Source organism: Pseudomonas reidholzensis, assembly GCF_900536025.1.
In the GTDB taxonomy this organism is placed as follows: Bacteria; Pseudomonadota; Gammaproteobacteria; order Pseudomonadales; family Pseudomonadaceae; genus Aquipseudomonas; species Aquipseudomonas reidholzensis.
The window spans coordinates 1-115343 of record NZ_UNOZ01000028.1 but is presented as its reverse complement, the minus strand read 5'-3'; the positions used below and the strand labels follow the sequence as shown (position 1 = coordinate 115343).

The following is a 115343-nucleotide window of genomic DNA, read 5'->3' as shown; positions in this document are numbered from 1 at the left end:
TGGTGAAGTCGGCGGCCCGTTTGTCGGGATGCCGGCAGATGCCAGCGGCTACCTGTACCGACTGGTATCTGCACAGAATCTGAGTGCGCTGTCGCTTGACTGCATGCTGGTGCGCCGTGAAGTGTTCGAGAGCGTCGGCGGCTTCGATGTCGAGTCCCTGCAAGGTGGCTTGCACGAGGCCGACCTGTGTCTGCGCGTCAGTGAGGCGGGGTACCTGCTGGTATGGACCCCGGCTGCTTTGCTGGCAAGGTTGTCCGGGCCTGCGCCGCTGCCCGTGGCCAGCGCGTGCAAGGCCAGCGACAGTGCTGTCTTCTATCAGCGCTGGCTGAGCAAGATCGCCCGCGACCCGGCCTACAATCGCAATCTCAGCCTGAAGATGGCCAGCTTCACGCTCGAGCCAGGTCGGCGTCAGGGCTGGGACCCGTTCATCAAACGGGTGCTGCCATCGGTGCTGGCATTGCCGGTGAACTCCTCTGCGGTCGGCCACTACCGCATGTCGCATCCTTTCCAGGAGCTGGAGAATGCTGGCTGGATCCAGGGGCGCCTGGACTACAGCCTGCCGAGCCTGATCGAGCTGGAGCGGGAAAAGCCCGACGTGGTGATCGTTCAGTACCGCAGCAAGGCGAGTTCGGTTGCCCACCTGCAGCAACTGCTGCCGTCCTCCAATGCACGGTATGTCTACGAGATCGACGACTACATCATCGATGTCCCCAAGCGCAACGACCACTCGCGCAACATTCCTGGGGATATCCGCGAACTGATCCAACGGAGCATCGGCCTCTGCGATCGCCTGGTGGTGTCCACCGAGCCGTTGGCGGATGCCCTGTCGAGCATGCACAACGACATCCGGGTGGTGCCCAACATGCTGGCCGCACGCATCTGGTCGGGGTTGTCCAGCGCTCGCCAGACCACAGCCCGCCCGCGCGTGGGCTGGGCGGGCGGTACCAGCCACCGCGGCGATCTGGAGTTGTTGCTGGAGGTGGTCAAAACCCTGGCTGATGAGGTCGACTGGGTGTTCTTCGGCATGTGCCCGGAGTCCCTGCGGCCCTACGTCAAGGAATTCCATCAAGGCATCCCGATGGCGCTGTATCCGCAGAAACTGGCCAGCCTCAACCTGGACCTTGCGCTGGCGCCGCTGGAGCAGAACCTGTTCAACGACTGCAAGAGCAATCTGCGCCTGCTCGAATACGGCGCCTGCGGCTTCCCGGTGATCTGCTCGGATACCAAGGCTTATGCCGGGTATCTGCCCTGCACACGCGTCGCCGGCAACAGCCCGCAGGCCTGGCTTGAGGCGATTCGCATGCATCTGGCCGATCCGGATGCCAGCTATCGCCAGGGCGATGCCTTGCGTGAAGCGGTGCTGCGCGATTACGTGCTTACCGAGCGCCATCTGCAGCATTGGGCCAACGCCTGGCTGGCTGACTGAAGCGCCACCACGGCGCTTCGTGACAACACTGAATTTTGAGCATCGGGTACCCCATGACTGAACAATCCACTGTGAACACCTCGCCGGCCCTCGATATCAGTGTGCTGCTGCTGGGCAGCGCCGATCACGATTATCGCGCGCGCGCCACTGCCTACCTGGTGGGTCACGGCTGCCAGCCACGGGTGGTCGACGGCAACAGTGTCGAGCATCTGCGGGCGGCCCTTGCGCAGGCGCTCGAGCAGCTCACGACGCCCTTCGTCGTGCTGGCCAGAGACAGCGAATTCCTTTTGCTCGATGCCTTGCGCGAGGCGCAGCAATGGCTGTCGGCGCATCCACAGGTGCAGGGCGCGCAGGGCTATGCACTGGGCATGCGCCCAGGTAACAGCACGGTCAGCTATCACCGTCTGGGCGAAACTGCCCATCAGCAGGTGCCGGGCGATGTCCGCGAACGCTTGTTGCAACACGCCCTGAGCGGGTTGCAGCCCTGGCGCGCGGTACTGCGGGTGGATGCCTTGCGTGCTGCGCTGGCCGAGGCGCCGAACAATCTTGAGGGCGACGACTGGTTGCTGGGTCTGTCCTTTGCCCTGCTTGGCCAGGGCGAGATCCACGTGCTCGAACAGACCATGGTGGTCAGTGAGTGCTTCGAGCAGCCGCTCGATGCCGATGCGCTGGCGCCTGCGGTGCGTGTGCTGCGTCAGTGGGATGAGCAGCAGGGCGGTGTTTTCGCTGATGAGGACGGCTTTGCCATCTTGCGCCAGTTTGTCCTGACCACCGGCTCGATCGGCGCTGCGCCCTTGCTGTTCGTCTCACCCTGGACCAGCGTTGTCCACGAGCCGGTACGCAGTTTTGAAGCACGGCAATACGTTGAACTGCCTTACTACAATGCCAAGTTGTTCAAGCAACTGTCGGCACTGGAGTTCCTGCTTCACGCCTGGCCGGTCGGCAAAGCCCATGTGCGGGCAGTAGAGGGCGCCTGGGTACGTCAGCGCGACCTGCTGCAACAGCACCCCAGTGACAACCTTGGCACGCTGCGTGGGCGATACTGGCAGGCACTCTCGGTCAACATGTTCGCGCCTCGGGTCTGTCAGTTGCTGCTCGATGCATTGACCGAGGACGACGACCAGGAGCGCCGCGAGCTCGAGTGCTGGCTGGCCCTGCTGGAGCAGGTCGGCGCCCCGCAGTTGTCGCAGCGTCTGGCGCGCACGCCATCCGGCGGCGTTCTGCAGGCACTTGCCGAGGCCACCCTCGATGCGTCAGGCCGCAAGCGCGTACAGGCCCATCTGGCTGCCACCAAGGCGGTGCCGCTGGCATTGTTGGTGGTTGATCTTGAGGACGATAACGAGGCCTTGCAGCGCACCTTCGACAGCATCGCTGGCAGCGGTCTGCGCGATTTTCGCATCGTCGTGCTGAAGGCCGGCAACCTGCCGGCGATCACCACTGCGCGCGACACCTTGCACTTCGTCAAGGTCACTGCCGAGAGTGTCGTTTCCCACCTCAACCAGGTCACCCGGCAACTGCCAAGCGACTGGCTGATGCTGTTGCAGGCCGGCGACGAGTTGGCCGGTAGTGGCTTGCTGCGGCTACAGGTCGAATTGGCGCAAGCGCCTGACTGCAAGGCGGTCTGTGGCAATGAAGTGCAACGCGACAGTGAGGGTCGGTTGATCGCGATCCAGCGCCCGGGGGCTGATTTCGACCTGCTGCGCAGCCGTCCCGACCTGATGGCGCCGCACTGGCTGATCCGCCGTGACGTATTGCTGGAGATCGGCGGCTACCGCGATGCCAGCCGTCAGGCGCTTGATTTCGATGTGTTGTTGCGCCTGGTTGAAACCCACGGCATGGGCGGTTTGGCGCATGTCGAGGAGTACCTGGTAGTCGGCCGCAACAACGGTGAGGCGATGCTCCCCGATGCACTGCTCACGCTTGACCGGCACCTGCTCCAACTGGGTTATCGCGGCCAGGTCGCGCAAGGGCCGCAGGGTCGACTGCAGATCGATTTCCGCCATCCAGGCACGCCACTGGTGAGTATTCTGCTCGCCGCCGGCGATGACATGCAGCAATTGGCGAGTAGCCTGGCCAGCATTCAGCAGCGGACCCGTTATCCGCGTTATGAAGTGCTGGTCGTGACTCAAGGTGAGCAGCGCCTTGAAGCCAATCTAGGCGGCCGCGCGCGAATGCTCGCCTGTCCTTCCGAGTCACTTGCAAGCCGGCTCAACATGGCGGCCAAAGAAGCCCGCGGCGAGTACCTGGTGCTGCTCAGCGACCGCAGCCAGGTTGCCACTCCGGGTTGGATCGAGGCACTGCTCAATCAGGCGCAGCGCCCTGAGGTCGGGGTGGTGGGCTGTCAGATGCATGACGGCGCGGGCCATGTCAGCCACGCCGGTTACGAACTGCTCGCAAGCCAACAGGTCCATGCCAGCTGGCTGGGTTGTGACGACAGCGCCGAGGCGCTGGGGCTGGACGTGGTGCGCGGCTGTCAGGCGGTTTGCGCTGATGGCTTGATGGTGCGCAGGCAGGTGCTCGATGCGTTGGGCGGACTGAGCCTGGAGCAACCGCTGGATATCGCCCTGTGCCTGCAGGTCGCGCAGGCAGGTCTGCTGGTACTGATGGCGCCCCAGGCGCAGTTGTTCAACCCGGCACTGCCGGTAGTGGCCGAGGCCTCGCTGCAGGCACTGACGGCGCAGATGCCCTGGGCGTTCACCCGTGCCGTCGCTACCGATGGCAGCGCGGGTATCGCTCAGCCGGCAACTTCATCCGGGCCACGCTGGTTGCACGAGCTGGCCTGATTGACGGCAATCAACCAAGCCGGGCGCTGCCCGGCTTTTTTGTGCGCGTTGGCAGACATCTTGCTTCGTGCCCGTGAATACAAGCAAGTGTTGGATTTCTGACTAGGCCAAGCCATGGCCGAGCCCGCATCGGTGTACGCGCCAGCGCTTTCAGCAAATCCGTCATGACGTCAATTAGCAGGAGACATCTTGAACGATTCTCGACGTATCAAGGGCAAGCATGTAGCCATCGATTACGACGCTACCCGCGCCTTCTTCGAATCACGGGGCAAGCGCGAGTACGCCAACGTGCTGAGCGCGACCATGTACCAGGATCACAATGCTGAGCTGGTGGAAAAGCGCGATCAGGCCGAAAAAGCCGCGATGGCCGACATCCTCGGCCTGGGCCAGGTACGGCGGATTCTGGACATCGGTTGCGGCACCGGGCGCTGGGGCTGGTATCTGGCCAGCAACTGTCAGGGGCTTGAGTATCTGGGCCTGGACTTCAGCGCCAGCCTGATCGAAAAAGCTCAGCAAGAGAGCGTCAAGCGGCAGTTGGCGGGCCTGCATTTTCAGGTCATGTCGGCGACTGATATCCAGCCTCAGGCGCTGCTGCTGCAAGCGCCTTTTGACCTGGCGTTGATCTCCGGGCTGTTGATCTATCTGAACGATGCCGACTGCATCAAGGTGCTGCGTGATGCTGCGCAACTGATCGTTGCCGGCGGCGGCATCTACCTGCGTGAGCCGGTGGGTGTCAGCGAGCGCTTCACCCTTGACCGGTTCTACTCCGAAGAACTCGCCGACGAATACTCTGCGATCTATCGCACCGCCGACGAGCTTCGCAAGCTGATGGCGCAGGCCTTCGAGGGCCTGGGCATATTCGTCGAGCACGAAGGCTTTCTGTTCCCTGAAGGCCTGGAAAAACGCGCAGAGACTCGGCAGTACTTTTTCGTCCTGCGCCGTCAAGGAACCGAGCTATGACCACCGCGTACTGCTTCGATCTCGATGGCACCCTGACCCGTCAGGAGCTGTTGCCGCTGATTGCCACCTCGGTGGGTCTGGAAGACGAGATCAGCGCCCTGACCCAGGCCACCATCGCCGGCCTGCTGCCGTTCGACAAGTCGTTCAAGCTGCGCGTCAGGCTGCTGCGCGATGCGCGCCTGGACTGGATTCACGCTGCGCTCGATCAACACGTCGAGTTCGATCCGGCCATTCTCGACTTCATCCGTCGCCACCCTGAGCAGGCGTTCGTGGTGACCGGCAACCTCGACCTGTGGGTAAAGCCTGTGCTCGACAAGCTCGGCATCCACAGCTTCAGCTCGACTGCGCGCCTCGACGGGCACGGCCAGCTGGATGGGGTCGAGCACATTCTGCACAAGGGCGATGCGGTCAGCAGCCTGCGTTCGCGTTTTGACCGCATCGTCGCGGTGGGCGAGGGCATGAACGATGTGCCGATGTTCGAAGCCGCTGACTGGCGCATCGCCTTTGGCGGTGTTCATCAGCCGAACAAAGAGCTGGTCAAACTGAGTGATTTCGTTACCTACGATGGGAAGGCTCTATGTCGCCTGTTAAGCACGCTGTAATCTGCGCCGCCGGGATTGGCTCGCGGTTGGGGCTTAACAAGCCCAAATGCCTGGTCGAAGTGGCCGGGCGCTCGTTGCTTGACTGGCATCTTGAGCGTCTGCAATGGGCCGAAAGCGTCTGGCTGGTGGTCGGCTTTCAGGAAGAAGAGGTGATCGCCCACGCCATCGCCTTGCGCCCCGACCTGATCGTCGTGCGCAACCCCGACTACGCCCGCACCAACACGCTGCAGAGCATCTACCGCGTATCCCGCCATCTCGATGAGCGCCTGCTGGTGCTCGACGCCGATACCGTCATGGATTCGCGCAGTTTCGAGGCGTTCCTGCAGGCGGCCAACGACAACGAACAGCTGATCGGTGTTTCGCCCTACCTGACCAGCGATGGCGTGCGCGTGCAGCTGGACGACAGCGGCACGCAGGTGCTCGGCTTCACCCGCGAGCCGCATTATGCGGTGGAGTGGACCGGCATTGCCGTGATCAAGCCGCAGATCGTGGTTGATCAGCCGATCTTCGTTTATCAAGCGCTGGAAGCCTGCCTGCCGTTGCCCGCCTTCCAGTTGAAGGCGTTCGACATCGACACCACAGCAGATCTGGATATGGCACGTAAAGTCTTTGCGAATCAGTGGGGCGACAATGAGTAATAACCAACAGGGTCAGGTAGCGCGGCAGTTCTGGAGCCAGACCGAGCGCGGCCAGATCGGCCCGGCGCAGCTCTATGAACGCCAGCGCGATTGCCTGCTGACGCACGTTTTGCCGTCGCTGCCGGCAGATGCCCAGGTGCTCGACATTGGCTGCGCGGATGGTGAGTTCAGCTTGCTCTTTGCCCAGATCGCGGCACGGGTGGTGGCGTTCGATGTGGGTGAAAAGCTGATCGACCAGGCGCGGCAGAAAGCCCGCGAGCAACAGATCGACAACGTCGAATTCCACGTTGCCGACGTTTTCCAGTTCTCTTGCGAAGAGCGTTTCGATGCGGTCAGCCTGATGGGTGTATTGACCACCATCAGTGACGATACTGCAGCCGCCCGGGTGGTGTTGCGTGCGCTGGCGCTGCTCAAACCGGGCGGGCAACTGATCCTCAAGGACTCGGTGCTGCTGCAAGGCAGTGAAGCGCGGACCTTGCTCAACGATCAGTACGAAGCCAAGTATCGCCCAGAGTCGCGCTACCTGGCGCTGATCCGTTCACTCGGCCTGCGCGAGGTGGCGCGGCATCCGCTGCTGACCATGCACAACTGTGGCCAGACCAGTGTGCTGTATGTGTTCCAGCCAGTGCTCAGTGAGTCCGCCGCGCTGCCCATCGCCGGGCTGCGCGTGGCCTGCTACGGCAGCATGCCGTTCCACTTCCGCTCGCTGCGGCCGCTGGCTGCCTGTTTTGAAACGAGCCTGCTGAGCCTGTCGATCGAAGAGGTGATGCAGTGGCAGCCGCAGGTGATCGTGGTTGCCGATGGCTGGTCGGTGGAATTCTGGCGCGATTACTGCGATGCCCATCAGGTGTTGCTGATCGGTATGCGCCATGGTTCGGTGACCCGTTACGGCTTTGCCGAGCAGCAGTACAACCATGCCGATTATCTGTGTGGCAGTGTCTGGGATATCGAAGACACGCTGCTCTCCAACGTGCACCCGCGCCACGGTTTTCTGTTGACCGGCAACGCCTGGGTCGATCAGGTGTTCAGGCTGCCAGCACGGCCACTCAGCGATGCTCAGCCGACCATTCTGTTTGCGCCGACCTACAACCCGGAAATCAGCGCAGCGGTGTACTTCGGCGAGCGCATCGTGCCGCTGATCCGTTCGGTCTATCCCCGTGCGCGAATCATCATCAAGCCGCACCCGGCCATCGTCCAGCATGAACACAGCTTTGTGGTCGACAAGGCGCTGTTCCGTGACTTGATGGGCAAGTGGCGCCTGCAGGTCGCTGCCGACCCGTTGCTGGAGTTGGTCGACGACCCTGAAGCGAGCATTGCCGACAGCTTCGCCGAGGCCGACATTCTGGTGGCCGACCGCTCGTCCTTGCTGTTTGAATTCATGGCGCTGGATCGCCCGATCCTGCTCTATTCCAGCGAAGCGCGGGTCGGCCATTGGGAGTACAACCCTGACGCGCCGGGCAATGCCTGGCGTGATATCGGCATGGAGTTTGGCGACGATCAGGCGTTCCTCGAACTGCTGGGCGACGCGTTCAACCTGCACCAGACCCATTGCCGGGCAGCCCAGCGCGAGCGCGTGCAGCAGTTGTATGGCGACTTTGCCGACGGCCGCAGTGCTGAGCGGGTGGCGTCTGCCATCGCTCAGGCGCCACGCCTGCATGTGGTCATCGATGGTCGCCACGGCGCTGACGCAGCGCAGTTGTACCAGGCATTTGAGCAGACCCTGGCGTTCAAGCACATCAGCCTGCTCGGCAGCCAGGCCGAGGCCCAGCAGTGGTTGACGGCACGCGCCGCCAACCCCGGCGCAGACCATAGCTACCTGCTGGTCGATGGCGACTTTGCCGGTATCCCTGGCAGCGCCCATCAGATCAGCGACGGCCTGGCCGCGCTGGCCAGCGGTGCGCTGGATGGGTTGGTGCTGAATCACTCGGGTGTCTTGCCGGTCGAGGCGCCTGCAACCGACAGCCAGGCCTGGGTGCGTGAGCGCCTGCGTGCGGCTTTGCAGCAATGGCAAGGGCAACAGGCTTGGCAATTGCTGCCTGCGCATACCTTGCACCGCAGTTTCGAGCAGTTGCCGTCGGCAGTCGACGACGAGGTCTTCAGCACCCTGTGGCAAACCCTGAATGCTGGCGGGCAACAAGCCCAGTGGCAAAGCGACAAGCTCAATGTCGTTTTGCGTGGGTGGATCCTGCGCATCGTCGGCGGTACGGCAGGCCGCTACTTTGTAGGGCCGAACGCAGCGTTGCAGTTGACCCCAGCGGTCATCGGCCAGGCGCCGTCGACGGCAGCCGTGGAAGTGCTGCTCGGTGCCTTGCCGGGCCAGCAATATGACGTGTTCCCGTTCACCACCCAGGTCTGGGTCAACGGCCGTTACCTGACCGAGGTCACCCTTGGCAACGACGGCGCGCAGCGCCTGCTGCTGCCGTACCAGCCCAACGAGTACGGCGTGACCGATATCGAACTGCGCAGCAGTGGCGCCTTCCCGGGGATGTCCGGGCTGGCCGGGCCGCTGTCGTTGCAGCTAGCGTTCGTTGGTCCGGCAGCGGTGGCGGCACCTGCGCGGGCGCATATTCACCAGATCTTCTATTCGGACGAAACCCGCGCGTTGCTTGAGCCAGGTTACACGCCGCTGGACAACGTCGGTCAGCGTCCGGACTGGGCTGAATACTGGCCAATGCGCAATCTGCTGATGGACAAGCCGCTGGACGAGAATGCCTTCTATGGTGTGCTGTCGCCGCGCTTCAAGCAGAAGACCGGGCTCGACGCCGAGCACGTGTTGCGCTTCGTCGAGTCGGCGCCAGATGACGCTGACGTGTTGCTGTTCCCGGTGTTCTTCCCGGACGGCGCGCGTTACGAAAACATCTTTATCCAGGCGCTGGTGCATCACCCCAATATTTGGCCGGTCTGCGTCGAGATGGCCCGTCAGGTGGCCCCAGGTGTCGATCTCGAGACCCTGGTGATGGACTCGAAGCAAGCGCAGTTCTGCAATTACTTCATTGCCAAACCGCGCTTCTGGCGGCATTGGTTCAGCAAGGCAGAGAGCATCTTCCAGGCGGCTGAGCTGGCCCGTGACGGGCAGTGGTCTACGCCTTACGGCCAGGCGCTGAACATGCCAACCCTGCATCGCGGCACGCAGGGCTACGAGTGCAAGGTGTTTGTCATGGAGCGCCTGCTGTCGTTGCTGCTGGCGACCGATTCGCAATGGCGCGTACACGTCAATGCCGCCATGCTGCCGAGCGCATCCGATGGCGGGTTCACCCCGCAGCTGATCGAACTCGACCAGTTGAAGAGCCGCCTGCGCGAAGCAGACACCGCCGAAGGGCGTCAGGCTTACCTGCAGCTGCGCGAGCAAGTGTTCTGTGAGATCTACGCGCAACCGATCGCCGAGATCATCGCCAATGGCGGCCAGGTCGCAACCGCGACCGAGCAGCTCCAGGCGGCCATGCGTCAGTTCCCGCTGCTGCCGGCAGCGCTGGACGTGCCGGCCTGGCTTGCCGAGCGCACGCCGACCGCGGCGCAGCAGGTGCTGATCGATGAGCGTCTGGCTAATGGCATGCCCAGGATCGGCGTGCTGGTGCTGGATCGCGAAGGCGATGCCGATCGCCTCGACCTGACCTTGCGCAGCTTGAGCCCCGAGCACAACCGCTATCCGGGCCTGAGCATCGTGGTCTTGTCGGCCCTGGAGCTTGGCGCAGCAACCAGCGCTCAGGACAAGCTGCATATCCTGCGCATTGGCAGCGAGCCGCTCCATCCGCTGATCGATCAGGCGGTTCGCGAGGCAGGTTTTGACTGGTTCATGCTGGTCGAGGCGGGCAGCGAGTTCACCGCCAGCGGCCTGCTGGTGGCCGCTCTGGATATGCTCGGTGCGCCCGGTCTGCGTGCTGTTTATGGCGACGAGGTGCTGCGTGTGCCGGGTCTCGGCGAGCAGTTGGCGATGCGCCCGGGGTTGAACCTGGACATGCTGCTCAGCCTGCCCGGTGTGATGGCTCGGCACTGGCTGTTCAGCCGGGATGCCTGGCTGCAGTTGGGTGGCTTCAATGCCGAGGCGGGGGCGGCGGTCGAACTTGACCTGATCTTGCGCCTGATCGAGGACCAGGGCCTGGAGGGCCTGGGCCACGTCAGCGAGCCGCTGCTGATCAGTGACAGTCGAGCACTGCTCGATTGCCCGGACCAGCGCGCGACTATCGAGCGTCATCTGCTTGCCCGAGGCTTCGAGGGGGCGGCAGTGGCAGGGCGAGTGCCGGGTCACTACGAGCTCAACTACGGCGTCGGCGAAAGTGCGCTGGTGAGTATTCTGGTTTCGACCGAGTATGGTCTGGAGCGCGTCCGCCGTTGCCTGGATACCCTCCTCGACAAAACCACCTACCGCACCTTCGAGGTAGTGCTGTTGGATCAGGGCGCTGACGACCCGGACCTGCAAGCCTGGCTTGACGGTGTCGAGCAATTGGGTGGGCAGCTGATCAAGGTGGTGCGCCTGCCCGCTGACTTGTCGTCGGTGCAGGTGCGCAATGTCGCCGCCCAGCAGGCGCAGGGTGAGTTGCTGCTGTGGCTGCACGCGGGTATCGCGGTGCTGGAGACCGATTGGCTGCAGCAACTGGTCAACCATGCATGTCGTCAGGAAGTCGGGGTGGTCGGTGCCAAGTTGCTGGCCAGTGACTGTACCGTGCGCCATGGTGGCCTGGTACTGGGCCTGGATGGCCCGGTGGGGCGCGTGTTCCGAGACCTGCCGATGGCGGGGGCGGGCTATCTGCAGCGGCTGCTGGTCGATCAGAACCACGCCGCGGTCAGCGGTCACTGCATGATGATGGGCAAGGCGTTGTTCATGGAGTCCGGTGGTTTCGACGAAAGCCCCGAGCTGGCCGCCTGGGCTGACGTCGACTTGTGCCTGCGGCTGCATGCTGCGGGTTATCTGAATGTGTGGACGCCGCGCGCTGCGCTGTTGATCAGCGAGACCCCCGAACCTGCCATCACCCGCGAGCAGGAGCAGGCGCTGTACACCCGCTGGTTGCCGCTGCTGGCACGCGATCCGGCGTACAGCACGCACTTCGCGCTAAACGCAGGCAAGGCGTTTCAGGTTGCCCCGAGCCGCCTGAGCTGGGACCCGTTGTCGTCGTGGCGGCCGCTGCCGAAGGTCCTTGCCTGCGCCGTTGAAGGCGAAACTGTGCAGCGCACTGACGAGCCACTGCAAGCGTTGCGACGGGCTGGCCTGGCCGACGGTGCAACGATCCAGACCCAGCTCTCGGTAGCCGAGCTGGAGCGCTATGCGCCGGACAGCGTTGTGCTGCAAAGCCCGCTTGGCCACCCGCAGATCGAGCGTCTGCAGCGTTTGTCGGCGTTCTCGCGGGCATTCAAGGTGCTCGAGCCAGTGCTGGCGCTTGGTGGCGAGAGCGGCCTGGCGCACGATCAGCTGCGCGGCCTGCAGCTTGCCTTTGCCGACCGGCTGGTGGTGGCCAATGAGGCCCTGGCAGATGCCCTGGCCGCTAGCCACTCGTCCATTGTGGTCGTGCCCGATATGCTCGATCCGCAGCATTGGAGCAACCTCGGCGGACGTCGCCGGATCGGCGCCAAGCCGCGCGTCGGTTTGATTGGCGACGCAGCTGATGGCAGTGACCTGGCGGTTGTCGAGGCGTTGGTCATGAGCCTGGCCGGCGAAGTCGAGTGGGTGTTGCTTGGCAACTGCTCGGACGTATTGCGGCCGTATCTGACGGAGCGCCATACGGGCCTGCGGCAGGCTGACTATGCGCAGCAGTTGGCTCGGCTTGATCTCGACCTGGCGCTGGCGCCGCTGCGACCAGGGCTGTTGCGCAACAGCCAGAGCAGCTTGCGTCTGCTCGAGCTGGGCGCGTGTGGCGTGCCGGTGATCAGCAGCGCCCATGCCTGCGACCGCGGCGAGTTGCCCGTGACCCTGGTGGACGAGCGTCTGGGTGATTGGCTGGACGCTGTGCGCATGCATCTGCACGACCTTGACGCCACTGGGCGGCTGGGGGATGCACTGCGCGCTCAGGTACTGCAACATTGCATGCTTGAGGGTGACAACCTGCAGCGCTGGCGCAAGGCCTGGCTGGCTGATTGACGTGCGGCGCGCAACGCCGGCCTGCAACTGACTGCAGGCCGGCGTTGCGCGTGACGTATTTGTCACAACCGTGACTTGGCAGTCGGAACGCGCATCTCTACTCTATAGAGTCAGCGGGTAGCCATGCTGGCGCGGCATGCACGACTAGCGGCCACGGCCCCACGCCCGCCTATTTTTGCCATTTCCATCGGGAAGCCACAATGATTGGCATCAAAAGCATCGCCAGCTACGTACCTGTCGAGGGCGTTGACAATTACGCTCAGGGTGCGAAGTTCGGTAAGGATCAGGATTTCATCTTCGGCAAGATTGGTTCGACGTTCTTGCCGCGCAAGGCTCGGGAACAGGAAACCTCCGACCTCTGTGTCGAGGCCGCCAAGGCCCTGTTCGCGGGCAACCCGGCGCTGGACCCGGCGTCGATAGATGCAGTGATTGTCGTCACCCAGAACGGTGACGCCGAAGGACTGCCGCACACCGCTGCCATCGTTCAGCACAAGCTCGGCCTGGCAACCCACGTCGCTGCTTTCGACATTTCTTTAGGCTGCTCGGGCTACGTCTACGGTCTGTACGCCATGAAGGGCTTCATGGAAGCCGCAGGCCTGAAGAATGGCCTGCTGATCACGGCCGATCCGTATTCGAAAATCGTTGATCCGGAAGATCGCAACACCACCATGCTGTTTGGCGATGCCGCGACCGCTACCTGGATGGGCGAGGATGCCCGCTGGCAGTTGGGCAAGGCACTGTTTGGCAGTGACGGCGCCGGGGCCGAGCATTTGCGCACCACCGACGGCAAGTTCTTCATGAACGGGCGTCAGGTGTATAACTTCGCCTTGGTGAAGATCCCCGCGCATCTGCAGCAACTGCTCGATGCCAGCGCGTTGCAGGCCACTGACATCGATCTGTATTGCCTGCATCAGGGCAGTGCAGCGATCGTCGATGCGGTGTCGTTGCGTTTCAAGGAGGGCGAGCACAAGCAGCGCTTCGTCAAGGATATGGTCGAGACCGGCAATACGGTCTCGTCGAGCATTCCGCTGTTGCTGGAGAAGCACGTGCTGGGCTCGCAGCATCGACGCGTCGCCTTGAGCGGCTTTGGTGTTGGCCTGTCATGGGGTTCGGCGATCATCGAGCGCCGCGACTGACGGGACCCGCCGAGCGGGTGAACAAACGCCGCCTTTTCAGGCGGCGTTTTTATTGGCTGTGCCGACGTCTGAAACTTGGCGTCAACTCCTTGATTTCATTGGGCTGGCCGGATGCCACCAAAAATTGTTGAAAATCCGCTAAAGCAATGAGCTGTGACGACGATAACTATTACGAAGGTTCTCTGTGCCGCACCGGGCGAATTGCCAAGGCCGGAAGCCGTAGTACCCAATTAACGAGGAATTCGTCATGGCTTTGACCGTTAACACCAACACTACTTCCCTGAACGTTCAGAAGAACCTGAACCGTGCTACCGACGCGCTCAGCACTTCGATGACTCGTCTGTCTTCCGGCCTGAAAATCAACAGCGCTAAAGATGACGCTGCTGGCCTGCAGATCGCTAACAAAATGACCTCGCAGATCCGCGGTCAGACCATGGCAATCAAAAACGCCAACGACGGTATCTCCATCGCCCAGACCGCTGAAGGCGCGATGCAAGAGCAGACCAACATTCTGCAGCGTATGCGTGAACTGGCTATCCAGTCGCGAAACGACACCAACAGCGCTGAAGACCGTGAAGCTCTGGACAAAGAGTTCCAGTCGATGGCTTCCGAGCTGACCCGTATCGCTGACAGCACCCAGCTGAACGGCAAGAACCTGCTGGACGGTTCGGCTTCGACCATGACCTTCCAGGTCGGCTCGAACACCGGCGGCGTCAACCAGATCACCATCAACCTGAGCCAGAAGTTCGACGCCACCTCGCTGGGTGTTACCTCGGGCATCAACATTCAGGGTTCCAGCTCCACCCTGGCTGAAACCAACTTCAGCGCCGCTGTAGGTGCAATCGACGACGCTCTGGCAATCATCAACAGCAACCGTGCTGACCTGGGTGCTTCGCAGAACCGTCTGACCAGCACCATCAACAACCTGCAAAACATCAACGAAAACGCCGAAGCCGCTCGTGGCCGTGTACAGGACACCGACTTCGCTTCTGAGACCGCTCAGCTGACCAAGCAGCAGACTCTGCAGCAAGCGTCGACTTCGGTTCTGGCTCAGGCCAACCAGCTGCCATCCGCTGTACTGAAACTGCTTCAGTAATCGCTGATGGTCATCGGCGGGGGAGTGCACATTGAGGCGCTCCCCCGCCTTTTCGTTACGAGGTGGTAGGCATGGACATGAGCGTCAAGCTGAACCTGTCTTACCCGGCCGTGCGTTCGGCCGAGCAGGTCGCCGACAAGCCCGTTACCGATACAGCGGTGACCCGTGCGGCGGATACCCATCGAGTCGCTGATGCGAAAGAACCTTCGTCGGTGATTGATGCCGAACAGGTACGCAACGCGGTATCGGAAATCGAAAAATTCTTGAGCACCTCTCGACGCAATCTGGAATTCTCCACTGATGAAGATTCCGGCAAGATAGTGGTCAAGGTCATCGCCAGCGAGACTGGTGAGCTGATTCGTCAGTTGCCCTCGGAAGAGGCGCTGCGCATCGCCAGCAGTCTGAGCGATGTCAATAGTCTGCTGTTCGACGCCAAGGCATAATTGGCGCCGAGTGTTGCAGCAGTGAATAGAGGCGGCCCTGCACCAGCGGGGCGGCCGCACAAGTAGAGAGGGACACTACCATGGCAAGCTCGATCGTTTCCGACTTGGGTATTGGCTCCGGGCTGAACATCACCAACATCGTCAAGGTGCTGGTGGAGTCCGACACGGCTGCCAAGACTGCGCAGTTGGCCCGGCAGTCCAGCTACAACACCGCCTACATCTCTGGCGTTGGAGCCTTGCGCAGTGCCCTTACTGCTTTTACCACCGCCATGGGCAAGCTCAACGACAAGGCGGCGCCGTCTTTCAATGCGTTTGCCGCGACGTCGGCCAGCGACAGTGTGGTCAAGGCTACCGCCGGCAACACTGCAGTGGCCGGTAGCTACGCTATCGAAGTGAAAAACCTTGCCACCAGCTCCAAGGTGGCCAGCCAGGCCTTCAGTGGCGGCGCCAGTGAGTCGATTCCTCCAGGCGACCTGATCATCGAGCAGGGCGGCAAGACCTACAAGGTCACCGTCGGCGACGACGCTACCCTGCAGACCGTTCGCGATCAGATCAACAAAGAGCTGGGCACTTCGGGTTTCTCCGCCAACATCATCACCGGTGAAGATGGTGCACGTCTGGTGCTTGGCTCAGCCACCACTGGTGCTGGAAGTGACATTTCGGTCAGCGGTATCACCAAGCTGGAAATCGACGGCACCAAGTCGATGAAAACCGAAGGCGCCGGCTACATTACCGAGGCGGCCAAGGATGCGGTGGTGCTGATTGATGGTCTGGAGGTGAAAAGCGCCTCCAACACCATCCAGGATGCAGTCAGTGGTATCAGCCTCGAGCTGAACGGCGCCAGCGTTGCCGGCGTGGCTACCAAGGTCACTGTGGCGGCCAACAACGATGGTCTGAAGACCTCGGTGCAGGCCTTTGTCGACGCTTACAACACCCTGCAGAAAGCTGTCACCGCCCTGACCAAGACCAGCACCGATGAAGATGGCAACCTGGTGCTGGGTTCGCTGACCAACGACCCGACCACGCGTTCGTTGCTCTCCGATGTGCGCGGTGTGATGTCCGAGATGGGGGGAGGTGATCGCCTGACCACCCTCAGCCAGCTGGGTATCAACACCCAGAAAGACGGTACCCTGGAGTTCAACAGTACCAAGTTCACTTCGGCCATGAACGACAAGAAGCTGGGTAATGAGGTGCAGGCACTGTTCACCGGCACCAATGGCATCTTCGAGCGCATGAACAAGGCCATCGAACCGTACAACGCCACCGACGGTAGCCTGGCCACGCGCAAAGCCAACCTGGACAAGGTTGCCAAGAGCCTGGCCGATCAGCAGGCTGCGCTGGATCGTCGCACCGAGTCGCTGACCGAGGCGCTGACCAAGAAGTACGTTGCTCTGGATACCGCTTTGGGCAAGATGAAAGCCCAGGCTGATCAGATCACCTCGATCTTCGAAGCGCTCAACGCGCAGGCCAAGAAATCCTGACCTGTCATTGCTGAACAACAAGCCCGGTAGCGTCCGTTAGACGCACCGGGCTTTTTGTTTTGCCGCTAAAGTTTTTTGACGCGGCGGCGATATACAGGGTATACGCAACCTTTTTCGCTGCAACGAGGTAGATCCATGAACCCGATGTTGGCCCTTCGGCAGTACCAGAAAGTAAACGGCGCGGCGCAGACCTCTGAGGCCAGCCCGCATCGCCTGGTGCAAATGCTCATGCAAGGTGGTCTTGATCGCCTGGCTCAGGCCAAGGGCGCGATTGCGCGCAATGATATTGCCCAGAAGGGCATCCTGTTGGGCAAGGCCATCGATATCATCGGCGGCCTGCGTGAAGGTCTTGACCTGGAAAACCACGCCGAGAGCCTGGCTGAACTGGACAACCTCTACACCTACATGAGCCGCCGCCTGGTCGAAGCCAACCTGAAGACCGACCCGGCGATCATCGACGAAGTCGCGCGCCTGCTGATCACGGTCAAGGAAGGCTGGGATGCGATCGCCGACCAACAGCCTGAAGGCTGATTCAAGGAGCGTGTCATGAGCGAGGTGATCGAGCGTATCGAGCAGACCCGGCAAGCGCTGCTGACGGCATTGGCCGGCCGCGACTGGGATGCAGTGGGCGAACTCGACCTCGAGTGTCGGCTGTGCGTCGAGGACGTGCTGGCCGAAGCGTCGCACAACGAAGGGGCGGTGCGGGAGAGCCTTGAGCAGTTGCTCGAGGTCTACCGGCACCTGATCGAAGTTGCAAGCGGCGAACGTCAGACAATAGTCGACGAGATGATGCAAATCCGTCAGGCGAAAAACGCGGCTAAGGTATACCATCTGTTCAGCTGACACTGATGAGATACAAAGAGCTGCGCGCCATAAATTTGACTGTGTGGTTTTTTTTGACTTTACTAGTGGCTGTATTCGAATTTCAGACGTCCGAACACTGACCATTCAGTCGGAATGATGTCGAGCACGCCCTATCGGGCGCCGATATGACTAGGGAAGTTGCTATTGCATGTGGCGTGAAACCAAGATTCTCCTGATCGATGACGACAGCGCCCGCCGCCGCGATCTCGCGGTGGTGCTGAACTTTCTCGGCGAAGAAAACCTGCCCTGCTCGAGCCAGGACTGGCAGCAGTCGGTAGAGTCTTTGTCTTCGAGTCGTGAAGTGCTCTGTGTCCTTATCGGCGCCGTCAGTGCACCGGCCACGGTGCTAGGGGTGCTTAAGACAGTGGCTGCCTGGGATGAGTTCCTTCCGGTGCTGCTGTTGGGTGACAATTCTTCTGCGGAGTTCCCGGAAGAGCTGCGCCGGCGGGTCCTGTCCAATCTCGAGATGCCGCCGAGCTACAGCCAGTTGCTCGACTCGCTGCACCGTGCCCAGGTTTATCGCGAGATGTACGACCAGGCGCGCGAGCGCGGCCGCCAGCGCGAAACCAACCTGTTCCGCAGCCTGGTCGGCACCAGTCGGGCGATCCAGCATGTGCGGCAGATGATGCAGCAGGTCGCGGACACCGATGCCAGCGTGCTGATCCTGGGTGAGTCGGGTACCGGCAAGGAAGTCGTGGCGCGCAACCTGCACTACCACTCCAAGCGTCGCGAGGCACCGTTCGTGCCGGTCAACTGCGGTGCGATCCCGGCGGAGCTGCTCGAGAGCGAGCTGTTCGGTCATGAGAAGGGCGCCTTTACCGGGGCGATCACCAGCCGTGCCGGGCGCTTCGAGCTGGCCAACGGCGGTACCCTGTTCCTCGACGAGATCGGCGACATGCCGCTGCCGATGCAGGTCAAGCTGCTGCGCGTGCTGCAAGAGCGTACCTTCGAGCGGGTCGGCAGCAACAAGACCCAGAGCATCGATGTGCGGATCATCGCCGCAACGCACAAGAACCTCGAGAACATGATCGAAGAGGGGACCTTCCGCGAAGACCTCTACTATCGGCTGAATGTGTTCCCCATCGAGATGGCCCCGCTGCGCGAGCGCGTCGAGGACATCCCGTTGCTGATGAACGAGCTGATCTCGCGCATGGAGCACGAGAAGCGTGGCTCGATCCGCTTCAATTCGGCGTCGATCATGTCGCTCTGCCGGCACGGCTGGCCGGGCAACGTGCGCGAGCTGGCGAACCTGGTCGAGCGCATGGCGATCATGCATCCCTATGGCGTGATCGGTGTCTCGGAGCTGCCGAAGAAATTCCGCTATGTCGACGACGAAGACGAGCAATTGGTCGACAGCCTGCGCAGCGATCTCGAAGAGCGCGTGGCGATCAACGGCCATGCGCCGAGCTTCCCTGGGCATGCCATGCTGCCGCCTGAAGGGCTGGACCTCAAGGACTACCTGGGTAACCTGGAGCAAGGCCTGATCCAGCAGGCGCTGGATGATGCCAATGGCATCGTGGCGCGTGCGGCGGAGCGTCTGCGGATTCGCCGGACCACCTTGGTCGAGAAGATGCGCAAGTACGGCATGAGCCGGCAGGGCGGCGAGGACCAGGCGGAGGATTGACGCCTGTCTCGACCCATTAAGTTATCCATCGCCTGCATTGGGGCCGCTCCGCGGCCCATCGCGACACAAGGCCGCTCCCACGCCGACCGTGCTATGCCCACATTTACAGGGCATGCGCGGACACTGTGGGTGCGGCCTTGCGTCGCGATGGGCCGCAAAGCGGCCCCGGCATTCTTGAGTGAAACGCATCAGGGTCAGGCGGCAGCTGATTACCCTTAGCTCCGGCACGGCTATTGCTACACCGCTGGCAACACACCGTTTTTATGACGGTCAGCCACGCGAGAGAGCACGATGCCCCAGGCCGCCCCGATGTCCCGAGCCCCTGATCCGCAGCGCCCGGTCGAGCAGGAAAGCCGACAAGGCCTCGAGCAGGCGTTCGCCCTGTTCAGTCAGGTCTCCAGCCAGTTGAACGCGTCGTACGGCATGCTCGAGGCGCGGGTGCGTGAGCTCAAGGGCGAACTCGCCGTGGTCAGCGCCCAGCGCATGGCCGAGCTGGATGAAAAGGAACGTCTGGCCAACCGCCTGCAGAACCTCCTCGACCTGCTGCCTGGCGGGGTCATCGTGATCGACGCGCAAGGCTTGGTCAGCGAGGCCAACCCGGCCGCCTGCGAGCTGCTCGGCGAGCCGCTGATCGGCCAGCTGTGGCGCCAGGTCATTGCCCGCAGCTTCGCTCCGCGCAAGGACGACGGCCACGAGGTGTCGCTGCGCGACGGTCGGCGCCTGTCGATCGCCACCCGTTCGCTGGATGCCGAGCCCGGCCAACTGGTGCTGCTCACTGACCTGACCGAAACCCGTCGCCTGCAGGACCAGCTCGCCCGGCATGAGCGGCTGTCGTCGCTGGGGCGCATGGTGGCGTCGCTGGCCCACCAGATCCGCACACCGCTGTCGGCGGCGATGCTCTATGCCGGTCACCTGGCCGACCCGCAACAGGACCTGCCCAAGGACACCCGTCAGCGTTTCGCCGACAACCTCAAGGAGCGCCTGCACGAGCTCGAGCATCAGGTCCGCGACATGCTGGTGTTTGCCCGCGGCGAGCTGCCGCTGGCTGACCGAATCACCCCCAAGGGCTTGTTCCAGGCATTGCAGCAGGCCGCCCAGGCCCATGTGCAGGGGCATGCGGTGCGCTGGCAGTGCGATATCCACCTGGGTGAATTGCTGTGCAACCGCGACACCCTGGTCGGCGCCTTGCTCAACCTCTTGGAAAACGCCTTGCAGGCCAGTACCGGCCCGGCGCGGGTGAAGGTTCACCTGTTCCGTCGCGATCAGGCCCTGCACCTGTGTGTCAGTGATGCCGGCTGCGGCATCGACGCGCCGCTGCTGGCGCGCCTTGGCGAGCCGTTCCTGACCACCAAGGCCACCGGCACCGGCCTTGGCCTGGCGGTAGTGCAGGCGGTGGTGCGTGCGCACCAGGGCACCTTGCAACTGCGCTCGAAGGTCGGTCGCGGAACCGTGGTGCGTGTCGTCCTGCCGCTGATCGGCGAGCTGCCGGCGGAGGCTTTCTGATGGGTGTGAAGGTGCTGCTGGTCGAAGATGACCGGGTCCTGCGGCAGGCCCTGGGCGATACCCTGGAAATCGGCGGCTTCGCTTACCTGGCGGTGGGCAGCGCAGAAGAGGCGCTCGAGGCCGTTGCTCGCGAGTCGTTCAGCCTGGTCCTCAGCGACGTGAACATGCCGGGGATGGATGGCCATCAGTTGCTCGCGCAGTTGCGCAGCGAGCATCCGCAATTGCCGGTGCTGCTGATGACGGCCCACGCCGCGGTCGAGCGTGCGGTGCACGCCATGCGCCAGGGCGCGGTCGATTACCTGGTCAAGCCCTTCGAGCCCAAGGCCCTGCTCAGCCTGATCGAGCGCCATGCCGGCGGTCGCGTCGGTGGCGCTGATGAAGAGGGGCCGGTCGCCTGCGAGCCTGCCAGTCGACAATTGCTGGACCTGGCGGCGCGGGTCGCGCGCAGCGATTCGACCGTGCTGATTTCTGGCGAGTCGGGCACCGGCAAGGAAGTGCTGGCGCGGTACATCCATCAGCATTCTTCGCGGGCGGCGCAGGCGTTTGTCGCGATCAACTGCGCGGCGATCCCTGACAACATGCTCGAGGCGACCCTGTTCGGGCATGAGAAAGGTGCCTTTACCGGAGCCATTGCCGCCCAGGCGGGCAAGTTCGAGCAGGCTGATGGCGGTACCTTGCTGCTCGATGAGATCTCCGAGATGCCGCTCGGTTTGCAGGCCAAGCTGTTGCGCGTATTGCAGGAGCGGGAGGTCGAACGGGTGGGAGGGCGCAAGCCGATCGCCCTGGATATTCGCGTGCTGGCGACCACCAACCGCGACCTCGCCGGTGAAGTGGCGGCGGGGCGCTTCCGTGAAGACCTGTTCTATCGCCTGTCGGTATTCCCCTTGGCCTGGAGCCCGCTGCGCGAGCGCAGCGGCGATATCCTGCCGCTGGCCGAGCGCCTGCTGGCGCGCCACGTGGCCAAGATGAAGCACGCCCCCGTGCGTCTCTCTGCCGCGGCGCGCAGTTGCCTGCAGGGGCATGCCTGGCCGGGCAATGTGCGTGAGCTGGACAACGCCTTGCAGCGGGCCTTGATCCTCCAGCAGGGTGGGCTGATCGAGGCGGCGGATTTTTGTCTGGGTGGCGCGGTCGCGCTGCCGACGCCGCCAGCGGCCATTGCCCTGCCGCTCGCGGTGGCGGCGGCCGAAGAGTGCGGCGGCCTCGGCGACGACCTGCGCCGGCATGAGTTCCAGATGATCATCGACACCCTGCGGGCCGAGCGCGGTCGACGCAAGGAGGCCGCTGATCGCCTGGGTATCAGCCCGCGCACGCTGCGCTACAAGCTGGCCCAGATGCGCGACGCCGGGCTCGATGTCGAAGCCAGCCTGTTCGGCTGAAACAAGCTTTTACGTGATTCTGAGGTGGGCTGGCATTGCTCTTGCTAGCTCCAGCCTATCCGCTGCATGAGTGTCAAAAAAATGCGGCCGCCGGAGAGAGAAGGTCATGAGCCAAGGTGTTGAATTCAATCGTCTGATGTTGGACATGCGGTCCATGCAGGCCGATGCCATGTCGCTGCCCAAGGTCGCTGCCGCGCCTGAGCTGGCGCCCGGGCAGAGCAGCTTTGCCGACATGCTTGGCCAGGCCATTGGCAAGGTGCATGACACCCAGCAGGCGTCGTCCAACCTGGCCAACGCCTTCGAGATTGGCAAGAGCGGCGTCGACCTGACCGACGTGATGGTCGCCTCGCAGAAGGCCTCCGTGTCGTTCCAGGCGTTGACCCAGGTACGCAACAAGCTGGTCCAGGCGTACCAGGACATCATGCAGATGCCGGTTTGAGGACAGATTGAGTCATGGCCGAAGCAGTCGTCGATAACGTCCCCACCAAGAGTGGTCCGCCAGTGGCCAAGCCGCCGCTGTTCGGCATGTCGTTCCTGGAAAACATCTCGCAGATGCCCGTGTTGCGTCAGGTCGGCCTGCTGGTCGGTCTGGCCGCCAGCGTGGCCATCGGCTTTGCCGTGGTGCTCTGGTCGCAGCAGCCAGACTACCGGCCGCTCTACGGCAGCCTGGCCGGCATGGACACCAAGCAGGTCATGGACGTGCTGGGTGCGGCCGACATCCCCTATAACGTGGAGCCCAATTCCGGCGCTCTGCTGGTCAAGGCCGACGACCTCTCCCGTGCGCGCCTGAAGCTGGCGGCCGCAGGCGTTGCGCCGAGCGATGGCAACGTCGGCTTCGAGCTGCTCGACAAGGAGCAGGGCCTGGGCACCAGCCAGTTCATGGAAACCACTCGCTACCGGCGCAGCCTGGAAGGCGAGCTGGCGCGTACCGTGTCGAGCCTGAACAACGTCAAGGCCGCCCGCGTGCACCTGGCGATCCCGAAGAGCTCGGTATTCGTGCGCGACGAGCGCAAGCCCAGCGCTTCGGTGCTGGTCGAGCTGTACCCGGGTCGTGCCCTCGAGGCGGGCCAGGTCATGGCGATCGTCAATCTGGTGGCGACCAGTGTGCCTGAGCTCGACAAGACCCAGGTCACCGTGGTCGACCAGAAAGGCAACCTGCTCTCGGATCAGCTGCAGGACACCGAGCTGACCATGGCCGGCAAGCAGTTCGACTACAGCCGCCGCATGGAAGGCATGCTCACCCAGCGTGTGCACAACATTCTCCAGCCGGTGCTGGGCAATGACCGCTACAAGGCTGAAGTGTCCGCCGATGTCGACTTCAGTGCCGTCGAGTCGACGTCCGAGCAGTTCAACCCTGACCAGCCAGCCCTGCGCAGTGAACAGTCGGTCGATGAGCAGCGCACCAGCAGCCAAGGTCCGGGAGGGGTCCCGGGCGCCCTGAGCAATCAGCCTCCGGCCGCCGCTGCAGCGCCGCAGAACGCCACCGCCGCGGCCACGCCCGCAGGTGCGATTCAGCCTGGCCAGCCGCTGCTGGACGCCAATGGCGCGCAGATCATGGACCCGGCCACCGGCCAGCCGATGCTCGCGCCGTACCCGGCCGACAAGCGCAAGCAGTCGACCAAGAACTTCGAGCTGGACCGCTCGATCAGCCACACCCGCCAGCAGCAAGGCCGCCTGAGCCGCCTGTCGGTGGCCGTGGTGGTCGACGACCAGGCCAAGATCGATGCCGCCACCGGCGAGACCACTCGCGCGCCCTGGGGCGCCGAGGACCTGGCGCGGTTCACCCGCCTGGTGCAGGACGCGGTCGGCTTCGACGCCAGCCGTGGCGACAGCGTGACGGTGATCAACGTGCCGTTCGCGCCTGATCGCAGCGTGGAAATCGCCGAGGCGGCGTTCTACACGCAGCCGTGGTTCTGGGACATCATGAAGCAGGTGCTGGGGGTGATCTTCATCCTGGTGCTGGTGTTCGGCGTACTGCGCCCGGTGCTCAACAACATTACCGGCGGGGGCAAGCGCGCCTCTGCAGACGGCGACATGGAACTGGGCGGGATGATCGGTCTGGATGGCGGCGAGCTGGCCAACGACCGTGTCAGCCTGGGTGGCCCGCAAAGCATTCTGTTGCCGAGCCCGAGTGAGGGTTACGAGGCACAGCTGAACGCAATCAAGGGCCTGGTGGCCGAAGACCCGGGCCGTGTGGCCCAGGTCGTAAAAGAGTGGATCAACGCCGATGAGTGATAACCGAGCCGTTACCGCCAAGCTGAGCCGCACCGACAAGGCGGCGATCCTCCTGCTGTCCCTGGGCGAGACTGACGCCGCGCAGGTCTTGCGGCACATGGGCCCCAAGGAAGTGCAGCGGGTCGGTGTGGCGATGGCGCAGGTGGGTAATATCCACCGCGACCAGGTTCAGCAGGTGATGAGCGAGTTCGTCGAGATCGTCGGCGAGCAGACCAGCCTGGGCGTGGGTTCCGACGGCTACATCCGCAAGATGCTCAACCAGGCGCTTGGCGAAGACAAGGCCAACGGCCTGATCGACCGCATCCTGCTCGGTGGCAACACCAGCGGCCTGGACAGCCTGAAGTGGATGGAGCCGCGTGCGGTGGCCGACGTCATCCGTTTCGAGCACCCACAGATCCAGGCCATCGTGGTCGCTTACCTCGACCCTGACCAGGCCGGTGAAGTGCTGGGCAACTTCGACCACAAGGTGCGCCTCGACATCATCCTCCGGGTGTCGTCGTTGAACACCGTGCAGCCGGCGGCGCTGAAGGAGCTGAACCAGATCCTCGAGAAGCAGTTCTCGGGCAACTCCAATGCCGCGCGCACCACCCTGGGTGGTATCAAGCGTGCCGCCGACATCATGAACTTCCTCGACAGTTCGGTCGAAGGCCAGCTGATGGACTCGATCCGCGAGATCGACAACGACCTGTCGGAGCAGATCGAAGACCTGATGTTCGTCTTCAACAACCTCGCCGATGTCGACGACCGGGGTATCCAGGCGCTGCTGCGCGAAGTGGCTTCGGACGTGCTGGTGGTGTCCCTCAAGGGCGCCGACGAGCGGGTCAAGGACAAGATCTTCAAGAACATGTCCAAGCGTGCCTCCGAGCTGCTGCGCGACGACCTCGAGGCCAAAGGGCCGGTACGGGTCAGCGACGTCGAGACGGCGCAGAAGGAAATCCTCACCATCGCCCGGCGCATGGCCGATGCTGGCGAGATCGTGCTCGGCGGCAAAGGCGGCGAGGAAATGATTTAACAAGCGGCAAGCTGCAAGCTGCGAGCTACAAGAGAAAGCGGGCGCGCGTCAGGCTGCTTTTTCTTGCAGCTGAGGCTTGCCACTTGAAGCTGCCCCTTGCCCCTGATTTCTCCGAGACACTGAAATGTCCAAAAGCGAACACCCCAGCGACCTGATCCGCGCCCGTGACCTCGAGGGCGTAGACGTGTGGGCGTTGCCCAGCTTCGATCCTGAGCCAGAACCTGAGCCAGAGCCCGAGCCCGAAGTCCCCGCTGAAGTCGAGGAAGTGCCGCTCGAAGAAGTCCAGCCGCTGACCCTCGAAGAGCTCGAGGCGATTCGCCAGGAGGCCTACAACGAAGGCTTCGCCACGGGCGAGCGCGAGGGCTTTCACAGCACTCAGCTGAAGGTTCGGCAGGAGGCGGAAGTGGCCCTGGCGGCCAGGCTGGCCGACGTCGAGCAATTGATGGGGCATCTGCTCGATCCGATCGCCGAGCAGGACACGCAGATCGAGCGTTCGCTGGTGCACCTGGTCGCCCATATGGCGCGCCAGGTGATCGGCCGCGAGCTGCGGACCGATTCCAGCCAGATCACCCACGTCCTGCGCGAGGCCCTCAAGCTGCTGCCGATGGGCGCCGAGAATATCCGCATTCACCTCAACCCTCAGGACTTTGAGCTGGCCAAGGCCCTGCGCGAACGTCACGAGGAAAACTGGAAGCTGCTCGAAGACGAAGCACTGCTGCCGGGCGGCTGCCGCATCGAGACCGCCCACAGCCGGATCGACGCGACCATGGAAACCCGCATGGAAAAAGCCGTGGCGCAACTGTTCGATCAGTTGCACGACCAGGCCCTGCACCCGGCCGCGGCCGACCTTTCGCTCGAGCTGGGCACCGTCGATGCGCCTTGATCGCACCAGCTTCGGCAAGCGCCTGGGCGGCTACGCCGAGGCCATCAATTTGCCCGCGCAGCCGGTGGTCGAGGGCCGCCTGTTGCGCATGGTCGGCCTGACCCTGGAGGCCGAGGGCCTGCGCGGTGCGGTCGGCAGCCGCTGCCTGGTGATCAACGACGACAGCTACCACCCGGTCCAGGTGGAAGCCGAGGTGATGGGCTTTTCTGGCACCAAGGTGTTCCTCATGCCGGTCGGCAGCATCGCCGGTATCGCCCCGGGCGCGCGCGTGGTGCCGCTGGACGACAGTGGTCGGCTGCCGATGGGCATGAGCATGCTCGGGCGGGTGCTTGACGGCGCCGGACGTGCGCTGGATGGCAAGGGCGGCATGCGCGCCGAGGATTGGGTGCCGATCGACGGCCCGATCATCAACCCGCTCAACCGTGACCCGATCAGCCAGCCGCTGGACGTCGGCATTCGCAGTATCAACGGCCTGCTGACGGTAGGGCGTGGCCAGCGTCTGGGCCTGTTCGCCGGTACCGGTGTGGGTAAGTCGGTGCTCCTGGGGATGATGACGCGGTTTACCGAAGCCGAAATCATCGTCGTCGGGCTGATCGGCGAGCGGGGTCGCGAGGTCAAGGAGTTCATCGAGCACATCCTCGGTGAAGAGGGCCTGAAGCGCTCGGTGGTGGTCGCCTCGCCGGCGGACGATGCGCCGTTGATGCGCCTGCGCGCAGCGATGTACTGCACGCGCATCGCCGAATACTTCCGTGACAAGGGCAAGAACGTCCTGTTGCTGATGGACTCGCTGACCCGTTTTGCCCAGGCCCAGCGTGAGATTGCATTGGCCATCGGTGAGCCACCGGCGACCCGTGGTTATCCGCCTTCGGTGTTCGCCAAGCTGCCCAAGCTGGTCGAGCGTGCCGGTAACGGAGAGGCCGGTGGTGGCTCGATCACGGCGTTCTACACGGTGTTGTCGGAGGGTGACGACCAGCAGGACCCGATCGCCGATGCGGCGCGGGGCGTGCTCGACGGCCACTTCGTGTTGTCGCGGCGCCTGGCCGAGGAGGGTCACTACCCGGCCATCGATATCGAGGCCTCGATCAGCCGGGTGATGCCGCAGGTGGTCGACGTCGATCACCTGCGCCAGGCGCAGAAATTCAAGCAGTTGTGGTCGCGCCTGTCGCAGAGCCGCGACTTGATCAGCGTCGGCGCCTACGTGGCGGGTGGCGATCCGGAAACCGACCTTGCCATCGCCTTGCAGGCCAAGCTGGTGGGCTTTCTGCGTCAAGGGCTGGACGAGAACGTCGGCATGGCGCAGAGCCGCGAGCAGCTGGGCGCGGTATTCGCCGCGCCGGCGGGCGGGTAACCAGGCATGGCCGTGCCGAGTCGCGCCGCGCGTCTGGCGCCGGTGGTGGACATCGCCGAGGAGGCCGAGCGCAAGGCTGTCCAGCGGCTGGGTCACTTCCAGCAGCAGGTGGTGCAGGCGCAGGCCAAGCTGGCCGAGCTCGAGCGCTTTCGCGAGGATTACCAGCTGCAGTGGATCAACCGCGGCGGGCAGGGGGTCAACGGCAGTTGGCTGCTGAACTATCAGCGCTTCCTGGCTCAGCTGGAAACGGCCATGACCCAGCAGCGGCAGAGCCTGACGTGGCACCAGACCAACCTGAACAATGCACGCACTGCCTGGCAGCAGGCTTATGCGCGAGTCGAGGGGCTGCGCAAGCTGGTCCAGCGGTACCTGGATGAAGCGCGGCGGATCGAGGACAAGCGCGAGCAGAAGTTGCTGGATGAACTGTCCCAGCGGTTGCCGCGCCAGAGCTTCATGTAGCCTTCTGGATCTGGGTTCTTCACGGATTATTGGGATGGTTGCTGGTGGGGGCGGGTTTCGATTGGTGGGCTTATCCGGTTGATGGGGGGCTGCTGCTGGCCCCTTCCGCCCTTACGGCGGGTCACTTTTTTTCTTGGAAAAAAGTAACCAAAAACCGCTTGCTCCTACATCAGTCCCGCTCGAAGCGGGATTCCCTCACTCCGGCCTTGCTCCCGCGAGGACCGGGCTGTACGGGCCTTCCTGGCCCGCAGCCCTTGCCGGCCTTCCTGGCCGTCACCTCACTCCGCAAGACCTCCGTTCGGCCTCCTGAAGTCGCGGTAGATCAAGATCACAAGCCAGATCAAGGGCCAGATCAAGATCAAGGGCCAGGGCAACGGCTGGCGAATCGCTGCGCTCTCGCGGGTTTATAATGGCGGTACAGCGCGTCAGCGCCAGAATGTGCATTGGCAGTCCCGGCCTCTTCGCGGGGCAAGCCCGCTCCCACAGGTTCTCTGCTGACCGTAAGGCCGCTGCGGTCCCTGTGGGAGCGGGTTTACCCGCGAAGAGGCCACAAGCTATCCACCACCATTGCCACTATCGAAGATAACGCCAGCCCAGGCGCCACCCCTAACTTGGCGACCTCAGGAGGCCGAACGGAGGTCTTGCGGAGCGGGGTGACGGCCAGGAAGGCCGGCAAGGGCTGGGGGCCAGGAAGGCCCCTACAGCCCGGTCCACGCGGGAGCAAGACCGGAGTGAGGGGACCCGCAGCGCAGCGGAGGGCCGTATGTGGGAGCCGGCGGTTTTTGGTTACTTTTTTCCAAGAAACAAAGTGATCCGCCGTAAGGGCGGAAGGGGCCATGAGCGCCACCACATCGAACGGATAAGCCCCCAATCGGCAAGCCCAAGCCCATGCTGAAGAACCTGAATTTAGCCTAGGCTTGAGGTTACTGGGGCCGCCAGCGCCACCCAGGCTTGCACCTCCACGCCTTGCCTGCTAAACCTTCTGAAATCGCATTCGCCATCATCGAAGGAATCGCTAGCATGGCAGTCGAACCCACGCTCTCCGCAGACGGCACCCAGCTCACGATCGCAGTCAAAGGTCGTTTCGATTTCGGCAAACACCAGGAATTCAGGGAAGCCTACGAGCGGCATCACCACAAGCCCGACCTGGTGGTGGTCGACCTCAAGGATGCCACCTACCTCGACAGCTCGGCGCTCGGCATGCTGCTGCTGTTGCGTGACCATGTCGGCGGCGATGACTCGGACGTGCGGGTGGTCCACGCCAGCCCGGATGTGCGCAAGATCCTGGCGATTTCCAACTTCGACAAACTGTTCGACATCAGTTGAGTGCCCCCATGCCGGCCGAGCAGGCGCTGCGCGTACTGATCGCCGAAGACGGCGCGGCGGATCGGCTGTTGCTGGCGCAGATCGTCCGGCGCCACGGGCATGAGGTGTTCACCGCCGAAAACGGCCAGCAGGCGGTCGCGCTGTTTGCCGAACAACGCCCCCAGCTGGTCCTGCTCGACGCCCTGATGCCGGTGATGGACGGCTTCGAGGCCGCGCGGCAGATCAAGGCCATGGCCGGCGAAGCGCTGGTGCCGATCATCTTTCTGACCTCATTGAGCGAAGAGGACGCGCTGGTGCGCTGCCTCGAGGCCGGTGGCGACGACTTTGTCGCCAAGCCCTACAGCGCGGTGATCCTCGGCGCCAAGATCCGCGCCATGGACCGCCTGCGTCGCTTGCAGGCGACCGTGCTCGCGCAGCGCGACGAGATCGCCCGGCACCACCATCACCTGCTCAACGAGCAGCGCGTGGCCAAGGCCGTGTTCGACAAGGTGGCCCACACCGGCTGCCTGCGGGCGCCCAATATTCGTTACCTGCAATCGCCTTATGCGCTGTTCAACGGCGACCTGTTGCTGGCGGCGTTCACCCCCTCGGGCGACATGCACGTGTTGCTGGGTGACTTCACCGGCCACGGCTTGCCCGCCGCCGTCGGTGCCATGCCCCTGGCCGAAGTGTTCTACGGCATGACCGCCAAGGGCTACGGGTTGGCGCAGACCCTGCGCGAGATGAACGCCAAGCTCAAGCGCATCCTGCCGGTGGACATGTTCTGTTGCGCACTGCTGCTCAACCTGAGCTTTCAGCGCGGCACGGTAGAGGTGTGGAATGGCGGCATGCCGGACGGCTACCGCCTGGCGGCGAGCGGCGAGGTGCTGGCGACCCTTGCCTCCAGGCATCTGCCGCTGGGGGTGCTGGCACCGGAGGCCTTCGATGACCGTACCGAGGTGCTGGCGCTGGGCGTGGGCGAGCGGCTGTTGTTGCTTTCCGATGGCGTGATCGACACCAGCGACGACCAGGAGCGGCTGTTTGGCGTCGAGCGGCTGCAGGCGGTGGTGGCGGATAACCGCGAGCCTGAGCAACTGTTCGATGAGGTGCTGGCGGCCGTGGAGCGTTTTGGCGGTCGCGCGCGGGATGACATCAGCCTGTGCGACATCCGCATGGTCGAGCCCGGTGCTGAGCTGCCGACGGCGATGGTCTATTCCGACAGCGGCCGCTCCAGCCCGCTGGACTGGTCGCTCGGCTTCGAATTGCGCGGTGCCAGCCTGAAGCGCTTCAATCCGGTACCCTACCTGCTGCAACTGCTGCAGGAAATCCACGGCCTGCGGCCCAGCAGTGGGCTGCTGCACAGCGTGCTCAGCGAGCTGTATTCGAATGCCCTGGAGCATGGCGTACTGGGCCTGGATTCGCGCCTCAAGCGTGATGCGCCGGGGTTTGCCGAGTATTATCGTGAGCGTGGCGAGCGCCTCGCGCAGCAGATCGACGGACATATCCGGATAGACTTGAAGGTGGAACCGCAGGCGGACGGCGGGCGTCTGATCATCGAGATCCGCGACAGTGGCGCCGGCTTCGATGTCCAGCAGGTGCTGGCGCAGCCGTTGCAGGAACAAGGGTTCAGTGGTCGCGGGGTGAATCTGGTACGCCGCCTGAGCCAGCATGCACAATGGACGGAAGGCGGTCGCTGCGCACGGGTCGAGGTGCTCTGGTGAGCCCTTCGCAGCGCACGGGCGCACCTACAGGGAGTGAACACAGGATGGACATGCACATTGATCACAAGGTGCTCAGTGACTTGCAGGAGGTCATGGAGGGTGGCTATCGGCAGCTGCTGGAAACCTTTCTGGATGACTCCGAGCGACGCTTGAGCCAGTTGCACGGGGCGCGCAACGCCGCCGAGCTGGGCATGGCCGCGCACAGCTTCAAGGGCAGCAGCAGCAACATGGGCGCTGTCAGCCTCGCCGCGCTGTGTCAGCAGCTTGAAGAGCGGGTGCGTCAGTCATCGTTGTACGGGATCGAAGACCTGGTCACCCGGATCGATCAGGAATACCGCGAGGTGCAGTGTTTCTACCGTAGCGAATGCGAGCGTGTTTCCGCGACCTGAGAAACCTGGCGCGAGTTTTGCCTGTCTCTGCTCAAGTGATTTTTACGCCCTTGGCGCGGAGACTGATTCAATGCCTGTCGCAACCAACCCTTTGTTGCAAGCCAACGTCAGCGGCGCGTCGTCGCGTGTTGCCGCCAACACGCCGGACAAGACCCAGCAGACGGCGGGCGGCCGAGGCCAGGGCTTTGACCAGATGCTCGCCAAGCAGGCGCGCGACAAGGCTGCGGTGAGTGACGACAAGGTTGCCCCGGCCAAGTCCAAGGACAAGCAGGACGTAGCGCCTGGCGGCAACAAGGACGCCGCCGACAAGCCGGCGGTTGCCGCTGACGGCAACAAATTGCCAGTCGCCGATGAGGCGCAACAGGTTGCCGACGCCAGCGCCGCCGAGGCCGACAGTGCCGCTTCGCTAGACGCCAGCCTGGTCGCCGGCCAGGTCACCGACGCTCAACCGGGCGCCCAGCTCATCCAGGCCCAGGCCGAAGCCGTTGCGCCGGTGCTGCAGGCGGTGACCCCGCAGCCAGCGGCGCTGCAGAGCGATGCCGATGAGGCCGCCAATCAGGACTTCGATCCCGCGGCTGACGCGCTGGCCGACCTGCCCACCCTGCGCCTGGCGCTCGAGCACAGCGCCCAGGCCAAGGGCACAACCTCTGCGCATGCCAGCAACCTGACCGACAGCGCTCAGCAGGCGAGCGACGATAACCAGGCGGCCGTCAATACCTTGGCGAACCTGGTGGGCAAGGCCCAGACCCAGGATGGCCAGTCCGAGCCCGGTGACAAGGCCTTCGGCAGCCTGATCGAAGACGGCTTGAAAGACCTCAAGAGCGCCGGCAGTGATACCCGTGTCGACGATTTTGCCGATCGCCTGGCCAGCCTGACCCAAGCGGCCACGGCCAAGACCGCCAATGCCGTGCCGGTCAGCCCGAGCCCGCTGAACCAGCCGCTGTCGATGAACCAGGGCGCCTGGACCGAGGGCCTGGTCAACCGCGTCATGTACCTCTCGAGCCAGAACCTCAAGTCTGCCGACATCCAGCTCGAGCCGGCCGAACTCGGTCGCTTGGATATCCGCGTCAATGTAGCGACGGATCAGGCGACCCAGATCACCTTCGTCAGTGGTCATGCGGGCGTGCGCGACTCCCTCGACAGCCAGTTGCACCGGTTGCGCGAGCTGTTCGCCCAGCAGGGCCTGGCGCAGCCTGATGTGAGCGTTGCCGACCAGTCGCGTGGCCAGCAACAGCAGGCCCAGCAACAGCAGGAGGCATCGCAGCTGTCCGGCGTAGCGGCGCGCCGTGCAGAAGCGGCAGCGGGCGAGCAGGGCGAGCCGGCCGAGGCTGCCCGTTCGGTGGCCCAGCAGGTGGTGATCGGCGACAGCGCGGTCGACTATTACGCCTGATTCAGTGTGGGTGCAGCCTACGCCTTCGCGGGGCAAGCCCGCTCCCACAGGATCTTTGTAAAGCCAGGGTTCTGGGGCTTTCCCAGAACCCTGTGGGAGCGGGCTTGCCCCGCGAAGGCGTCAGCTCAGGCGATAAATTTCTTAACTGACCGGCATTGATGTGGGTCCGCGATTTTTGTCCTTCAGCCTTTCTGGCATAACACTTGCTCAAGCCACGTCATCCTCCTTTGAAACTCAGCTGGACGACGGATTATTGGCATGGCGAAGAGCGACGCAGTGAAAGACCCCGCCGCAAAAGGCAAACTCAAGCTGATCCTGCTGCTGGTCGTGGCCTTGCTGCTGGCCATCGGCCTGTCGGTGGGCGCGACCTGGTTCATCATGCACAAGGGTGAGGCGGCTCCGGCAGTGGATCCAGCCCTGGCCAACGTCAAGCCGGCAGCGCTCTACGAGCCGCTGACGCCGGCCTTCGTGGTCAACTTCAACCAGAATGGCCGCCAGCGCTACATGCAGGTGAGCATTACCCTGCAGGGCCGCAGCCAGGCCGACCTCGATGCGCTCAAGGTGCACATGCCGGTGATCCGCAACAACCTGGTGATGATGTTCTCCGGGCAAGGTTTCGACACCTTGGCGAGCAGCTCGGTCGGGCAGGAAATGCTGCGCCAGAAGGCCACCGTGGTGGTCCAGGAAGTGGCGCAGAAGGAAGTCGGCAAGCCGGTCATCGATCAGTTGCTGTTCACCAATTTCGTATTGCAGTAGGAGTCCGCAATGGCCGTACAGGACCTGCTGTCCCAGGATGAGATCGACGCCCTGTTGCATGGCGTCGACGATGGGCTGGTACAGACCGAGAACGCTGCCGAGCCTGGCAGCATCAAGAGCTATGACCTGACCAGTCAGGACCGCATCGTCCGTGGACGCATGCCGACCCTGGAGATGATCAACGAGCGCTTTGCGCGCTACACCCGGATCAGCATGTTCAACCTGCTGCGCCGCTCCGCCGATGTCGCGGTCGGTGGCGTGCAGGTGATGAAGTTCGGCGAGTACGTGCATTCGCTGTACGTGCCGACCAGCCTCAACCTGGTCAAGATCAAGCCGCTGCGCGGTACCTCGCTGTTCATCCTCGACGCCAAGCTGGTGTTCAAGCTGGTGGACAACTTCTTTGGTGGCGATGGCCGTCACGCCAAGATCGAAGGGCGTGAGTTCACCCCCACCGAGCTGCGTGTGGTGCGCATGGTGCTGGACCAGTGCTTCGTCGACCTCAAGGAAGCCTGGCAGGCGATCATGCCGGTCAACTTCGAGTACATAAACTCCGAGGTCAACCCGGCCATGGCCAACATTGTCGGGCCGAGCGAGGCCGTGGTGGTGTCGACCTTCCACATCGAGCTGGACGGCGGTGGCGGCGACCTGCACGTGACCATGCCGTACTCGATGATCGAGCCGGTGCGCGAGATGCTCGATGCCGGTTTCCAGTCCGACCTGGACGACCAGGACGAGCGTTGGGTCAAGGCCCTGCGCGAAGACGTGCTGGACGTCAGCGTGCCGCTCACGGCCACCGTGGCCCGTCGCCAGCTGAAGCTGCGTGACGTCCTCCACATGCAGCCAGGCGACGTGATCCCCGTGGAGTTGCCAGAGCACCTGGTGGTGCGCGCCAACGGCGTACCGTCGTTCAAGGCGCGGCTGGGCTCGCACAAGGGCAACCTGTCGCTGCAGATCATCGATCCGATCGAGCGCCGCTGACGGCGCGCCGGTCGCAACCCCCGAATTGAATGCCTGTCGAGGACTTTATGGCTAACGAAAACGAGATTACCTCTGCAGAGGATCAGGCCCTGGCCGACGAGTGGGCCGCGGCCCTGGAAGAAACCGGCGACGCCGGGCAGTCCGATATCGACGCGCTGCTGGCCGGCGATGGCGGTTCGAACGGCCGCCTGCCGCTGGAAGAGTTCGCCAGCTCGCCCAAGCCCAACGAGCATGTCAGCCTCGAAGGGCCGAACCTGGACGTCATCCTCGACATCCCGGTGAGCATCTCGATGGAAGTCGGCAGCACCGAAATCAACATCCGCAACCTGCTGCAGCTCAACCAGGGCTCGGTGATCGAGCTCGACCGCCTGGCCGGCGAGCCGCTCGACGTGCTGGTCAACGGCACCCTGATCGCGCATGGCGAGGTGGTGGTGGTCAACGAGAAGTTCGGCATTCGCCTGACCGACGTGATCAGCCCGAGCGAACGCATCAAGAAGCTGCGCTGAGTGAAGCCGCTGACACGTGCCGTGACGGCCGCCGTCGCGCTGCTGGCCAGTGCGGCGGTGAGTGCTGCCCAGGTCGGCGCTGCGCCGGTTGCTGGCGTCAGCACGCCGCCGGGCAGCCTGGGTGGGCAACTGACGCAGATGGTCCTGGGCTTGCTGCTGGTGGTCGGGCTGATCTTTTTCCTCGCCTGGCTGCTGCGTCGCGCGCAGGGCGCTGCGCCGCGCGGCGGGCAAGTGATCGAGATCGTCGGCAGCCGCGCGATCGGCCCACGTGACCGCTTGTTGCTGGTGCAGGTGGGCAAGGAGCAGATCCTGATCGGGCACAGCCCGGGCAGCATCGAGGCCCTGCATGTGCTGGCGGAGCCGGTCGAGGTGCCGAGCGGCGCCCGCCCGGCCGCGCCGGAATTCGCCCAGCGGCTGATGGAGCTGATGGGCAAGGATCAGAAGGACAAGACGTGATGACCGGCGCCCTGCGCTTACTGTTGACCCTGGCGCTGCTGCTGGCTGCGCCATTGGCCCTGGCCGCCGACCCACTGTCGATTCCGGCGATTACCCTGTCCAGTGGTGCGGACGGGCAGCAGGAGTATTCGGTCAGCCTGCAGATCCTGATGATCATGACCGCGCTGAGCTTCATTCCAGCGTTCGTCATCCTCATGACCAGCTTTACCCGCATCATCATCGTCTTCTCGATCCTGCGTCAGGCACTGGGCCTGCAACAGACGCCGTCCAACCAGGTGCTGACCGGCATGGCGCTGTTCCTGACCCTGTTCATCATGGCGCCGGTGTTCGACAAGGTGAACCAGGACGCCCTGCAGCCGTACCTGAGCGAGCAGATGACCGCCCAGCAGGCCATCGACAAGGCCCAGGGGCCGCTCAAGGACTTCATGCTGGCGCAGACCCGGCAAAGCGACCTGGACATGTTCATGCGTCTGTCCAAGCGCACCGACATCGCCAGCCCCGACCAGGCGCCGCTGACCATCATCGTGCCGGCGTTCGTGACCTCGGAGCTGAAGACCGCGTTCCAGATCGGCTTCATGATCTTCATCCCGTTCCTGATCATCGACATGGTGGTCGCCAGCGTGCTGATGGCGATGGGTATGATGATGCTGTCGCCGCTGATCATTTCCTTGCCGTTCAAGATCATGCTGTTCGTCCTGGTCGACGGCTGGGCGCTGATCATGGGCACCCTGGCCGGCAGTTTCGGCGGCCTCTGACGCCGCCAATGGAGAGCCTTGCATGACCCCTGAAGTGGCCGTTGACCTGTTCCGTGACGCGCTCTGGCTGACCGCCCTGATGGTCGCCGTGCTGGTGGTGCCGAGCCTGCTGGTTGGCCTGGTGGTGGCGATGTTCCAGGCGGCCACGCAGATCAACGAACAGACCTTGAGCTTCCTGCCGCGCCTGCTGGTGATGCTGGTGACCCTGATCGTCGTCGGGCCGTGGCTGGTGACCAAGTTCATGGAATACTTCCTCAATCTGTACAACAGCATCCCGCAGTTGATCGGGTGAGCCAGCCATGCTCGAGCTGACCGACGCGCAGATTGGCACCTGGGTGGCCACCTTCATGCTGCCGATGTTCCGCGTCACGGCGCTGCTGATGACCATGCCGATCTTCGGCACCAAGATGCTGCCGGCTCGGGTGCGCCTGTACGCCGCGCTGGCGATCACCGTGGTGATCGTGCCGGCGCTGCCGCCGCTGCCGGAGTTCGACCCGCTGAGCCTGCGCGGCCTGATGCTGTGCGGCGAGCAGATCATCATCGGTGCGCTGTTCGGGTTTTCCTTGCAGTTGCTGTTCCAGGTGTTCGTGATTGCCGGGCAGATCGTCGCGGTGCAGATGGGCATGGCCTTCGCGTCGATGGTCGACCCGGCCAATGGCGTCAACGTCGCCGTTGTCAGCCAGTTCATGACCATGCTGGTGAGTATTCTGTTCCTGCTCATGAACGGCCATCTGGTGGCGTTCGAGATCCTCACTGAAAGCTTCACCACCTTGCCGGTGGGCAGCGCGCTGCTGGTCAGCCACTACTGGGAAATGGTCGCGCGCATGAGTTGGGTGTTCGGTGCCGGGCTGTTGCTGATCCTGCCGGTGGTGGCCGCGTTGCTGGTGGTGAATATCGCCTTTGGCGTGATGACCCGTGCCGCGCCGAGCCTGAACATCTTCTCGATCGGCTTCCCGTTGACCCTGGTGCTGGGCATCTGGATGTTCTGGGTCGGCCTCGCCGACGTTCATTCCCACTATCAGGCATTGGTCACCGAAGCCTTGCAGTGGCTACGTGACCTGGCACAGGCGCGCTGAGCATGGCAGAGAGCGAAAGCGGTCAGGACAAGACAGAGGAACCCACCGACAAGCGCGTGAAGGACTCGCGCGAAAAAGGTGAAATCGCCCGCTCCAAAGAGCTCAACACCGTGGCGGTGACGCTGGGTGGGGCCGGTGCGCTGTTGGCGTTTGGCGGGCACCTGGCGCAGTCGCTGATGGACATCATGCGGATGAACTTCAGCCTGTCGCGCGAGGTGCTGGTCAACGAGGGCTCGATGAGCGCGTTCCTGCTGGCCTCGGGCAAGATGGCGCTGTGGGCGACCCAGCCGGTGCTGATCCTGTTGTTCGTGGTGTCGTTCGTGGCGCCGATCGCGCTGGGGGGGTTCATCTTCTCCGGCAGCCTGTTGCAGCCAAAATTCAGTCGGATGAACCCGTTATCCGGGATCAAGCGGATGTTTTCGCTCAATGCCCTGACCGAGCTGCTCAAGGCGCTGGCGAAATTCATCATGATCTTGGTGGTGGGCCTGATCGTGCTGTCCAAGGACCGTGAGGCGTTGCTGGCGATCGCCAATGAGCCTCTGGAGCAGGCGATCATCCACAGCGCCGTGGTGGTCGGCTGGAGCGCCCTGTGGATGTCGGCGGGCCTGCTGCTGATCGCCGCGCTGGATGTGCCGTTCCAGCTGTGGCAGACGCACAAGAAGCTGAAGATGACCAAGCAGGAAGTGCGCGACGAGCACAAGGATTCCGATGGCAAGCCTGAGGTCAAGCAACGTATCCGTCAGTTGCAGCGGGAGATTTCCCAGCGCCGCATGATGGCGGCGATCCCCGAGGCGGACGTGATCATCACCAACCCGACGCATTACGCGGTGGCCTTGAAGTACGACCCTGAAAAAGGCGCCGGCGCGGCGCCGCTGCTGCTGGCCAAGGGTACCGATTTCATCGCGCTGAAGATTCGCGAGATCGGCGCCGAGCACAAGGTGCAGATCCTCCAGTCGCCGGAGCTGGCGCGGGCGATCTATTACTCCACCGAGCTCGAGCAGGAGATCCCTGCGGGGCTGTACCTGGCGGTGGCTCAGGTGCTGGCCTACGTGTTCCAGATCCGCCAGCACCGGGCGGGCAAGGGCAAGCGACCAGATCCGCTCAAAGACGATTTGCCGATCCCGCCAGACCTGCGCCGCGACAGCTGAGGAATTCTCGGCTGTCTATGCCGGCCTCTTCGCGGGGCAAGCCCGCTCCCGCAGGTTCACCGTCGACCTTCGAACCTGCAGATATCCTGTGGGAGCGGGCTTGCCCCGCGAAGAGGTCGGCACAGACAGCACAAAAGCAAAGTTGGACAGCTTCTTGCAAAGACAGCGCCAGGCGCCCTGAAGGCGTCAAAGTTTTTGCTTGAAGAGGACTCTCGGTGGATCGCACTCAGTTAATCAGCAACGCCCGCAACAACCTGGCCGGCCTTAGCCGGGGCAACCTGGGTGTGCCGCTGTTGCTGCTGGTGATGTTGGCAATGATGATGTTGCCGATCCCGCCGTTCCTGCTCGACGTGTTCTTCACCTTCAACATCGCCCTGTCGATCGTGGTCCTGCTGGTCTGCGTGTACGCCCTGCGCCCGCTCGACTTCGCCGCATTCCCGACCATCCTGCTGGTGGCGACGCTGCTGCGCCTGGCGCTGAACGTCGCGTCGACGCGGGTGGTGCTGCTGCACGGCCACGAAGGCCACGAGTCGGCGGGCAAGGTGATCCAGGCCTTTGGCGAGGTGGTGATCGGTGGCAACTACGTGGTCGGTGCCGTGGTGTTCGCCATCCTCATGATCATCAACTTCGTGGTGGTCACCAAGGGCGCCGGGCGGATCTCCGAGGTCAGCGCGCGCTTCACCCTCGACGCCATGCCCGGCAAGCAGATGGCCATCGACGCCGACCTCAATGCCGGCCTGATCGATCAGGCGCAGGCCAAGTCGCGGCGCGCCGAGGTGGCTCAGGAAGCCGAGTTCTACGGTTCGATGGACGGTGCCAGCAAATTCGTCCGCGGTGACGCCATCGCCGGCCTGTTGATCCTCTTCATCAACCTGATCGGCGGCATCCTGATCGGCATCCTGTCGCACGGCATGCCCTTCAGCGAGGCCGGCAAGGTCTACGCCCTGCTGACCATCGGTGACGGTTTGGTGGCGCAGCTGCCATCGCTGCTGCTGTCGACCGCGGCCGCCATCATGGTCACCCGTGCCTCGGGCTCCGAGGACATGGGCAAGCTGATCAACCGGCAGATGTTCGATTCGCCGAAAGCTCTGGCGGTGTCGGCCGGTATCATGATCGTCATGGGCATTGTCCCCGGCATGCCGCACGTGGCCTTCATCAGCTTGGGCGTGGTGGCCGCCGGCGCCGCCTACCTGGTCTGGCGCAAGCAGCAGGCGGCCCAGGTCAAGGCGGTCGAGGAGGTCCAGCGTCAGCAGGACCTGCTGCCGTCGCCACAACGCGCCATGGAAACCAAAGAGCTGGGCTGGGATGACGTCACGCCGATCGACATGATCGGCCTGGAGGTCGGTTACCGGCTGATTCCGCTGGTCGACCGCAACCAGGGCGGCCAGTTGCTGGCGCGGATCAAGGGGGTGCGCAAGAAGCTCTCCCAGGACCTGGGTTTCCTCATGCCCACCGTGCACATTCGCGATAACCTCGACCTGCAGCCCAGTGCCTATCGGCTGACGCTGATGGGGGTGATCCTGGCCGAGGCGGAGATCTACCCGGACCGCGAGCTCGCGATCAACCCCGGTCAGGTGTTCGGTACCCTCAATGGTATCGCCGCGCGCGACCCGGCATTTGGCCTGGAAGCAGTGTGGATCGACGTCGGCCAGCGCGCCCAGGCGCAGTCGCTGGGCTATACCGTGGTCGATGCCAGTACCGTGGTGGCGACGCACCTCAACCAGATCCTGCAGAAGCACTGCCACGAGCTGATCGGCCACGAAGAAGTCCAGCAATTGCTCCAGGTGCTGGCCAAGACCTCGCCCAAGCTCGCCGAAGAGCTGGTGCCGGGTGTCATTTCCTTGTCGGGCCTGCTCAAGGTCTTGCAGGCACTGCTCTCGGAGCAGGTGCCGGTGCGTGACATTCGCAGCATCGCCGAAGCGATCGCAAACAATGCCGGCAAGAGTCAAGATACCGCCGCGCTGGTGGCGGCAGTGCGCGTCGGATTGTGTCGCGCTATCGTCCAAAGCATTGTCGGCGTTGAGTCCGAGCTGCCTGTGATCACCTTGGAACCAAGGTTGGAACAGATTTTGCTCAATAGTCTGCAAAGGGCCGGGCAAGGTCAGGAAGATGGTGTTCTCCTGGAGCCGAGCATGGCCGAGAAGCTACAGCGTTCGCTTATCGAAGCGGCCCAGCGTCAGGAGATGCAAGGTCAGCCAGCTATCCTTCTGGTAGCGGGCCCGATCCGGGCAATGCTGTCGCGATTCGGCCGCCTGGCTGTACCGAATTTGCATGTTTTGGCGTATCAGGAAATACCTGACAACAAGCAAGTCACCATCGTTGCCACCGTGGGCCCGAACGGCTGAGGTAGTGGGTTATGCAAGTTAAGCGATTTTTCGCCGCCGATATGCGTCAGGCCATGAAGCTGGTCCGCGATGAGCTGGGCGCCGATGCCGCGATCATCGGCAACCGGCGCATTGCTGGCGGTGTCGAGCTGACCGCCGCGCTGGACTACAAACTGTCCGCACTGGCCCCGCGCGTGCCGAATGCCGAGCTTGAAGACGAGCTGCGCAAGACCCACTCGCGCATCGCCACCGCCCAGGCCGAACTGAGCAGCCGCAACGATACCGACGAAGGCAACCGCCAATTGTTTGCCGGGCTGTCGCTGACCGCCTCCGAGCCGCTGATCGAACCGCACCTCGAGGTGCCGCCGGTGCCTGCCGCGCCGGCTGCGGCGCCGGTCGACCCGCGCCTGTTCGATGCCATGCGCTCGGAGCTGTCGGGGCTGCGCGAGCTGCTCGAAGTGCAGCTCGGTTCGCTGGCCTGGAACCAGCTGCAGGGCAGCAAGCCGCTGCAAGCCAACCTCTGGCGCCGCCTGCAACGCGTCGGCCTGTCCGGTCCGTTGGCGCGCGAGCTGCTCGACCTGGTCGGGGAAATCGACGAGCCACGCCACGCCTGGCGGATGATCCTTGCGCACCTGGCGCGGATGATCGACGTACCGGAAATCGAGCCGATCGAGGAGGGCGGTGTGATCGCCATGGTCGGCCCGGCCGGCATGGGCAAGACCACCACCCTGGCCAAGCTGGCAGCGCGCTACGTGCTCAAGTATGGCGCCAGCAACCTGGCCCTGGTGAGCATGGACAGCTTTCGCATCGGCGCCCAGGAGCAACTCAAGACCCTGGGCCGGATCCTCAATGTCTCGGTCACCTACGTCGACCCGGGCGAGTCGTTGGCCCAGGCCCTCGAGCCGTTGCTGCGCAAGCGCGTGGTACTGATCGACACCGCTGGCCTGCAGGCCAGCGACCCGGCCCTGCGCATGCAACTCGAGACCCTCGCCGGTCGCGGGATTGCCTCGAAGAATTATCTGGTACTGGCCACCACCAGCCAGAAACAGGTGCTGACCGCCGCCTACCACAGCTACAAGCGCTGCGGCCTGGCCGGTTGCATCCTGACTAAACTTGATGAAACGGCTTGTCTCGGCGAAGTGCTGAGCCTGGCCATCAGTCATGAACTGCCCGTGGCTTATCTCACCGATGGCCCGCGCATTCCTGACGACCTGCACCTGCCGCGCAAGCACCAGTTGGTCAGCCGCGCGGTCAGTGTGCAAATGCAGGAAGACCCCAGCGAGGAGGCCATGGCCGACATGTTCGCTGATCTCTACCACAACTCTGGCAAGCGCGCGGGTTGAGGATGAACGTAATGCACAGTACCTACATCAAGGGCTTTGAGCACAGCCCCACATGTGGCCTCGGTCCAAGCGAGACAAGGTAAAGAACGAATATGGGTAGCATGCATCCCGTACAGGTGATCGCCGTGACCGGTGGCAAAGGTGGCGTCGGCAAAACTAACGTTTCGGTAAACCTGTCTCTGGCGTTGGCCGAGCTGGGCCGCCGGGTCATGTTGCTGGACGCCGACCTGGGCCTGGCCAATGTCGACGTGCTGCTGGGCCTGACGCCCAAGCGCACCCTGGCTGACGTCATCGAAGGCCGCTGCGAGCTGCGCGACGTGCTGTTGCAGGGGCCGGGCGGTGTGCGCATCGTCCCGGCGGCCTCCGGCACGCAGACCATGGTCCACCTGCAGCCGGCGCAACACGCCGGCCTGATCCAGGCCTTCAGTGAAATTGGCGACAACCTCGACGTGCTGGTGATCGACACCGCCGCCGGCATCGGTGACTCGGTGGTGAGCTTTGTGCGCGCCGCCCAGGAAGTGCTGCTGGTGGTGTGCGACGAGCCGACCTCGATCACCGACGCCTACGCACTGATCAAACTGCTCAACCGCGACTACGGGATGAATCGATTCCGCGTGCTGGCGAACATGGCCCAGAGCCCGCAGGAAGGGCGCAACCTGTTTGCCAAGTTGACCAAGGTCACGGACCGCTTCCTCGACGTCGCCCTACAATACGTCGGCGCCGTACCGTACGACGAGTGCGTGCGCAAGGCGGTGCAGAAGCAGCGTGCGGTGTACGAGGCCTTCCCTCGGTCCAAGTGTGCGTTGGCGTTCAAGGCCATCGCCCAGAAGGTCGACAGCTGGCCGTTGCCGGCCAACCCGCGCGGGCACCTGGAGTTCTTCGTCGAGCGCCTGGTGCAGCCCACCAGTGCGGGACCCGTGCTATGAGTGCCAGCGGCTTCAAGATGTACAGCAAGGCCTCCAAGGACGCCCAGTACGAGCTGGTAGAACGCTACGCGCCGCTGGTCAAGCGCATCGCCTACCACTTGCTGGCGCGCCTGCCGGCCAACGTGCAGGTCGAGGACCTGATCCAGGCCGGGATGATCGGCCTGCTCGAAGTGGCCAATAAATACGACGCCAGCAAGGGCGCCAGTTTCGAGACCTACGCCGGTATTCGTATCCGCGGCGCCATGCTCGACGAGGTGCGCAAGGGCGATTGGGCACCGCGTTCGGTGCACCGCAATACCCGTATGGTCAGCGACGCGATGCGCGCCGTTGAAGCAAGAACCGGTCGCGACGCTAAAGATCACGAGGTTGCTGCCGAACTCCAATTGGGTCTCGATGATTATTACGGGATTCTGAACGATACCCTGGGCAGCCGCCTGTTCAGTTTCGACGACCTGTTGCAGGACGGCGAACACGAAGGGCTGCACGAGGACGGCGCCAGCGGCCAGGTCGAGCCGTCGCGCGACCTGGAAGACGAGCGCTTCCAGGCCGCCCTGACCGACGCCATCGCCAACCTGCCGGAACGCGAGCGCCTGGTGCTGGCGCTGTACTACGACGAAGAGCTGAACCTCAAGGAAATCGGTGAGGTACTGGGGGTCAGCGAATCGCGTGTCAGCCAGTTGCACAGCCAGTGCGCAGCGCGTCTGCGCAGCCGTCTGGGCGAATGGCGAGCGCGTTGAACCCAGGTTCGCTGCAGTCGTTTGACGTTGTACCGAATTGATTGAATGCGCGCTCGGGGCCGAGCGCGTTTAAGACTGCTTGGAGGTCTAATTGAACAAAGACATGAAAATCCTCATCGTTGACGACTTCTCGACGATGCGGCGGATCATCAAGAACCTGTTGCGCGATCTGGGCTTCACCAATACCTCGGAAGCCGATGACGGCACCACGGCATTGCCGATGCTCGAAAGCGGCCACTTCGACTTCCTGGTGACGGACTGGAACATGCCGGGCATGTCCGGTATCGACCTGCTGCGCAAGGTCCGTGCCGACGAGCGCCTCAAGCACCTGCCGGTGCTGATGGTGACCGCCGAGGCCAAGCGCGAGCAGATCATCGAAGCGGCCCAGGCCGGGGTCAACGGCTACGTGGTCAAGCCTTTCACTGCCCAGGTGCTCAAAGAGAAGATCGAAAAGATCTTCGAACGCGTGAACGCTTGAGTCACGCCGGGGGGCACCATGGAGTCTAACAACACATCGCAGGGTGAGTTCGAGTCGACCCTGAAGAAGCATGCCCAGGAACTGGTCGAGAGCCTCGAGCGCGGCCAGTTTGGCGACGCGGTGCAGCTGATTCATCAGCTCAACCAGACGCGCGACCGCGGCCTGTACCAGGAAGTCGGCAAGCTGACCCGCGAGCTGCACAGTGCCATTGTCAGCTTCCAGATCGACCCGGCGATGCCGCAGGCCGAGGAAGTCTCGCAGATCACCGATGCCACCGAACGGCTGTCCTATGTGGTCAAGCTGACCGAGGGCGCGGCCAACCGCACCATGGACCTGGTCGAGGCCGGTACGCCCGTGCTCAACGACCTGGCCGCGGAGGCGCAGGCCCTGAGCACCGACTGGCAGCGCTTCATGCGCCGCGAAGTGGCAGCGCCGGAATTCCGCGACCTGGTCAAGCGGGTCGACAGTTTCCTGACGCACAGCGCTGAAGGCAACCGCAAGGTCTCCGGTCATCTCAATGACATTCTGCTGGCTCAGGACTACCAAGACCTGACCGGCCAGGTGATCAAACGGGTCACCGCGTTGGTCACCGAAGTAGAAAGCAATCTGCTCAAGCTCGTGCTGATGGCCAGTCAGGTCGACCGTTTTGCCGGTATCGAACATGACCACCAGCAGCTGCGTGCTGAAAAAGATCAAGAAAAACATCCGACTCGGGGTGAAGGTCCGCAGATTCATGCCGATAAGCGTGAAGACGTCGTGTCCGGTCAGGACGATGTCGACGATCTGCTGTCCAGCCTGGGTTTTTAGGGAGCACGTTTAATGAGCTTCGGCGCCGATGAAGAAATCCTTCAGGATTTCCTGGTAGAAGCCGGCGAAATTCTTGAGCTATTGTCCGAACAACTGGTCGAGCTGGAAAGCCGACCTGATGATGCGGACCTGCTCAACGCCATTTTTCGCGGTTTTCACACTGTAAAAGGGGGCGCCGGCTTCCTCCAGCTCAATGAGCTGGTGGAGTGCTGCCATATCGCGGAGAACGTCTTCGACATCCTGCGTAAAGGTGAGCGCCGGGTCGACGCCGAACTGATGGACGTGGTCCTCGAAGCACTGGACACGGTCAACAGCATGTTCGGCCAGGTCCGTGAGCGCACTGAAGTGACCCCGGCGACGCCGGAGTTGCTCGCGGCCTTGTCGCGCCTGGCTGAGCCGGGCAGCGCCGCGCCGGTTGCGCCGGTGATCGAAGAGGCGCCGCTGGCGGCCGCCGAAGCGGACATCACCGACACCGAATTCGAACAGCTGCTCGACTCGCTCGACGCGGTCAAGGCCCAGGCCGAGGCTGCCGAGCAGCCAGCGGCCCAGGCGGTGGCAGGCGAGGGTGACGAGATCACCGACGCCGAGTTCGAGTCGCTGCTCGATCAGTTGCATGGCAAAGGCCAGTTTTCCCCCGACGCGGCGCCAGCCACCGCCGAGGCGCCGGTTGCGGCCGTGGCCAGCGACGAGATCACCGACGACGAATTCGAAGCGCTGCTCGATCAGCTGCATGGCAAGGGCACCTTTGCCGCCGATGCGCTGCCGGCCCCTGCCGCCGCCCCTGTGGCGAGTGCAGTAGCCGCTGCCAGCACGGATGAAATCAGCGAGCATGAATTCGAAGCGTTGCTCGACGAGTTGCACGGCAAGGGCAAGTTCTCTGCCGACGCGGCGACCGTCGAAGCGCCAGCCGTAGCGGCCGTTGCCGCCAAGGCTGAAGCCAGCCCGGTGGCCAAGCCTGCACCCGGCCCCAGCGCCGCCCCTGCGGTCGCTGCCCGGCCGGCTGCGCCTGCCCGTGCTCCAGCGCCCGCGCCGGAAAAACACGCCAGCGAAGCGGAAACCACCGTGCGCGTCGATACCGCGCGGCTGGACGAGATCATGAACATGGTCGGCGAGCTGGTGCTGGTGCGTAACCGCCTGGTGCGCCTGGGCCTGAACAGCGGTGACGAGGCCATGTCCAAGGCCGTGTCGAACCTCGACGTAGTCACCGCCGACCTGCAGACCGCGGTCATGAAGACCCGCATGCAGCCGATCAAGAAGGTCTTCGGGCGCTTCCCGCGGCTGGTTCGTGACCTGGCGCGCCAGCTCAAGAAGGAAATCAACCTGGAGCTGGTCGGTGAAGAAACCGACCTCGACAAGAACCTCGTCGAGGCCCTGGCCGACCCGTTGGTGCACTTGGTGCGCAACGCCGTCGACCATGGCGTCGAGATGCCCGAAGAGCGCGAGGCCTCCGGCAAGGCGCGCACCGGCAAGGTGGTGTTGTCGGCCGAGCAGGAAGGCGACCACATCCTCTTGTCGATCTCTGACGACGGCAAGGGCATGGACCCCAACGTCCTGCGCGCCAAGGCCGTGGAAAAGGGCCTGATGGACAAGGACGCGGCCGAGCGCCTGAGCGAATCGGACTGCTACAACCTGATCTTCGCCCCCGGCTTCTCGACCAAGACCGAGATCTCCGACGTGTCTGGCCGCGGTGTCGGCATGGACGTGGTGAAAACCAAGATCTCCCAGCTCAACGGCTCGATCAACATCTACTCGGCCAAGGGCCAGGGTTCGAAGATCGTCATCAAGGTGCCGTTGACCCTGGCGATCATGCCGACCCTGATGGTCATGCTCGCCAACCAGGCGTTCGCCTTCCCGCTGGTCAACGTCAACGAGATCTTCCACCTCGACCTGTCGCGCACCAACGTGGTCGACGGCCAGGAAGTGGTGATCGTCCGCGACAAGGCCTTGCCGCTGTTCTACCTCAAGCGCTGGCTGGTCCAGGACCAGGTGCACGAGGAGCAGCGTGAGGGCCATGTGGTGATCCTTTCGGTCGGCACCCAGCGCATCGGCTTCGTCGTCGATCAGCTGGTCGGCCAGGAAGAGGTGGTGATCAAGCCGCTGGGCAAGATGCTCCAGGGCACGCCGGGCATGTCTGGCGCCACCATCACCGGCGACGGCCGTATCGCGCTGATCCTCGACGTGCCGAGCATGCTCAAGCGCTACGCGGCCAAGCGTTATTGATTTTCGGCGGCGCAGCCTGACGGGTGCGCCGCCTAATGGAGTGTTTATGGCAGTCAAGGTCCTGGTGGTGGACGATTCCGGTTTCTTCCGCCGGCGCGTTTCGGAAATTCTCTCGGCGGACCCGACGATCCAGGTCGTGGGCACCGCGACCAATGGCAAGGAAGCAATCGACCAGGCGCTGTCGCTCAAGCCCGATGTCATCACCATGGACTATGAAATGCCCATGATGGATGGCATCACCGCAGTGCGGCACATCATGCAGCGCTGCCCGACGCCGGTGTTGATGTTCTCTTCGCTGACCCATGAAGGCGCGCGGGTGACCCTCGATGCGCTGGACGCCGGGGCGGTGGATTACCTGCCGAAAAACTTCGAAGACATCTCGCGCAACCCTGACAAGGTCAAGCAGATGCTCTGCGAAAAGGTCCACAGCATTTCGCGCAGCAACCGTCGCCTGGGCAGCTACGCCGCGCCAGCCCCGGCTGCGGTCGCGGCCCCGAGCCCGGCGGCCAGCAGCCCTGCGCCGACCAGCAGCTTCGCCAGCCCGGCGCCGCTGCGCACTGCCGCGCCTGTGCGCAGCCCTGCACCGGCCGCCGCCAGCAGCCACTCACCGGCGCCCAAGCGCAAGCCGTACAAGCTGGTGGCGATTGGCACCTCGACCGGTGGTCCGGTCGCGCTGCAGCGGGTGCTGACCCAGTTGCCGGCCAATTTCCCGGCGCCGATCGTGCTCATCCAGCACATGCCGGCGGCGTTCACCAAGGCGTTTGCCGAGCGCCTCGACAAGCTGTGCAAGATCAGCGTCAAGGAAGCCGAGGACGGCGACGTGCTGCGCCCGGGCCTGGCCCTGCTGGCCCCCGGTGGCAAGCAGATGATGGTCGATGGCCGCGGCACGGTGAAGATCCTGCCAGGCGACGAGCGCCTCAACTACAAGCCGTGCGTGGACATCACCTTTGGCTCGGCGGCCAAGTCGTATGGCGACAAGGTGCTGTCGGTGGTGCTCACCGGCATGGGCGCCGATGGCCGCGAAGGTGCGCGCCTGCTCAAGCAGGGTGGCAGCACCGTGTGGGCCCAGGATGAAGCCAGCTGCGTGATCTATGGCATGCCCATGGCCATCGTCAAGGCCAACCTGGCCGACGCGGTATACAGCCTGGACGACATTGGCCGGCACCTGGTCGAGGCGTGCGTCTGATGGATGTCCTGAGCCTGATCGGCCTGATCCTCGCCTTCGTCGCCATTGTCGGTGGCAACTTCCTCGAGGGCGGCCACGTCGGTGCGCTGCTCAATGCGCCAGCGGCCTTGATCGTGCTGGGCGGCACCCTCGGCGCGGCCTTGCTGCAGGCGCCGCTGCCATCGTTCAAGCGCGCCTTGCAGATCGTCCGCTGGATCATCTTCCCGCCGCGGGTCGACCTCGCGGGTGGCATCGATCGGGTGGTCAACTGGAGCCTGACGGCGCGCAAGGAAGGCCTGCTCGGCCTGGAAGGGGTGGCTGACGCCGAGCCCGATCCTTACGCCCGCAAAGGCCTGCAGTTGTTGGTCGACGGCGCTGAGCCGGAGGCGGTACGGAGCATCCTCGAAGTGGACTTCCTGACCCAGGAAAGCCGCGATATCCAGGCCGCGAAAGTGTTCGAAAGCATGGGCGGCTATGCGCCGACCATCGGCATCATCGGTGCGGTGATGGGCCTGATCCACGTCATGGGCAACCTGGCCGACCCGTCGCAACTGGGTAACGGCATCGCCGTGGCCTTCGTCGCCACCATCTATGGCGTGGCCAGTGCCAACCTGATCCTGCTGCCGATCGCCAACAAGCTGAAAGCCATCGTCATGCGTCAGTCGCGCTACCGCGAGATGCTCCTCGAAGGCCTCTTGTCGATCGCCGAAGGCGAAAACCCACGCTCGATCGAGCTGAAGCTGCAAGGCTTCATGGAGTAAGCCATGCGTCGCCGTCGTCATACCGAGGAACACGAGAATCACGAGCGCTGGTTGGTGTCGTACGCCGACTTCATCACGCTGCTGTTCGCCTTTTTCGTGGTCATGTATTCGATCTCGTCGATCAACGAGGGCAAGTACAAGGTCATTTCCCAGGCCCTGCTGGGGGTGTTCAACGACCCCGAGCGGAGCATGAAGCCGATCCCCATCGGCGATGAACAACCGCTCAGCGTCAAGCCCGCCGAGCCGCTGATCAAGGACAGCGAGCAGACCGATGCCGGCCTGGCGTCGGCCAGCGTCGATCCGTTGAAGAGCATCAGCGACGATGTGCGCAATGCTTTCGGCGACCTGATCGACTCCAAGCAGATGACCGTGCGCGGCAATGAGCTGTGGGTCGAGATCGAGCTCAACTCGGCGCTGCTGTTCGGCAGCGGTGACGCGATGCCCAGCGACACCGCCTTCAGCATCGTCGAGAAGGTGGCGAACATCCTCAAGCCGTTCGCCAACCCGGTGCACGTCGAAGGCTTTACCGACAATTTGCCGATCCGCACCGCCCAGTACCCGACCAACTGGGAGCTGTCGGCCTCGCGGGCGGCGAGCATCGTCCGCTTGCTGGCGATGAACGGCGTCAACCCGGGCCGCATGGCCTCGGTCGGCTACGGCGAGTACCAGCCGGTGGCCAGCAACGACAACGCCGAGGGCCGCGCGCGCAACCGCCGGGTGGTGCTGGTGATCTCGCGCAACCTCGAAGTGCGCCGCAGCCTGACCGGTACCGGCACGGCCAATGCCACCCCGGACGCGGCGTTGCGGCGGGCTGGCACACAAAGTGCACCTGCATCGACAGCACCGGCGGGAGGGGGCTAACCCCGTCAAATCCCCGTCACTGAATTTCATACCGTTCCCGGCAGGGCAGGCGGCCATACCGGGAGGAAGCAGCGCACCATGAGAGTCTGGGCAGTAGCCAATCAAAAAGGTGGCGTCGGCAAGACCACCACCACCATCGCCCTGGCCGGCTTGCTGGCCGATGCGGGCAAGCGCGTGGTCGTCGTCGATCTCGACCCGCACGGCTCCATGACCAGCTATTTCGGGCACAACCCGGACGCGCTGGAGCACAGTTGCTATGACCTGTTCCTGCACAAGGGCACGGTGCCCGAAGGGCTGCCGGGGCAACTGCTGCTGCCGACCAGCGACCAGCGTATCTCCTTGCTGCCGTCGAGCACCGCGCTGGCGGTCCTCGAGCGTCAGTCGCCGGGGCAGAGTGGCCTGGGCCTGGTGATCGCCAAGAGTCTGGCGCAGCTGTGGCAGGATTTCGACTTTGCCCTCATCGACAGCCCGCCACTGCTCGGCGTGCTGATGGTCAACGCCCTGGCTGCCAGCCAGCAGCTGGTGATCCCGGTGCAGACCGAGTTTCTCGCGGTCAAGGGCCTGGAGCGCATGGTTGGCACCCTGGCCATGATCAACCGCTCGCGCAAGCAGGCGCTGCCGTACCAGATCGTGCCGACCCTGTTCGACCGCCGTACCCAGGCCTCGCTGGGCACCCTCAAGGTGCTGCGCGATACCTACGCCGAGAGTGTCTGGCAGGGTTATATCCCGGTCGACACGCGCTTGCGCGATGCCAGCCGGGCGGGTGTCACGCCTTCGCAGTTCGACGGCAAGAGCCGCGGGGTGATTGCCTACCGCGCGCTGCTCAAGCACATGCTCACCTACAAATCCGCCCTGCAGGTGGCCTGATGAATCAAGCGCGGCAGATCGCCAGCAAGCCTCAACTGGCCTTGCAGTCCTACCTCGATGGCCTGCTGCAGGAGGCCACGGAAACCGTAGAGCTGCCGGTCGAAGCGCCGCTGCTCGTGACCTCGCCCAGCGAAGACTTCGAGGCGGCGGTCCGTGAGGAGCAGGCGCGTGACGCCCAGCGTCAGGCTGAGCCTGCGCCCGTGGCGCCGCCGACGCCGAGCTTACGTCCGTTCGCCGAGCCGCAACCCAAGGTCCTGGCTACGGTGCTGGCGCCTGCCACGCCGGCGGCTGAACCGGTGGTCACGGTGGTCGACAGCGAGGTGCTGGCCGAGGCCAGTATTCCGGTGCTGACCGAGGTCCAGGCCCCGGAGTGGGTCGAGCCGCTGGTCGAAGTGCACCTGCCGTCGAGCCACCTGCCGGTGCCCCCGGCGACTGTCGACGGCCGCCCGCACTGGGCCGCCGAGCCCTTCGAATGCCTGCTGTTCGACGTCGCCGGGCTGACCCTGGCGGTGCCGCTGGTGTGCCTGGGCTCGATCTACAGCCTGGCCGGCCAGGAGCTGACACCGCTGTTTGGCCAGCCGGACTGGTTCCTCGGCATCCTCACCTGCCAGGCGGGCAACCTCAAGGTGCTCGACACCGCACGCTGGGTGATGCCCGACCGCTACCGCGAAGATTTTCGCCAGGGCCTGCAGTACGTGATTTCCGTCCAGGGCTATGAGTGGGGGCTGGCGGTGCACCAGGTCAGCCGTTCGCTGCGCCTGGACCCTAACGAGATCAAGTGGCGCAGCCAGCGTGGGCAACGCCCGTGGCTGGCCGGCACGGTGATCGAACACATGTGTGCCTTGCTCGATGTCGCCGAACTGGCCGAGTTGATCGCCAGTGGCGCCGTCAAGCAGATGCACGGCAAACACCAATAATTCAGGCCGCTGCTGCGGCGGCCAGACCGAGCACACCGCCGATGGCGGATTTTGAGGGGTAGGGGAATGAAAAAGTCGTCCGCACAAGGTTCCGAAGATCCGATCCTGCAATGGGTAACCTTCCGTCTGGACAACGAGTCCTACGGCATCAACGTCATGCAGGTGCAGGAAGTCCTGCGTTACACCGAGATCGCTCCGGTTCCGGGTGCGCCGAGCTACGTGCTGGGCATCATCAACCTGCGCGGTAACGTGGTGACCGTGATCGACACCCGCCAGCGTTTTGGCCTGGTGCCGACCGAGGTTACCGACAACACCCGTATCGTCATCATCGAGGCCGACAAGCAAGTGGTCGGCATCCTGGTCGACAGCGTGGCCGAAGTGGTCTACCTGCGTCAGTCGGAGATCGAGACCGCGCCGAACGTGGGCAACGAAGAGTCGGCCAAGTTCATCCAGGGCGTGTGCAACAAGAACGGCGAGCTGTTGATCCTGGTCGAGCTGGACAAGATGATGACCGAGGAAGAGTGGTCCGAGCTGGAGAACATCTGAGTTGATTTTCGAGGTTGCTGTCATCTTCCTGGCGCTGCTCTGGGCGCTGAGCCTGTGGTTGTTTCTCAACTACAGCAAGCGCCAGCGTGAGCTGGCGGCTCAGCAGGCTCAGGGCGATGCCGTGCGTGATCAACGCATCAAGGACCTGGCCAAGCGTCTGGACGATTACCAGAACGGCACGGTGCGCATGGGTGAGGCGCTGCACGAGCTGCGTGCGGTGGTGGCGCCATTGCCGGACAAGCTGCAGCAGCTTGAGCAGCGCGATCCGAACGATGTGACCTTTTCCCAGGCGGCGAAGCTGGTGGGGATGGGGGCGAGTGTCGATGAGCTGACGCAGACGTGTGGGTTGACCCAGGCCGAGGCGCAGTTGATGACCAAGTTGCATCGCGGATAACGGCTTACGGAATCGGTTGCCTGGGCCGGCGCCTTCGCGGGGCAAGCCCGCTCCCACAGGTTCTGCGGCAGGCCCGAGATTCGAGCCGTGCAGAGATCCTGTGGGAGCGGGCTTGCCCCGCGAAGGCGTCAGCACAGGCGACTCATTGCTTGGCTGCCTCTAGCCCCCTCGCGGCAGCCGCAACGCCTCAGGCGTGATGTCCCGCGCCGGGGCGGGTTCATCGTTGAACCCCACCGGCGCCTTGCCGCGCAACTGCCAGGCAAAGGCGATGATCTCGGCAATGGTCAGGTACAACGCCTCGGGGATCTGCTCCCCAAGCTCCAGGCGCGCCAGCAGGCTCACCAGTTCGGCATTCTCGTAGATCGGCACTTCATGCTCGCGCGCCAGCGCAAGGATCGCCTCGGCCAGTTCATCATCACCCTTGGCACTCAAGGTCGGCGCCTGCTGGCCGTCGTAGCTCAGGGCAATGGCCTGACGCGGTTGCTTGCTGCTCATGCGGTCTCATCCACCCAGCGTTGCTCCAGTCGGGTTCTCGGGCCCTGCGGCGGGGTGCCCGGGTGGCACTCCAGGTCACCCACGTCCAGGCCGCGGTCGAGCAAGCGTGCGCGCAGGCTGCCCAGTTGGCTGTCGATCAGCCGCGCAGTCTCTGGTATCTCTGCCCACAACTGGCCAGACAGACGGCCCTGGATCAGTTGCGCCTGAACCTGCAACGGCCCCAGCGGCGGCAGGTCGAAGGCCAGCTCGATGCGCCACAGCGACTCCAGCGGATCACGCTGCTCGCGCTGCGGGTCGGCTTGCTGCTGTGGAGTGTCTTCGCGTTGCAACTTGGCCTGTAGCGGGATGAACTCCTGGCCGTGGCGCACCGGTATCTCGGTCTGCCAGGTGGTCTGCAGGTTGCCGTTCTCCAGCGTGCCGGTCTGTTGCAGGCTCGACAGGGCATGGCTCTGCAACCGCGAAACCGCCGCTGCGGCCAGGCGCAGCAGTTGCTGCAGGTCGCCTTCCTGCTCCAGGCTCTGCAGCAACCGCGAGGGCAGCGGGAACGTCCCCGGTTGCAGGCGTGGGCTGACCCGCTCGAGCATGCCCAAGGCACTGCGCGCCATCCCCGGCAGCACCTGGGCGAGGGTATTGGCGGCGATCGCCGGGCTCAGCTGCGGATTGCCGGGCACGCCCGGCAGCGCCTGGGCGACCAGCCTGAGCAGTTGCGCCTTGATATCTGGTGCAACGGCTGCGCCCAGCCCACCGAGCAGTTTCGCCTCGAGGAATACGCCACTGTTGTTCAGCGCCGACGCCACGGTCTTGGGGTCGCCGAGCTGGCGCGCATCCGGCAGGCTGGCGAGCAAGCGTTCGGCGCTGGCGCGCAGCTCGCGGTTGCCCTCGGGCGCGCTGGCCAGTTGCTGCAGCGCGCTCAGCACGCCGGGCAGGGAGGCTTGGCGGGCCTGCTGGCTCGCCAGTTGCTGGCCAACCAGCAATTGCTCCTGGCGACCGCTCAGCGGCACGAAGCGCAGTGACTGATCGCCCTGCACCAGGGCGCTGAGCAGGCTGCCGACCGGCAACGGGCGTGGGCTGTCGATGCTCAAGGTCGCACCGGCCTGGCTGCTGTTGAGCAGGCTCACCAGCGAGCGGAAGCTGGCCGCCTCGCCGGGGTTGAGCGGCAGCGCCTGGCTGGTCAGCACCTTGCCTTGCAGCAGGGTGCCGAGGGGTATCTGGGTGGTGTCGAGGCGGGTCAGGGTGCTGACGTTGCTGGCATTGGCCTGCTGGACCATCACCGCCAGGCGGTTGCCGTCGGTCTGGCTGACCAGCAGCTGGCTGCCTTGGGCAAAGGGCTGGCTGGCGCTGGTCTGCACCTGGGTCTGGCTGCCGTTGGCCAGGGTCAGGCGCAGCAGCATCTGGAAGTCCTGGCCGAGCTGTTTGAGCGACACGACTTCGGCGCGAACGGCCTCGCCGGGCGCCACCAAACCGGGCTGCGGTTGCAGCAGACGCAGCAGTTCGCCGGTCATCGCCGCCTTGGCCGCTTGGGCCGGCAACACTGTTTGTGCGCCGAGACTATTGATTTCAGTCATGATTGTATACAACCTGTGAGGCCAGCCCTCTTGGCAGCGAGTCGCCGCGTGTAATAATGCCGGCCACGCCGCCCGCCACTGGTCAGTATAACGGCAGGGCAGGGGGCGACTTGAGACACATGGCCGAGCGCGACAGCGAGCTCGGGCTTCACACAGCATAAGGCGAAACCGTGACCCTCGACCTTCAAGCCACTGGCCTGGCCTGCGAACGCGACTGGCGGCTGCTCTTCGAGCACCTGGACTTTCAGCTGCGCCCCGGCGACATGCTGCAGGTCAGCGGCCCCAATGGCAGCGGCAAGACCAGCCTGTTGCGCCTGCTGGCGGGGCTGATGCAGCCCACCGCCGGGCAGATCCTCCTCAATGGCCAGCCGCTCGGCGAGCAGCGCCACGCCCTGGCCAGCATCCTGTTGTGGATCGGCCATGCCGCCGGCATCAAGGACCTGCTCAGTGCTGAAGAGAACCTCGCCTGGCTCTGCGCCCTGCACCGGCCAGCCACCCCGGAGGCGATCTGGCAGGCGCTGGCAGCGGTCGGCCTGCGCGGTTTCGAAGACGTTCCTTGCCATACCCTGTCGGCCGGCCAGCAGCGCCGCGTCGCCCTGGCCCGGCTGTACCTGGACAGCCCGCCGCTGTGGATCCTCGACGAACCGTTCACCGCCCTCGACAAGCAGGGCGTGGCGCAGCTCGAGGCGCACCTCGCCGCGCACTGCGAAGCCGGCGGTACGGTGGTGCTGACCACCCACCACAGCCTCGCGTGCAAACCGTCCGGTTACCGTGAGCTGAACGTGGGGCAATGGGCGGCATGAGCGTATTCGTCCTGTTGTTGCGCCGTGAGGCTCGCTTGCTGTTCCGCCGCCCAGCCGAGCTGGCCAACCCGCTGGTGTTCTTCGCCATCGTCGTTGCGCTGTTCCCGCTGGCGGTCGGTCCCGAGAGCCAATTGTTGCAAACCTTGTCGCCTGGCCTGGTGTGGGTGGCTGCGTTGCTGGCGGTACTGTTGTCACTGGAAGGGCTGTTTCGCAGTGATTTCGAGGATGGCTCGCTGGAACAGTGGGTCCTGTCGCCGCATCCGCTGGCGCTGCTGGTGTTGGCCAAGGTGCTGGCGCACTGGATCTTTTCCGGGCTGGCGCTGGTATTGTTGGCGCCTCTGTTGGCGCTGATGCTTGGCCTGCCGAGCAGCTGCCTGCCGGTGCTGCTGGCCTCGCTGCTGCTCGGTACACCCGTGTTGAGCCTGCTCGGTGCGGTCGGTGCGGCGCTCACGGTCGGCCTCAAGCGCGGTGGCTTGCTGCTGGCGTTACTGATCCTGCCGCTGTATATCCCAGTATTGATCCTGGGCAGTGGCGCCTTGCAAGCGGCGTTGCAGAATATGCCGGCGACCGGCCACTTGCTGTGGCTGGCCAGCCTGGCCGCCCTGGCGGTGACCTTGGCACCCTTTGCGATAGCGGCCGGCCTGAAGATCAGCGTCGGCGAATAACGAGATCTGGGCCTGCGGCGCAACCGCCCAAAGCCCAGACAATACCGGATGCACCCTGATGAAAATAAGCTGGACGTGGTTTCACAAGCTCGGCTCGCCGAAATGGTTCTATGCCATCAGCGGCCGCCTGCTGCCGTGGCTGACCGTCGCCGCCGTGCTTCTGCTGGCGGTCGGTATCACCTGGGGCCTGGCCTTCGCGCCGGAGGACTACCAGCAGGGCAACAGCTTCCGCATCATCTATATCCACGTGCCGGCGGCCATGCTGGCGCAGTCGTGCTACGTGCTGCTGGCGGTGGCCGGGGTGGTCGGCCTGGTGTGGAAGATGAAGATCGCCGATGTCGCGCTGCAGTGCGCGGCGCCCATCGGTGCCTGGATGACCGCGGTGGCGCTGGTGACCGGGGCCATCTGGGGCAAGCCGACCTGGGGCAGCTGGTGGGTCTGGGATGCTCGCCTGACGTCGATGCTGATCCTGCTGTTCCTGTACTTCGGGATCATTGCCCTGGGCCGGGCCATCAGTAATCGCGACAGTTCGGCCAAGGCCTGCGCGGTGCTGGCGATCGTCGGCGTGATCAACATTCCAATCATCAAGTACTCGGTGGAGTGGTGGAACACCCTGCACCAGGGCGCCACCTTCACCTTGACCGAAAAGCCGGCGATGCCCGCCGAGATGTGGCTGCCGCTGCTGCTCACCGCGCTGGGCTTCTATTGCTTCTTTGGCGCGGTGCTGCTCCTGCGCATGCGCCTTGAAGTGCTCAAGCGCGAAGCGCGCGCCAGTTGGGTCCGCGAAGAAGTGTTGAACCGCCTGGGGCGGAGGGCCGCGCCATGAGTTTCGCCTCGTTCAGCGAGTTTCTCGCCATGGGCCATCACGGCCTGTACGTGTGGTCGGCCTATGGCATCTGCCTGGCGGTGCTCGCCCTCAACGTCGCGTCGCCCTTGCTGGCCCGACGTCGCTACCTGCAAGAAGAGGCGCGCCGTCTGCGCCGGGAGAACAACCAGTGAATCCGCAGCGCAAGAAACGCCTGTTGCTCATCGTCGGCCTGCTGGTCGGTGTCGCCGTCGCCGTCGGCTTCGCCCTGAGCGCCCTGCAGCAGAACATCAACCTGTTCTACACACCGACCCAGATCGCCAACGGCGAGGCGCCGCTGGACACCCGCATCCGCGCCGGTGGCATGGTCGAGAAGGGCTCGGTGCAGCGCTCGTCCGACTCGCTCGACGTGCGCTTCGTGGTGACCGACTTCAACAAGTCGGTGCCGATCACCTACCGCGGCATCCTCCCGGACCTGTTCCGCGAAGGGCAGGGCATCGTCGCGCTGGGCAAGGTCAACGCCGAGGGTGTGGTGGTGGCCGACGAAGTGCTGGCCAAGCACGACGAGAAGTACATGCCACCCGAAGTGACCAAGGCCCTCAAGGAGAGCGGCCAGGCCGCTGCGGCCACTGAAGCGGGGAAAGCGCCATGAATGCCGCCCTGATGGTGCCCGAACTGGGCCAGTTGGCGATGATCCTGGCGATCTGCTTTGCCGCCGTGCAGGCCAGCGTGCCGCTGCTCGGCGCCTGGCGCGGCGACAGCCTGTGGATGAGCCTGGCGCGCCCGGCCGCGTGGGGCCAGTTCGCCTTCCTGGCGTTTGCCTTCGGTTGCCTGGCGCATGCCTTCATGACCGACAACTTCTCGGTCGCCTACGTCGCCAGCAACTCCAACAGCGCCTTGCCCTGGTACTACAAGTTCAGCGCCGTGTGGGGCGCCCATGAAGGCTCGCTGCTGCTCTGGGCGCTGATCCTCGGTGGCTGGACCTTCGCCGTGTCGGTGTTCTCCCGGCAACTGCCGCAGGTCATGCTGGCGCGTGTGCTGGCGGTGATGGGCATGATCAGTGTCGGCTTCCTGTCGTTCCTGATCGTCACCTCCAACCCGTTCCAGCGCCTGCTGCCGCAGGTGCCGACCGATGGCCGCGACCTCAATCCGTTGCTCCAGGATTTCGGCCTGATCGTCCACCCGCCGATGCTCTACATGGGTTACGTGGGCTTCTCGGTGGCCTTCGCCTTCGCCATCGCGGCCTTGCTCGGCGGCCGCCTGGACGCTGCCTGGGCGCGCTGGTCGCGGCCGTGGACGATCGTCGCCTGGGCGTTCCTCGGCGTCGGTATCACCCTCGGCTCGTGGTGGGCCTATTACGAGCTCGGCTGGGGTGGCTGGTGGTTCTGGGACCCGGTCGAGAACGCCTCGTTCATGCCGTGGCTGGTCGGCACCGCGCTGATCCATTCGCTGGCCGTCACCGAGAAACGTGGGGTGTTCAAGAGCTGGACCGTGCTGCTGGCGATCGCGGCGTTCTCGCTGAGCCTGCTGGGCACCTTCCTGGTTCGTTCCGGGGTGCTGACCTCGGTGCACGCGTTTGCCGCCGACCCGTCGCGCGGTGTGTTCATCCTGATCTTCCTGCTGTTCGTGGTCGGCGGCTCGCTGACCCTGTTCGCCTTGCGTGCCCCGGTGGTCAAGAGCCACGTCGGCTTTGCCCTGTGGTCGCGGGAAACCTTGCTGCTGGCGAATAACCTGGTGCTGGTGGTGGCGGCGTCGATGATCCTTCTCGGCACGCTGTACCCGCTGGTGCTCGATGCCCTCACCGGGGCCAAGCTGTCGGTCGGCCCACCGTACTTCGATGCGTTGTTCCTGCCGTTGATGGCGCTGCTGATGGTGGTGCTCGGGGTCGGCGTGCTGGTGCGCTGGAAAGACACCCCCGGCAAATGGCTGGCCGGCATGCTGACCCCGGTGCTGATCGGCAGCGCGATCCTCGCGCCGGTCGCCGGGCTGATCGCCGACGACTTCGACTGGCCGGCCCTGGCGACCTTCGCCCTGGCCGCCTGGGTGGTCTTGGCGGGGGTGCGCGACATCCTCGACAAGACCCGCCACAAAGGCCTGGGCAAGGGCCTGCGCGGGCTTTCACGCAGCTACTGGGGCATGCAATTGGCGCACCTGGGGCTGGCGGTCTGCGCCCTGGGCGTGGTGCTGTCGAGCAACAACAGCAGTGAGCGCGACCTGCGCATGGCGCCGGGCGAAACCGTCGAGCTGGGCGGTTATCACTTCCTGTTCGAGGGCGCCAAGCACTTCGAGGGGCCGAACTTCATTTCCGACAAGGGCACCGTGCGCGTCTCGCGGGAGGGCCGCGAAGTCAGCGTGCTGCACCCCGAGAAGCGCCTGTACACCGTGCAGCAGTCGATGATGACCGAGGCCGGCATCGATGCCGGGTTCACCCGTGACCTCTATGTCGCCCTTGGCGAACCGCTGGAGAACGGTGCCTGGGCGGTGCGTGTGCACATCAAGCCGTATGTTCGCTGGATCTGGCTGGGCGGTCTGCTGACCGGCCTGGGCGGGTTGCTGGCGGCGTTCGACCGGCGCTACCGCGTCAAGGTCAAGACCCGGGTGCGTGATGTCCTGGGCGTGTCTGGAGCAACTGCATGAAGCGTTGGATCATGGTGCTGCCACTGGCGGTGTTTCTGCTGATGGCGGTGTTTCTCTACAAGGGCCTGTTCCTCAAGCCCGAGGAACTGCCTTCGGCAATGATCGGCAAGCCGTTCCCGGCGTTCGCCCTGGCCTCGGTGCAGGGTGATAGAAGCCTGACCCAGGCCGATTTGCTGGGTCGCCCGGCGTTGGTCAACGTATGGGCCACCTGGTGCCCCTCGTGCAAGGTCGAGCACCCCTACCTGAACCAGCTGGCCGAGCAGGGCGTGGTGATCCACGGCATCAACTACAAGGACGACAACGCCGCCGCGCTGAAATGGCTGGCCGAGTTCCACAACCCCTATCAGCTGGACATCCGCGACGAGCAGGGCACCCTGGGCCTGGACCTGGGCGTGTATGGCGCGCCGGAAACCTTCCTGATCGATGCCCAAGGCATCATCCGCTACAAGCACGTGGGCATCGTCGACGCCAGCGTCTGGCGCGAGCAGTTGGCGCCGCTGTACCAGGGCCTGGTCGACGAGGCCAGGCCATGAGGCGCTGGTTGGCGGCGGCGGTGCTCGGCCTGAGCGTGGCGGGCGTGGCCCAGGCGGCGATCGACACCTATCAGTTTCGCGATGACGCCGAGCGCGAGCGCTATCAGCAACTGACCAAGGAACTGCGCTGCCCGAAGTGCCAGAACCAGGACATCGCCGATTCCAACGCGCCGATTGCCGCAGACTTGCGCCGAGAGATCTTCCGCATGCTCGGCGAGGGCAAGAACAATCAGCAGATCGTCGATTTCATGGTCGATCGCTACGGCGACTTCGTGCGCTACAAGCCTGCGTTGAGCGGGCGTACCTGGCTGCTCTGGTTTGGCCCGGGGATCCTCCTGGTGGGCGGCTTCGTGGTGCTGGCGGTGATCGTCCGTCGGCGGCGCGGCCCGGTGGCGGGTGGCTCCGAGGAGCTGACCGCCGAACAACGCGAGCGTCTCGCCAAACTGCTGGATAAAGAACACACCCATGACTGAATTCTGGCTTGGCGCGGGCCTGCTGCTGCTCGCCGCCCTCGGCTTTCTGCTGATCCCGATCCTGCGCGGCCGTGGCCGCCAGCAGGAAGAAGACCGTACCGCCCTCAACGTCGCGCTGTATCAGGAGCGTGTCGCCGAGCTGGCGGCGCAACAGGCCGCCGGTGTGCTCGATGCCGGGCAGTTGGCCAACGGCCGCGATGAAGCGGCGCGCGAACTGCTGGCCGATACCGAAGGTGCCGAGGCGCCGCGTCAGGGCCACCTGGGCAAGGCCTTGCCGCTGCTGGCGGCGCTGTTGGTGCCGGTGCTGGGGCTGGGCATGTACCTGCATTTTGGCGCCGCCGACAAGGTCGAGCTGACCCGTGAGTTCGCCGAGGCACCGAAGTCCATGCAAGAGATGACCGCGCGCCTGGAGCGTGCCGTGCAGGCTCAGCCGGATTCTGCCGAGGGCCTGTACTTCCTCGGCCGCGCCTACATGGCCGACCAGCGCCCGGCAGATGCGGCCAAGATCTTCGAGCGCGCCGTGGCCCTGGCCGGGCGTCAACCCGAGCTGCTCGGCCAGTGGGCCCAGGCCTTGTACTTTGCCGCCGACAAACAGTGGAACGGGCAGGTCCAGGGGCTCACCGACGAGGCGCTCAAGGCCGATCCGAACGAGGTCACCAGCCTGGGCCTGCGCGGCATCGCGGCGTTCGAGGGCGAGCGTTACCAGGAGGCGATCGACTACTGGCAGCGGCTGCTGGCCCAGTTGCCCGAAGGTGATGCCTCGCGCGCGGCGCTGCAGGGCGGTATCGACCGCGCTGCCGAGAAGCTTCAAGGGGCAGCGGGCAGCACGCCGCAGAGCACGCCGCTGGCGGTCCGCCTGAAGGTTCGGGTAGAGCTTGCCGCAGCGCTCAAGGACAAGGTCCAGCCCGGTGACACGGTGTTCATTTTCGCCCGCGCCAGCAGTGGCCCGCCAATGCCGCTGGCGGCCAAGCGGGTGACGGCCGGCCAGTTGCCGATCGAAGTCGAGTTGTCCGATGCCGATGCGATGATGGCGCAGATGAAACTGTCCGATTTCAGTGAAGTCCAACTGGTTGCACGGGTCTCACGCGCAGGCCAGCCGACCCAGGGTGAATGGATCGGCCAGGGCAAGCCGTTGAGCAGCCGCACCCAGGCGACCCAGCACCTGACCATTGACAGCCCCGACCGCTAAGAGACTCAGCTCATGAACAACACTGTCCGCTTGACCCTGATCACCCTGGCCTTGGGTCTGTCCGCGTGTACGGTGCGTGAGCCGGTCGAGCAGCCCTTGCCGCCGATTGAAAGCGTGCCACCGCGCCAGGGGCCGGTGGTCAAGCCGCTGCCGGGTAGCCAACCGGGCACCCAGCCAAGCAAGCCGGCGGCGATCCCCAAACCGATGCCGCGCACCTCGGCCAGCTTCGCACCGCCGCCTGGCGGGGCCAGCCATTGGGACCCCAAGCTTGGGGTGTATGTGCTCGAGAAAAAGCCCAATACCTTCTATCGCCAGCGCACCTATTACCGTTACGACGGCGGCTGGAGCTGGTCGCTGAGCCCCGAGGGCCCGTGGCAGGAAACCGACAGCAGCGGTGTGCCGGGTGGCCTGGGGCGCGCCTTCGCCCAGTGAGGCTCAAGCAGTACAGTACAATTAAGCGTCAATTTTCCGATTGACTGTACTTGCCCCTGACCCCGCATAATCCCCTCTCGCATAGAGCCGGAGGGTGCATGAGCAAGACAGTCCTGGTACTGGTTGAAACCGTCGACGATTACCTGCCATTGCTGGAAGAGGCCGGTTATCGCCTGATTCGCGCCCCGTCGCCGCAGATGCGCAGCGACGCCATCGCCCGCCACGCGCACGAGATCGACGCCGTCCTGACCCGTGGCCCGCTGGGCCTGACCTCCAGCGAAATCGACGCCATGCCCAAGCTGCAGATCATCTGCGTGATCGGCGCCGGCTACGAGCAGGTCGACCTGGCTGCCGCGGCCGCACGTGGCATCACCGTCACCAACGGCGCGGGCGCCAATGCCGCGGCAGTCGCCGACCATACCCTGGCCTTGCTCCTGGCGCTGCTGCGCGACATCCCGCGCGGCGATGCCAGTACCCGCCGTGGCGAATGGAACCGGGTCATCAGCCCGTCCGTGTCGGGCAAGCGCCTGGGCATTCTCGGCCTGGGTGCCGTCGGCCTGGCGATCGCCAAGCGTGCGGCGCTGGGGTTCGACATGCACATCAGTTATCACAGCCGTACACCGCGCACGGACGTCGCCTTCACCTGGTATGACAGCCCGCTGCACCTGGCCGACGCTGTCGACATCCTGGTGATCGCCACTCCGGGAGGTGCCGGTACCCAGCACTTGGTGGACGCCGAGGTGCTCGCGGCGCTGGGCGCCGAGGGCTACCTGGTCAATATCGCCCGGGCCAGTGTGGTCGACACCGAGGCGCTGGTCGCCGCCTTGCAGCGCGGCTCGCTGGCCGGCGCGGCGCTGGATGTGTTCGACGACGAACCGGCGGTGCCCGACGCGCTCAAGGCGCTGGGCAATACCGTGCTCACCCCGCATGTCGCCGGGCAGTCGCCTGAGGCCGCGCGCGATACGGTGAGCCTGGTGCTGCGTAACCTGCAGGCATTCTTTGCCGGCGAACCGGTGCTGACGCCGGTCCGCCTGCACACCTTGTGATTCACCCTTTCATGGACAGTGGAGTGTTTGCATGCAACTCGAGATCTTCCAGGTAGACGCGTTTTCCGCCCAACCCTTCGGTGGTAATCCAGCGGCGGTGATCCCGCTGGAGCGCTGGCTGGCGGATGACCTGCTGCAGCGCATTGCCGAAGAGAACAACCTGTCGGAGACCGCCTACTTCGTCAAGAACGGCGAGGGCTATGACCTGCGCTGGTTCACCCCGGCGGTCGAAGTCGATCTGTGTGGCCATGCCACGCTGGCCGCCGCCTGGGTGTTGTTCGAGCAACTGGGTGAACAAGCCGAGGTGTTGCGCTTCAATACCCGCAGTGGCGAACTGCGCGTGAGCCGCGCGGCCGACGGCCTGCTGGCGATGGACTTCCCGGCCAAGCAACCGGTTGCGGTCGAGACCCCCGCCGGTTTGCTCGAAGCGCTGGGCCTGAGCAGTGCGCAGGGCGTGTACCGCACTGACGACTACCTGGTGGTGATCGACGATGCGGCGCTGATCGAGCCGCTGGCGCCGGACTTTGTCGCGCTGGCGGCGTTCGATGTGCGCGGCATCGCCGTGACGGCGCCGGGGCGCGGGTTTGATTTCGTCACGCGCTGGTTTGGCCCGCGGGTCGGGGTCAATGAAGACCCGGTGACCGGCTCGGCGCACACCTCGCTGGCGCCGTACTGGGCCGAGCGCCTGGACAAGAGCAGCCTGCGCTGCGAGCAGGGCGGGGCGCGCAAGGGCCAGTTGCAGTGCGACGTGCAGGGTAATGGCCGGGTGATCATCAGTGGGCGTGGAGCGTTGTACCTGCGTGGCACTGTGTTTATCTGATCCGCTTGCAGTGTTGGGCTGTCAGTTCAGGCCCCTTCGCGGGTAAACCCGCTCCCACAGGATCCCGTTGATGCCCGAATTCTGGGCCTTGCACGGAAGCTGTGGGAGCGGCGGTGCGCCGATGCGACTTGCTCCGCGATGAGGCCAGAACGGCCGACAGCCAACCCAACGCCTATACTTCCCAGCTCCCGCTCACGCCAAAGGAGCCCCCCCCCTCATGCCCCTGGAAAAACAAGGCACCTGCCTCTGCGGCGCCACCCAGCTGACCGCCCTCATCGACAACACCCAGATCAGCGCCTGCCACTGCAGCATGTGTCGCAAATGGACCGGTGGCCCACTGTTGGTCGTCCACTGCAGCCAGCCGCCGCAGATCGCCGGCCGCGCGCCCAGCGTCTACGACTCCTCCGACTGGGCCCAGCGCGGTTTCTGCGGCCAGTGCGGTACCCACCTGTACTACCGCCTCAAGGCCAACGACTTCTACGCCATCCCGGTCGGCCTGCTCGACGGTGATGAAGCCTGGGACTTCGAGCTGCAAATCTTCGTCGAGCAGAAGCCCGCCTGGTACTGCTTCGCCAACCAGACCCGCGAGCTCACCGGCCAGCAAGCCTTCGACGAACTCAGCTAGGCCGAGCATCCTATGCGTGTCGCCGAACCGAGCGGTAGCCCACCCGCGCTTGCCAAACCGCTGCAGACCTGAGAAAACGGCGCCTTTGGTTATCCGCTTCAAAGGAAGACGCATGAGCAGCGAACTGCAAGTCATCGATATGCATGAAGGCGACGGCAAGGTCGTGGTCAAGGGCGCACTGATCACTACCCAGTACACCGGCTGGCTGGCCGACGGCAGCGAGTTCGACTCGTCCTGGTCGCGCGGCAAGCCGTTCCAGTGCGTGATCGGCAGCGGCCGGGTGATCAAAGGCTGGGACCAGGGCCTGATGGGCATGCGCGTTGGCGGCAAGCGCAAGCTGCTGGTACCGGCGCATCTGGGCTACGGCGAGCGCACGGTGGGCGCCATTCCTCCCCACTCGGACCTGACCTTCGAGATCGAATTGTTCGAGGTCCTGACCCGCGACGATTGACCTGCAGAGCATCGAACTGCCGCCATGGGCGCACGAGTAATTAGTCGCACTTTATCGCAGCGGCTGTCAGGTCATTCGGGTGTATAACGGTATGAGGCGCAGTTCCCCCCGGAGTGTCATCAATGTCGACGAAATCACATTTTTCATCGCGGATTGTGAGGGAAGCCAACTCCCGGCTTTCAGCGGCTGGGGCACTGATGGATATCACGCTTCCCAGAGAGCTGGCGTGTGTGATTTCCAGTACCAAGAAGAGTCAATCCGAGCTCAAGGCAGCATTTGAAACCGCTTTCGCGCGGCTGCGCGAAGGCTGATGGTCACTGAAACCCCAATGTCCCGCGAACGACATCATTTGGCAAAGATTCCCCGATAAAGTGAATTTTGCTCACACAAGGCGGTCAAGGATAAGCCGTATCGGGCGTTTGCTGTGCAAACCAGCCCGTCAACGAGCATGGAATGCGGGCACGGACGCCTCCCTTATTTCTGCCGGATGAGCCCTGCCATGAAGCTGCCGCTTGCCTTTCGCCGCCGACCCCTGTTGATCGCTGCGGCCCTCGCCGCGATCCTCGTACCTGTCACCTTGGGTGTGGTCGAAAGCCATGAGCGGCCAGTCGACGGTACCCAGACCCTGGTCTTCCTGCGCCACGCCGAAAAACCGGGCGAGGGCCTGGGCCAGCTGAACTGCCAGGGCCTGAACCGCGCGCTGGACCTGGCGACCGTGCTCCCGGAGCGTTTTGGTGACGCCGACTATGTATTCGCCGCCAACCCTTCACGGCATGTCGAAGAGGGCAGCCAGGACCTCAGCTACAGCTACATTCGGCCGTTGATGACCATCACACCGAGCGCTATTCGGCTGGGCCTGCCGGTGAACATCGAGTACGGCGCCAATGACTACGACGAGCTGGCTGACGAGCTGACCAGCAACAAGTACCGCAATGCGACCGTGTATACCGCCTGGTCGCATGGCTACCTGCCTGACCTGATCAACGCAGTGGCGGGCAAGGCGATGGGTGATGAGCACGTACTGACCGAAGACTGGGCCAACGAAGATTTCGACAGCCTCTACGTGATCACCCTGACCTGGCATGACGGCAAGGCCAGCATGCTCAGCCGAAACGTCCGTCAGGGGCTGGATGGCGGTAACAAGACCTGCCCGACCTGAAAAGGCCAGGCCAGGCAACCGCTCGATCAGCGGCCGAACTGCATCGGCCAGCCAATCACCTTCTTCACCCGCGGCGTCGCATAGGTGCGCACCTTGGACGTGCTCAGGCCCAAGCGCACCAGTGACTCGGCAATGGTCACCGCGGCACTCACCCCATCCACCACCGGAACCCCGGTACGCTGGCGGATCTGCTCATCCAGCCCGGCCATGCCGCCGCAGCCAAGGCAGATGACCTCCGCCTTGTCATCGCGCACGGCGCGTTCGGCCTGCTCGACAATCGCCTCGACCGCACGCTGCGGGTCGGCCTCCAGCTCCAGCACGGCCAGGCCGCTGGCGCGCACCGAGGCGCAGCGGTCATACAGCCCCGAGAGCTTCAAGCGGTCCTCGATCAGCGGCACGGTGCGGTCCAGGGTGGTCACCACCGAATAGGCATGCCCCAGGTACATGGCCGTGCTGGCGGCCGCGTCGGTGATGTCCACCACCGGCACTTCGAGCAGCTCCTGCAGGCCCTCGCGCCCATGCTCGCCGTACCCGGCCTGGATCACCGCGTCATAAGGCTGGTCGTAGGACAGCACGCGGTCCATCACCGCGATGGCGGCCAGGTAGCTCTCGAAGTTGCCTTCCACCGACTCGGCGCCGAACCAGGGCGTCAGGCCGACGATTTCAGTGCCGGGCGAGGCCACGCTGCGGGCCTGCTCGGCGATGGCCTCGGTGATGGCCTGGGTGGTGTTGACGTTGACGATCAGAATACGCATGCGATCGGCTCCTTGATCAGTGGCTGCTGTGGTCGACGGCGATGCATTCGCCGCTGACGTCGGGGTAGTGGCGGTTGCGCGGGGCGATCAGCAGGTACAGCGCGGCGGCGATGCCGGCACCGATCAGCCAGGAGAACGGCGCGACACTCTGGAAGTTGGGCACCAGCGCCAGGACGATCGCCAGCAACGCCGCGGGGATGAACGCCGCGACGGCGCGCAGGTTGATCCCGCGGCTGTAGTGATAGGCGCCGGCAGGGTTCTCGCTGTACAGCTCCGGCACGTTGATGCAGCCTTTGCGCAGCAACCAGTAGTCGGCCATGATCACCCCGTACAGCGGGCCGAGCAGGGCGCCCAGGCCGGACAGGAAGTAGACGATCACCAGCGGGCTGTTGTAGAGGTTCCACGGCAGGATCAGCACCGCCAGGGTGGCGCTGATCAGGCCGGCGCGGCGGAAGTTCAGGTGCTTGGGCGCCAGGTTGCTGAGCACGAACGCCGGGGCGACGAAGTTGGCCATGATGTTCACCGCCACGGTGACGATCAGGAACGCCAGGCAGCCTAGGACCAGGAACGGCGTGCTGGGGATGCTGGCGACGATCTGGGTCGGGCTGTCGATCACCTGGCCGTTGATCTGGAACTGCGCCCCGCAGAGCACCACGGTGATCACCGCAAACACCACGATGTTCACTGGCAGGCCCCAGAAGTTGCCGACGCGAATGGTCTTGCGGCACGGCGAGGAGCGGGCGAAGTCGCAGAAATTCAGCACCAGGGTGCCGTAGATCGCCAGCCACAGGGCGCCGCCGGCGAAGATGTTGCGCCACATCTCGTAGCCGCTGAGCGGCTCTGCCACCGACCAGGCAATGCGCGTATCGGCCTGGAAGTACATCCATCCGGCCAGGCTGGCCACGGTCAGCAGGATCACCGGCCCGGCGAACGCCTCGTAGCGGCGGACCATTTCCATGCCGTAGGCGAGGATCACCAGTTGCACCAGCCAGATCGCCACGAAGCACAGCCAGCCCAGGCTCGACAGGCCAAGGATGCTGTCCTGGTCATAGCTGGCCAGCTGCGGCCAGACGGCCGTCAGCAGCACCCGCAGGACCACCGAGGCGAGGTAGGTCTGGATGCCGAACCAGGCGATGGCGATCACCGCGCGGATCAGCGCCGGGATCTGCGCGCCATGGATGCCGAAGGCGATGCGGCTGATCACCGGAAACGGCACGCCGGTCTTGTGCCCCATGTAGCCGGACAGGTTCATGAAGAAATACACCAGCACCGCGCCGATCGCCAGTGACAGGAGGATCTGCCAGCCGCCCAGGCCGAGCGCGAACAGGCCCATGGCGAACGAGTAGTTGGCGATGTTGTGCACATCGTTGGTCCACAGCGCGAAGATGCTGTAGCCACCCCAGCGGCGGCCTTCCATGCGCGTGGGGGCGAGGTCGCGGTTGTGCAGCCGCGGGCTGAGCTCGAGGTCCGGCGAGAGGCCGGCCAGGGTCGACGCGGGGCTGGTGCTGGCGACGGATAGTTCAGGGGCAAGGTCGAGGCTGCTACTCATTCCGGCGGCTCCTGATGCACGTTGACTGCACTGAGCGGGGGAGCGTGCACGGGGCTCGCCCTCTCATGGGTACAGGCATTGGCATCACTGGGTTCTGGAGGCGGCGGCCCGTTGGGAACAGGCGCTGCGCGTTATTGTGTATTTATGTTTTGTTTGAGTTGTATACAAAACACGAACACACAAAAGCCAGTTTCATGCCAGGGAGGATGCAACTTCGAAGTGGTCTTTATTTCGAATATTGGTTTGAAAACTATAAGTTAATGAAATAAAGGCATTATAAATTGACCAATTGAACAGCTTTTATTTTTAAGTTGTTCAATTAGTTGATCAATTGGTCAAATTTAAAAACGCGGTGCGTGTAACGTAGTGGTGCGTTACTTCTCAAAAGTGCACACAAAAATGGCACTTAAGGTGACATTCTTGTGTACATAAAGTTGCCGGTGCCTGGCCCGGTACCGGGTTGCCCTTTTCGCGGATAAACCCGCTCCCACAGGGATATTCACCGAGCATGAGTGCGGCGCGGTCCCTGTGGGAGCGGGCTTGCCCGCGAAAAGGACAGCGCAGATTCAGCCGGATCACTCCATCGGCGGCAGCCGCCGTTTCACCGGGCTCTTCTTGATGATCGCGGTGTTGGTCTCGGCCAGCACATTGATGCGGTCGAGCAAGGTGTCGAGCTGCTCCATCGAGCGCACATGCAGGCGCGCGATGAAGCAGTCTTCGCCGGTCACCTTGTCGCACTCGGTGAACTCGGGGATGGCCACGATCTGCCGCTCCACCTCCTGCAACTGCCCAGGCAATGGGCGAATCCGCACGATCGCCTGCAACTGGTAACCAAAGCAGCGCGGGTCGACCTCCACCGTGTAACCGCGTAGCACGCCACGCTCTTCGAGGCGGCGCAGGCGCTCGCTGACGCTGGGTGCGGAGAGCCCGCTGATCTGCGCCAGCGCCTTGAGCGAGCGACGGGAGTCTTCCATCAAGGCATTGATCAACAGTTGGTCGATGGCGTCGGTCATTGTTCACCTCGTCAGGCAAATTGGTATGTTTGCCTTGATAGTAAAGGCAGATTACGAAATCTGCCTTGGTTATCCGCTGGATGGCGATCCCGGGCCTTTGGCAAACTATGCCCATCGACAACCGGAGGTGTGAGATGGACAGTTCAGTTCGCCGTGGCTCAGTAGAGATGGTGGTGGCCATGCTGATTTCCGGGACCATCGGCTGGTTCGTGCTGGTGTCCGGGCAGCCGGTGCTCGAGGTGGTGTTCTGGCGTTGCGTGTTCGGGGCCGGCACCCTGCTGTTGATCTGCGCCGGCTTTGGCTTCCTCAAGCCTGGGGTGATCAGCCGTACGGCGTTCCTCCTGGCGATTGCCAGCGGGGTGGCCATCGTCGGTAACTGGGTGCTGTTGTTCGCCTCCTACTCGCGCGCCTCGATCGCCATCGGTACTGCGGTGTACAACGTCCAGCCGTTCATGCTGGTGGGCTTGGCGGCACTGTTCCTCGGCGAGAAGATCACCGCCGCCAAGCTGACCTGGCTGAGCGTGGCGTTCCTCGGCATGTTGGCGATCGTCAGCGCACATGGCGCGGGGCAGGGCAGTGGTGGCGAGTACCTGCTAGGGATCGCCCTGGCGTTAGGCGCGGCGTTTCTGTACGCGGTGGCGGCGCTGATCATCAAGCGCCTGAGCGGCACCCCGCCGCACCTTATAGCGCTGATCCAGGTGAGCACCGGCACCCTGCTGCTGGCGCCTTGGGTCAAATTGGGCGGCTTGCCGGGCGAAGTGCCGGCGCTGGCCAGCCTGATCACCCTGGGCATCGTCCACACCGGCGTGATGTACGTGCTGCTGTACAGCGCCATCCAGCGCCTGCCGACGGCGCTGACCGGCGCTCTGTCGTTCATCTACCCGATCGCGGCGATCCTGGTCGACTGGATCGCCTTCGGCCATCGCCTGGCGCCGTTGCAGTGGCTCGGTGTGGCGTTGATTCTGCTGGCGGCGGCAGGCATGCAACAGGGCTGGTGGTTCCGTACGGCCAAGGCTGAGGTTGCAGCTTCAAGCGACTGAGGCCGCGCAAGGGGGTAGAATGCCCCCTTTTTCAAGCCCTGCGACTTGCCCATGACCTCCGTGATCGACACCCTCGAACAGCATCTGCTCACCGCCCTCGACCCTGCGCCGGCCGAAACCCGCCGCTTGTTTCACGGCCGTGGCCGTTGCTGGGCGGGGCTCGAGCAGATCACCGTCGACTGGCTGCAGGGTGTGTTGTCGGTTGCGCTGTTCCGCGAGCCACCGGAGGGCCAGTTGGCTGAGCTGGAGGCCATGCTCCAGGCACTCGCCGCGCGCCCGCAATGGACCGGCCAGGCGATTCTGATCCAGCACCGCTATTTGCCCGACAGCCCCGGCCAGTGGCTGGTGGGCGAGCCGGTTCAGCAACGTGAAGTGGTCGAAGATGGCCTGACCTATTTGCTCGACCTGGGCGTGCGGCAGAACAACGGCCTGTTCCTCGACATGCGCTATGGCCGGCGCTGGGTGCGCGAGCAGGCCGCAGGCAATCGGGTGTTGAACCTGTTCGCCTATACCTGCGGCTTCTCGGTGACGGCGATTGCCGGTGGCGCTGAACAGGTGGTCAACCTTGATATGGCCAAATCGGCGCTGTCGCGTGGGCGGGACAATCATCGGCTCAATGGCCATGACGCATCGCGCGTCGCCTACCTGGGCCATGAGTTGTTCAAGTCGTGGGGCAAGGTGCGCAAGTACGGGCCGTATGACCTGATCATCATCGACCCGCCGAGCTTCCAGCGCGGCAGCTTCGTGCTGACCCAGGATTACGCGAAGATTCTGCGGCGCTTGCCGGAGTTGCTGACCGAGGGCGGCACGGTGCTGGCGTGTGTCAATGATCCGGGGATTGGCTCGGACTTCCTGATTCAGGGCATGGCCGAGCAGGCGCCTGGGTTGAAGTTCGTCGAGCGGTTGGCCAATCCGCCGGAGTTTCCTGATGCCGATCCTGAGGGTGGCTTGAAGGCCCTGGTGTTCCGCCAAGGAGAGTGATGCCCGCTGTCCAGGCCTCTTCGCGGGGCACCATTTTCAGGCTGACACCGCCCGCGCCTGCGCGGGCATGGGATAGACCTGGGCAAACGCCACATTGTCGGTCTGGTCCACGCGCTTTTTCAGCCGCTCGTTGAATGCCCGGCTCACCGCATACTGCCCCCCGGAAATGGTCCGGAACTGCGCGGTGAGGACAAACCCGTTCAAGTCCATCCGGTCCACCCCGAACACCTGCAACGGCCCCTGCAGGTTGATCCGCAGCAGCGGGTCTTCGCTGATCGACTTGCCCACCTCATGAATCAACGCCAGCGACTGGTCGACGTCGCTGTCGTAGGTGAACTGCACCGAGAAGAACGCGTAGGCGAACTGGCGCGACTGGTTGGTAACCGCCTTGATCTGGCCGAATGGCACCGAATGCACGAAGCCCTTGCCATCGCGCAGGCGCAAGGTGCGGATGGTCAGGCTCTCGACGGTGCCGGCATGGCCGGAGTCGAGCACCACCCAGTCGCCGATCGAGATGGTGTCTTCGATGAGGATGAACAGGCCGGTGATCACATCCTGCACCAGCTGCTGCGAGCCGAAACCGATCGCCAGGCCGATCACCCCGGCACCGGCCAGCAGCGGCGCGACGTTGATCCCCAGGTTGGCCATGGTGGTGATGGTGCAGATGACGATCAGCACCACTTTGATCGCGTTGCGCAGCATCGGCAGGATGGTCCGCGTGCGGGTACTCGGCTGGCGCGACGCGCGTTTGCCGACGGCGGGCTTGAGCGCCTCTTGTATCGCCGTGTCGAGCACCACCCACAGCAGCCAGGTCACCAGCAGGATCAGGCCAATGCTCGACAGCGAGTTGCTGATTGCCTGGCCGAGGCTGTTGCTGAGGGCGAAGTCGATCACCGAGAAGCCCCAGATCCGCCCCAGCAGCTCGATGAAGGTGACCGCCATGGCGATCCGCAGCAAGGCGTGGGCCAGGCTGCGCAGCAGTTCATGGTAGGGCCGCACACGTTGTTGCGCATCGCTTTGACGAGGCGTCAGCAAGTGTTGCAGGAGGGTGCTGAGGAATACCGTGCCGACCAGCAGCACGGTGGTCAACAGGGCGTTGCGCAGGGCTTTCTGGCTTTCTTCGCCCGCGCCGATCAGGTGGACCGCCGAGACCAGGATCATCATCAGGATCGGCAGGTACCAGAGGTTGGAGAAGATCCGCAGGGTTTCCTGCACCGCGCGGTGCTGCAGGCGGTCCTTGAGGGCGCGGTTGCGGATCAGGTGCGCCACGGGCCGGCGCAGGCGCACGACCAGGCTGGCGAAGATGAAGGTGGCCAGCAGGCCCGTCACCACCGCCACACTGGCGGTAATGTTGCCGCCCAGTTGGCGGGCGATCTGCGCGCTGGTCAGGGCGTCACTCCAGGCTGCCAGAAAGCCGATCAGGAACAGCGGGCGCGGTGCCATGCGGCGGATCAGCGCCACCGCCGGGCGCTTGTGGCCGGCGTCGAACAGGGTGATCAGGCAGAGGATGATCGAGCTCGAGAACAGCCCGCTGCTGGTCGCATAGGCCAGGCTCAGGCCCAGCGCGCGGGCAACCGAGGGGTCCAGGAAGCGGCTGGCGTAGAGCGTCAGCGGCAGGCTGGCGAGCGCTGGCAGGGTATAGGGCAGCAGGTAGCCGAGCAGGCTGCGCAGGCGTTTGCGCTGGCGCACCAGGCGGGTCTGCGCACAGCGGTTGGCCAGCCAGCGGCCGAGGGTGGTGAGCAGGGCGAAGCTGGCTGCCCAGGCCAGGGTCAACAGCAGGAAGTCGCCCGTCAGTTGCAGCGAGTCACTGGCCGAGTGACGGTCGACCAGGCGCCCGACTTCCTTGGCGGCGCGGTCGGTGCGCAGGCGCCAGGCGTCGACCAGGTGGGCGTCGAGGTCGAGTTCCTGGGCGGCGCTGTCGAAGCCGTCGGCCAAGGCGCCGAGCAGGCCACCCTGGAGCACCGGGGCAGGTTCCTCGGGGGTTTCCTCGGTGGGGGCGGGGTCGGCGGCATACAGCGGGGTGCTCAGCAGCAAGCTGAGCAGGAGCGGGGTCAGAAAACGCAGCACTGGAGTACTCCTTGGGCCGGGGCGAGCGGGGAAGGGTTACTCAAGGAACTGATGGCACAAGGGAGGAGAAAGTTCGATGGGAAGTGAAAATGTCATCGCGGGGCAAGCCCGCTCCCACGCCTGTTTGAGCTGCGCCCCGGAGGATGGGAGGGTATCCGGCATCTGGAGCGCAACAGGCGTGGGAGGGGGCTTGCCCCGCGATGGGGGCCGCCTTATTGGCCGGTGTAGATCTGGTCGAACACGCCACCGTCATTGAAGTGGGTCTTCTGCACGGTGCGCCAGTCACCAAAGGTCTTCTCGACCGAGAGGAAATCGACTTTCGGGAAGCGGTCGGTGTACTTCGCCAGCACGGTCGCATCACGCGGACGCAGGTAGTTCTGCGCAGCGATCTCCTGGGCCGCTGGCGACCACAGGTACTTCAGGTATTCCTCGGCCACGGCGCGGGTGCCTTTCTTGTCGACCACCTTGTCGACCACGCTCACCGGCGGCTCGGCTTCGGCCGACACGCTCGGGTAGACCACTTCGAACTGATCGCGGCCAAACTCACGGGCGATCATCTCGGCTTCGTTCTCGAAGGTCACCAGCACGTCGCCGATCTGGTTGGTCATGAACGTGGTGGTCGCCGCACGGCCACCGGTGTCGAGCACTGGCGCCTGCTTGAACAGCTTGCCGACGAAGTCCTTGGCTTTGTTTTCGTCGCCGCCGTTCTTCAGCACGTAGCCCCAGGCGGAGAGGTAAGTGTAGCGGCCGTTACCCGACGTCTTGGGGTTGGGCACGATCACCTGGACGCCGTCCTTGAGCAGGTCGGGCCAGTCTTTCAGGGCTTTCGGGTTGCCCTTGCGGACGATGAACACGGTGGCCGAGGTGAACGGCGCGCTGTTGTTCGGCAGGCGGGTGACCCAGTTGTCCGGGACCAGCTTGCCATTGTCGACCAGGGCGTTGATGTCGGTGGCCATGTTCATGGTGATGACATCCGCCGGCAGGCCGTCGATCACTGCCCGCGCCTGCTTGCTCGAGCCGCCGAAGGACATCTGCAAGGCGACCTTTTCCTTGTGCTCGGCCTCCCAGTGCTTCTGGAACGCGGCGTTGTAGTCCTTGTAGAAGTCGCGCATCACGTCGTAGGACACGTTAAGCAGGGTCGGTGCGGCCTGGGCCAAGTTGCCGAGGGTCAGGCCCGCGGCGAGCAGCGAGGCAGTGAACAGTTTTTTCACGACGCATTCCTTGTTCTTGAACAGTTATGGGCAGAGTGCCAGCGACTATAGCGGGTGGCTCGCAGCTGTTTAAAGAACAAAAAACGCTTTGGTTATTCCTGGATGAGAGCCGGGCAACTGACATTTCTGCCAGTTGTCGATCTCTCCCGTTGGGGCGAGGTTTAGGCTCTACTTAATTGAGGCGAGGCAATGCGGATGAACGTTACGTCGGGGCGATTTCCGGGATTGGGTCAAAGCGAACAGCGGGGATCGCCGAGGGCTCTGCTGTTTTACCAGAACGGCACGCTTGCTGCCTTGGTCCGCCCAGGAGATTGCCAGCGCCTGATGCGCGCGCAAGGGCGGGTGCTGGCACAAAGGTCCGGATGCGCAGCACAGGCCTCTGCCTTGTTGGTTCAGACAGATCCAGCGGGCTCTACGCTGGTGGCACGCAATCAAGCGTCGCGACACGCCATGGCCTATGGGCCCTATGGCCATCTCGCCGAAGATGCCGCTGTGACATCGCTGGGGTTCAATGGGCAGTGGCGTGAGCCGACCTTAGAGGGCTACTTGCTGGGCAATGGTTATCGACTCTATCAACCGGGGCTCATGCGCTTTTACAGCCCTGATCGTCATAGCCCGTTTGGCGACGGTGGAGTGAATGGTTATTGCTATTGTTCTGGCGATCCGGTGAACCATGTCGACCCTACTGGGAGGGTCAGGCATACGTTGTTCCAGAGAGTCGCGGGCATGCGGCCTATGCAGCCGGAGAAGTCCACAGTGGTCGTCTCGCCTCAAGGCATCAAGTTGGATCTGCTGCCAGCGGACATTGTCACGGTAGCCAAGAGCGCAACCGTTAGCACGGGAGAGAACGGTCCGTCGATCAGTTTCTCCTTCAGTGCTATCGAGGGCCTGGAGCAATCGAAGGTAACGCTGGATCACCGGGGCTTTTCAATGTCAGTTCCGGTGGGGGACGTAGGCAAGGTGCTCATCAACTCCTCGCCTTTAGGCCCTCCTGAGACTGTCGGTGGTATTCAAGCGGTGGTGCCGCTGAACATCGCAGCGCATGTCCGAAGCGAAGTGGCTACGCCCACCGTCACGCTCCCTTTGAGTCAGGTTGCAAGTATCGGCAAGGGCGTTGCCAAAGCGGTTTTACTTCAGAAGGCGAGCAACATCCGTTCTGCTCTACGCCAGATATAATTTGCGCGTTGCTCACGTCAATACAAGGTCGTTAAACGGTTTTTTTAAACAGGGCGCTGCCACACCGTGAGCAGAACGCGGCGCCGTGTTCGTGGCTGTTCTTGCGGCAGGTGGGGCAGTCGTGCTGCAGCTGTTCGCCACGCATGGCGTTGGCCAGTTCGGCGGTGAAGATGCCGGTGGGCACGGCGATGATCGAGTAACCGGTGATCATCACCAGTGACGACAGCACCTGGCCCAGCGGGGTCTTGGGCACGATATCGCCGAAGCCCACCGTCGTGAGGGTGACGATGGCCCAGTAGATGCCCTTGGGGATGCTGGTGAAGCCATGCTCGGGGCCTTCGATCACGTACATCAAGGTACCGAACACGGTCACCAGGGTGGAGACCGTGACCAGGAATACGATGATCTTCTGCTTGCTGCCGCGCAGCGCCGCCATCAGGTAGTTGGCCTGCTTGAGGTACTGGCCGAGCTTGAGCACGCGGAAGATCCGCAGCATGCGGATCACGCGGATGATCAGCAGGTACTGGGCGTCGCTGTAGTAGATCGCGATGACCCCAGGGACGATCGCCAGCAGGTCGACCAGGCCGTAGAAGCTGAAGGCATAGCGCAGCGGCTTGGGCGAGCAGTACAGGCGTGTCAGGTATTCGGCAAGGAAGATCGCCGTGAAGCCCCACTCGATCGCGGCGAGCACCCCGGCATAGCTTTGATGGACCTGGTCGATGCTGTCGAGGATCACCGTGACCAGGCTGGCCAGGATGATCAGCAGGAGCGTCTTGTCGAAGCGGCGGCCGGCGACGGTGTCGGTCTGGAAGACGATGATGTAGAGCCGTTCGCGCCAGCTTTGCGGGGTGTGCATGAGGGAGGTGGTTCCTAGAGTCAAGCCTACAGCCTAGGAGCCTCGCTGATGATTGTGCAACTGCCGCATCCTGAAAGGGCCACCTGATATTTCTGCTAGTTGAGGCGCGGTAGGCGTTCGCTTGAAACTGGGTGACGTTACCTGACCCTGGAAGCACAGCCCATGCACAGTCTCAACTCGATCACGCTTGGCCGTTCGGTCCGCCATTTTTATCAGGGGGAGCGGTTGGCTACCCAGATGCTTAACCAAGGCGACAGTACCAGCGTGTTGTGGGCGCAGGAGGCTGCACTTGCGCAGCAATCCGCAGAGGGCGCCCAGTTACTTCAGGTCGATCAGCCTGGTTCGGTGCTGGGTATGCAGCGCCTGGCGCTGGTGCATGGCATGGCCTATACACCCTACGGACATCGCGTGGACGATGAGAGGGCGGCATTGCTTGGCTTCAATGGCCAGTGGCGTGAGCCTGGGGCCAGAGGGTATTTGCTGGGTAATGGACACCGGTTGTACAGCCCGCGCCTGATGCGTTTCTACAGCCCGGATAGCTTGAGCCCGTTTGGCGAGGGAGGTCCGAACGCGTACGGATATTGTGCGGGCGATCCGGTTAACAGGCTTGATCCCTCGGGAAAGAGTTGGTCGGGAATTCTGAAATTTTTTGGCCTTAAACAAAAAACCGGGCTTACCAAGGCGGCGAGTAAAGCTACGGTAGCGGTTGTTACCGACACTTACACTGTTGGGGGGGATCCAAACCACATGGAGGAAAACCGCGATTATGTAGTGATCAGTGGAACGCCCGCCAAAAAAACGCTGGGTTCCTCCGAAAAAGCCCTTTCACGGAAGGAAGAAAAGAAATTTTTGGCAGAACTCGACCAAGCTTACCGGGAGGGCCTATCTCGCCCTGGCGGCAGTTCAGAACAGCCTGTGAAAAAACCTTCCGAAGGCCCCGTCGCCAGTAGAATCCGTCGCCAGAAAAATTAAAGCTCTCCGCCCGGGAAACCACTTCGGCGTTGAGTCTTGAAATCGGGCCGTCGTGTTCTAGCGTACCCGATACTGCAAACCAGCCAGCACGCCATAACGAATGGGGCCGTCAGGACTGTCACCGTGAATATCGAGACGATGGGGAGCAGTGCAATCGCCAGCGCGATAGCCAGCATGGGCAACCAGGGTCGCTGGCGTTCGTGGCTGAAGGCCAGCCCGCCCAACGCAGCATTGAAGCCGAACAGCCCCATGAACGCCGCCTGCGGCTCGCCTGCCAGCAAGGCCACGCTGCCGCCGATGGCGGAACCGAGCAGCGCCCAGAATGCCGCATAGCGATTGGCGACAAACAGGCCGATAGCAATCAGCAACCCCGCCAGCGGATTGTCGAGCAGAAAGATCTGGCCCAACCCACGCAGCAGGGCATGGAGCAGATCGGCCTCTACGGGAGCGCTGGCGCCGCCAGGTTCGGCCAGCAGCAGGGTGCCCCAGCCGAGCAGCACGAACGGCGCGGTATAGGCGGGCAGCAGCGTGCCACCGCGCTTGCGCCACTCATGGGTGATGATGCTCGAGAGCCCACCTGCCGCGATGATCAAGGGCGGCATGATCGCCGACCACGGCAGCACCGCGCTGATCAGGATGCCGATCAGCACGCCGTTGTAGCTGTACAGCCCGGCCTGGCGGTCGGCGCGGGCATAGCCGCGGCGTTGTGCGGTGAGCAGGCCGGCCAGGGCGCCGAGCAGGGCGCCGCCGACCAGGTTGGGAGCGGTCAGGAGGATGGCCAGCAGGCAGCACAGGCCGCACAGCGGGTTGCACTGCAGCAGCACCTGGCTGAAGCCATTGAGCAGCGCCGTGGCCCAGTCGGGGCACGGGTTGACGAAATTTTTGGTGTACATGGGCAGTCAGTAGGGTTGAGGTGGGCGGTGGGCCTCTTTGGGCCTCGGTTTTCCGCAGTAAGGGTGTTGCCTGGACCAGGGAGGGCGTTGCCCTCCTTTCGCGACACAAGGCCGCTCCCACAGGGGGCGCAAAGCGCCCCCGGCGGGCTTAGACCAATGTCTCGATCCGCAGCGTGTTAGTCGTTCCGGGTTTACCGAAAGGCACACCGGCCGTGATCAGCAGCGTGTCGCCACGGCTGGCCATGCCTTGCGCCTGGGCAATCTCCAACGCCGTCGAGCAGATCTCGTCGACCTGGCGCAGACGGTCGTTGACCACCGAATGCACGCCCCAGGTCACGCTCAAGCGGCGCGCGGTGACCAGGTTCGGCGTCAGGTTGAGGATCGGCGCCCGTGGTCGCTCACGCGCGGCACGCAGCGTCGAGGCACCCGACTCGCTGTAGTTGACCAGCACCGCCAGCGGCAGGATCCCGCTGATCCGGCGGATCGCACAGCTGATCGCATCCGACACGGTGGCTTCGGCCTTTGGCCGGCCAACGTCCAGCTGGGCCTGGTAATCCGGGCCGTTCTCGACCTGGCGGATGATCTTGCTCATCATCTGCACGGCTTCCAGCGGGTAATCGCCCGAAGCGGTCTCGGCCGAGAGCATCACCGCGTCCGCACCTTCGGCCACGGCGTTGGCCACGTCAGTGACCTCGGCGCGGGTCGGCGCAGGCGAGAAGCGCATCGACTCGAGCATCTGCGTCGCCACCACCACCGGCCGGCCCAGTTGGCGGCAGGTATTGATGATGTGCTTCTGGATCTGCGGCACGCTTTCAGCCGGTACTTCAACGCCCAGGTCACCGCGGGCGACCATGATCGCGTCGGACAGCTCGGCGATGGCTTGCAACTGATCGACCGCCGACGGCTTCTCGATCTTGGCCATCAGGTAGGCGCGGTCGCCGATCAGCTGGCGTGCTTCGATGATGTCTTCAGGGCGCTGGACGAACGACAGTGCCACCCAGTCCACCCCCAGCTCGAGGCCGAAGGCCAGGTCGCGGCGGTCTTTTTCGGTGAGCGGGCTGAGCTCCAGCACCGCTTGCGGCACGTTGACGCCCTTGCGGTCGGACAGCTCGCCGCCGGCCAGCACTTCAGTGTCGATCGCATCGTTGTGCTTGGCGGTCACCCGCAGGCGCAGCTTGCCGTCGTCGAGCAGCAGGTCCATGCCGGGTTCGAGTGCGGCGATGATCTCCGGGTGCGGCAGGTTGACCCGGCGGCTGTCGCCCGGGGTGCTGTCCAGGTCCAGGCGCAGGGCCTGGCCGCGTTGCAGCTGGACCTTGCCTTCGGCGAAGCGGCCGACGCGCAGCTTTGGCCCTTGCAGGTCCATGAGGATGCCCAGCGGGTAGTTGAGCTGCTGCTCGACGTCGCGGATCCACTGGTAGCGCAGGGCATGGTCGGCGTGCTCGCCGTGGCTGAAGTTGAGGCGGAAGATGTTCACCCCCGCTTCGACCAGCTGGCGCACGTCATCGATGCCGTTGATGGCAGGGCCGAGGGTGGCGAGGATTTTGACTTTTTTATCAGGCGTCATGATTGGGCAGTCTCGAGGATCAGGATGGCGCGGAAGTCGTTGACGTTGGTGCGGGTCGGCTCGGTGACGATCAGCGCATCCAGCGCGGCGAAATAGCCGTAGCCGTTGTTGTTGTCCAGCTCATCGCTGGCCGACAGGCCAAGCGCGGCGGCGCGGGCATAGCTGTCGGGGGTCATCAGGGCGCCGGCGTTTTCTTCCGAGCCGTCGATGCCGTCGGTGTCGCCGGCCAGGGCATACACGCCCGGCAGGCCCTTGAGGCTTTCGGTGAGGCTGAGGAGGAACTCGGCGTTGCGCCCGCCACGGCCGTTGCCGCGCACGGTCACCGTGGTTTCGCCACCGGAGAGGATCACGCAGGGCGCCTTCAAGGGCTGGCCGTGCAGGACGACCTGCCGGGTGATGCCGGCATGCACCTTGGCCACTTCGCGCGACTCGCCTTCCAGGTCACCGAGGATCAGCGGGCTGAAACCGGCCTGGCGGGCTTTTACCGCAGCGGCCTCGAGCGACTGCTGGGGCTTGGCGATCAGCTGGAAGTGGCTGCGGGCCAGGGCCGGGTCGCCGGCCTTGACGGTTTCCGAGGCGGGGTTGTTGAGCCAGTCGATGACCGCCTTGGGGGCGTCGATGTTGTAGCGTTTGATGATCGCCAAGGCTTCGGCGCTGGTGCTCGGGTCGGCCACGGTCGGGCCGGAGGCGATCACCGTGGCGAGGTCGCCCGGCACGTCGGAGATGGCGTAGGTGTAGACGGTGGCCGGCCAGCAGGCCTTGGCCAGGCGGCCGCCCTTGATCGCCGAGAGGTGCTTGCGCACGCAGTTCATCTCGCCGATGGTCGCGCCGGACTTGAGCAGCGCCTTGTTGATCTGTTGCTTGTCGGCCAGGGTCAGGCCTTCGGCCGGCAGGGCGAGCAACGCCGAGCCACCGCCGGAGAGCAGGAAGATCACCCGGTCGTCTTCAGTGAGGTTGCCGACCAGTTCCAGCACCCGCTTGGCCACGGCCAGGCCGGCGGCGTCGGGGACCGGGTGGGCGGCTTCGACCACCTCGATCTTGCGGCAGTTGGCGCCGTGCCCGTAACGGGTCACGACCAGCCCGGAGACCTCTCCCTGCCAGCTTTTTTCGACCACTTCGGCCATGGCGGCGGCGGCTTTGCCGGCACCGATGACGATCACCCGGCCGCTACGGTCGGCGGGCAGGTAGGGTTCGAGGACCTGGCTGGGGTGGGCGGCGGCGATGGCTGTGTCGAACAGCTCGCGGAGTAAGTGTTGCGGATCGACCGACATGGCAGGCTCCCAGATTATTGTTGTTCTGCAGAATCAAAAACGCCCCTGGAACGGCCTCCGTGCAGGCTGAACCAGGGGCGGTGTTGCTCGGTGCCACCGCTGAACCTGTGGTCGCAGGTTCAGCGGTGTTGGCGTCTTCGCGGGGCAAGCCCGCTCCTACAGGCATTTCGCTGGCCACAGGCCTTGCACAGTACCTGTGGGAGCGGGCTTGCCCCGCGAAGAGGCCGGTAAGGCTTACGAATTACTTGTCGTCGCGGATCGAGAAGTTGGCCATGTGCTCCAGGCCCTTGATCAGCGCCGAGTGGTCCCAGTTGCCGCCGCCCAAGGCCTGGCAGGTGTTGAACACTTGCTGGGCGTTGGAGGTGTTGGGCAGGTTGATGCCCAGCTCCTTGGCGCCTTGCAGGGCCAGGTTCAGGTCCTTCTGGTGCAGGTTGATGCGGAAGCCTGGGTCGAAGGTGCCTTTGATCATGCGCTCGGCATGCACTTCGAGGATCTTCGACGAGGCGAAGCCGCCCATCAGTGCTTCACGCACCTTGGCCGGATCGGCGCCGTTCTTGGCGGCGAACAGCAGCGCTTCACTGACCGCCTGGATGTTCAGGGCGACGATGATCTGGTTGGCGACCTTGGCGGTCTGGCCGTCACCGTTGCCACCGACGCGGGTGATGTTCTTGCCCATCACTTCGAACAGCGGCAGGGTGCGCTCGAAGGCTTTCGGGCAGCCACCGACCATGATGCTCAGGGTCGCGGCCTTGGCGCCGACTTCACCGCCGGACACCGGAGCGTCCAGGTAGGCGGCGCCGGTGGCCTTGATCTTCTCGGCGAAGGCCTTGGTGGCGGTCGGCGAGATCGAGCTCATGTCGATGACGATCTTGTTCGGGCCAACGCCTTCGGCGACGCCGTTTTCACCGAACAGGACAGCCTCGACCTGCGGGGTGTCGGGGACCATGACGATGATGAATTCAGCTTCCTGGGCCACTTCCTTCGGGTTGGCCAGGGCCACGGCGCCTGCGGCGATCAGATCGGCCGGGGCGGCGTCGTGGTGGGTCGAAACGAACAGGCTGTGACCTGCTTTTTGCAGGTTTTGGGCCATGGGCTTGCCCATGATGCCGGTGCCGATAAAACCGATTTTAGCCATGAGAGATTACCTCGTTGTAATTGTTGAATCTCGCTGGAACGGGCGACACAGATCATGTGGGAGCGGGTTTACCCGCGAAGCAGGCACCGCGGTGCATGGCACCGGCTTCGCCGGTGTTCGCGGGTAAACCCGCTCCCACAGGGGGCTGTGTTCGCCTTAGATTGCGTTATGCGTCTTCAGCCAGCCGAGGCCTGCCTCGGTGGTGGTCAGCGGCTTGTACTCCGCGCCCACCCAGCCCTGGTAGCCGATGCGGTCCAGGTGCTCGAACAGGAAGCGGTAGTTGATCTCACCGGTGCCTGGCTCGTTGCGGCCGGGGTTGTCGGCCAGCTGGATATGGTTGATCAGGTTCAGGTTGGCTTCGATGGTGCGCGCCAGGTCACCTTCCATGATCTGCATGTGGTAGATGTCGTACTGCAGGAACAGGTTGGCGCTGCCCACCTCGGCCTGGATCTCCAGCGCCTGTTTCGTGGTGTTCAGGTAGAAGCCAGGGATGTCGCGGGTGTTGATCATTTCCATGACCAGGCGAATCCCGGCGGCCTGCAGCTTGTCGGCAGCGAACTTCAGGTTGTCGACAAAGGTCTTGCGCACGTTGGCGCATTCCAGGCCCTGCGGACGGATCCCGGCCAGGCAGTTGATCTGGGTATTGCCGAGCACCTTGGCGTACTCGATGGCCTTGTCGACCCCAGCGCGGAATTCTTCTACGCGGTCGGGGTGGCAGGCGATGCCGCGCTCACCCTTGGCCCAGTCGCCGGCCGGCAGGTTGAACAACACCTGGGTCAGGCCATGGGCGTCGAGCTGCTGCTTGATCTGGGCAGCGCTGAAATCGTACGGGAAGAGGTATTCGACACCGCTGAAGCCAGCGTCGGCGGCGGCCTTGAAGCGGGCCAGGAAGTCCTGCTCGGTAAACAGCATGGACAGGTTGGCAGCGAAGCGAGGCATGGTTGTCTCCTTGCAGAAGAAGGCCCCCGGCACAGCCGGCGCGGGGGCGTCAGGCAGTCAGTCGAGCATCGAGATCGCGGTAGGCGCGTCGTTGCCGACCAGGGCGAGGTCTTCGAACTCGTTGACCGCGTTGATCTCGGTGCCCATCGAAATGTTGGTCACACGCTCGAGGATCACTTCGACCACCACGGGCACGCGGAACTCTTCGGCCATTTTCTGCGCCTTCAGCAGGGCAGGGGCGATGTCGCCTGGCTCGAACACGCGCAGGGCTTTACAGCCGAGGCCTTCGACCACCGCGACGTGGTCGACGCCGTAGCTGCCGGCTTCGGTCGAGTTGATGTTCTCGAACGCCAGTTGTACACAGTAATCCATGTCGAAGCCACGCTGGGCCTGGCGGATCAGGCCGAGGTAGGCGTTGTTCACCAGCACGTGGACGTACGGCAGGTTGAACTGCGCGCCGACCGCCAGCTCTTCGATCATGAACTGGAAGTCGTAGTCACCGGACAGCGCGACCACCTTGCGTTTCGGGTCGGCCTTGACCACGCCCAGGGCGGCAGGGATGGTCCAGCCGAGCGGGCCGGCCTGGCCACAGTTGATCCAGTGGCGCGGCTTGTAGACGTGGAGGAACTGCGCGCCAGCGATCTGCGACAGGCCGATGGTGCTGACGTAGCAGGTGTCCTTGCCGAACACCTGGTTCATCTCTTGGTACACGCGCTGCGGCTTGACCGGTACGTTGTCGAAGTGGGTCTTGCGCTGCAGGCTCGACTTGCGCTGTTGGCAGTCTTCCAGCCAGGCGCCACGGTCCTTGAGCTTGCCAGCGGCTTTCCACTCGCGGGCCACTTCGAGGAACACGTCCAGTGCCTTGCCAGCGTCGGAGACGATGCCCAGGTCCGGGGTGAACACACGGCCGATCTGGGTCGGTTCGATGTCGACGTGAACGAACTTGCGGCCTTCGGTGTAGACGTCGACCGAGCCGGTGTGGCGGTTGGCCCAGCGGTTGCCGATGCCGAACACCAGGTCGGACTTGAGCAGGGTGGCGTTGCCGTAGCGGTGCGAGGTCTGCAAGCCGACCATGCCGACCATCTGTGGGTGATCGTCCGGGATGATGCCCCAGCCCATCAGGGTCGGGATCACCGGTACGCCGGTCAGTTCGGCGAACTCGACCAGTTTCTCGCAGGCGTCGGCGTTGATGATGCCGCCACCGGCGACCAGCAGTGGGCGCTCGGCGTCATTGAGCATGGCCAGGGCTTTTTCAGCCTGTACGCGGCTGGCGGCAGGCTTGTTGATTTGCAGCGGCTCGTAGGCCTCGATGTCGAACTCGATCTCGGCCATCTGTACGTCGAACGGCAGGTCGATCAGCACCGGGCCTGGGCGGCCGCTGCGCATTTCATAGAAGGCCTTCTGGAAGGCGTACGGCACCTGGCCTGGCTCGAGCACGGTGGTTGCCCACTTGGTGACCGGCTTGACGATGCTGGTGATGTCGACGGCCTGGAAGTCTTCCTTGTGCAGGCGTGCACGCGGCGCCTGGCCGGTGATGCAGAGAATCGGGATGGAGTCGGCGGCCGCACTGTACAGGCCGGTGACCATGTCGGTGCCGGCAGGGCCGGAGGTGCCGATGCACACGCCGATGTTGCCCGGGTTGGCGCGGGTGTAGCCCTCGGCCATGTGCGAGGCGCCTTCGACGTGACGAGCGAGGACGTGATCGATGCCGCCGACTTTTTTCAGGGCCGAATACAGCGGGTTGATGGCAGCCCCAGGGATGCCGAACGCGGTATCTACACCTTCGCGGCGCATGACCAGAACGGCTGCATCAATTGCTCTCATTTTGCTCATGGCTTGTGCCTCATCTATTTTGTAATTGTATACAACTTGCTCTGCGGCAAAGTGTATTCACGCTCGGCGGCTCAGGTCAATCCATTTTCATCGGGACGTTGAGCTTTCGTCGGAATGCCCGTGAAAACGGCGTTTCGTCTGATCGTGCACGATCGTCTAAAAATATTGTATACAAAAAGATCTGCCGTTGTGTTCTATTTGTTCGGTCCATTTTTAACTGCCCTTGGGGCTTCTCACAACAAGAAGAGGACCTTTGCAATGACTACTTTGACCCTGAAAGTCGCTGTCGGCCTGGTCAACGCCGCGCTGGCGGCAGGCCGCAAGATCAACGCGGCGCCGCTGACCGTGGCGGTGCTGGATGCCGGTGGCTATGTACTGGCGCTGCAGCGTGAGGACGGTGCCAGCCTGTTGCGCCCGGAGGTGGCGACGGGCAAGGCGTGGGGTGCGATTGCCCTGGGCAAGGGCTCACGCCTGCTGGCGCTGGATGCGCAGCAGCGGCCGGCGTTTTTTGCCGCGTTGAATGGGCTGGGTGAGCGCTCGGTGGTGCCGGCGCCGGGTGGCGTGCTGATTCGTGATCAGGACGGCAAAGTGCTGGGTGCGGTGGGGATCAGCGGGGATACGTCGGACATCGACGAGCAGTGCGCGATCAGCGCGATCGAGGAAGTGGGGTTGACTGCTGATGCTGGGGTAGCTGCCTAGATCTCGGCTGTTTGTACTGGCCTCTTCGCGGGTAAACCCGCTCCCACAGGGATGGCGCTGTGCTGTCCTTGTAGGAGCGGGCTTGCCCGCGAAGCAGGCGCCACCGAGGCTCAGGCCGCCTCGGGTTCACATCCCTTCAATACCAGGCGAATGATGGTCTGCGCCGCCGCCTCATAGTCACTGTCAGCCAGCTTGGCTTTACCGGTGACTGCCGCAATCTGCCAATCGAAGTCCGCATAGGTCTGCGTCGCCGCCCAGATGCTGAACATCAGGTGGTGGGCATCGACCGGGGCGATCTGCTTGCGCTCGATCCAGCGCTGGATGCACTCGATGTTGTGCCGGGCCTGCTCGTTGAGCTGCTCGACCTGGCTCGGCGACAGGTGCGGCGCACCGTGCATGATCTCGCTGGCAAACACCTTGGAGGCATGCGGCAGGTCGCGCGAAATGCGGATCTTCGAGCGAATGTAGGCGCTCAGCACTTCCTTGGGGTCACCGTCGGCGTTGAACGGCGTCGAGGCCTGCATGATCGGTGCGATGATGCTCTCCAGGACTTCGCGGTAGAGGTTGTCCTTGGATTTGAAGTAGTAATAGACGTTCGGCTTGGGCAGGCCAGCCTTGGCCGCGATGTCGCTGGTCTTGGTGGCGGCGAAGCCCTTGTCGGCGAATTCCTCGCTGGCCGCGCGCAGGATCAGTTCCTTGTTGCGCTCGCGAATGGTGCTCATTGTCAGGGATCTTCCTCGGAATGGTCGCCTCTAAGAGGGATCGGGCATGGTAGCACCGGCCCCGATGGGCGCTCAAGGCAGGGTGTTTGAGCTAGAATTCGGCGATTCACTGAATGGGAAACAGGCAAACATGGCAGGAAGCAGTCTACTGGTACTGATCGACGACATCGCGACGGTACTCGACGATGTCTCGCTGATGACCAAGGTCGCGGCAAAGAAGACCGCCGGCGTGCTCGGTGACGACCTGGCGCTGAACGCCCAGCAGGTCTCCGGCGTGCGCGCCGAACGGGAGATCCCGGTGGTCTGGGCGGTGGCCAAGGGCTCGTTCCTGAACAAGCTGATCCTGGTCCCGGCGGCGCTGTTGATCAGTGCGTTCATCCCGTGGGCGGTGACCCCGCTGCTGATGGTCGGGGGCGCCTACCTGTGCTTCGAGGGCTTCGAGAAGCTGGCGCACTCGTTCCTCCACAGCAAGGCCGAGGATGACGCCGAGCACGGTGCGCGGGCCGAGGCGCTGGCGGACCCGAATGTCGACCTGGTGGCGTTCGAGAAGGACAAGATCAAGGGTGCGGTGCGCACCGACTTCATTCTTTCGGCGGAGATCATCGCGATCACCCTCGGTACCGTGGCCGATGCGCCGCTGACCCAGCAGATCATCGTGCTGTCGGGCATTGCGATCGTCATGACCATCGGCGTGTATGGGCTGGTGGCCGGCATCGTCAAGCTGGATGACCTGGGCTTGTGGCTGACGCAGAAGGCCTCGAGCGTTGCCCAGAGCGTGGGTAATGGCATCCTGCGCGCGGCGCCGTACATGATGAAGAGCCTGTCGGTGATCGGCACTGCGGCGATGTTTCTGGTCGGGGGCGGGATTCTGGTGCACGGCGTGGAGCCGCTGCATCATGCGATCGAGGCGTTCAGTGCGGGACGGGGAGGGGCGCTGACCGGCGCGTTGCTCAATGGCCTGGTCGGGGTCATTGCCGGTGCGCTGGTGCTGGCGGTGGTCAGTGTGGTGAGCAAGGTGTGGCGGGTGTTCAAACCCGCCAACTGACCGCAGTGGATGGCCGGGGCAGGGCCCCGGTTCGCGGGCAAGCCCGCTCCTACAGAGACCGCGTTCATATTCACGCCGACGCTATTGCTGTAGGAGCGGGCTTGCCGGGACGCCGGACCGCCGCGATGGGCTGCAAAGCAGCCCCAGCACTCAAATCAGAAGTGCACCTTGACCAGGAAGCTGGCGGTGTTCTGGTTGGTGGTGAAGCCGTCGGAATCCTTGATCCCGTACTTGTTCTTCCAGTAGTCGTACTCGAAACCGACGTACAGCTGCTTCTCACCCAGGCGCAGCGCCTTGCCCAGGTCGTACTTCACCTGCGGGTTGAAGTGCAGGTTGGCCTGGTAGGTGCCACGACGGTTCTCGTCGTTGTCCACCACCCAATCCATGAAGCCGTCGATGAGAATGTCGGACGACCCAACCGGCAGGGTGTACGACCACACCGGGGTAATCTGCCAGACGTTGTCACCGGCGCGGCTGCCATCGGTGGTGCGCTGGTAGAAGTTCAGCTGGAAGTAGTCGAAGCCCGGGATGTCCAGGTCGAAGCCCGGGCCGATCAGGTACGACTCGGTGTCACCCTCGCCAAACTCGTAGGTCATCGCCAGGAGCACGTCCTTGACCGGGCCGAAGGCCAGCTTCTGGTCGAAGATCTTGCCGAACGACAGACGCGGGCTGATTTCGCCGTAGTAGGTGTTCGGGCCGTTGCCGGCGTCTTTCTTGCCCTGGTAGAAGATCTTGTCGACGAACACGAAGTTGTCGCCGTACTTCCAGCCGTCGGCGTGCTCGAAGGTGACGGTCTGCTGGATCTCCGGGTTGACCTTGAAGTTCTTGCCCCAGAGGTAGGTCAGGCTGTTGTTCTGCCACTGCAGCAGGTCACCGGCGACGCTGGCGCCGGAGGCCAGCAGGCCGGCGGCGAGGATCAGGCTATTGATGGTACGCATTGGGTGTGTCGCTCCCTTGAGTCGGATCGGGTGTCAGCGCTCGGTGTTGGCGCTGTTCTTGTCTTTTGAGTCAGTTTTTTTCGATTGGCCACAGCTATTTGGCAAGCGCAGTGCCAACTTTTACGGGTTGGTCACAGCGGTCCTGCTCGACGTCTTGCTGAACGATGAAAAGGGTGTTGTGAGGCTGGCAACACGTTGGCCAACCGCCCGAATTCATTGACTGAGCGGTCAGTAAACGCAGGCAGAAATCATTCTGCCCTGAGCGAGGGGGCGCGCAGATTACTCACTTGCGCGCCGCGCCTCAAGTGCTCCGTCCTGGCGCACTACTCACCAAACTTGGGCGTTTGGTCAGATTCTTTGAAATATCTCAGAAATGCACTTTGACCAGGGCGCTGGCGACACTTTGGTTGCTGTCGACGTTGCCTTGGCTATCGATGCCGTACTTGTCTTTCCAGTAGCTGTATTCGAAGCCGACATAGAGCTGCTTGGCGCCCAGGTTGAGCGCCTTGCCGAGGTCGTATTTGACCTGCGGGTTGAACTGCAGGTTGGCGTGGTAGGTGCCGCGGCGGGTCTGGTCGTTGTCCACCACCCAGTCGATGTAGCCATCGATGAGGATGTCCGAGCGGCCCACCGGAATGGTGTAGGACCAGGCCGGGGTGATCTGCCAGACGTTGTCACCCGGGCGGCTGCCCTCGGTGTTGCGCAGGTAGAAGTTGAGGGTGAAGTAGTTGAAGCCGGGGATCCCCAGGTCGAAGCCCGGGCCGATCAGGTAGGCCTCGTTGTCGCCCTCGCCGCGCTCGTAGGTCATGGCCAGGAGCACGTCCTTGACCGGGCCGAAGGCAAAGCTCTTGCCGGTGATCTTGCCCAGCGACAGGCGCGGGCTGAACTCGCCGTAATAGGTGGTCACGCCTTTGCTCGGGTCGGCCTTGCCGTTGTAGAAGATCTTGTCGACGAACATGAAGGTGTCGCCGTACTTCCATTTGTTGGCGTGCTCGAAGGTGATGGTCTGCTGGATGTCGGGGTTGACCTTGAAGTCTTTACCGTACAGGTAGCTCAGGCTTTCGCCATGCCACTGCAGCCATTCGCCGGCGTGGGAGGGGAGGGTGGCGGCCAGCAGGCTGCTGCCCAGCAACAGGGACGAGGTGATGCGCTTCATGTTGTGATTCCCGGACTTATTGTTTTTTTTGGGGTGTTTTCGGCGCGCAGGCGCCCCGGACGGCCCATTCCGGCGGGCCGACGGTGTTGCGTTGCTACCTGGGGTGAAAAGCGCGGGTGGCCAACAGCGCCACCCGGCTGACTCAGTGCTGGTGACAGGCGTCGTTGTGCGCCGCGCGGTCAGCGCCACCGAGGATGTTGAACAGCACGTTGAGGACCAGCGCGCTGAGCGTGGCCATGGCGATACCGCTGTGGGTGATGGGTTCCATCCAGTGCGGCATCTGTGCAAAGAACTCCGGCTTGACCACCGGGATCAGGCCAAAGCCGATGCTCACCGCCACCAGCAGCTGGTTGCGGCGGTCGGCGATGTCCGCCTCCTGGAGGATCTTGATGCCGGTGGCGGTGACCATGCCGAACATCGCGATCGAGGCCCCGCCGAGTACCGCCGGCGGGATCGAAGCGATCAGGTAGGCCGCCTTGGGCAGCAGGCTGAGCAGGATCAGCAGCCCGCCAGCCATCACCGTGACATACCGGCAGCGCACGCCGGTCATCTGCACCAGGCCGATGTTCTGGGCGAACGAGGAGTGGGTGAAGGTGTTGAAGAAGCCGGCGATGAACGACGCACCGGCGTCGCACAACAGGCCCCGGCGCAACATCCCTGGGGTGACTTCGCGGTCCGTCACCTTGCCCAGGGCGAGGAACATGCCCGTGGACTCGACGAAGATGATCACCACCACCAGGCACATCGACAGGATCGGCGCCAGGCTGAACGTCGGCATGCCGAAGTGCAGCGGGGTGACCACCTGCAACCAGGGCGCGGCGCCCAGGCCCGACAGGTCGACCATGCCGATCGAACCGGCCAGGATGTACCCCAGGCCCATGCCGACCAGCACCGAGACGTTGACCCAGAACCCGCGCATGAAGCGGTTGATCAGCAGGATGACCGCCAGCACCAGGCTGGCCACCATCAGGTAGACCGGTGAGCCGAAGGTTTCTGCCTGATCGCCGCCACCGGCCCAGTTGACCGCGACCGGGAACAGCGACAGGCCGATCGAAGTAATCACCGTACCGGTGACCAGCGGCGGGAAGAACCGCACCACCTTGGACATGAACGGCGCGATCAGCATGCCGAAGAAGCCCGCGGCGATGGTCGCCCCGAAAATCCCCTGCAGGCCGACGCCAGGCATGCCGGCCATGGCCACCATGCTGCCGACAGCGGCAAAGCTGGCGCCCATCATGACAGGCATGCGAATGCCGACCGGGCCGATACCGAACGATTGGATGATGGTGGCAACGCCGGCGACCAGCAGGTCGGCGTTGATCAGGAACGCGACTTCTTCGCGTGAAAGGCCGGCGGCCTGGCCGATGATCAGCGGCACGGCAATCGCGCCTCCGTACATCAGCAGCACATGTTGCAGACCGACCAGGATCAGCTGAAACAGGGGCAGGGGCTGTCGTGGCGGCGCAACGGGGATGTACGCCTTGCGTGACTCGGACATGCAGCACCTCGAGTTTTGTTCTTATTCTCGGAGCCAAGCGTCGGGTCTCAAACGGCAAGCTCTGGTTAGAAAGCTTGGGGTTCCCGCTTGAGGCCTGGCGCTCGATGCTTGCTTGTTGCGTACTTCGGGTAGCGAGGTGGCACGGTCTGTAGGAGTGGCGGTGCGGCGATCCGACTTGCCCGCGATGGCGATGGTGCGTGTTCCATCGCATTCGCGGGCAAGCCCGCTCCTACAGCGTGACGTCGTTACCACCCTTGTGATCAGTTGACGGGGGCGCCTTTGGCGATCCAGTCACCGACCAGTTTGCGTTCCTCGACGGTCATCTGGGTGATGTTGCCCAGCGGCATGATCTGGCTGGCGACCGCTTGCGCTTGAATGCGTGCGGCCTGGGCCTGGATCTGCTGCGGGGTGTCGAACATCACGCCACCGGGGGCGGCGCTGAACAGTGGGCTGGTCGGCTTGGACGAGTGGCACACGGTGCAGCGTTCCTGGATGACATTGTGGATCGTGTCGAAGGTGCCACCCGCAGCCTGGGCAGTCGCCTGGGCCGGAGCCTCGGCAGGTGCTTCGGCGGCCTTGGCGGCTTCCTCGGCGCGCAGCTGCGCGGCAGTCTTGCCACCCACGGCAGTGGCGGGCAGTGGCTGGTACTCGACCTTCGCCGCCGCCTGCTCCGGGGCTACCGCCATCGGTTTAGGGCCGGTGACATAAGCCAGGCAGATCATCGCCAGGGCGCCGACGGGCAGGGTCCAGGCGTACTTGTTGCTGTCGTGGCGGGTGTTGAAGTAGTGACGGATCAGTACCGCAGCCACGGCGATCCCGGCCAGGATCAGCCAGTTGTACTGGCTGCCATAGGTGCTCGGGAAGTGGTTGCTGATCATGATGAACAGCACCGGCAGGGTGAAGTAGTTGTTGTGGCGCGAGCGCAGCAGGCCCTTGGCCGGCAGCAGCGGGTCAGGCGTCTGGTTGTTCTCGATCGCCGCCACCAGCTGGCGCTGGGCCGGCATGATGATGCGGAACACGTTACCGACCATGATCGTGCCGATGATCGCGCCGGTGTGCAGGTACGCACCACGGCCGCTGAACACCAGGCTGAAGCCCCAGCAGGCAGCGATGATCAGGACGAACAGGACACCGCCGAGCAGCGCCGGGCGCTTGCCCAGTGGCGAGTCGCAGAGGATGTCGTAGATGAACCAGCCGGCCACCAGCGAGCCGATACCGATCGCCACGCCTTCGGCACCGCTGAGGGTGCTGCCGGGTGCCAGCAGGTACAGGGTCGGGTTCCAGTAGAACACCACGCAAAGCAGGGCGATCCCGGACATCCAGGTGAAGTAGGCTTCCCATTTGAACCAGTGCAGGTTCTCGGGCATTTTCGGCGGCGCGAGCTTGTACTTCTCCAGGTGGTAGATACCGCCACCGTGGATGGCCCAGAGGTCACCTGACAACCCATCGCGCGGGTTGCTTCGATTCAGGTGGTTCTCCAGCCAGACGAAGTAGAACGATGCACCGATCCAGGCCACGCCGGTGATCATGTGAACCCAGCGAATGCTCAGGTTCAGCCATTCGTGAAGGTGTGCTTCCACAGTATGTACCTCTTGCCAGTCACCATCTCAGGCAGTGCCCCTGGATGACTGACCTTTTCTTATTGGTGGGGATTGAGGATCAGCATCTGTTCCTCGCTGAAGTAATGCTCGTCGCAGTTGTTGCCGGAACCACTGCGATCAACCACCAGGAAATCATCCCGCTTTTCGATCGTAAGCACCGGGTGGTGCCAAACGCCGCGATGGTAATTGATGCCCTGCCTGCCGTTACTGCGGAAGGCGCGGACATGACCTGATACAGGTGCATCGCCAACCGGCGCGACCACGATCAGAAAGGGGTTGCCGAGCAGCGGAATGAAAGCCTGGCTGCCCAGCGGATGGCGTTCCAGCATGCGTACGGTCAAGGGCATCTCCAGCGCGTCGGCGCGGAAGATGCTGATGATCGCTTTGTCCTCGGGCTCGGCGGTTTCGACCGTGGCGAGCTTGTGGAAGCGCATGGTCGAGCCGTTGTTGATCATGAAGTGGTCGCTGCCGTCGGTTTCGATCACGTCACCGAATGGGGCGAAGGCTTCTTTGGTCAGGGGCTCGATCACTAGTGTGCGCATGCTTTTTATCTCTTTTTCTATGTTCTGAATTAGGGTTGGACGCGTGCTCGGTGTCAGGCCCTGGGTACGATCAGGTGGCGTACTCGGGCCAGGCCGTGGCAGTCGATCCTTACAGTTGCAGCAGGCGGAACAGCGCGATCAGGTTGATCTGCGCCAGGGCTTCCTTGAATTCGGCAGCGGCATCGTTATGGATGCGCTTTTCGAACGCGGCGAGGATCTGGTGCCGGTTGCTGCCCTTGACCGCCATGATGAACGGGAACTGGAACTTGGCCTTGTAGGCGTCGTTGAGTTCGGTGAAGCGTGCGAACTCTTCGGCTGTGCACTGGTGGATACCGGCACCGGCCTGTTCGTTGGTGCTCGATTCGGTCAGCTCGCCCTGGATCGCGGCCTTGCCGGCGAGGTCCGGGTGAGCATTGATCAGGGCCAGCTGGTCGGCGTGGTTGGCGCTGAGGAGGATGTCGCTCATGCGCTGGTGCAGCACCTCGATCTCATCCAGCTCGCTCAGTTGGCCGAGGTCATAGGCCTTCTCGGCCACCCACGGCGAGTGCTCGTAGATGTCGGCGAAGGTGCTGACGAACGCGTCGCGGCCGAGGGTCGATGGCGTGAGGGTCTTGAAGGCGGTCATCAGGCGTTCTCTTTCTTGTACGGGTGGGTGGTGTACCAGTGGCGGGCGATGTCCGCGCGCCGGGCGAACCAGACCTGGTCATGGCTTTTGGCGTATTCGACGAAGCGCTTCAGTGCCGCCAGCCGCGCCGGGCGGCCGATCAGCCGGCAGTGCAGGCCGATGGAGAGCATCTTCGGCGCCTCGGCACCTTCTTCGTAGAGCACGTCGAAGGCGTCCTTGAGGTACTGGAAAAACTGCTCGCCGCAGTTGAAGCCCTGCACCTGGGTGAAGCGCATGTCATTGGTGTCCAGGGTGTAGGGGATCACCAGGTGCGGCTTGTCGGTCGGGTTGTTGGTTTCCCAGTAGGGCAGGTCGTCGTCGTAGGTGTCGCTGTCGTAGAGGAAACCGCCTTCTTCCATCACCAGGCGGCGGGTGTTGGCGCCGGTGCGGCCGGTGTACCAGCCCACTGGGCGCTCGCCGGTGAGTTCGGTGAGGATGCGGATGGCTTCGAGCATGTGCTCGCGCTCCTGGGCCTCGTCCATGTTCTGGTAGTCGATCCAGCGGTAGCCGTGGCTGCAGATCTCATGGCCGGCGTCGACCATGGCGCGGATGACGTCGGGGTGGCGCTGCGCGGCCATGGCCACGGCGAACACGGTGAGCGGCACGCCGGTGTCCTTGAACAGCTTGAGCAGGCGCCACACGCCAGCACGGCTGCCGTACTCGTAGAGCGACTCCATGCTCATGTTGCGTTGGCCCTGCAGGGGCTGGGCGGCAACCATTTCAGACAGGAAGGCTTCGGACTCTTTGTCGCCGTGCAGGATGTTGCGCTCGCCACCTTCCTCGTAGTTGAGGACGAACGACAAGGCGATGCGCGCATTGCCCGGCCAGTGCGGGTGCGGTGGGTTGTTGCCGTAACCGATCAGGTCGCGAGGGTAGTCAGCGCTCACTGCAGTCTTCCTTCTTGTACGTTGTGCGAGGGGTGGTGGGCCCGCGTCGGGTTGTCGCACTCACCGGATGGGCTGATTGTATACAACTTCTGAAATCTTTTGTAAGCCTGTTTTTCCGCATTTCTGCCCTTTTGTCGCCTGAGAATGCGTTGCAAGAAACTTGCCTGTTCGGTCAGCTAATGCTCTCTGCCTGTGTTTAGAGCCTATATTTGGCGACACGTAGCGTGTTTGCGGGGGCGTCCGGCGGAGCGCCGGGGAAGGGTCTAAAAAATTGTGTACAATTTTTTGAGAAAGTGTCTTAATGAGGTCGTTCCCGCACACGGCAGGCCCTTTCATGGTGCCTGCTGGGTATTTTCTGCCCACCCTTTGCACACGAGGCGACACGCACATGGGACGTTTGACTACTCACGTACTGGACGCTGCGCATGGCTGCCCGGGCAGCTCGATCAAGGTCGAGCTGTACCGTGTCGAAGGCCAGCAGCTTGAATTGATCAATACCGTGCTGACCAACAGCGACGGTCGTGTCGATGCGCCGCTGCTGCACGGCGATGATTACCGCACGGGCGTGTACCAGTTGCAGTTCAGTGCCGGGGATTACTACCGGGCGCGGGGCGTTGCTTTGCCAGAAGCGGCGTTCCTGGATGTTGTCGTGCTGCGCTTTGGGGTCGACGAGAAGCAGGAGCACTACCACGTGCCGCTGCTGATCTCGCCCTACAGCTACTCGACCTATCGTGGAAGCTAGTTGGTCGCTAGAAGAATCTTCGTAGGTCTTTGGCCCGCTCTCACACTGGCGGGCTTTTTTTATTGGCGGATGGTAGCCGCATCGCCAGTGAGGTACAGCGCCTTGCCAGATATGCGGTTGGCGTGGTCGGTACCGCTAGCCAGGAACGCGCTGGCGCCATTAAAGACCATGCCTGCAGCTGCATCCGCACGGCCATAACGCCAGGCTTTTTTGCCCCAGCGTAAAGCCGAGCGAAAGAACTGATAACTATTGGACCAATCCATTCGGCTGTCACTGACATAAACGAGAGCTTGGTTGTATCCGAGGCTCCCATTGATATTCGACGCCAGTGTCTTATTGGTGATGCGCAATCCCCTCGGGAATGGCTGGCCATTATCCACGACATGTTTGTCGATGTACTGCCGGGCGGGCGACGCGTCTGACGTATCCCAGGGCCCCTCTACTATCGAGTGTTTGGCCGTCTGGCCAAATTCAGCGATCTGCTCACTTTTGTCTTTGATCATCGCAACTGATCCTCCTCCTGCGGCCACTTTGATGGCGCGCTTGATCACTCCAGCGACACCGCGAAACCTGCCGGTTGAATCACTGAAGTTGACGGGATCTCCCTCGCAGTACATGTAGCAATTCAATCCACCTTTTCCAAAGGGGCTTAGCCGATCCGCGCTATTGAAGCGCATCAGTGTCGGGTTGAACGAGCGATGGCCATTGCCGAGCAAGTATTGCCCCGTGACATGCTCGCGTGGCTCGCCATTGAAACCTAGAAGGGTGTGGAGTTTCGCCGTCAGCGGTATCTGGCCGTAGGGGCCATAATTGATAACGGTTCGCAGGCTTGCTGAGCTAACCCGCAGAACGGAGCCCTGCTGATCCGTTGAAAAAAGACCTTCATTAACCTCGCTGGCATCGATTTGAGCGAGTGGTAGGTCGGCATGGAGCAGTAGCGTCACGGCGCCGCCAGGGCGGATCTCTGTTGCCAGTCTGGCGCCTTGATAAAATCGGTAGGTGGATAGTGCGGTCATGGCCAGCCCCGGTTTGTCGGTACGAATAACCGGAGCTTAAGCCAAGGCGAACCACAAGGGACCTGGCAAAAATGCCAGGTCCCCGGGCTCGGATGGGATGTGGAGTGAGGGTTAGAGAAACACGAACTTGGCAATGAAGATCACGCACAGCACCCACAGGCTGGCGGAAATTTCCTTGTACTTGCCGGTCCCCGCCTTCAAGGCCACATAGCTGATGAAGCCCAGCGCAATACCGTCGGCGACCGAGAAGGTCAGCGGCATCATGATCACCGTGACGATCGCCGGAATGCTGTCGGTGGCTTCGTCCCAGTTGATGTGCGCCATGCTGCCCATCATCAGCATCGCCACGTAGATCAGCGCACCGGCGGTCGCGTAGGCCGGGATCATGCCCGCCAGCGGGGCGAAGAACATCGCCGCGACGAACAACAGGCCGACTACAACGGCAGTCAAGCCGGTACGGCCACCCGCGGCCACGCCGGCGGCACTCTCCACATAGCTGGTCACTGGCGGTACGCCGACCACGGCACCGAACACGCTCGATGCACTGTCGGCCTTCAGCGCCTGCGACAGGTTTTCAATGCGCCCATCCGGCGCCACCAGGTTGGCCCGTTGCGCCACGCCCATCAGCGTGCCGGCGGTATCGAACATGTGCACGAAGAGGAACGCCAGCACCACGCTGATCATGCTGACGTTGAACACGCCCGCCACATCCATCGCCATCCAGGTAGGCGCCAGGCTCGGCGGCATCGACATCACCCCGCCAAATTCCACCAGGCCCAGGCCCCAGCCGGCCAGGGTGACACCGATGATGCTGATCAGGATTGCGCCGAATACCCGCTTGTAGCTGAGGATGGCGATCAACAGGAAGCACACCGCCGCCAGCAGCGGGCCGGGCTCATGCAGCGAGCCCAGCTTGATCAGCGTGGCCGGGCTGTCGACGATGATGCCCGCGGTTTTCAGGCCGATCAGTCCGAGAAACAATCCGACGCCGGCGCCCATCGCATGGCGCAGGCTCAGCGGAATGCTGTTGAGCAGCCACTCGCGCACCTTCGACAAGGTCAGGAACATGAACAGCACACCCGAGACGAATACCGCGCCCAGTGCCGTTTCCCAGTTGTAGCCCATGGTGCCGACCACGGTGTAGGTGAAGAAGGCGTTCAGGCCCATGCCCGGGGCCAGGCCCACCGGCCAGTTGGCATAGAGGCCCATCAGCATGCAGCCGAGTGCCGCGGAGATGCAGGTGGCGACGAACGCCGCACCGTGATCGATGCCGGCATCGGCCATGATGTTGGGGTTGACGAAGATGATGTAGGCCATGGTGATGAAGGTGGTCACCCCGGCGATCATTTCGGTCCGGACGCTGCTGCCGTGCTGTTTGATTTTGAAAATCCGCTCCAGCCAGCTCCTTTCGAGCGGCGGGGCGAGATCCAGCGTAGTGGCTTCGGATTTGCGGCTTTCCACAGCGAGTACTCCTCAAGTCTTTCTTGTTGTTCGGAGCCAGTGACCTGCGCCATGCACTTGGTGACTCCGCGAGGGGGATGGCAGACGTCCGACCGTTTTGTTGACTCATGGGTCAGGAAGTTGCTCGCTGGATTATCCTTTTGTGTACAAAGAATGCAAATAATGTTTTATCTTTTGTTCGCACAATCCGTTGCACTGTGGCTATATGGCGAAAAGGCCACCTGCAGAAACGGGTCAGCCTGTGTACAATGGACGCATACCTTTCCCCTTATTTATCAACCAGGGCTTGCCATCCACCCTCTGACTGGTATTACAGTCAAAGTCCGACTGGCGGATTCCCGTGCTCGAGTGCCCATGAACGAACAGCTGCAACCCCTCAAGAAACCTGTGCGCAATGGCAAGGCCGGCCGCAGTGGTACCCAGGACGACATCGTCTACGCGCATATTTTCGAGGCGATTCTCGAGCAGCGCCTGGCTCCGGGCACCAAGTTGAGCGAGGAAGCGCTGGGCGAGATCTTTGGCGTCAGCCGCACCATCATTCGCCGTGCGCTGTCGCGCCTGGCGCATGAAAGCGTGGTGCTGTTGCGGCCGAACCGCGGTGCGGTGGTAGCCAGCCCGACGGTCGAAGAGGCGCGTCAGGTGTTTTTCTCGCGGCGCATGGTCGAGCGTGCCATCACTGAGCTTGCGGTGCAGCATGCCACCGCCGAGCAGCTCAACGAGCTGCGCCAGATGGTCCGCGAAGAGCGTGACAGCTTCTCGCGGGGCGACCGTGGCGCGGGGATTCGGCTTTCGGGCGAGTTCCACCTGAAGCTGGCCGAGGCCGCAGGCAATGCGCCGCTGGTGAGCTTCCAGCGCAGCCTGGTGTCGCAGACCTCGTTGATCATCGCCCAGTACGAGAGCGGCAACCGCTCGCACTGTTCGTACGACGAGCACATGCAGCTGATCGATGCCATCGAAGCACGCGATGCGGCGCAGGCGGTCAGCCTGATGATGCACCACATGGACCATATCGACAGCAAGCTCAACCTCGACGAGGAGAGTGCTTCGGATGATCTGCACGCAGTATTTTCACATTTGTTGCAAACCAAGAAACGAGCACCCGCCAAAGGTTGATCGTTTGCGCAGGTGAACAGGGGCCGCTATGCGGCCCTTGTCGTTACTGGCCCTTGGCCAAACCTCTGCTAGATTCAGCCCTGCAAACCTTCATCAAGTAGTTGGGCTTGCGCAACCCTTGCGTCCAACTACTTGAGGAACGGTCCATGACTCATTCTCTGGGTGTACGAATGGGTGCCGAGCTGATTGGCACCTTCTGGCTGGTTCTGGGCGGCTGCGGCAGCGCCGTGATCGCCGCCAGCTCTCCAATCGGCATCGGCGTCCTCGGTGTCGCCTTCGCCTTCGGCCTCACCGTCCTGACCATGGCCTTCGCCATCGGTCATATCTCCGGTTGTCACCTCAACCCCGCGGTATCACTGGGGCTGGTGGTCGGTGGCCGGTTTCCGGCCAAAGAGCTGTTGCCCTACGTCATCGTCCAGGTGATCGGCGCTGTCATTGCCGCCGCCGTGATCTACTTCATCGCCAGCGGCAAGGCCGGCTTCGAGCTTTCGGCAGGGCTGGCCTCGAACGGCTACGCCGAGCATTCGCCAGGGGGTTATAGCTTGGCGGCGGGGTTTGTCAGTGAGGTGGTGATGACCGCGATGTTCCTGGTGATCATCATGGGCGCCACCGACAGCCGCGCCCCGGCGGGCTTCGCGCCGATCGCCATCGGCCTGGCGCTGACGCTGATCCACCTGATCTCCATTCCGGTGACCAATACCTCGGTGAACCCGGCGCGCAGCACCGGGCCGGCGCTGCTGGTCGGCGGCTGGGCGTTGCAGCAGCTGTGGCTGTTCTGGCTGGCGCCACTGATCGGCGCGGCGATCGGTGGCGCCTTGTACCGGGGCCTCGCCAAGCAGCCTTAGCGCTGGTGCACGCAGCGACCGGCCGCGTAGGTTTCACGCACGGTGCGGTCGTCGCCCAGGGTGGTCAGTACGAACAAGGTCTCTTCGATGCTGTTGGACTGCTGGATGCGGTAGTCCAGCAGCGGCGTGGCCTTGTAGTCGAGCACCACGAAGTCGGCGTCGTTGCCCGGCTGCAGGCTGCCGATGCGGTCGTCCAGGCGCAGCGCGCGGGCGCCACCCAGGGTCGCCAGGTACAGCGACTTGTACGGGTGCAGGCGAGCGCCCTGCAATTGCATGACCTTGTACGCCTCGTTGAGGGTGTTGAGCAGCGAGAAGCTGGTGCCGGCGCCGACGTCGGTGCCCAGGCCGACGTTGACCTTGAACTTCTCCGCCTGCGGCAGGTTGAACAGGCCGCTGCCGAGGAACAGGTTGGAGGTCGGGCAGAAGGCAATCGCCGAGCCGGTTTCGGCCAGGCGCTGGCACTCCTCGTCGCACAAGTGCACGCCGTGGGCGAACACCGAGCGCTCGCCGAGCAGTTCGAAGTGGTCGTAGACGTCCAGGTAGCCCTTGCGCTCGGGGAACAGGTCCTTGACCCAGTCGATCTCTTTGAGGTTTTCCGACAGGTGCGTGTGCAGGTACACGCCTGGGTGCTCCTTGAGCAATTGACCGGCCACGGCCAACTGCTCCGGGGTGCTGGTCGGCGCGAAGCGTGGGGTCACCGCGTAGTGCAGGCGGCCCTTGCCATGCCAGCGCTGGATCAGCGCCTTGCTTTCGCTGTAGGACGACTCGGCGGTGTCGGTCAGGTAGTCGGGCGCGTTGCGGTCCATCATCACCTTGCCGGCGATCAGCCGCAGGTCGAGGCGCTCGGCTTCTTCGAACAGGGCGTTGACCGACTCGGGGTGCACGCTGCCGAACACCAGCGCGGTGGTGGTGCCGTTGCGCAGCAACTCCTGCAGGAAGATCTTCGCCACCTTGTCGGCGTGGTCCTTGTCGGCGAACTGCTTTTCGCAAGGGAAGGTGTAGGTGTTCAGCCAGTCCAGCAGCTGCTCGCCGTAAGAGCCGATCATGCCGGTCTGCGGGAAGTGGATGTGCGTGTCGATGAAGCCCGGGGTGATCAGGGTATCCTGGTAATGCACCACTTCGATGTCGGCGTCGAGGGTCGGCAGCAGGTCGCTGGCGTGGCCGAGGGCGCTGATGCGGCCGTCGTCGACCACCAGCAGGCCGTCTTCGTAATACGCATGGGACGCCTCCAGGCCAACCTCGGCCGGGTCGGCGATGCTGTGCAGGATGGCGGAACGGTAGGCTTTGCGGGTTGTGCTCATAAAACGCTCGTCAAATGGCTTGGCTGCGCCGGGAAGGCGGCAGCAGTTGGGCGATGGGGCCGGCGTTGACGGCAGCGTCGTGCTGGCCGAAGCAGGCGTTGTAGGTGGCAATGATCTCGCCGGCGATGGACACGGCGATCTCGATCGGCAGCTTGCCCTTGACCTCGGCCAGGCCCATCGGGCAACGCATGCGCGCCAGCAGTGCGTCGTCGTAGCCGCGCTCGCGCAGGCGGTGCTCGAACTTGACGCGCTTGGTCTTCGAGCCGATCAGGCCGAACCAGGTGAAGTCATTGCGCTTGAGGATGGCCGCCGTCAGCTCCAGGTCGAGCTGATGGTTGTGGGTCATGACGATGCAGTAGCTGCCAGGCGGCAGGTCGGCGACTTCGTCGACCGGTTCCTCGCTGATGATCCGGCTGACCCCATTGGGGATCTGCTCGGGGAATTCCTGCTCGCGCGAGTCGATCCAGCGCACCCGGCAGGGCAGGGCGGCGAGCAAGGGTACCAGAGCGCGGCCGACATGGCCCGCGCCGAACACGGCGATCTGCGCCTGCACCGCGGCCATCGGCTCGAACAGCAGCACGGTGGCGCCGCCGCAGCATTGGCCCAGGCTCGCACCCAGGCTGAAGCGCTCAAGGTGCGGGGTGCTGCGCTGCGCCTCGAGCATTTGCCGGGCGATGTGCAGGGCCTTGTATTCCAGGTGGCCGCCGCCGATGGTGTCGAACAGCTGGCGGGCGCTGACGACCATCTTCGAGCCGGCGTTGCGCGGGGTCGAGCCGCGCTCCTCGATGATGGTCACCAGCACGCAGGGTTCACCCCGTGCTTGCAGGTCGGCGAGGGCGTTGATCCATTGGTGCATGATCCGGAACCTCTCTGAAGATCTACACGGCCTCTGTGGGAGCGGGTAAACCCGCTCCCACAGGGTGGCGTCGTTAGTGCGTTACGCTTTCCACTTCCTGTTCAGCGGGCTGCTGCGCCGCCACCGCCTTGCGCATCTGCTCGCAACCCCAGAGCACCCGCTCCGGCGTGGCCGGGGCATCGATGTCTGGCTGCACGCGGTAGCCGGCAATGCTCGCCACCGCATCCTTGATCGCGCACCAGGCGGCCATGCCGAGCATGAACGGCGGCTCGCCGACGGCCTTGGAGTGGAACACGGTGTCTTCCGGGTTCTTGCGGTTTTCCACCAGCTTGACCCGCAGGTCCAGCGGCATGTCGGCCACGGCCGGGATCTTGTAGCTGGCCGGGCCGTTGGTCATCAGCTTGCCCTTGGCGTTCCACACCAGCTCTTCGGTGGTCAGCCAGCCCATGCCCTGGATAAAGCCGCCCTCGACCTGGCCGATGTCGATCGCCGGGTTCAGCGAGTCGCCAACGTCGTGCAGGATGTCGGCGCGCAACATCTTGTACTCGCCGGTCAGCGTGTCGACGATCACCTCGACGCAGGCCGCGCCAAAGGCAAAGTAGTAGAACGGCCGGCCGCGGGCCTGGCTGCGGTCGTAGAAGATCTTCGGCGTGCGGTAGAAGCCGGTGGTCGACAGCGACACCTGGCCAAAGTAAGCCTGCTGGACCAGCGTCTCAAAGCTGACGATCTCCTCGCGAATGCGCACATGGCCATTACGAAACTCGACGTCCTCCTCGGTGACCTTCCAGTGCCGTGCGGCAAACTCGGTGAGGCGCTGCTTGAGAATCTCGGCGGCGTTCTGGGCGGCCTTGCCGTTCAGGTCGGCGCCGCTGGAGGCGGCGGTCGGCGAGGTGTTGGGCACCTTGTCGGTGTTGGTGGCGGTGATCTGGATGCGCTCGATATCGACCTGGAACACCTGCGCGACGACCTGCGCCACCTTGGTGTTGAGGCCCTGGCCCATCTCGGTGCCGCCGTGGTTGAGGTGGATGCTGCCGTCGGTGTAGATGTGGATCAGCGCCCCCGCCTGGTTGAGGAAGGTGGCGGTGAACGAGATGCCGAACTTGACCGGGGTCAGCGCCAGGCCTTTCTTCAGGACCGGGCTGTGCTCGTTGAAGCGGCGGATCGACTCGCGCCGCTCGGCGTAGTCGCTGCTGGCCTCGAGGTCGGCGGTCATTTCCTCGAGCAGGTTGTGCTCGACGGTCTGGTAGTAGTGGGTGACGTTGCGCTCGGTCTTGCCATAGTAGTTGGCCTTGCGCACGGCCAGCGGGTCGCGGCCGAGCTGGCGAGCGATGTGGTCCATCACCTGCTCGATGGCGACCATCCCCTGCGGGCCGCCAAAGCCGCGGTAAGCGGTGTTGGAGGCGGTGTTGGTCTTGCAGCGGTGGCCGTGCACGGTGGCATCGCCCAGGTAGTAGGCGTTGTCGGAGTGGAACATCGCCCGATCGACGATCGAGCCGGACAGGTCCGGCGAGTAGCCGCAGTTGCCGGCCAGGTCGAACTGGATGCCATGCAGGCGGCCATCGTCATCAAAGCCGACGTCGTACTCGACGTAGAACGGGTGACGCTTGCCGGTCATGGTCATGTCTTCGACCCGCGGCAGGCGCATCTTGGTCGGCTGGCCGGTCAGTCGCGCGATCACCGCGCACAGGCAGGCCGGGCTGGCCGCCTGGGTTTCCTTGCCGCCAAAGCCACCGCCCATGCGGCGCATGTCGAGGACGATCTTGTGCATCGGCACGTCGAGCACTTCGGCGACCAGCTTCTGCACTTCGGTGGGGTTCTGCGTGGAGCAGTAGACGATCATGCCGCCGTCTTCGGTGGGCATCACCGAGGAGATCTGGGTTTCCAGGTAGAAGTGCTCCTGGCCACCGATGTGCAGGGTGCCCTGCAGGCGCTGCGGGGCGCTGGCCAGGGCGGCGGCGGAGTCACCGCGCTGGTGGGTGTGGCTGTCGAGCACGAAGTGCTTCTTGCGCAAGGCTTCGACCACGTCGAGCACCGGCTCCAGGTCCTCGTACTCGACGATCGCCGCCATCGCTGCGCGGCGTGCGGTTTCCAGGTCACGGGCAGCGACCGCGAGCACCGGCTGGCCAAAGAACTCGACCTTGTCGATGGCCAGCAGCGGGTCACCGGCGACCACCGGGCCGATGTCCTTGAGGCCAGGGATGTCTTCGTGGGTAATGGCGATGCGCACGCCCTCGAAGGCGTAGCACGGCGTGGTGTCGATGCGCAGGATGCGCGCATGGGCGCGGTCGGCGGTGCGCGCATAGACGTGCAACTGGTTGGGGAATTCCAGGCGGTCGTCGATGTACACCGCCTCGCCGGTCACGTGCTTGTCGGCGCTGTCATGCTTGACGCTGCGGCCGACCCCGGTGGTCAGGTCCTGGCGGAACAGCTCGGCCATCTCGGCCTGGCTCTTGACGGCGTGATGGTTAGACATAGGCGGTCACCCGGGTTTCGATGTGCGGCGATTGCAGTTCGATGAAGTACTTGCGCAGCAGGTTTTGCGCGGTCAGCAGGCGGTACTCCTTGCTCGCCCGGAAATCCGTGAGCGGGCTGAAGTCTTCGGCCAGCGCCTGGCAGGCACGCTCGATGCTGGCCTGGGTCCACGGCTTGCCGCGCAGTGCGGCTTCGCAGGCGCGAGCGCGTTTGGGGATCGCCGCCATGCCGCCAAAGGCGACGCGCACGCCGCTGACCACACCGTTTTCGATGCTCAGGTTGAACGCCGCGCACACCGCAGAGATGTCGTCGTCGAGGCGCTTGGAAACCTTGTACGCGCGGAAGGTCCAGTCGTCGGTCGCCCGCGGCACGATGATCTTCTCGATGAACTCGCTGTCCTGGCGTGCGGTGATGCGGTAGTCGATGAAGTAGTCTTCCAGCGCCAGGGTGCGCTGGCGCTGACCTTGACGCAGGACCACCTGGGCATCCAGGGCGATCAGCAGGGGTGGCGAGTCGCCGATCGGCGAGGCGTTGCCGATGTTGCCGCCGAGGGTGCCCTGGTTGCGAATCTGCAGCGAGGCAAAGCGGTGCAGCAGGGCGCCGAAGTCGGGGTATTCCTCGCTCAGCGCGCCGTAGCAGTCGGTCAGCGGGGTGGCGGCGCCGATCTCCAGGTGCGTGGCGCTCTTGTCGATGCGCTTGAGCTCGGCGACGCCGCCGACATAGATCATCACCGGCAAGGTCTTGTGGAACTGGGTCACTTCCAGCGCCAGGTCGGTACCGCCGGCCAGCAGCCGTGCCTCGGGGTGCGAACTGTAGAGGTCGGCCAGGTCGGCGACGGTCAGCGGCACCAGGCAGCGTTTGTCGCCGCTGTTCAGCTCGCCGGTCTCGGACGGCGCGATGGCCTTGAGGCGGGCGATGGTCTGCGCCTGCTGCGCATCGAACTGATCGCGGCAGGGCGTGGCGCAGCTCTGTTTGGCCGCGTCGAGGATCGGCCGGTAGCCGGTGCAGCGGCACAGGTTGCCGGCCAGGGCTTCCTGGGCCTGGTGCAGGTCAGGGCCGTCGCTGTTCTTCTGCAGGGCGAACAGCGACATGACGAAGCCTGGGGTGCAGAAGCCGCATTGCGAGCCGTGGCAATCGGCCATGGCCCGTTGCACGCTGTGCAGCTCGCCCTGGTGCTTGAGGCCCTCGACACTGATCAATTGCTTGCCGTGCAGCGACGAGACGAAGGTCAGGCACGAATTCAGGCTGCGGTAGCGCAGGCTGTCCTGGCCCTGGTCGTCCTGGGTCAGCTCGCCGACCACCACGGTGCAGGCACCGCAGTCGCCACTGGCGCAGCCTTCCTTGGTGCCGGGTTTGCCTAGGTGCTCGCGCAGGTACTGCAGCACCGTCATGTTCGGGTCCAGGGCGTGCTCATTACGCAGCTCCTGGTTGACGAGAAACTGGATCACGGGGAAGGCCTCGCAATGGTTTTATTGTTGTTCCGGCGGACTCTAAGCAGGCTTGTCCTGTTGGTCAATATTTTTCTGACCCAAAGGTCAAGAAATCATTCGCGCCGACGCTGCACCGCACAGGGCGCCTTTACTACAAGCATAGATCGCGCCGTGTAGCCGGTGGCTGAAACGCCGAATAAACCGCCATCCCCCTCTGCGCGACGCCCAGGCAAGTGCGCTACAATCCGCCCCTTGTGTCCAGTTCAATGATTTTGAAGGAAAACCATGACGTTCAAGGCGCCGGACAGTCTCTCCGAGCAAATCGCCGATTACCTGGCCGAGCGGATCATCCGCGGCGAGCTTGCACCAGGCGAGCGGATCCAGGAGCAGAAGGTCACCCAGGCACTGAACGTCAGCCGCGGCTCGGTGCGCGAGGCGTTGCTGATCCTTGAACGTCGCCATCTGATCGCCATCTTGCCGCGCCGTGGCGCCCACGTGACCACGCTCGACGAGCGCAGCGTGCGCAGCCTGTGTGCTCTTATGGGCGAGTTCTACATCCTGCTCGGCAACGCGGTTGCCCAACGATGGCGCACCGAGAGCGACCTGATGCCATTCATGGGCATTCAGCGGCGCTTGCAGGAGGCCCATGCCAGCACCGATATCAAGACCTTTGTCGCCGAAAGCTTCGCGGTGATGCGCGCGGCCTACCCGTTCGCCGACAACCCGTACCTGCAGGAAACCGTCGAAAACCTGCAGCCAGCGATGAGCCGCGCCTATTACCTGGCGCTGGACCAACGCCAGGCCAACATGCTCGACTACCTCGAGCTGTTCGACCGCCTGCTCGCCGCGGTCGTCGCCCGCGACCTGCCGCGCATCCGCGAAGTCCTGACTGCCTATTGCCAGCGCAGTTGCGAGCTGGTGCTGGCGGCGCTGGCGCGGACCTGACCGATGCGCCTCAAGTGCATTCGCCTGGCCGGGTTCAAGTCGTTCGTCGACCCGACCACGGTCAACTTCCCCAGCAACATGGCGGCGGTGGTCGGGCCCAATGGCTGCGGCAAGTCCAACATCATCGACGCGGTGCGCTGGGTGATGGGCGAAAGCTCGGCGAAAAACCTGCGTGGCGAGTCGATGACCGACGTCATCTTCAATGGCTCGACTAGCCGCAAGCCGGTCAGCCAGGCCAGCATCGAGCTGGTGTTTGACAACAGCGACAACACCCTGGTCGGCGAGTACGCCGCCTACGCCGAGATCTCGATCCGCCGCAAGGTCACCCGCGACGCGCAGAACACCTATTACCTCAACGGCACCAAGTGCCGGCGCCGCGACATCACCGACATCTTCCTCGGTACCGGCCTGGGGCCGCGCAGCTACTCGATCATCGAGCAGGGCATGATCTCCAAGCTGATCGAAGCCAAGCCTGAAGAACTGCGCAATTTCATCGAAGAAGCCGCCGGCATCTCCAAGTACAAGGAGCGCCGCCGCGAGACCGAGACGCGCATCCGCCGCACTCAGGAGAATTTGGCCCGCCTGACCGACCTGCGCGATGAGCTGGGGCGCCAGCTCGAGCGGTTGCATCGCCAGGCCCAGGCGGCCGAGAAGTACCGCGAATACAAGGCCGGCGAACGTCAGCTCAAGGCGCGCCTGTCGGCCCTGCGCTGGCGCGACCTGGACGCGCGCGTGCAGCAGCGTGCAACGGTTACCGGCGACCAGGAAGTGGCCTTCGAGGCGCTGGTGGCCGAGCAGCGCAACGCCGATGCCGGTATCGAGCGCCTGCGTGATGGCCATCACGAGCTGTCGGAGCGTTTCAACCAGGTGCAAGGGCGCTTCTATTCGGTTGCCGGTGACATCGCCCGGGTCGAGCAGAGTATCCAGCACGGCCAGCAGCGCCTGCGCCAGTTGCAGGAGGACTTCAAGGAGGCCGAGCGCACGCGCCTGGAAACCGAATCGCACCTGGGCCACGACCGCACCTTGCTGGCGACCCTCGGCGAAGAGCTGGCAATGCTCGAGCCCGAGCAGGAGATGACCGTGGCCGCTGCCGAAGAGGCGGCCGCTACGCTCGAAGAGGCCGAGCTGGGCATGCACGGCTGGCAGGAGCAGTGGGACGGCTTCAATACCCGTTCGGCCGAGCCGCGGCGTCAGGCCGAGGTCCAGCAGTCACGCCTGCAACAGCTTGAAACCGGCCTGGAGCGCCTGGCCGAACGCCAGCGCAAGCTCGGCGAAGAGCGCGATCAGTTGGGCGCCGACCCGCAAGATGCGGCCATGCTGGAGCTGGCCGAGCAGGTCGCCAGCAGCGAGCTGCTGCTCGAAGAGCTGCACCTCAGCGAACAGGAGGTGGTCGAGCGGCTCGAGGGCGTGCGCGAGCAATTGCAGCAAGCGACCCAGGTCCACCAGCAATTGCAGGGCGACCATCAACGCCTGGGCGGTCGCCTGGCGTCCCTCGAAGCCTTGCAGCAGGCTGCGCTCGAGCCTGCTGCCGGTGCCGTCGACTGGCTGCGTGCGCAGGGCCTGGAGCAGCGGCCAAAGCTGGCCGAGGGGCTGCGGGTCGAGCCCGGTTGGGAGCTGGCGGTGGAAACCGTGTTGGGCGCCGATCTGCAGGCCGTGCTGCTCGACGACTTCGCCAACCTCGATTTCACCGCGCTGGAGCAAGGCGAGCTGCGCCTGCTGCTGGCCGACGGTGAAGGTGCGCGACTGCCTGGCAGCCTGCTCGACAAGGTCGAGGGGCGCACCGACCTCAGCCACTGGCTGGGCCAGGTGCGTCCCGTTGAAAGCCTCGAACAGGCGCTGGCTCAGCGTGCCAGCCTCACTGCCGGGCAGAGCCTGGTCAGCCGTGACGGCTATTGGGTCGGTCGGCACTTTTTACGCGTTAGCCGCGGCGGCGAGGCCGAGGGTGGGGTGCTCGCCCGAGGTCAGGAAATCGAACGGCTGGCCCTGGAGCAAAGTGAGCAGCAAGCGCTGCTGGAGCAACAGCAGGAGCAACTCGAGACGCGCCGTGAGCAACAGCGCGACCTCGAAGAGCAACGCGAGCAACTGCGCCGTCGCAGCCAGGACGAAAACCGCCAGCACGGCGAGCTCAAGGCACGCCTGTCTGCCGGCCGTGCTCGCGCCGAGCAGTTGGAGCTGCGCCGCCGCCGGCTTGAGGAAGAACTGACCGAGCTGCAAGAGCAACGCGCCATCGAGCACGAGCAGCTGGGCGAAGCGCGGCTGATCCTGCAGGACGCGCTCGACCTCATGGCCCAGGACACCGAGCAGCGCGAGCAACTGTTGGCGCGCCGCGACAGCCTGCGTGAAGGCCTCGACCGGATCCGCCAGGAGGCCCGCCAGCACAAGGACCACGCCCATCAATTGGCCGTGCGCCTGGGCTCGTTGCGCGCTCAGCACGACTCCACCCGCCAGGCCCTGGAGCGTCTCGAGCAACAGGCCGCGCGCCTCAGCGAACGCCAGGAGCAGTTGAGCCTCAACCTGGAGGAGGGCGAGGCCCCGCAAGAAGAGCTGCGCCTGAAACTCGAAGAGCTGCTCGAGCGGCGCATGAGCGTCGACGAAGAGATGCGCCTGGCGCGCCTGCACATGGACGAAGCCGACCGCGAACTGCGCGACGTCGAGAAGCGCCGCAGCCAGGCTGAACAGCAGGCGTTGCTGCTGCGCGGCCAGTTGGAGCAGTCGCGCCTCGAATCGCAAGGCCTCGAGCTGCGCCGCACGACTCTGCAGGAGCAGCTGCTGGCCGATGGCTTCGACCTGCAAGGCGTGCTCGCCACGCTCGAGCCTGAAGCCAGCGAGCAGGGCACCGAGCAGGAGCTGGAGCAGATGGAAGCGCGTATCCAGCGCCTCGGCGCGATCAACCTGGCGGCCATCGAAGAGTACGAGCAGCAGTCCGAGCGCAAGCGCTACCTCGATGCCCAGGACGCCGACCTGGTCGAAGCGCTGGAGACCCTGGAAAACGTCATTCGCAAGATCGACAAAGAAACCCGCAACCGCTTCCGAGATACCTTTGATCAGATAAATGCCGGTTTACAGGCGCTTTTTCCAAAAGTTTTCGGTGGTGGCAGCGCTTACCTGGAACTGACGGGCGAAGATCTACTCGATACTGGGGTGACGATCATGGCGCGTCCGCCGGGCAAGAAAAACAGCACGATCCACCTGCTGTCCGGCGGCGAAAAAGCCTTGACCGCGCTGGCCCTGGTATTTGCCATCTTCAAGCTCAACCCGGCACCGTTCTGCATGCTCGACGAGGTCGACGCACCGCTCGACGATGCCAACGTCGGGCGCTACGCCCGGTTGGTCAAGGAGATGAGCGAGACCGTGCAGTTCATCTACATCACCCACAACAAGATCGCCATGGAAATGGCCGATCAACTGATGGGGGTGACGATGCACGAACCGGGCTGTTCACGTCTTGTAGCAGTTGATGTTGAGGAAGCAATGGCCATGGTTGACACCTGATGAGCGAAGTTACGGCGTTTTCCGCAGGTAAAACCGCCTGTCTTGTGCGACAGACGGTGTAAAGTTGCGTTAGGTCGTGCTAGCTTAATGTCACGTGTATTTTGCGTGGGTAAAACGCCTGTCAGAACATAGAGTTGGCGCCACGTGTTAAAGGGCTTTGAACCCTTTGTTTTCAAGCATATTTTTGATAGAGGCACGGGATTACATGGAAATCGGTCTGCGCGAGTGGCTGATCGTCATCGGCATCATTGTCATCGCCGGTATTCTTTTCGACGGCTGGCGTCGCATGCGTGGTGGCAAAGGCAAGTTGAAATTCCGTCTGGATCGCAGCTATTCCAACCTGCCCGAAGAAGAAGGCGGCGCGGAAGTGCTCGGCCCTGCGCGCGTGATGGACGACCAGCACCGAGAGCCGGCGCTGGACGAAACCGATTTGCCGTCGGTCAGCGCCACGCGTGAACGTGAGCGTGAAGCCAAGCCGTCCAAGGCGGCCAAGCAGCGCGGCAAGCGCAGTAACAGCGAGCCCCAGCAGGGCGACCTGAGCCTGGCAGCCGAGCCGCGTGAAGCCGACCTGTTCGCCGAGCCGGACGATGCCTACGAGACCGACAGCAACCGCAGCAGCGGTTTCGCCCCGTCGTCGACCGCGAGCAGCAGCGTCAAGGACCTGCCGCCGGCCGAAGAAGTGCTGGTGATCAGCGTCATCTCCCGCGACGAAACCGGCTTCAAGGGCCCTGCGTTGCTGCAGAACATTCTCGAAAGCGGCCTGCGTTTCGGTGAGATGGACATCTTCCACCGTCACGAAAGCATGGCCGGTCACGGCGAAGTGCTGTTCTCCATGGCCAATGCGGTCAAGCCGGGCGTGTTCGACCTGGACGACATCGACCATTTCAGCACCCGTGCGGTGAGCTTCTTCCTGGGCCTGCCGGGCCCGCGTCATCCGAAGCAGGCCTTCGATGTGATGGTCGCCGCCGCCCGCAAGCTGGCCCATGAGCTCAACGGCGAGTTGAAGGATGACCAGCGCAGCGTACTGACCGCGCAGACCATCGAGCACTACCGCCAGCGCATCGTCGAGTTCGAGCGCCGCGCGCTGACCCAGAAGCGTTGAGATAACCGCCCGGGCGGATCCTGCCTCGATCCTGCCCGTGATGATCCAAGCAAAAAGAGCAGCCCCGGGGCTGCTCTTTTGCTTTGCAAGAGAAGACGACCATGACTGCCGAATCCCGAATCCATCAGCTGCGCGCCGAGCTCGACCAGCACAACTACCGCTACTACGTGCTCGACGAGCCCAGCGTGCCCGACGCCGAGTACGACCGGCTGTTCAACGAGCTCAAGGCGCTGGAAGCCGAGCACCCGCATCTGGTGACGCCCGACTCGCCGACCCAGCGGGTCGGTGGCAGCGCGCTGGCCGCGTTCAGCCAGGTGCGCCATGAAGTGCCCATGCTCAGCCTGGGCAACGCCTTCGAGGAAAACGACCTGCGCGAGTTCGATCGGCGGGTGGTGGAAGGCCTCGACCAGCCCGGCGCGGTCGACTACAGCTGCGAGCCCAAGCTCGACGGCCTGGCGGTGAGCCTGCTGTACCGTGACGGCCAGCTGGTGCAGGGCGCCACCCGTGGCGACGGCAGCACCGGCGAGGACATCAGCAGCAACGTGCGCACCGTGCGCAACATCCCGCTCAAGCTGCAGGGCAGCGGCTGGCCGGCGGTGCTGGAAGTGCGTGGCGAGGTCTACATGAGCAAGGCCGGCTTCGACCGGCTCAATGCTACCCAGGCCGAAAGTGGCGGCAAGACCTTTGCCAACCCGCGTAACGCCGCCGCCGGCAGCCTGCGCCAGTTGGACTCGAAGATCACCGCCAGCCGCCCACTGGAGTTCTGCTGCTACGGCCTTGGCCAGGTGTCCGAGACCATCGCCGACAGCCACATCGGCATCCTCGAGCAGCTCAAGGCCTGGGGCCTGCCGATCAGCCGCGAGCTCAAGCACGCGGCCGGCATCGAAGAGTGCCTGGCCTATTACCAAGACATCGGCGCCCGGCGCAACGACCTGCCGTACGAGATCGACGGCGTGGTGTTCAAGGTCAACAGCCTGGCCTCGCAGCGTGAGCTGGGTTTCCGCGCACGCGAGCCGCGCTGGGCCATCGCCCACAAGTTCCCGGCGCTGGAAGAGCTGACCGAAGTGCTCGACGTCGAGTTCCAGGTCGGTCGTACCGGCGCGGTGACTCCGGTGGCGCGCTTGAAGCCGGTGAAAGTGGCCGGCGTGACGGTGTCCAATGCGACCCTGCACAACATGGACGAGGTCGCCCGCCTGGGCCTGCGCATTGGCGACACGGTGATCATCCGCCGCGCCGGTGACGTGATCCCGCAGGTCATGCAAGTGGTGCTCGAGCGCCGCCCAGACGATGCCCGCCCCGTGCAGGTGCCGACGGCGTGCCCGGTGTGCGGTTCGCAGGTCGAGCGCACCCAGCTGATCAAGCGCAGCAAGGGCAAGGAAACCACCAGCGAAGGTGCGGTGTACCGCTGCGTCGGCCGCCTGGCCTGCGCCGCCCAGCTCAAGCAGGCGATCATCCATTACGTGTCGCGCCGCGCCATGGACATCGACGGCCTGGGCGAGAAGAGCGTCGAGCAGTTGGTCGACGAAGGCCTCATCCGCTCGCCAGCCGACCTGTACAGCCTCACGTTCGAGCAGATCGTCGACCTCGAAGGCTTTGCCGAGGTGTCCAGCAACAAGCTGCTGGAGGCGATCAAGGACAGCAAGCGCCCGAGCCTGGCGCGCTTCATCTACGCCTTAGGCATCCCTGACGTCGGCGAAGAGACCGCCAAGGTCCTGGCGCGCTCGCTGGGCAGCCTGGCGCGCGTCCAGGTGGCGCTGCCGCAGATCCTGACGTATCTGCCCGACATCGGCCTGGAAGTCGCCCACGAGATCCACAACTTCTTCGAAGACGCGCACAACCGCGACGTCATCCAGCAGTTGCTCGACAGCGGCATGCAGTTGCAGGACGAAGGCGACCTGGCCCCCGAGTTCGCCGCCAGCACCACCCTGGCCGGGATGATCGCCAAGCTCGACATCGCCTCGGTCGGCCCCACTGGCGCTGAAAAGCTGGTGGCCAAGCTCGGCAGCCTCGAGCAGATCATCGCCGCCGACGGCATCGACCTGCGCCAGGCCTTAGCGGCCAAGCAGGCCGAAGCCGTGCGCGAGTTCTTCAAGGTCGAGGCCAACCAGCAGCTGGCCCGCGCCATCGAAGCGCAGCTGCGCGAATTCGGCATGCACTGGGAGAGCGAGAAGAAGGTGGTCGAAGGCTTGCCACTGGCCGGCCAGACCTGGGTGCTGACCGGTAGCCTCGAGCGCATGAGCCGCGACATCGCCAAGGACAAGCTCGAGAGCCTGGGCGCCAAGGTGGCCGGCTCGGTGTCGGGCAAGACCCACTGCGTGGTCGCCGGGCCGGGGGCGGGTTCCAAGCTGGCCAAGGCCAGTGAACTCGGGGTCAAGGTGCTGGATGAGGATGCGTTTATCGTCTTTTTGGGCGAGCAGGGCATCAGCGTTTGATGGGGTTGCGGGACAAGTCATTGAGAAATGATGGTTTTTTCTCCGTGAGGTGGTTGTAACTTCGTCTCAGAACGGTACAATGGCGCGGCTCGTCACATGGCGAGTAGCGTAGTGGTGGCCCCATCGGTCCCCCCGCAACGATTACCCGTTAACCTGGTCAGATCCGGAAGGAAGCAGCCACAGCGGGAACATCGTGTGCCGGGGTGTGGCTGGTGGGGCCGCCTCCATTCTGTAAGTCCTTAATTCTAAAGGGCTTTTTTCGCTAAAAATCTTGAAGTGGACCAGTGCTTAGGCATACCTAAGTGGTACACCATAAAGTCATTTTATCTCCCATCCTTCTCGTTTCTCAATCCCGACCAGCAGCAGCTTGTTTGGTGCGTCGCTATTGCTAATCAGTCTCGAAGGCGCTCAAGCGCTGTGTTTAAGGCATCTGCGTTCGTATCGAGAGCTTGTAGGGCAATCATCACGTTGTCGTGAACGTTGGTAGAGCCGCGTTGACGTACCCAGGTACTGATTTCCTCAATAGCCGCCCTTATGGCTAGCTGGTTGAGGTGCAGTAGTTCGAGGGTGTCGGCGGTAGTGGTGGCTTTGTCCATGTGTAGGCTCTGTAGGTTTGATGGTGTAAGCGTAAACCGTTTTTGCACGAAATTTAATTCCCCCCCCCCC

General features: G+C 63.8%; 105 protein-coding genes and 1 other RNA gene (1 of these 106 running past the window's edge). 77 read left to right on the top strand and 29 right to left on the bottom strand.

Features of this window, described 5'->3' with window-relative positions; all coding sequences use genetic code 11:
- From CCOS865_RS18245 to CCOS865_RS18015, 47 genes are all read left to right on the top strand, one after another.
- Positions 1–1426: the end of a glycosyltransferase gene (locus CCOS865_RS18245; protein ID WP_119143383.1), read on the top strand. Its footprint begins 2147 nt before the window's first position; 1426 of the gene's 3573 nt are visible here — the last part of the coding sequence; the start codon falls outside the window, past its left edge; it ends in the stop codon at positions 1424–1426.
- A gap of 53 nt (positions 1427–1479) precedes the next feature.
- The gene (locus tag CCOS865_RS18240; protein WP_119143381.1) at positions 1480–4209 is read left to right on the top strand and encodes a glycosyltransferase family 2 protein; all 2730 of its coding nucleotides are present in this window, start codon (positions 1480–1482) and stop codon (positions 4207–4209) included.
- 189 nt (positions 4210–4398) lie between these two features.
- Positions 4399–5169 carry a class I SAM-dependent methyltransferase gene (locus CCOS865_RS18235; protein ID WP_119143379.1) on the top strand — a complete coding sequence of 257 codons (771 nt, stop codon included), beginning with the start codon at positions 4399–4401 and terminating at the stop codon, positions 5167–5169.
- Complete coding sequence (locus tag CCOS865_RS18230) at positions 5166–5771, top strand: HAD-IB family phosphatase (protein ID WP_119143377.1); 606 nt, start codon at positions 5166–5168, stop codon at positions 5769–5771. The genes CCOS865_RS18235 and CCOS865_RS18230 overlap by 4 nt, the downstream gene beginning before the upstream one ends.
- Positions 5747–6409, top strand: a complete 663-nt coding sequence (locus tag CCOS865_RS18225; protein ID WP_119143375.1) for a phosphocholine cytidylyltransferase family protein — start codon at positions 5747–5749, stop codon at positions 6407–6409. The genes CCOS865_RS18230 and CCOS865_RS18225 overlap by 25 nt, the downstream gene beginning before the upstream one ends.
- Entirely contained in the window at positions 6402–12479 is a 6078-nt protein-coding gene (locus CCOS865_RS18220) for a methyltransferase domain-containing protein (RefSeq protein WP_119143373.1), read from the top strand. The genes CCOS865_RS18225 and CCOS865_RS18220 overlap by 8 nt, the downstream gene beginning before the upstream one ends.
- Before the next feature lie 200 nt (positions 12480–12679).
- Complete coding sequence (locus CCOS865_RS18215; protein ID WP_119143371.1) at positions 12680–13615, top strand: ketoacyl-ACP synthase III; 936 nt, start codon at positions 12680–12682, stop codon at positions 13613–13615.
- 247 nt (positions 13616–13862) lie between these two features.
- Positions 13863–14711 (top strand): flagellin domain-containing protein, encoded by an 849-nt coding sequence (locus tag CCOS865_RS18210; RefSeq protein WP_119143370.1) that lies wholly within the window; start codon positions 13863–13865, stop codon positions 14709–14711.
- A gap of 71 nt (positions 14712–14782) precedes the next feature.
- Complete coding sequence (locus tag CCOS865_RS18205; RefSeq protein ID WP_119143368.1) at positions 14783–15154, top strand: flagellar protein FlaG; 372 nt, start codon at positions 14783–14785, stop codon at positions 15152–15154.
- 80 nt (positions 15155–15234) lie between these two features.
- Positions 15235–16635 carry a flagellar filament capping protein FliD gene (gene fliD, locus CCOS865_RS18200; RefSeq protein ID WP_119143366.1) on the top strand — a complete coding sequence of 467 codons (1401 nt, stop codon included), beginning with the start codon at positions 15235–15237 and terminating at the stop codon, positions 16633–16635.
- 135 nt (positions 16636–16770) lie between these two features.
- Positions 16771–17166, top strand: coding sequence for a flagellar export chaperone FliS (gene fliS, locus CCOS865_RS18195; protein WP_119143364.1), 396 nt, complete (start codon positions 16771–16773; stop codon positions 17164–17166).
- Positions 17167–17181: 15 nt separating this feature from the next.
- Positions 17182–17478 carry a flagellar protein FliT gene (gene fliT / locus CCOS865_RS18190; protein ID WP_119143362.1) on the top strand — a complete coding sequence of 99 codons (297 nt, stop codon included), beginning with the start codon at positions 17182–17184 and terminating at the stop codon, positions 17476–17478.
- 169 nt (positions 17479–17647) lie between these two features.
- Entirely contained in the window at positions 17648–19123 is a 1476-nt protein-coding gene (gene fleQ, locus CCOS865_RS18185; protein WP_119143360.1) for a transcriptional regulator FleQ, read from the top strand.
- A 291-nt stretch (positions 19124–19414) separates the two neighbouring features.
- On the top strand, positions 19415–20626 hold the full coding sequence (locus CCOS865_RS18180; RefSeq protein ID WP_119143358.1) for a sensor histidine kinase: 1212 nt from the start codon (positions 19415–19417) through the stop codon (positions 20624–20626).
- Entirely contained in the window at positions 20626–22002 is a 1377-nt protein-coding gene (locus CCOS865_RS18175) for a sigma-54-dependent transcriptional regulator (protein ID WP_119143356.1), read from the top strand. Before CCOS865_RS18180 ends, CCOS865_RS18175 begins: the two co-directional genes overlap by 1 nt.
- 106 nt (positions 22003–22108) lie before the next feature.
- A complete protein-coding gene (gene fliE, locus CCOS865_RS18170; protein ID WP_119143354.1) occupies positions 22109–22441 on the top strand; it encodes a flagellar hook-basal body complex protein FliE in 333 nt (110 codons plus the stop codon).
- A 14-nt stretch (positions 22442–22455) separates the two neighbouring features.
- On the top strand, positions 22456–24237 hold the full coding sequence (gene fliF / locus CCOS865_RS18165) for a flagellar basal-body MS-ring/collar protein FliF (RefSeq protein ID WP_119143352.1): 1782 nt from the start codon (positions 22456–22458) through the stop codon (positions 24235–24237).
- Complete coding sequence (gene fliG, locus CCOS865_RS18160; protein WP_119143350.1) at positions 24230–25249, top strand: flagellar motor switch protein FliG; 1020 nt, start codon at positions 24230–24232, stop codon at positions 25247–25249. The genes fliF and fliG overlap by 8 nt, the downstream gene beginning before the upstream one ends.
- 124 nt (positions 25250–25373) lie before the next feature.
- Positions 25374–26132 carry a flagellar assembly protein FliH gene (gene fliH, locus CCOS865_RS18155; protein WP_119143348.1) on the top strand — a complete coding sequence of 253 codons (759 nt, stop codon included), beginning with the start codon at positions 25374–25376 and terminating at the stop codon, positions 26130–26132.
- Entirely contained in the window at positions 26122–27480 is a 1359-nt protein-coding gene (fliI, locus tag CCOS865_RS18150; protein WP_119143346.1) for a flagellar protein export ATPase FliI, read from the top strand. The genes fliH and fliI overlap by 11 nt, the downstream gene beginning before the upstream one ends.
- Positions 27481–27486: 6 nt before the next feature.
- Positions 27487–27939, top strand: a complete 453-nt coding sequence (gene fliJ / locus CCOS865_RS18145) for a flagellar export protein FliJ (protein WP_119143344.1) — start codon at positions 27487–27489, stop codon at positions 27937–27939.
- A 1020-nt stretch (positions 27940–28959) separates the two neighbouring features.
- Positions 28960–29265: an STAS domain-containing protein gene (locus CCOS865_RS18140; RefSeq protein WP_119143342.1), complete on the top strand. Its 306-nt coding sequence runs from the start codon at positions 28960–28962 to the stop codon at positions 29263–29265.
- Positions 29266–29273: 8 nt separating this feature from the next.
- Positions 29274–30965 carry a fused response regulator/phosphatase gene (locus tag CCOS865_RS18135; protein ID WP_119143340.1) on the top strand — a complete coding sequence of 564 codons (1692 nt, stop codon included), beginning with the start codon at positions 29274–29276 and terminating at the stop codon, positions 30963–30965.
- A gap of 50 nt (positions 30966–31015) precedes the next feature.
- A complete protein-coding gene (locus CCOS865_RS18130; protein ID WP_119143580.1) occupies positions 31016–31354 on the top strand; it encodes an Hpt domain-containing protein in 339 nt (112 codons plus the stop codon).
- A 70-nt stretch (positions 31355–31424) separates the two neighbouring features.
- Positions 31425–32744, top strand: a complete 1320-nt coding sequence (locus CCOS865_RS18125; RefSeq protein ID WP_119143338.1) for a flagellar hook-length control protein FliK — start codon at positions 31425–31427, stop codon at positions 32742–32744.
- Positions 32745–33002: 258 nt separating this feature from the next.
- Positions 33003–33500 carry a flagellar basal body-associated protein FliL gene (gene fliL / locus CCOS865_RS18120; RefSeq protein WP_119143337.1) on the top strand — a complete coding sequence of 166 codons (498 nt, stop codon included), beginning with the start codon at positions 33003–33005 and terminating at the stop codon, positions 33498–33500.
- 9 nt (positions 33501–33509) lie between these two features.
- The gene (fliM, locus tag CCOS865_RS18115; RefSeq protein ID WP_119143335.1) at positions 33510–34478 is read left to right on the top strand and encodes a flagellar motor switch protein FliM; all 969 of its coding nucleotides are present in this window, start codon (positions 33510–33512) and stop codon (positions 34476–34478) included.
- Between the two features lie 47 nt (positions 34479–34525).
- Complete coding sequence (gene fliN / locus CCOS865_RS18110; RefSeq protein WP_119143333.1) at positions 34526–34984, top strand: flagellar motor switch protein FliN; 459 nt, start codon at positions 34526–34528, stop codon at positions 34982–34984.
- The gene (gene fliO, locus CCOS865_RS18105; RefSeq protein ID WP_119143331.1) at positions 34985–35440 is read left to right on the top strand and encodes a flagellar biosynthetic protein FliO; all 456 of its coding nucleotides are present in this window, start codon (positions 34985–34987) and stop codon (positions 35438–35440) included. It abuts the gene before it with no gap.
- Positions 35440–36195: a flagellar type III secretion system pore protein FliP gene (gene fliP, locus CCOS865_RS18100; protein ID WP_119143329.1), complete on the top strand. Its 756-nt coding sequence runs from the start codon at positions 35440–35442 to the stop codon at positions 36193–36195. The genes fliO and fliP overlap by 1 nt, the downstream gene beginning before the upstream one ends.
- 22 nt (positions 36196–36217) lie before the next feature.
- Positions 36218–36487, top strand: a complete 270-nt coding sequence (gene fliQ, locus CCOS865_RS18095; protein ID WP_119143328.1) for a flagellar biosynthesis protein FliQ — start codon at positions 36218–36220, stop codon at positions 36485–36487.
- A 7-nt stretch (positions 36488–36494) separates the two neighbouring features.
- Complete coding sequence (gene fliR, locus CCOS865_RS18090; RefSeq protein ID WP_119143326.1) at positions 36495–37271, top strand: flagellar biosynthetic protein FliR; 777 nt, start codon at positions 36495–36497, stop codon at positions 37269–37271.
- A gap of 2 nt (positions 37272–37273) precedes the next feature.
- Positions 37274–38419, top strand: coding sequence for a flagellar biosynthesis protein FlhB (flhB, locus tag CCOS865_RS18085; protein ID WP_119143324.1), 1146 nt, complete (start codon positions 37274–37276; stop codon positions 38417–38419).
- A 215-nt stretch (positions 38420–38634) separates the two neighbouring features.
- Positions 38635–40764, top strand: coding sequence for a flagellar biosynthesis protein FlhA (gene flhA, locus CCOS865_RS18080; RefSeq protein ID WP_119143322.1), 2130 nt, complete (start codon positions 38635–38637; stop codon positions 40762–40764).
- Between the two features lie 11 nt (positions 40765–40775).
- On the top strand, positions 40776–42086 hold the full coding sequence (flhF, locus tag CCOS865_RS18075) for a flagellar biosynthesis GTPase FlhF (RefSeq protein ID WP_119143321.1): 1311 nt from the start codon (positions 40776–40778) through the stop codon (positions 42084–42086).
- 92 nt (positions 42087–42178) lie between these two features.
- Positions 42179–43012 carry a flagellar synthesis regulator FleN gene (gene fleN / locus CCOS865_RS18070; RefSeq protein WP_119143319.1) on the top strand — a complete coding sequence of 278 codons (834 nt, stop codon included), beginning with the start codon at positions 42179–42181 and terminating at the stop codon, positions 43010–43012.
- Entirely contained in the window at positions 43009–43749 is a 741-nt protein-coding gene (gene fliA / locus CCOS865_RS18065) for an RNA polymerase sigma factor FliA (RefSeq protein WP_119143317.1), read from the top strand. The genes fleN and fliA overlap by 4 nt, the downstream gene beginning before the upstream one ends.
- Before the next feature lie 103 nt (positions 43750–43852).
- Positions 43853–44227: a chemotaxis response regulator CheY gene (locus tag CCOS865_RS18060; protein ID WP_208644549.1), complete on the top strand. Its 375-nt coding sequence runs from the start codon at positions 43853–43855 to the stop codon at positions 44225–44227.
- Between the two features lie 18 nt (positions 44228–44245).
- A complete protein-coding gene (locus CCOS865_RS18055; protein WP_119143300.1) occupies positions 44246–45034 on the top strand; it encodes a protein phosphatase CheZ in 789 nt (262 codons plus the stop codon).
- A gap of 12 nt (positions 45035–45046) precedes the next feature.
- Positions 45047–47254: a chemotaxis protein CheA gene (locus CCOS865_RS18050; RefSeq protein ID WP_119143298.1), complete on the top strand. Its 2208-nt coding sequence runs from the start codon at positions 45047–45049 to the stop codon at positions 47252–47254.
- A gap of 46 nt (positions 47255–47300) precedes the next feature.
- Positions 47301–48440, top strand: a complete 1140-nt coding sequence (locus CCOS865_RS18045) for a protein-glutamate methylesterase/protein-glutamine glutaminase (RefSeq protein ID WP_119143296.1) — start codon at positions 47301–47303, stop codon at positions 48438–48440.
- Positions 48440–49180 carry a flagellar motor protein gene (locus CCOS865_RS18040; RefSeq protein WP_119143294.1) on the top strand — a complete coding sequence of 247 codons (741 nt, stop codon included), beginning with the start codon at positions 48440–48442 and terminating at the stop codon, positions 49178–49180. Before CCOS865_RS18045 ends, CCOS865_RS18040 begins: the two co-directional genes overlap by 1 nt.
- Positions 49181–49183: 3 nt before the next feature.
- Positions 49184–50041 (top strand): flagellar motor protein MotD, encoded by an 858-nt coding sequence (gene motD, locus CCOS865_RS18035; RefSeq protein ID WP_119143292.1) that lies wholly within the window; start codon positions 49184–49186, stop codon positions 50039–50041.
- 78 nt (positions 50042–50119) lie between these two features.
- Entirely contained in the window at positions 50120–50908 is a 789-nt protein-coding gene (locus CCOS865_RS18030) for a ParA family protein (protein ID WP_119143290.1), read from the top strand.
- Complete coding sequence (locus CCOS865_RS18025; RefSeq protein ID WP_119143288.1) at positions 50908–51825, top strand: CheW domain-containing protein; 918 nt, start codon at positions 50908–50910, stop codon at positions 51823–51825. The genes CCOS865_RS18030 and CCOS865_RS18025 overlap by 1 nt, the downstream gene beginning before the upstream one ends.
- Positions 51826–51891: 66 nt before the next feature.
- The gene (locus CCOS865_RS18020; protein WP_119143286.1) at positions 51892–52371 is read left to right on the top strand and encodes a chemotaxis protein CheW; all 480 of its coding nucleotides are present in this window, start codon (positions 51892–51894) and stop codon (positions 52369–52371) included.
- A gap of 1 nt (position 52372) precedes the next feature.
- Positions 52373–52765, top strand: coding sequence for a DUF2802 domain-containing protein (locus tag CCOS865_RS18015; protein ID WP_119143284.1), 393 nt, complete (start codon positions 52373–52375; stop codon positions 52763–52765).
- Positions 52766–52924: 159 nt separating this feature from the next.
- Here CCOS865_RS18015 and CCOS865_RS18010 read toward each other — a convergent pair whose 3' ends face one another.
- Together CCOS865_RS18010 and fliK are read right to left on the bottom strand one after the other, a co-directional pair.
- Entirely contained in the window at positions 52925–53260 is a 336-nt protein-coding gene (locus tag CCOS865_RS18010) for an EscU/YscU/HrcU family type III secretion system export apparatus switch protein (protein ID WP_119143282.1), read from the bottom strand.
- Entirely contained in the window at positions 53257–54825 is a 1569-nt protein-coding gene (gene fliK / locus CCOS865_RS18005; RefSeq protein WP_119143280.1) for a flagellar hook-length control protein FliK, read from the bottom strand. The genes CCOS865_RS18010 and fliK overlap by 4 nt, the downstream gene beginning before the upstream one ends.
- A gap of 170 nt (positions 54826–54995) precedes the next feature.
- Between fliK and ccmA the strand changes: the two genes are divergently transcribed.
- The 16 genes from ccmA (at position 54996) to CCOS865_RS17930 (ending at position 66463) form a co-directional block, all read left to right on the top strand.
- The gene (gene ccmA, locus CCOS865_RS18000) at positions 54996–55628 is read left to right on the top strand and encodes a cytochrome c biogenesis heme-transporting ATPase CcmA (RefSeq protein ID WP_119143278.1); all 633 of its coding nucleotides are present in this window, start codon (positions 54996–54998) and stop codon (positions 55626–55628) included.
- The gene (gene ccmB, locus CCOS865_RS17995; protein ID WP_119143578.1) at positions 55625–56293 is read left to right on the top strand and encodes a heme exporter protein CcmB; all 669 of its coding nucleotides are present in this window, start codon (positions 55625–55627) and stop codon (positions 56291–56293) included. Before ccmA ends, ccmB begins: the two co-directional genes overlap by 4 nt.
- A 58-nt stretch (positions 56294–56351) precedes the next feature.
- The gene (locus CCOS865_RS17990; RefSeq protein WP_119143276.1) at positions 56352–57119 is read left to right on the top strand and encodes a heme ABC transporter permease; all 768 of its coding nucleotides are present in this window, start codon (positions 56352–56354) and stop codon (positions 57117–57119) included.
- Positions 57116–57292: a heme exporter protein CcmD gene (gene ccmD, locus CCOS865_RS17985; RefSeq protein ID WP_119143274.1), complete on the top strand. Its 177-nt coding sequence runs from the start codon at positions 57116–57118 to the stop codon at positions 57290–57292. The genes CCOS865_RS17990 and ccmD overlap by 4 nt, the downstream gene beginning before the upstream one ends.
- On the top strand, positions 57289–57750 hold the full coding sequence (gene ccmE / locus CCOS865_RS17980; RefSeq protein ID WP_119143272.1) for a cytochrome c maturation protein CcmE: 462 nt from the start codon (positions 57289–57291) through the stop codon (positions 57748–57750). Before ccmD ends, ccmE begins: the two co-directional genes overlap by 4 nt.
- Before the next feature lie 11 nt (positions 57751–57761).
- Positions 57762–59735, top strand: a complete 1974-nt coding sequence (locus CCOS865_RS17975) for a heme lyase CcmF/NrfE family subunit (RefSeq protein WP_167469076.1) — start codon at positions 57762–57764, stop codon at positions 59733–59735.
- The gene (locus CCOS865_RS17970; RefSeq protein WP_119143268.1) at positions 59732–60268 is read left to right on the top strand and encodes a DsbE family thiol:disulfide interchange protein; all 537 of its coding nucleotides are present in this window, start codon (positions 59732–59734) and stop codon (positions 60266–60268) included. The genes CCOS865_RS17975 and CCOS865_RS17970 overlap by 4 nt, the downstream gene beginning before the upstream one ends.
- Positions 60265–60741, top strand: a complete 477-nt coding sequence (locus CCOS865_RS17965; RefSeq protein WP_119143266.1) for a cytochrome c-type biogenesis protein — start codon at positions 60265–60267, stop codon at positions 60739–60741. Before CCOS865_RS17970 ends, CCOS865_RS17965 begins: the two co-directional genes overlap by 4 nt.
- On the top strand, positions 60734–61930 hold the full coding sequence (gene ccmI, locus CCOS865_RS17960) for a c-type cytochrome biogenesis protein CcmI (protein ID WP_119143264.1): 1197 nt from the start codon (positions 60734–60736) through the stop codon (positions 61928–61930). The genes CCOS865_RS17965 and ccmI overlap by 8 nt, the downstream gene beginning before the upstream one ends.
- Positions 61931–61942: 12 nt before the next feature.
- Positions 61943–62362: a hypothetical protein gene (locus CCOS865_RS17955; protein ID WP_119143262.1), complete on the top strand. Its 420-nt coding sequence runs from the start codon at positions 61943–61945 to the stop codon at positions 62360–62362.
- A 98-nt stretch (positions 62363–62460) separates the two neighbouring features.
- A complete protein-coding gene (locus tag CCOS865_RS17950) occupies positions 62461–63408 on the top strand; it encodes a 2-hydroxyacid dehydrogenase (RefSeq protein ID WP_119143260.1) in 948 nt (315 codons plus the stop codon).
- Between the two features lie 31 nt (positions 63409–63439).
- Entirely contained in the window at positions 63440–64228 is a 789-nt protein-coding gene (locus CCOS865_RS17945; RefSeq protein ID WP_119143258.1) for a PhzF family phenazine biosynthesis protein, read from the top strand.
- 217 nt (positions 64229–64445) lie between these two features.
- Positions 64446–64853: a GFA family protein gene (locus tag CCOS865_RS17940; protein ID WP_119143256.1), complete on the top strand. Its 408-nt coding sequence runs from the start codon at positions 64446–64448 to the stop codon at positions 64851–64853.
- 112 nt (positions 64854–64965) lie between these two features.
- Positions 64966–65304 carry an FKBP-type peptidyl-prolyl cis-trans isomerase gene (locus tag CCOS865_RS17935; protein ID WP_119143254.1) on the top strand — a complete coding sequence of 113 codons (339 nt, stop codon included), beginning with the start codon at positions 64966–64968 and terminating at the stop codon, positions 65302–65304.
- A gap of 122 nt (positions 65305–65426) precedes the next feature.
- Positions 65427–65615 (top strand): hypothetical protein, encoded by a 189-nt coding sequence (locus CCOS865_RS28070; RefSeq protein ID WP_147406524.1) that lies wholly within the window; start codon positions 65427–65429, stop codon positions 65613–65615.
- 188 nt (positions 65616–65803) lie between these two features.
- On the top strand, positions 65804–66463 hold the full coding sequence (locus tag CCOS865_RS17930) for a histidine phosphatase family protein (RefSeq protein ID WP_119143252.1): 660 nt from the start codon (positions 65804–65806) through the stop codon (positions 66461–66463).
- A gap of 26 nt (positions 66464–66489) precedes the next feature.
- Here the strand turns inward: CCOS865_RS17930 and CCOS865_RS17925 are convergent, their stop codons facing one another.
- The 3 genes from CCOS865_RS17925 to CCOS865_RS17915 all read right to left on the bottom strand — a co-directional run bounded on the left by CCOS865_RS17925 (position 66490) and on the right by CCOS865_RS17915 (position 69780).
- Complete coding sequence (locus tag CCOS865_RS17925; RefSeq protein WP_119143250.1) at positions 66490–67218, bottom strand: aspartate/glutamate racemase family protein; 729 nt, start codon at positions 67216–67218, stop codon at positions 66490–66492.
- 16 nt (positions 67219–67234) lie between these two features.
- Positions 67235–68767, bottom strand: coding sequence for an NCS1 family nucleobase:cation symporter-1 (locus CCOS865_RS17920; RefSeq protein WP_119143248.1), 1533 nt, complete (start codon positions 68765–68767; stop codon positions 67235–67237).
- 575 nt (positions 68768–69342) lie between these two features.
- Positions 69343–69780: an Lrp/AsnC family transcriptional regulator gene (locus tag CCOS865_RS17915; protein ID WP_119143246.1), complete on the bottom strand. Its 438-nt coding sequence runs from the start codon at positions 69778–69780 to the stop codon at positions 69343–69345.
- Between the two features lie 134 nt (positions 69781–69914).
- On the opposite strand from CCOS865_RS17915, the gene CCOS865_RS17905 reads away from it, so the two are divergent.
- The gene (locus CCOS865_RS17905) at positions 69915–70820 is read left to right on the top strand and encodes a DMT family transporter (protein ID WP_119143244.1); all 906 of its coding nucleotides are present in this window, start codon (positions 69915–69917) and stop codon (positions 70818–70820) included.
- 51 nt (positions 70821–70871) lie between these two features.
- Positions 70872–71801: a class I SAM-dependent methyltransferase gene (locus tag CCOS865_RS17900; RefSeq protein WP_119143242.1), complete on the top strand. Its 930-nt coding sequence runs from the start codon at positions 70872–70874 to the stop codon at positions 71799–71801.
- Between the two features lie 36 nt (positions 71802–71837).
- Here the strand turns inward: CCOS865_RS17900 and CCOS865_RS17895 are convergent, their stop codons facing one another.
- A complete protein-coding gene (locus tag CCOS865_RS17895) occupies positions 71838–73868 on the bottom strand; it encodes a mechanosensitive ion channel family protein (protein WP_119143240.1) in 2031 nt (676 codons plus the stop codon).
- A 212-nt stretch (positions 73869–74080) separates the two neighbouring features.
- The gene (locus tag CCOS865_RS17890) at positions 74081–75079 is read right to left on the bottom strand and encodes a sulfate ABC transporter substrate-binding protein (RefSeq protein WP_119143238.1); all 999 of its coding nucleotides are present in this window, start codon (positions 75077–75079) and stop codon (positions 74081–74083) included.
- 195 nt (positions 75080–75274) lie between these two features.
- Between CCOS865_RS17890 and CCOS865_RS17885 the strand changes: the two genes are divergently transcribed.
- The gene (locus CCOS865_RS17885) at positions 75275–76255 is read left to right on the top strand and encodes an RHS repeat-associated core domain-containing protein (protein ID WP_119143577.1); all 981 of its coding nucleotides are present in this window, start codon (positions 75275–75277) and stop codon (positions 76253–76255) included.
- A 31-nt stretch (positions 76256–76286) separates the two neighbouring features.
- On the opposite strand, the gene CCOS865_RS17880 is transcribed toward CCOS865_RS17885, so the two are convergent.
- Positions 76287–77111 carry an ion transporter gene (locus tag CCOS865_RS17880; protein ID WP_119143236.1) on the bottom strand — a complete coding sequence of 275 codons (825 nt, stop codon included), beginning with the start codon at positions 77109–77111 and terminating at the stop codon, positions 76287–76289.
- Between the two features lie 162 nt (positions 77112–77273).
- Between CCOS865_RS17880 and CCOS865_RS17875 the strand changes: the two genes are divergently transcribed.
- Positions 77274–78083 (top strand): RHS repeat-associated core domain-containing protein, encoded by an 810-nt coding sequence (locus CCOS865_RS17875; RefSeq protein ID WP_119143234.1) that lies wholly within the window; start codon positions 77274–77276, stop codon positions 78081–78083.
- Here CCOS865_RS17875 and CCOS865_RS17870 read toward each other — a convergent pair.
- From CCOS865_RS17870 to gcl, 6 genes are all read right to left on the bottom strand, one after another.
- Positions 78080–78976 (bottom strand): urea transporter, encoded by an 897-nt coding sequence (locus tag CCOS865_RS17870; protein WP_119143232.1) that lies wholly within the window; start codon positions 78974–78976, stop codon positions 78080–78082. The two genes, CCOS865_RS17875 and CCOS865_RS17870, sit on opposite strands and share 4 nt — an antisense overlap.
- Positions 78977–79124: 148 nt before the next feature.
- The gene (gene pyk, locus CCOS865_RS17865; RefSeq protein WP_119143230.1) at positions 79125–80540 is read right to left on the bottom strand and encodes a pyruvate kinase; all 1416 of its coding nucleotides are present in this window, start codon (positions 80538–80540) and stop codon (positions 79125–79127) included.
- Positions 80537–81811, bottom strand: coding sequence for a glycerate kinase type-2 family protein (locus tag CCOS865_RS17860; RefSeq protein ID WP_119143228.1), 1275 nt, complete (start codon positions 81809–81811; stop codon positions 80537–80539). The genes pyk and CCOS865_RS17860 overlap by 4 nt, the downstream gene beginning before the upstream one ends.
- 241 nt (positions 81812–82052) lie before the next feature.
- Positions 82053–82946, bottom strand: a complete 894-nt coding sequence (locus tag CCOS865_RS17855) for a 2-hydroxy-3-oxopropionate reductase (protein ID WP_119143225.1) — start codon at positions 82944–82946, stop codon at positions 82053–82055.
- 156 nt (positions 82947–83102) lie between these two features.
- Complete coding sequence (hyi, locus tag CCOS865_RS17850; RefSeq protein WP_119143223.1) at positions 83103–83885, bottom strand: hydroxypyruvate isomerase; 783 nt, start codon at positions 83883–83885, stop codon at positions 83103–83105.
- Positions 83886–83942: 57 nt separating this feature from the next.
- Positions 83943–85718: a glyoxylate carboligase gene (gcl, locus tag CCOS865_RS17845; protein ID WP_119143222.1), complete on the bottom strand. Its 1776-nt coding sequence runs from the start codon at positions 85716–85718 to the stop codon at positions 83943–83945.
- 258 nt (positions 85719–85976) lie between these two features.
- On the opposite strand from gcl, the gene CCOS865_RS17840 reads away from it, so the two are divergent.
- Positions 85977–86417, top strand: a complete 441-nt coding sequence (locus CCOS865_RS17840; RefSeq protein WP_119143220.1) for a GlcG/HbpS family heme-binding protein — start codon at positions 85977–85979, stop codon at positions 86415–86417.
- Positions 86418–86527: 110 nt separating this feature from the next.
- On the opposite strand, the gene CCOS865_RS17835 is transcribed toward CCOS865_RS17840, so the two are convergent.
- On the bottom strand, positions 86528–87139 hold the full coding sequence (locus tag CCOS865_RS17835; protein ID WP_119143218.1) for a TetR/AcrR family transcriptional regulator: 612 nt from the start codon (positions 87137–87139) through the stop codon (positions 86528–86530).
- 130 nt (positions 87140–87269) lie between these two features.
- Here CCOS865_RS17835 and CCOS865_RS17830 point away from each other — a divergent pair, with 130 nt between their 5' ends.
- Positions 87270–88184 carry a DUF808 domain-containing protein gene (locus tag CCOS865_RS17830; RefSeq protein ID WP_119143216.1) on the top strand — a complete coding sequence of 305 codons (915 nt, stop codon included), beginning with the start codon at positions 87270–87272 and terminating at the stop codon, positions 88182–88184.
- A 155-nt stretch (positions 88185–88339) separates the two neighbouring features.
- On the opposite strand, the gene CCOS865_RS17825 is transcribed toward CCOS865_RS17830, so the two are convergent.
- The 7 genes from CCOS865_RS17825 to puuE form a co-directional block, all read right to left on the bottom strand.
- On the bottom strand, positions 88340–89122 hold the full coding sequence (locus CCOS865_RS17825; protein ID WP_119143214.1) for an outer membrane protein OmpK: 783 nt from the start codon (positions 89120–89122) through the stop codon (positions 88340–88342).
- Positions 89123–89489: 367 nt separating this feature from the next.
- Entirely contained in the window at positions 89490–90278 is a 789-nt protein-coding gene (locus CCOS865_RS17820) for an outer membrane protein OmpK (RefSeq protein ID WP_119143212.1), read from the bottom strand.
- Positions 90279–90420: 142 nt separating this feature from the next.
- Positions 90421–91776: a nucleobase:cation symporter-2 family protein gene (locus tag CCOS865_RS17815; RefSeq protein WP_119143210.1), complete on the bottom strand. Its 1356-nt coding sequence runs from the start codon at positions 91774–91776 to the stop codon at positions 90421–90423.
- Positions 91777–92036: 260 nt separating this feature from the next.
- On the bottom strand, positions 92037–93356 hold the full coding sequence (locus CCOS865_RS17810; protein ID WP_119143208.1) for a urate hydroxylase PuuD: 1320 nt from the start codon (positions 93354–93356) through the stop codon (positions 92037–92039).
- A gap of 59 nt (positions 93357–93415) precedes the next feature.
- Positions 93416–93919 (bottom strand): ureidoglycolate lyase, encoded by a 504-nt coding sequence (locus CCOS865_RS17805; RefSeq protein ID WP_119143206.1) that lies wholly within the window; start codon positions 93917–93919, stop codon positions 93416–93418.
- Between the two features lie 109 nt (positions 93920–94028).
- Positions 94029–94544, bottom strand: a complete 516-nt coding sequence (uraD, locus tag CCOS865_RS17800) for a 2-oxo-4-hydroxy-4-carboxy-5-ureidoimidazoline decarboxylase (protein ID WP_119143204.1) — start codon at positions 94542–94544, stop codon at positions 94029–94031.
- Positions 94544–95470: an allantoinase PuuE gene (gene puuE, locus CCOS865_RS17795; protein WP_119143202.1), complete on the bottom strand. Its 927-nt coding sequence runs from the start codon at positions 95468–95470 to the stop codon at positions 94544–94546. The genes uraD and puuE overlap by 1 nt, the downstream gene beginning before the upstream one ends.
- Before the next feature lie 388 nt (positions 95471–95858).
- On the opposite strand from puuE, the gene uraH reads away from it, so the two are divergent.
- Positions 95859–96212 (top strand): hydroxyisourate hydrolase, encoded by a 354-nt coding sequence (gene uraH / locus CCOS865_RS17790; RefSeq protein ID WP_119143200.1) that lies wholly within the window; start codon positions 95859–95861, stop codon positions 96210–96212.
- Positions 96213–96271: 59 nt separating this feature from the next.
- Here the strand turns inward: uraH and CCOS865_RS17785 are convergent, their stop codons facing one another.
- Positions 96272–97228 carry an RHS repeat-associated core domain-containing protein gene (locus CCOS865_RS17785; RefSeq protein WP_119143198.1) on the bottom strand — a complete coding sequence of 319 codons (957 nt, stop codon included), beginning with the start codon at positions 97226–97228 and terminating at the stop codon, positions 96272–96274.
- Positions 97229–97339: 111 nt separating this feature from the next.
- Positions 97340–98689, bottom strand: coding sequence for an NCS2 family permease (locus tag CCOS865_RS17780; protein ID WP_119143196.1), 1350 nt, complete (start codon positions 98687–98689; stop codon positions 97340–97342).
- Between the two features lie 354 nt (positions 98690–99043).
- On the opposite strand from CCOS865_RS17780, the gene CCOS865_RS17775 reads away from it, so the two are divergent.
- A complete protein-coding gene (locus tag CCOS865_RS17775) occupies positions 99044–99802 on the top strand; it encodes a GntR family transcriptional regulator (RefSeq protein ID WP_119143194.1) in 759 nt (252 codons plus the stop codon).
- Between the two features lie 146 nt (positions 99803–99948).
- Entirely contained in the window at positions 99949–100647 is a 699-nt protein-coding gene (gene aqpZ / locus CCOS865_RS17770) for an aquaporin Z (protein WP_119143192.1), read from the top strand.
- Here aqpZ and guaD read toward each other — a convergent pair.
- The 4 genes from guaD to xdhA all read right to left on the bottom strand — a co-directional run bounded on the left by guaD (position 100644) and on the right by xdhA (position 106724).
- Positions 100644–101948 (bottom strand): guanine deaminase, encoded by a 1305-nt coding sequence (gene guaD / locus CCOS865_RS17765; protein WP_119143190.1) that lies wholly within the window; start codon positions 101946–101948, stop codon positions 100644–100646. The genes aqpZ and guaD overlap by 4 nt on opposite strands.
- A gap of 10 nt (positions 101949–101958) precedes the next feature.
- A complete protein-coding gene (gene xdhC, locus CCOS865_RS17760) occupies positions 101959–102804 on the bottom strand; it encodes a xanthine dehydrogenase accessory protein XdhC (RefSeq protein ID WP_119143188.1) in 846 nt (281 codons plus the stop codon).
- Between the two features lie 73 nt (positions 102805–102877).
- Positions 102878–105277 carry a xanthine dehydrogenase molybdopterin binding subunit gene (gene xdhB / locus CCOS865_RS17755; protein ID WP_119143186.1) on the bottom strand — a complete coding sequence of 800 codons (2400 nt, stop codon included), beginning with the start codon at positions 105275–105277 and terminating at the stop codon, positions 102878–102880.
- Positions 105270–106724: a xanthine dehydrogenase small subunit gene (xdhA, locus tag CCOS865_RS17750; protein ID WP_119143184.1), complete on the bottom strand. Its 1455-nt coding sequence runs from the start codon at positions 106722–106724 to the stop codon at positions 105270–105272. Before xdhA ends, xdhB begins: the two co-directional genes overlap by 8 nt.
- Before the next feature lie 267 nt (positions 106725–106991).
- On the opposite strand from xdhA, the gene CCOS865_RS17745 reads away from it, so the two are divergent.
- From CCOS865_RS17745 to ffs, 5 genes are all read left to right on the top strand, one after another.
- Positions 106992–107651, top strand: coding sequence for a GntR family transcriptional regulator (locus tag CCOS865_RS17745; RefSeq protein WP_119143182.1), 660 nt, complete (start codon positions 106992–106994; stop codon positions 107649–107651).
- Between the two features lie 3 nt (positions 107652–107654).
- Complete coding sequence (gene smc, locus CCOS865_RS17740; RefSeq protein ID WP_119143180.1) at positions 107655–111143, top strand: chromosome segregation protein SMC; 3489 nt, start codon at positions 107655–107657, stop codon at positions 111141–111143.
- Positions 111144–111348: 205 nt separating this feature from the next.
- Entirely contained in the window at positions 111349–112245 is an 897-nt protein-coding gene (gene zipA, locus CCOS865_RS17735) for a cell division protein ZipA (protein ID WP_119143178.1), read from the top strand.
- 101 nt (positions 112246–112346) lie between these two features.
- The gene (gene ligA, locus CCOS865_RS17730) at positions 112347–114677 is read left to right on the top strand and encodes an NAD-dependent DNA ligase LigA (protein WP_119143176.1); all 2331 of its coding nucleotides are present in this window, start codon (positions 112347–112349) and stop codon (positions 114675–114677) included.
- A 121-nt stretch (positions 114678–114798) separates the two neighbouring features.
- Positions 114799–114895, top strand: an RNA gene (ffs, locus tag CCOS865_RS17725) — signal recognition particle sRNA small type.
- Between the two features lie 174 nt (positions 114896–115069).
- Here the strand turns inward: ffs and CCOS865_RS17720 are convergent.
- Positions 115070–115343, bottom strand: a 274-nt coding sequence (locus tag CCOS865_RS17720) for a hypothetical protein (protein WP_341868389.1), incomplete at its 5' end; no start/stop codon positions are given.

Bases quoted from the DNA above. Each gene is read 5' to 3' on its own strand.
- CCOS865_RS18180 (WP_119143358.1), top strand. From the start codon at position 19,415: ATGCCCCAGGCCGCCCCGATGTCCCGAGCCCCTGATCCGCAGCGCCCG.
- fliI (WP_119143346.1), top strand. From the start codon at position 26,122: ATGCGCCTTGATCGCACCAGCTTCGGCAAGCGCCTGGGCGGCTACGCC.
- CCOS865_RS18045 (WP_119143296.1), top strand. From the start codon at position 47,301: ATGGCAGTCAAGGTCCTGGTGGTGGACGATTCCGGTTTCTTCCGCCGG.
- CCOS865_RS17830 (WP_119143216.1), top strand. From the start codon at position 87,270: ATGGCAGGAAGCAGTCTACTGGTACTGATCGACGACATCGCGACGGTA.
- ccmD (WP_119143274.1), top strand. From the start codon at position 57,116: ATGAGTTTCGCCTCGTTCAGCGAGTTTCTCGCCATGGGCCATCACGGC.
- hyi (WP_119143223.1), bottom strand. From the start codon at position 83,885: ATGCCTCGCTTCGCTGCCAACCTGTCCATGCTGTTTACCGAGCAGGAC.
- CCOS865_RS17970 (WP_119143268.1), top strand. From the start codon at position 59,732: ATGAAGCGTTGGATCATGGTGCTGCCACTGGCGGTGTTTCTGCTGATG.
- CCOS865_RS17875 (WP_119143234.1), top strand. From the start codon at position 77,274: ATGCACAGTCTCAACTCGATCACGCTTGGCCGTTCGGTCCGCCATTTT.
- fliK (WP_119143280.1), bottom strand. From the start codon at position 54,825: ATGACTGAAATCAATAGTCTCGGCGCACAAACAGTGTTGCCGGCCCAA.
- CCOS865_RS18175 (WP_119143356.1), top strand. From the start codon at position 20,626: ATGGGTGTGAAGGTGCTGCTGGTCGAAGATGACCGGGTCCTGCGGCAG.
- fleQ (WP_119143360.1), top strand. From the start codon at position 17,648: ATGTGGCGTGAAACCAAGATTCTCCTGATCGATGACGACAGCGCCCGC.
- fliN (WP_119143333.1), top strand. From the start codon at position 34,526: ATGGCTAACGAAAACGAGATTACCTCTGCAGAGGATCAGGCCCTGGCC.
- fliS (WP_119143364.1), top strand. From the start codon at position 16,771: ATGAACCCGATGTTGGCCCTTCGGCAGTACCAGAAAGTAAACGGCGCG.
- CCOS865_RS28070 (WP_147406524.1), top strand. From the start codon at position 65,427: ATGTCGACGAAATCACATTTTTCATCGCGGATTGTGAGGGAAGCCAAC.
- CCOS865_RS18240 (WP_119143381.1), top strand. From the start codon at position 1,480: ATGACTGAACAATCCACTGTGAACACCTCGCCGGCCCTCGATATCAGT.
- fleN (WP_119143319.1), top strand. From the start codon at position 42,179: ATGGGTAGCATGCATCCCGTACAGGTGATCGCCGTGACCGGTGGCAAA.
- CCOS865_RS17860 (WP_119143228.1), bottom strand. From the start codon at position 81,811: ATGTCGGTCGATCCGCAACACTTACTCCGCGAGCTGTTCGACACAGCC.
- zipA (WP_119143178.1), top strand. From the start codon at position 111,349: ATGGAAATCGGTCTGCGCGAGTGGCTGATCGTCATCGGCATCATTGTC.
- CCOS865_RS17820 (WP_119143212.1), bottom strand. From the start codon at position 90,278: ATGAAGCGCATCACCTCGTCCCTGTTGCTGGGCAGCAGCCTGCTGGCC.
- fliM (WP_119143335.1), top strand. From the start codon at position 33,510: ATGGCCGTACAGGACCTGCTGTCCCAGGATGAGATCGACGCCCTGTTG.
- CCOS865_RS18020 (WP_119143286.1), top strand. From the start codon at position 51,892: ATGAAAAAGTCGTCCGCACAAGGTTCCGAAGATCCGATCCTGCAATGG.
- CCOS865_RS17930 (WP_119143252.1), top strand. From the start codon at position 65,804: ATGAAGCTGCCGCTTGCCTTTCGCCGCCGACCCCTGTTGATCGCTGCG.
- CCOS865_RS17855 (WP_119143225.1), bottom strand. From the start codon at position 82,946: ATGGCTAAAATCGGTTTTATCGGCACCGGCATCATGGGCAAGCCCATG.
- motD (WP_119143292.1), top strand. From the start codon at position 49,184: ATGCGTCGCCGTCGTCATACCGAGGAACACGAGAATCACGAGCGCTGG.
- CCOS865_RS18140 (WP_119143342.1), top strand. From the start codon at position 28,960: ATGGCAGTCGAACCCACGCTCTCCGCAGACGGCACCCAGCTCACGATC.
- CCOS865_RS17990 (WP_119143276.1), top strand. From the start codon at position 56,352: ATGAAAATAAGCTGGACGTGGTTTCACAAGCTCGGCTCGCCGAAATGG.
- CCOS865_RS17975 (WP_167469076.1), top strand. From the start codon at position 57,762: ATGGTGCCCGAACTGGGCCAGTTGGCGATGATCCTGGCGATCTGCTTT.
- CCOS865_RS17880 (WP_119143236.1), bottom strand. From the start codon at position 77,111: ATGCACACCCCGCAAAGCTGGCGCGAACGGCTCTACATCATCGTCTTC.
- ccmI (WP_119143264.1), top strand. From the start codon at position 60,734: ATGACTGAATTCTGGCTTGGCGCGGGCCTGCTGCTGCTCGCCGCCCTC.
- CCOS865_RS17940 (WP_119143256.1), top strand. From the start codon at position 64,446: ATGCCCCTGGAAAAACAAGGCACCTGCCTCTGCGGCGCCACCCAGCTG.
- CCOS865_RS18025 (WP_119143288.1), top strand. From the start codon at position 50,908: ATGAATCAAGCGCGGCAGATCGCCAGCAAGCCTCAACTGGCCTTGCAG.
- uraD (WP_119143204.1), bottom strand. From the start codon at position 94,544: ATGACCGCCTTCAAGACCCTCACGCCATCGACCCTCGGCCGCGACGCG.
- CCOS865_RS18220 (WP_119143373.1), top strand. From the start codon at position 6,402: ATGAGTAATAACCAACAGGGTCAGGTAGCGCGGCAGTTCTGGAGCCAG.
- fliL (WP_119143337.1), top strand. From the start codon at position 33,003: ATGGCGAAGAGCGACGCAGTGAAAGACCCCGCCGCAAAAGGCAAACTC.
- pyk (WP_119143230.1), bottom strand. From the start codon at position 80,540: ATGACGCCTGATAAAAAAGTCAAAATCCTCGCCACCCTCGGCCCTGCC.
- flhB (WP_119143324.1), top strand. From the start codon at position 37,274: ATGGCAGAGAGCGAAAGCGGTCAGGACAAGACAGAGGAACCCACCGAC.
- aqpZ (WP_119143192.1), top strand. From the start codon at position 99,949: ATGACTCATTCTCTGGGTGTACGAATGGGTGCCGAGCTGATTGGCACC.
- fliD (WP_119143366.1), top strand. From the start codon at position 15,235: ATGGCAAGCTCGATCGTTTCCGACTTGGGTATTGGCTCCGGGCTGAAC.
- CCOS865_RS17840 (WP_119143220.1), top strand. From the start codon at position 85,977: ATGACTACTTTGACCCTGAAAGTCGCTGTCGGCCTGGTCAACGCCGCG.
- CCOS865_RS18055 (WP_119143300.1), top strand. From the start codon at position 44,246: ATGGAGTCTAACAACACATCGCAGGGTGAGTTCGAGTCGACCCTGAAG.
- smc (WP_119143180.1), top strand. From the start codon at position 107,655: ATGCGCCTCAAGTGCATTCGCCTGGCCGGGTTCAAGTCGTTCGTCGAC.
- CCOS865_RS17825 (WP_119143214.1), bottom strand. From the start codon at position 89,122: ATGCGTACCATCAATAGCCTGATCCTCGCCGCCGGCCTGCTGGCCTCC.
- CCOS865_RS17965 (WP_119143266.1), top strand. From the start codon at position 60,265: ATGAGGCGCTGGTTGGCGGCGGCGGTGCTCGGCCTGAGCGTGGCGGGC.
- CCOS865_RS17955 (WP_119143262.1), top strand. From the start codon at position 61,943: ATGAACAACACTGTCCGCTTGACCCTGATCACCCTGGCCTTGGGTCTG.
- CCOS865_RS17950 (WP_119143260.1), top strand. From the start codon at position 62,461: ATGAGCAAGACAGTCCTGGTACTGGTTGAAACCGTCGACGATTACCTG.
- fliG (WP_119143350.1), top strand. From the start codon at position 24,230: ATGAGTGATAACCGAGCCGTTACCGCCAAGCTGAGCCGCACCGACAAG.
- CCOS865_RS18010 (WP_119143282.1), bottom strand. From the start codon at position 53,260: ATGAGCAGCAAGCAACCGCGTCAGGCCATTGCCCTGAGCTACGACGGC.
- fliR (WP_119143326.1), top strand. From the start codon at position 36,495: ATGCTCGAGCTGACCGACGCGCAGATTGGCACCTGGGTGGCCACCTTC.
- CCOS865_RS18030 (WP_119143290.1), top strand. From the start codon at position 50,120: ATGAGAGTCTGGGCAGTAGCCAATCAAAAAGGTGGCGTCGGCAAGACC.
- fliJ (WP_119143344.1), top strand. From the start codon at position 27,487: ATGGCCGTGCCGAGTCGCGCCGCGCGTCTGGCGCCGGTGGTGGACATC.
- fliE (WP_119143354.1), top strand. From the start codon at position 22,109: ATGAGCCAAGGTGTTGAATTCAATCGTCTGATGTTGGACATGCGGTCC.
- CCOS865_RS17925 (WP_119143250.1), bottom strand. From the start codon at position 67,218: ATGCGTATTCTGATCGTCAACGTCAACACCACCCAGGCCATCACCGAG.
- CCOS865_RS17745 (WP_119143182.1), top strand. From the start codon at position 106,992: ATGACGTTCAAGGCGCCGGACAGTCTCTCCGAGCAAATCGCCGATTAC.
- CCOS865_RS17805 (WP_119143206.1), bottom strand. From the start codon at position 93,919: ATGCGCACACTAGTGATCGAGCCCCTGACCAAAGAAGCCTTCGCCCCA.
- CCOS865_RS17900 (WP_119143242.1), top strand. From the start codon at position 70,872: ATGACCTCCGTGATCGACACCCTCGAACAGCATCTGCTCACCGCCCTC.
- uraH (WP_119143200.1), top strand. From the start codon at position 95,859: ATGGGACGTTTGACTACTCACGTACTGGACGCTGCGCATGGCTGCCCG.
- CCOS865_RS17815 (WP_119143210.1), bottom strand. From the start codon at position 91,776: ATGTCCGAGTCACGCAAGGCGTACATCCCCGTTGCGCCGCCACGACAG.
- fliT (WP_119143362.1), top strand. From the start codon at position 17,182: ATGAGCGAGGTGATCGAGCGTATCGAGCAGACCCGGCAAGCGCTGCTG.
- CCOS865_RS17905 (WP_119143244.1), top strand. From the start codon at position 69,915: ATGGACAGTTCAGTTCGCCGTGGCTCAGTAGAGATGGTGGTGGCCATG.
- CCOS865_RS17920 (WP_119143248.1), bottom strand. From the start codon at position 68,767: ATGAGTAGCAGCCTCGACCTTGCCCCTGAACTATCCGTCGCCAGCACC.
- fliQ (WP_119143328.1), top strand. From the start codon at position 36,218: ATGACCCCTGAAGTGGCCGTTGACCTGTTCCGTGACGCGCTCTGGCTG.
- fliP (WP_119143329.1), top strand. From the start codon at position 35,440: ATGACCGGCGCCCTGCGCTTACTGTTGACCCTGGCGCTGCTGCTGGCT.
- CCOS865_RS17935 (WP_119143254.1), top strand. From the start codon at position 64,966: ATGAGCAGCGAACTGCAAGTCATCGATATGCATGAAGGCGACGGCAAG.
- CCOS865_RS18210 (WP_119143370.1), top strand. From the start codon at position 13,863: ATGGCTTTGACCGTTAACACCAACACTACTTCCCTGAACGTTCAGAAG.
- CCOS865_RS18230 (WP_119143377.1), top strand. From the start codon at position 5,166: ATGACCACCGCGTACTGCTTCGATCTCGATGGCACCCTGACCCGTCAG.
- CCOS865_RS18135 (WP_119143340.1), top strand. From the start codon at position 29,274: ATGCCGGCCGAGCAGGCGCTGCGCGTACTGATCGCCGAAGACGGCGCG.
- CCOS865_RS18225 (WP_119143375.1), top strand. From the start codon at position 5,747: ATGTCGCCTGTTAAGCACGCTGTAATCTGCGCCGCCGGGATTGGCTCG.
- CCOS865_RS17885 (WP_119143577.1), top strand. From the start codon at position 75,275: ATGAACGTTACGTCGGGGCGATTTCCGGGATTGGGTCAAAGCGAACAG.
- CCOS865_RS18040 (WP_119143294.1), top strand. From the start codon at position 48,440: ATGGATGTCCTGAGCCTGATCGGCCTGATCCTCGCCTTCGTCGCCATT.
- CCOS865_RS17915 (WP_119143246.1), bottom strand. From the start codon at position 69,780: ATGACCGACGCCATCGACCAACTGTTGATCAATGCCTTGATGGAAGAC.
- xdhC (WP_119143188.1), bottom strand. From the start codon at position 102,804: ATGCACCAATGGATCAACGCCCTCGCCGACCTGCAAGCACGGGGTGAA.
- CCOS865_RS18060 (WP_208644549.1), top strand. From the start codon at position 43,853: ATGAAAATCCTCATCGTTGACGACTTCTCGACGATGCGGCGGATCATC.
- CCOS865_RS17785 (WP_119143198.1), bottom strand. From the start codon at position 97,228: ATGACCGCACTATCCACCTACCGATTTTATCAAGGCGCCAGACTGGCA.
- ccmB (WP_119143578.1), top strand. From the start codon at position 55,625: ATGAGCGTATTCGTCCTGTTGTTGCGCCGTGAGGCTCGCTTGCTGTTC.
- fliF (WP_119143352.1), top strand. From the start codon at position 22,456: ATGGCCGAAGCAGTCGTCGATAACGTCCCCACCAAGAGTGGTCCGCCA.
- CCOS865_RS17945 (WP_119143258.1), top strand. From the start codon at position 63,440: ATGCAACTCGAGATCTTCCAGGTAGACGCGTTTTCCGCCCAACCCTTC.
- fliH (WP_119143348.1), top strand. From the start codon at position 25,374: ATGTCCAAAAGCGAACACCCCAGCGACCTGATCCGCGCCCGTGACCTC.
- CCOS865_RS18125 (WP_119143338.1), top strand. From the start codon at position 31,425: ATGCCTGTCGCAACCAACCCTTTGTTGCAAGCCAACGTCAGCGGCGCG.
- CCOS865_RS18205 (WP_119143368.1), top strand. From the start codon at position 14,783: ATGGACATGAGCGTCAAGCTGAACCTGTCTTACCCGGCCGTGCGTTCG.
- flhF (WP_119143321.1), top strand. From the start codon at position 40,776: ATGCAAGTTAAGCGATTTTTCGCCGCCGATATGCGTCAGGCCATGAAG.
- fliA (WP_119143317.1), top strand. From the start codon at position 43,009: ATGAGTGCCAGCGGCTTCAAGATGTACAGCAAGGCCTCCAAGGACGCC.
- CCOS865_RS18050 (WP_119143298.1), top strand. From the start codon at position 45,047: ATGAGCTTCGGCGCCGATGAAGAAATCCTTCAGGATTTCCTGGTAGAA.
- CCOS865_RS17775 (WP_119143194.1), top strand. From the start codon at position 99,044: ATGAACGAACAGCTGCAACCCCTCAAGAAACCTGTGCGCAATGGCAAG.
- CCOS865_RS17835 (WP_119143218.1), bottom strand. From the start codon at position 87,139: ATGAGCACCATTCGCGAGCGCAACAAGGAACTGATCCTGCGCGCGGCC.
- CCOS865_RS17870 (WP_119143232.1), bottom strand. From the start codon at position 78,976: ATGTACACCAAAAATTTCGTCAACCCGTGCCCCGACTGGGCCACGGCG.
- CCOS865_RS18215 (WP_119143371.1), top strand. From the start codon at position 12,680: ATGATTGGCATCAAAAGCATCGCCAGCTACGTACCTGTCGAGGGCGTT.
- gcl (WP_119143222.1), bottom strand. From the start codon at position 85,718: ATGAGCAAAATGAGAGCAATTGATGCAGCCGTTCTGGTCATGCGCCGC.
- xdhB (WP_119143186.1), bottom strand. From the start codon at position 105,277: ATGTCTAACCATCACGCCGTCAAGAGCCAGGCCGAGATGGCCGAGCTG.
- guaD (WP_119143190.1), bottom strand. From the start codon at position 101,948: ATGAGCACAACCCGCAAAGCCTACCGTTCCGCCATCCTGCACAGCATC.
- ligA (WP_119143176.1), top strand. From the start codon at position 112,347: ATGACTGCCGAATCCCGAATCCATCAGCTGCGCGCCGAGCTCGACCAG.
- CCOS865_RS18130 (WP_119143580.1), top strand. From the start codon at position 31,016: ATGCACATTGATCACAAGGTGCTCAGTGACTTGCAGGAGGTCATGGAG.